Origin of the sequence: Kocuria sediminis, from assembly GCF_009735315.1 — a bacterium.
In the GTDB taxonomy this organism is placed as follows: Bacteria; Actinomycetota; Actinomycetes; order Actinomycetales; family Micrococcaceae; genus Kocuria; species Kocuria turfanensis.
Map to the genome: position 1 here is coordinate 225,843 of NZ_WOGU01000002.1, position 114,256 is coordinate 340,098.

A 114,256-nucleotide genomic window follows, 5' to 3' on the forward strand; every position below is an offset into this window, starting at 1 on the left:
AGGGTGCGCAGCAGGTGCTCCACGGCCAGCTCGTAGCCGAGGGCGCCCGCGCCGGCGATCACCGCGTCCGCCTGCAGGGACACGTAGGAGGTGTGCCGGAACGGCTCGCGCCGGTGCACGTTGGACAGGTGCACCTCGACCACGGGCAGCTCGGCGGCCTCGAGCGCGTCGTGGATCGCGACGGAGGTGTGGGTGTACGCCGCGGGGTTGATGACGATGGCCGCGCCGGCGGTCCGGGCCTCGTGGATCTGGTCCACCAGGACCCCCTCGTGGTTGGTCTGGCGGAACTCCACCTCCCACCCGCCGGCCGCGGCCCGGGCGCGCACGGCGTCCTCGACGTCCGCGAGCGTCGTGGTGCCGTACACCTCCGGGCGCCGGGTGCCGAGCAGGTTGAGGTTCGGGCCGTTGAGGACGTAGATCGGTCTGCGCGTGGTGGTCATGCTCCGCATCCTCTCACCCCGGCGCGCCGGCCCCCGGGCGTGGCGGCGCCCCCTCGCGCGGCAGGGGCGAGGGGGCGCCGCGGTCCGGTGGGGGACTCCTGGGCGGTGCTACCTGGCCAGCGAGTCCACGATCTGCTGCATGACCGTCTGGTCCGCGAGCGTCGACACGTCGCCGACCTCCCGGTCCTCCGCGACGTCCTTGAGCAGGCGGCGCATGATCTTCCCGGAGCGGGTCTTCGGCAGCTCGGGCACGATCAGGACCTTCTTGGGCTTGGCGATCGGGGAGATCTCCTTGCCCACGTGGGCGCGCATCTCCTCGGCGAGCTCCGCCTTGTCCCGGCCCTCGGCGTCGGCCTGGTCGGAGAGGATCACGAAGGCGATCACGGCCTGCCCGGTGGTCTCGTCCGTGGCGCCCACCACCGCGGCCTCCGCCACGGAGGGGTGGGAGAAGAGCGCGGACTCGATCTCGGGGGTGGAGAGGCGGTGCCCGGAGACGTTCATGACGTCGTCCACCCGGCCGAGGATCCAGACGTCCCCGTCCTCGTCGCGCTTGGCGCCGTCACCGGCGAAGTACATGTCCCCGAACCGGGACCAGTAGGTGTCCACGTAGCGGTCGTCGTCGCCCCAGATGGTGCGCAGCATCGACGGCCACGGCTCGCGCAGCACGAGGAAGCCGGAGGTCCCGTTGGGCACCGGCTGCCCGTTGTCGTCCACCACGTCCACCTTGATGCCGGGCATCGGCACCTGCGCCGAGCCCGGCTTGGCCACGGTCACACCGGGCAGCTGGGAGATCATGATGGCGCCGGTCTCGGTCTGCCACCAGGTGTCCACGATCGGGCAGCGCCCGCCGCCGATGACCCGGTGGAACCAGGTCCACGCCTCCGGGTTGATGGCCTCGCCCACGGTGCCGAGCACGCGCAGCGACGAGAGGTCGTACTCGCCCGGGATCTCCTCGCCCCACTTCATCATGGTGCGGATCGCGGTGGGGGAGGTGTACATGATGGTCACCCCGTACTTCTGCACGATCTCCCAGAACCGGCCGCGGTGCGGGGAGTCCGGGGTGCCCTCGTAGATGACCTGGGTGGAGCCGTTGACCAGGGGCGCGTAGGCGACGTAGGAGTGGCCGGTGACCCACCCGACGTCGGCGGTGCACCAGTAGACGTCCGTCTCCGGCTTGAGGTCGAAGACGTACTTGTGCGTGAACGCGCCCTGGGTGAGGTAGCCGCCCGTGGTGTGCATGATGCCCTTGGGCTTGCCGGTGGTGCCGGAGGTGTAGAGGACGAACAGCGGGTCCTCGGCGCCCTGCTCGGCCGGGGTGTGCTCGGTCGAGGCCGAGCCGACGGCGTCGTGCCACCACACGTCCCGGCCCTCGGTCATCTCGACCTCGGCCTCGTTGCGGCGCACCACGAGGACGTGCTCCACGGAGGACGCGCCCTCGGAGAGGGCCTCGTCGACGGCGGGCTTGAGCATGGAGGGCTTGCCGCGGCGGTAGGAGCCGTCCGCGGTGACCACGAGCTTCGCCTGCCCGTCCTCGACGCGGGAGCGCAGGGCGTCCGCGGAGAAGCCGCCGAAGACCACGGAGTGGATCGCGCCGATGCGCGCGCAGGCCAGCATCGCGATGACGGCCTCGGCGATCATCGGCAGGTACAGCGCCACGCGGTCGCCCTTGACCACGCCCAGGCCCTCCATCGCGTTGGCGGCCTTCGACACCTCGTCCTTGAGCTGCGCGTAGGTGTAGCTGCGGCTGTCGCCCGGCTCGCCCTCGAAGTGGATGGCCACCCGGTCCCCGTTGCCGGCCTCCACGTGCCGGTCCACGGCGTTGTAGCAGGCGTTGAGGGTGCCGTCCTGGAACCACTTGGCGAACGGGGGGTTGGACCAGTCGAGGACCTCGGTGAAGTCCTTGTTCCAGGTCAGCAGCTCGCGGGCCTGGCGGGCCCAGAAGTCGACGCCCTCGGCCTCGGCCTGGTCGTAGAGCTCCGCGCCGGCGTTGGCCTGGGCGGTGAACTCCGGGCTCGGGGCAAAGGTCTGGGTCTCGGCGGGCGTGGTGTCCGAAGCCATGTGGTCTTCCCTTCTCGTGGCGCACCACGCACGGACGCCCGGTGCACCGGACGCCCGTGTCGCGGATCACATAGTGTCCCTGTCACCCTAGACGATCGCCCCACCCGGTTCCACAGACGCCCCGCCGCGCGGAGTCACGGACCGGGGCCCCGGGACCGGCCTAGAATCGGGGGATGGTCTCATCCGCCGTGCCCCGCCCGCCCGCCCACCTGCGCGTCGTGGACTCCGCGAAGGCGCGGGCCGGCGCCGCGCGCCGCCGCCGCACCGGGGCGCCGGAGTCCCCGCTGGCGCTCAAGCGCCGGGCCCGGCGGATCAACGCGGTCCTCGCCGAGGCCTACCCCTACGCGGTCGCCGAGCTGGACTTCCGCTCGCCCTACGAGCTGCTCGTGGCCACGGTGCTCTCCGCCCAGACCACGGACGTGCGCGTGAACGCGACCACCCCGCGGCTGTTCGCCGCCTGTCCGACGCCGCGGGCGCTCGCCGAGGCGGACGAGGCCGAGGTCCAGGAGATCGTGCGGCCCCTGGGCTTCTACCGGGCCAAGACCCGCGCGATCCAGAACCTGGCGCAGAAGATCGTGGACGACCACGACGGCGAGGTGCCCGGCCGGCTGGAGGACCTGGTCACCCTGCCCGGCGTGGGCCGCAAGACCGCCAACGTGGTCCTGGGCAACGCCTTCGGGATCCCCGGGATCACCGTGGACACCCACTTCGGCCGGCTGGCCCGCCGCTTCGGCTGGACGGCGGAGGAGGACCCGGTCAAGGTCGAGCGGGACGTCGCGGCGCTGTTCGAGCCGCGCGACTGGACCGACCTGTCCCAGCGGCTCGTCTACCACGGGCGCCGGATCTGCCACTCCCGCCGCCCGGCGTGCGGGGTGTGCCCCGTCGCGGACCTGTGCCCGTCCTACGGGGAGGGCCCCACGGGCGCCGCCGAGGCGGCGTCGCTGCTCAAGTACGAGTTCGCCCCCGGCCGCGAGGAGCTGCTGGAGCAGTTCCTCGCCGGCCGCACCCGGGCCGAGCTGCAGGCCGACGGCTGGCCGCTGAGCCCGTGAGCGCCGCCGAGGACGTCGGGGGAGCACCGGTGAGCCACGCCTACCAGGACCTGCTGCGGGTGGCCCGCAGCGGCCACAGCCTGCGGATGGAGGACCGCGAGCCGTGGCGGATCGGGCGCATCGACGAGAACTACCGGCGCTCCGCGGTGCTCATCCTCTTCGGCGCCCTCGACGACCTGCCCTCCCGCAGCTCCGCGCACGCGGAGGGGGTGGGCCGCGACCTCGACGTCCTGCTCGTCCAGCGCGCCGCGACCCTGCGCTCCCACCCGGGGCAGGTCGCCTTCCCCGGCGGCCGCCTCGACCCCGAGGACGGGGACCCGCACGAGCTGGTCTCCGTGCCCGGCGGCCGGGTGAGCGGCGCCCACGTGCGCGCCGCCCTGCGCGAGGCCGAGGAGGAGACGGGGCTGGACCCGCGGGGCGTGGAGGTGCTCGGCGCCCTCGCCCCGGTGCCGCTGCCGGTCTCCAACCACCTCGTCACCCCGGTGCTCGGCTGGTGGCAGGACGTCTCGCCCGTGGACGTCGTCGACCACGCCGAGTCCTCCCTGGTCTTCCGCGTCCCGGTCCTGGACCTGATCGACCCGGCCAACCGGCACTACGCGTCCGTCACGCGCGGCCGGCAGACCTACCGCTCGCCGGCGTTCGCGGTGCCCGTGGCCGGCACCGGCTCCCGGGTGACCGTCTGGGGGTTCACCGGCGTGCTCCTGGACCGGGTGCTCACCGCCCTCGGCTGGGCCGTGCCGTGGGACACCGGCCGGGTCCTGCCCGCACCGCTGTAGCAGGTCCCGCGGACATTGCGCACCTCCGGGCGCAACATTGCCGGAGCCGAGACAAGCCGACTTACGATGCCAGGGTCCCCCGTGCCCGACATCCCCCGAGGAGGCTCCCGGTGGCCTCGCCCCGACCCGGCGCCGACCGGCCACGGCTCGCCGAGCAGCTCAGCGCCGCACGCCGCCGCCGCGGCCTGTCGGTGCGCGCGCTCGCCGCGGCCTGCCGCCTGCCCGCCAGCACCATCCAGGGCTGGCTCAGCGGGGCCCACCTGCCCGGCCCGGCGCTGCGCGAGGAGTTCACGGCCCTCCTGGACGCCCTCGGGCTGACCGAGGAGCGCCCGGCGGAGCAGTGGTGGGAGGACGTCAACCGCTCCCGCACGCCCGTCCAGCCCGCCACCACCCCGTACGTGGGACTGCGCTCCTACCGCGCCCAGGACGAGGCGCACTTCTTCGGGAGGACCGCGGAGGTCGCCGAGCTGGGGGAGCGGGTGACCCGGCTGGCCCCTGCCGACGGGCCCCGCATCCTGGCCGTCGTGGCCGCCTCGGGCGCGGGCAAGTCCTCCCTGCTGGGCGCCGGCCTGCTCGGCCGGCTGCGCGCCGAGGGCCAGCCGCTGCACGGATGGAGCGCCCTGGCGACCACACCGGGCCTGGACCCCGGGCGCCGGCTCGACGACGCGGTCGAGGCGGACCCGGACCTGCTGGTCGTCGACCAGCTGGAGGAGCTGTGGACCGGCACCCGGGACGCCGAGCAGCCCGGCCGGTTCCTGGACCGGCTCGCCGCCGCGAGCCGGGACCGGGTGGTCGTGGTGGGGCTGCGCGCGGACTTCTTCGGGCCCGCCAGCAGCCACGCCGAGCTGCGCGCCGCCCTGGAGCGCCCCGTGCTGCTCGGCGCGCTGACCCGTGAGCAGCTGCAGCAGATCGTCGTCGGCCCCGCCGAGGCCGTCGGGGCCCGGGTCTCCCCGGACCTGGTCGAGGTGATCCTGCGCGACGTGGCCCCCCGCGGCGCGGAGATCGGGGTGGGGCTGCTGCCCCTGCTCTCCCAGGCGCTGCTCGGCACGTGGGAGCACGCCCGCACCCGCGAGCTCACCGTGGCCGACTACCACGCCGCGGGCGGCATCACGGAGGCCGTGGACCGCCGGGCCGAGGAGGTCTACGCGGCGCTGGAGCCCGGTGAGCGGGACCTCGCCCGGGCCATCTTCCTGCGCCTGGTGCGCGTGGTGGGCACCGGCTCCTCCGCCACCGCCGTGCGCACCCCGATGCTGCGCGAGGAGCTGCCCGAGTGCGGTCCCGCCGTGGTGGAGCACTTCGCCCGCGCCCGGCTGCTGACCGTGGACCGGGACGAGGTCCAGCTCAGCCACGAGTCCCTGCTCGACCACTGGTCCCGGCTCAGCCGCTGGATCGAGGACGGCCGGCGCGACCTCTACGTCCGGCAGCAGCTGCAGCGGGCCACCCAGATGTGGCTGGCCAACGACCGCGATCCCCTCGCGCTGATCCCGCTGGGCCAGCTGGCCTCCTTCCGGGACTGGACCGGGGACCCGCAGCAGCAGGCGCTGCTCAGCCCGGCCGAGCGCGAGTACCTGGCGGAGAGCGAACGGCACTACGACGACGCCCTCGAGCGGCAGAAGCGCACGGCCCGGGAGATCGAGCGGCGCGGCCACGTGGCGCTCGTCCTGCTGGCCCTGGCCGTCTGCGCCGCCGTGGTCGCGGGCGCCCTCGGCATCCGGGCGGAGCGCTTCCAGACCGACGCGGAGACGGCCCGTGACCAGGCCCTGTCCCGCCAGACGGCGCTGGAGGCCTCCCGGATCCGGGGGGAGTCGCCGAACCTGGCCGCGCAGCTCAGTCTCGCGGCGTACCGGATGGCGCCCACCCGGGAGGGCGTCTCCGCCCTCATCGACGCGACCGCGGTGAGCTCCCCGGAGCGCTGGCTGGGCCCGGACGGCGCGTCCCGGCTCGCGGCGCTGGACGACGGCTCGGTGGTGGCGCGCGCGGCCGGGGACGGCCGGCTGTCCGTGTGGCGGGACTTCGAGAGCCTGGTCGAGGACCGCGAGGACGTCGTGGTCCTCGACGGCGAGGAGCGCGGCCTGGCCGACGTCGCCCTCGTCGAGCGGGACGGCAGGGTGCTCGCGGCGGTCGCCGGCACCGGCCACGTCAGCCTGTGGGACGTCACGGAGCGGCCCGTGCGGCGGGTCGCCGGCCTGGAGGTGGACACCGGGACCTCGTTCAACGCGGTGGTGTTCTCGCCCGGCGGGCGGCAGCTGCTGGCCGGCGGCCGGGGCGAGGTGCTGCGCTGGTCGCTCGAGGACCCCGAGTCCCCGCAGGCGCTGCCGCGGCTGCCCCTGGGCGAGGACGCCGACGTCCTCGCCGTCGCCGCGGCCGCCGACGGCACCGTCTACGCCGGCGGGAGCTCCGCGGGCATCGTCCGGTACGCCACCGACGGCCGGGGCGCCGAGCGCCTCGACCCGGTGCCCACCAGCCGGACCGTCCGGTCCCTGGCCCTCGACGACGACGGCGCCCGCCTGGCCGTGGGGCTGAGCGCGCGCGAGCTGCGGCTCTACGACGTCGAGGGCGACCGGCTGGCCGAGGCCGGCGCCGTCCGCGACTTCGGCAGCTGGATCAGCGACGTCAGCTTCTCCCCGGACGGGGAGCAGGTCGTGGCCGCGAGCTACGACCAGAACGCCTACGTGCACCGGCTGCCCGATCTCGCGCGCGTCGAGGTGTTTCCCACCGCCGCCCGGGTGACGGGGGCGCTGCGGGTGGGCGAGCGGCTGATCACCGCCTCGCAGGACGGCACCACCCGCTCGTGGGACCTGGAGGGACCGGTCATCCACCGGCGCGGGGAACCGGTGTACCAGCTCTCCACCGACCGCTCGGCCACGGTGCTCAGCGCCGTGGGCATCGGCGAGGGCGTCGTCTCCCTGTTCGACCTCACCGGGGAGGTGCCCGTGCCGCTGCCGTCGCCGGAGGCCCCGCCGGGGGAGACCCTCTGGTACGCGGGCGCCGTGGCGCCCGACGCCTCCTTCGTGGCCGGTGGCACCGAGGACGGGGACGTCCTGCTCTGGCCCCTCGAGGACGGGCGCCCGCAGGAGCCGGCGCGGGCCGCGGCCCTGGACGTGGGGGTCACGGGCGCCGACGTGACGGCGGACGGCGCCACGATCGCGGCGTGGTCCGAGGTCGGCACCGAGATCGCCCTGATGCGCCGTGACGGCGGAGCGGTCCGGCGCGTGGCCACGATCCCGGTGGCCGAGACGGAGGCGGCGCGGTTCAACGCCTCGGGCACGGTGTTCGCGGCGGCGGACGGCTCCAGGAACGTGCAGCTGTGGGACGTCTCCGACCCCGCCGCGCCCCGCCGGACCGCGGAGCTCACCCTGGACTCGGTCGTGACCTCGGCGGTGTTCTCCCCGGTGGCCGACGTCCTGGCCGTGGGGACCGAGGGCGGGCGGGTGCGTCTGTGGGACGTCGCCGACCCGTCCGAGCCCCACCCCCTGGGCGAGACCTCCGACGCCCTGTCCTCGGTCAAGGGACTGCAGTTCTCCCCGGACGGCACCCTGCTGGCAGGCGCCTCCGGGGACAAGTTCGTGTGGATGTGGAAGGTCGGCGCGGCGGACCTCAGCGTCTACGCGGCCCTGTCCGCCTCCGGGGACCGGATGAACGACGTGCGCTTCGCCGGCGACCGGCTGGTCGCCACGGGCGACGACGGCGTGGTGCGCAGCTGGCTGGTGCAGGCCGAGGACGCGGTCGCCGCGGTCTGCGCGGGCCGCGGCGACCGGATCACCGAGGACGAGTGGAGCCGGCACGTGACGGGAGCCCCGTACCGGGACCTGTGCTGAACCCGGCGCCGGTGGCGGGTCCTGTCGCGAACCCCGTCCCGAGCCCTGTGCCGGGGCCTGCGCTGAGCGCCGCGCCCAGCCCGGTGCCGGGCCGGCGACCCGCCCCGCACCCCGGAGTCCCCGGCGCGGTCCGCCACCGGGTCGCTCACTTGGCGTCCGCGTAGGACTCCACCACGGCCACGCTCACGGGGAACTCCACCGGGATCCGGCCGAACACCATCCGCCCCGCCTGCTCGGCGCATCCCCGGACCAGCTCGGCCGCGCGCTCGGCGTCCTCCCGCGCGCAGTGCAGCACGATCTCGTCGTGCAGGAAGAAGACGAGCTCGGCGTCGACCTCCTCCCGCACGAGGGCGGAACGGATGGCGCCCATCCAGCACATCGCCCACTCCGCCGCGGTGCCCTGCACCACGAAGTTGCGGGTGAACCGGCCCTGGCCGCGGGCCATCGCCCCGGCGCGCCGCTCGGCCTCCGCCGTCGCGGTGTCGCGCTGGGCCGCGTCCCAGTCCGGCCCCGGCCGGGGCGACCAGCGGCCCAGGTGCGTGCACACCTGCCCCCCGGTCTCCCCGACGCGGGCCGCCCGCTCGACGTAGTCCACGGCCCGCGGGAACATCCGGGCCAGGTGCGGCATCAGCCGCCCGGACTGCCCCGTGGTGGCCCCGTACATGGCCCCCAGCATGGCCACCTTCGCCTGCGGGCGCTCGGTCAGCTCCGACCCGCGCTCCTCGCCGAGGTCCGCGATGGCCTGGTACAGGTCACGGCCGTGGGAGGCGGCGGCCAGGGCGTCGTCGTGGGCCAGGGCCGCGAGGACGCGCGGCTCCAGCTGGGCGGCGTCGGCGACGACGAGCACCCGCCCCGGATCCGCCCGCACGGCGTCGCGCACCACGTGCGGGATCTGCAGGGCGCCACCGCCGCGGGCCGACCACCGCCCGGTGACCACACCGCCCACCACGTACTCGGGCCGGAAACGGCCCTCCCGCACCCAGCTGTCCAGCCAGTGCCACCCGTTGGCGCTGAGCAGCCGGGCCTGCTTCTTGTGCTCCAGGATCGGCTCGATCAGCGCCTGGCGCCGCGCGGCCAGGTCCGGCACGGCCCGGGCCCACTCGACGAGCTCCCACTGGCGGGTGCTGGTCACGTCGATGCCCGCCGCGCGCATGGCCTTGAGCAGCTCCTGCGGGGAGTCCGGGTTCAGCCCGGGCGCGTGCAGCACCTCCCGCAGCCGCCGGACGGTCCGCTCCATCCGCTCGGGCCGCTCCCCGGGGGCCGGCTCGGGTCCGAGCGCCTCCTCCAGCAGGGCGCGGTGGACGTCCTCGCGCCAGGGCACCCCGGCGTGCTGCATCTCCGCGGCGATCAGCGCCCCCTGGGACTCCGCCGCCAGCAGGAGGGTCAGCCTGCGGGGGTCCGCCGCGCCGGCCACGGCGGCGAGCTGGGCGAGCAGCTCGCCCACGAGCTCGTCCACCCCCGGCCCGGCGGCGCGCGGCAGCTCGAACAGGCTCGACTGGTCCTGCGCCGGCCGCGGGGGCGGGAGCAGACCGGGCGCCTCGTCCTCCGGCAGCGCCGGCAGGACGGGCGCGTAGGGGAGGGGGCCCTGCGCCCCGGAGCCGTGCGCGGTCGCGGCCGTGGCGAGGATCGCCTGGCACAGCCGCAGGTCGTGGCACCGTTCGACGCGCGCACCCGCGGCCAGCAGCTCGGGATAGACCGCACCGGTGCGCTCCCACGTCCAGCGCGGGGCGGTGTCCCCGGCCCGGCGGGCGGCCTCCTCGCGCTCGGCGACGAACGCGGCCAGCTCCCCGGCGGGCACGTCCACGGCGGCACCGGCCGCCCCGCCGGTCACCACCACGGCACGGTGCCCGGCCCGTCCCTCCTCCGCTGCTCCCACGACGATGTGCATCAGGCCATTGTCCTGCACGGGTCCGTCACCGTAGGCCGGTGCCCGGACTGCACACGCGCCCGCGCCGATCCGTGCCCCGCGGCCCGTCCACACCGCCCGCCCGGCCCGCTCGGCGCCCGGTCGCCGGGACCGAGAGTGGGCCCATGAGCACCGCCGCCCACCGCCCCGCCCCGGCCCGGACCCCGGGCGCCCCTGCCGCCCGGGCCCGCACGGTCCGCCTCGTCAGCGACGACCCCGCCCTGCGCGCCACGGTCGGACGCGTCTGCGCCGCGGCCGGCGCCGAGCTGCTGGCCGGGCCCGCCGATCCCGTCTCTCCCGCGCGGGCGCCGCTCGCCGACACCGAGCTGGTGGACGTGCACCACGCGGTGCGGGGCCGGGTCCGGCCGGGCACCGTGCTGGTGGGCCGGCCCGAGGACACCGGCCTGTGGGACCGGGCCGCCGAGCTCGGCGGCTGCACCGTCGCGGTGCTGCCGGACGCCGCCGGCTGGCTCGCCGACCTGCTCTCCGCGAGGAGCGCGGGCGGACCGGGCCCGGGCGGGACGGGGCACGTCGTGGGCGTCCTGGGCGCGGTGGGCGGGGCGGGCGCCTCCACGCTGGCGTGCTGGCTCGCGGACCGGGCCGCCCAGGAGGAGCGCACGGCCGTGCTCGTGGACGCGGACCGCGAGGGGTGCGGCATCGACGTCCTGCTGGGACTCGAGGACCGGGACGGGCTGCGCTGGCCGGACCTGCAGCGCATCGCAGGGACCGTGCACGCGGAGCAGCTGTGGCCGGCCCTCGCCCGGACCGGCCGGCTGCGGTGGCTCTCCTGGGACCGCTCCCGGCCGGACGGCGCTCCCGCGCCCTACGCGCCCGTGCTGGAGGCCCTGCGCCGGGCCGCGGAGCTCGTCGTCGTGGACCTGGGCCGGGCCGGCCCGGCGGCGGCGGACACGGCCGTCCTGTGCGACGAGGTCCTCGTGCCGGCGCCCCGCACGGTGCGGGGCATGCTGGCGGCCCGGTGGGCCGCGGACCTGCTGGCCGGGGTCCCGGCGCGCCTGGTGCCGGCCGGGCTCAACGTGGCCGACGTGGACGACGCCCTCGCCGCCGCCACGACCGGGCTGCCGGTGGCGGGATCCGTGCGCTTCTGCGGCAGCGTGCCCGAGGCCGCCGAGACGGGTCGCCTCCTCGAGGCCGGCCGCTCCCGCCGGCTCGGCCGGGACGTGGCCGGGCTGCTCGGGGCCGTGGGAGGGCTCCGGTGAGCGCCTCCCCGCCCGAGCTGCCGGACGCGCTGCTGGAGGACGTGCGGGACCGGCTGCTGTCCGCCCCGGGCCCGGTCACCGACGCCGACATCGCGGATGCCGTGCGTGCCGGTGGCCGGGTGCTGGGTGCGGCCGGCACGCTGCACGCGGTGCAGGTGGTGCGCGCCGAGCTCACCGGGCTAGGCCCGCTGGAGCCCCTGCTCCCGCACCGGGGACTCACCGACGTCTACGTCAACGGACCCGACCAGGTGTGGCTGGAGACCGAGGCCGGGGTGCGGAGGGTCGCGTCCCCGTTCCGCTCCGACGCCGAGGTGCGGGCCCTGGCCGTGCGGCTGGTGACCGCCGCCGGGCGCCGGCTCGACGCCGCCCACCCGTGCGCCGACGTCCAGACCGCCGCCGGGTACCGGGTGCACGCGGTCCTGCCGCCGGTCTCCACCGGAGGGACCCTGCTCTCCGTGCGGTTCCGGACCCACCGGACCCTGTCCCTGCAGGACCTCGTGGACGTGGGCACCGTCCACCCGGACACGGCCGAGCTGCTCGCCGGGGCGGTGCAGTCCGGCGCGAACCTCCTGGTCAGCGGGGCGACGGGAGCCGGAAAGACCACCGTGCTCAACGCCCTGCTGTCCCGGGCCCCGCAGCACGAGCGGATCGTGCTGATCGAGGACGTCGCCGAGCTGCGCCCCGAGCATCCCCACGTGGTCGGGCTCCAGGCCCGGCACGCCAACGCCGAGGGCGCCGGAGGCATCGACCTGGCCGAGCTCGTCCGCCAGGCGCTGCGCATGCGGCCCGACCGGCTCGTGGTGGGGGAGTGCCGCGGGGCCGAGGTGCGCGAGCTCCTCACCGCACTCAACACGGGGCACACGGGAGCGGGCACGGTCCACGCGAACTCCGCCGAGGCGCTGCCCGCCCGCCTCGCGGCCCTGGGCGCGCTCGCCGGGATGAGCCGGGAGGCGGTCACGCTGCAGGCGGGGAGCGCCCTGGACCTGGTCGTCCACGTCGACCGCGCGGGCGGGCGCCGCGAGGTCCGCGCGGTCTCCTTGCTGGAGGAGCGCGCCGGATCCCTCGCCACGGTGCCCGCCGCCGTCCAGGCCGACGGGCGGCTGCGCCGCGGACCGGGCTGGGCGGGACTGTGCGCCCTGCTCGACCGTGCCCTCGCCCCGGCCCCGGCCTCCTCGCGGAGCACCCCGTGAGCGCGCTGCTGGTTCTCGCCCTGTGCCTGGCGGGGTGCTCCGCGGCGCTGCTGGGCGGACCGCTGCACCGGGTCCGGGCGGCCGCGCGGCGGGAGCCGGGCGGGGACCGGGCGCCGGCGTGGCGGTCCCGCCTCTCCCGGGACGCCGCCGCGGAGGCCGCCGAGTGGGTCTCGCTGCTGCGCCGCCTGGCGGCGCTGCTGCAGGCGGGACGGTCGCCGGCGGCGGCCTTCGAGGGCGCCGCCGGGGGAGCCGGCCACCGGCCCCGCACACCCACCGCCCGGCACGTGGAGCAGCTGTGTACCGCCGTGGCGGCCGGCGCCCGCCTGGGCCTGAGCACCGCGGACGCCCTCGCCGCCGTTCCCGCCCCGGCGCTCGGCCACCGGCCCCTGGAGCGGTGGGCCGTCTCGGCCACGGCCGAGCTGACCCTGTGCTGGGAGGTCTCCGAGCGCACCGGCGCCCCGCTGGCCGAGCTGCTCGGCGGACTCGCGGACGCCCTCGAGGCCGAGCTGGACGCCGAGGCGGCCCGCAGCACGGCGCTGGCAGGTCCCCGGTCCACCGTCCGGATCCTGTCCTGGCTGCCGGTGCTCGGCATCGCCCTGGGCGTGCTGATGGGCGTCGACCCGCTGCGCACCCTGTTCACCACGCCGTGGGGCGTGGCCGCGCTCGTCGCCGGCGCGGTCCTCACCGTCCTCGGCCGGGCGTGGACGCGAGCGCTGATCGGCCGGGCCGAGGCCGTGGGTGCGCGATGACGGTCCTGATCGCCGCCGCCGCGGCACTGCTGCTGCTCGCGGCCGTGACCGTGGTGCTCCTGCCGCACCGGGCGCGTCTGGCGGAGTCCTCCGGCCCGGCCCCGCCCCGTCGGCGGGCTCCCGCGGCGCACGTCTCCGCCGGTGTCCTCGTGGAGCTGACCGCGGCCATGCTGGACGCCGGCCTGCCCCTGGGAGAGGCCGTGGCCGTGCTGGGCGGGAGCCGGGGGCACGCGTCCGGCAGCGCCCTGGCCGGGGTGGGCGCCGGGCTGCGGCTGGGCCTGCCGTGGGCCACCGCCTGGGCCGCGGCCGGCGAGCTGCCGGCACACCTGGAGGACTACCGCGAGGCCCTCGCGTTCACGGCGACCTCCGGGGCGCCCTCGGCACGGAGCCTGCGGTCCCAGGCCTCCCAGGTGCGCCGGGCCGCCTACCGGCGGGCCGAGCGCGCCGCGGAGGTGCTGTCCGTACAGCTCGTGCTGCCGCTGGGGCTGTGCTCCCTGCCGGCCTTCGTCTGCTGGGGCGTGCTGCCGGTCGTGATGGGACTCGTCCCGGAGGTGTTCCGATGACCCGCCGCGCGCGGAGCCGCGCGCCCCCGTCCGCGGCATCCCGCTCCTGCCGGAGCACCGACCACCGATCCAGGCGGACCACGCCGCCTCCCTCCGCTCCACCCATCCCGAAAGGACCCGTCATGTCCCAGCAGCAGCTCTCCCGGCCCCGGTTCTCCTCGCGCGAGGCGTCCCGGCGGCGCAGGTCCGCGGCACCCGACCTCGTGCGGGGCACCGCCCTCACACCCACCGCCCGCCGAGCCGCCCTCCGCGGCGCCACCGCCCCGCCCCGTCCGCTCCGGCGGGCGGAGGAGGCGGACCTCGGGGCGACCACGGTCGAGTACGCCATGGTCGTGCTCGCCGCCGCGGCCTTCGGCGGCGTCATGGCCGCGGTGCTCTCCTCCGGTCAGGTGCGCGAGCTCCTGACCGCGATCATCGAAAAGGCGCTCGGGGTCTGAGAACCGCGACACCAGGGGTCCGCGGCGCCGGTCCCGGCGCCGCGGACCCCGCGGTCCTCCGTTGGCCGTTTCCACCCCTCGGGCCCGCTGCCTCCGGATCGTCCGCCCACTCACCGCCCCAGCACCGTCCACCCTCCGCCTGCTCACCGTTCGCTCACCACCCGCTCACCGCCCGCGAGGAGACCGCCATGACCGCCGCCCGTCCCCGTCCGTCGCCGCACACCGCGTGTCCCGACCGCGGGGCCGTCACCGCCGAGACGGCTGTCCTGCTGCCCGCGCTCGTGCTGCTCCTGGCCGTGCTGCTCGCCGCGGCGGCGGCCGGGATGACCCTGATCCGCTACGAGGAGGCGGCCCGGGCCTCGGCCCGGGCCGCGGCCCGCGGCGAGAGTTCCGCGACCGTCCGCTCGACCGCGCAGTCCGTGGCGGGACAGGACGCCGCGGTGCACCTCGAGGCCGGCACCGGGACCGCCACGGTGGTCGTGGCCGGACCCGCCCCGGGGATCCTGGGCACGTGGGGCGGCTGGGAGCTGCGGGCCGAGGCCACCTCGGAGACCGAGGGCGCCCGCACGGCAGGAGACCACGGTGGCTGACCCGGCAGCCCGCCCGGCGATCCACCCGGCGTCTGCCGACGGCGCGCCGCCGACCGCCGACCGCGACCGTGGCAGCGGCACCGTGCACGCGCTGACGCTGTCCCTGGTGCTCGGCGTGCTCCTGGTGACGGTGCTGCTGCTGGCGCAGGCGGGCGTCGCGACCCACCGGGCGGGGAAGGCCGCGGACCTCGCCGCGCTCGCCGCCGCGGACGTCGCCCGCGGCCTCGTGGCCGGCGAGCCGTGCGGCGCCGCCGCGCGCGTCGCACGGGCCAACGGCGCCCAGCTGGAGCTGTGCGAGCTGGTGGAGCCGGAGCGGGTCGTCGTCGACGTGGGAACCGAGGTCGCGCTCGAGGGGCCGCTGGCCCGGTTCGGGGCAGCCCGCGGTGTCTCCCGGGCCGGTCCGCCCGAGGACCCGTGAGCGGTCAGGCGTCCGGGGCGTCGCGCAGCAGCGCGTCGATCAGCTTCACGGCGCCGTGCTTGTCCAGCGGGTTGTTGCGGTTGCCGCACTTGGGCGACTGCACGCAGGACGGGCAGCCGTGCTCGCACTCGCAGGAAGAGATCGCCTCCCGGGTCGCGCGCAACCACGCGACCGCGGTGTCGTAGCCGCGCTCCGCGAAGCCCGCGCCGCCGGGGTGCCCGTCGTAGACGAAGACCGTGGGCAGCTCGGTGTCGGCGTGCAGGGCGGTGGAGAGCCCGCCCACGTCCCACCGGTCGCACGACGCCACGAGCGGGAGCAGGCCGATGGCGGCGTGCTCGGCGGCGTGCAGCGACCCGGGGACGTCCGGCTCCTCGATGCCGGCGCCGTTCAGCACGGGCCCCGGCACGGTGAACCACACCGACTTGGTGAACAGGTCCCGGGCGTCGAGCTCGAGGGGCTCCTCGCCGAGCACCTCGTTGGAGGTCACGGCCTTGCGCTGGAAGGAGACCACCTTCGTGGTGACCTGCACCTGGCCGAAGTGGACGGTCACCGCCCCCCACGTCTCGGAGCGCTCCTCCGCCACCACGGTGACCTGGGTGACGTCCCGGGCGGTCGTGTAGAAGTCCGGGTGCGCCCGGGTCACGGCCGCGTAGGAGTCCGCCTCGTTGAGCTCGTCGACGATGTAGGTCCGCCCCTGGTGCACGTACACGGCCCCGGGGTGGGCCTGGTAGTGGGACTGGGGGGCGTCCATGGTGCCCAGCACCGCGCCCGTGTCCGTCTCGATGATGCGGATCGGCCCGCCGCCGTCCGAGCGCAGGGAGACCATCCCGGCCGCGGACTGCGGGTGCGTCCAGAACCACCCGCTCGGCCGGCGGCGCAGGTGCCCGTTGGCCACCAGGGAGGAGAGCACATCCGCGGCCGTGGGGCCGAACGCGGCGACCTCCTCGGCCCGCAGCGGCTGCTCGGCCGCCGCCGCGCACAGGTGCGGGGCCAGCACGTAGGGGTTCGAGGGGTCGAAGACGGTGGCCTCGACGTCCACGTCGAAGACGGCCTCCGGGTGGTTGACCAGATAGGTGTCGAGGGGGTCGTCGCCGGCCACGAACGCCGCCAGCGCCTCCTGCCCGGCCCGGCCCGCCCGGCCGATCTGCTGGAAGAAGGAGGCCCGGGTGCCGGGCCAGCCCGCCACCACCACGGCGTCCAGGCCGGCCACGTCGATGCCGAGCTCCAGGGCGGAGGTGCTGGCCACGCCGAGCAGCCGCCCGTCCCGCAGGGCCGCCTCCAGGGCACGGCGCTCCTCCGGCAGGAAACCGGAGCGGTAGGCCGCCACCCGGTGGGCCAGCGAGGGGTCGACCTCCTCGAGCTGGCGGTGGGCGATCTGGGCGATCGTCTCCGCGCCGCGGCGGGACTTGATGAAGGCGATCGTCCGGACCTGGTGCAGCACCAGGTCCGTGAGCATGTCGGCGGCCTCGGCCAGCGCGGTCCGGCGCACCGGGGCGTCGTTCTCGCCCACGCCGTCCGTCTGCTCGGGCTCCCAGAGCACCACGGTGACCGGCCCGTGCGGGGAGAAGTCCGTGGTCACCGGCGTCACCTCGGCCTCGGGGACGCCCACGAGCCGGGCGAAGGAGGCGTGCGGCTCGAACGAGGTGGCCGAGGCCCCGATGAAGACGGGGTCGGCGCCGTAGGCCCGGCAGATCCGGCGCAGCCGCCGCATGAGGTTGGCCACGTGCGAGCCGAAGACCCCGCGGTAGGAGTGCGCCTCGTCCACGACGACGTACCGGAGCCGGCGGAAGAACCGCGACCAGCGCGCGTGGTTGGGCAGCACCCCGTAGTGCAGCATGTCGGGATTGCACAGCACCACGTCGGCGTGGTCCCGGACCCAGCGCCGCTCGGCAGGGTCGGTGTCGCCGTCGTAGGTGGCGGCCCGGAGGGTCGGCAGGCCCAGCGCCTCCAGCCCCTTGAGCTGGTCGGCCGCCAGGGCCTTGGTGGGCGAGAGGTAGAGGGCCGTGGCCTCGTCCGGGTGGCGCACCATGCCGGGATGTGCGAGCGCGGCCAGCCGCCCCCGGTGCACGGCGTCGGCCACAGGCACCTGGTAGGCCAGGGACTTGCCCGAGGCCGTGCCGGTGGCCACCACCACGTGCCGGGGGGCCAGCACGGCCTGCACCTGGTGCAGGTACGGCCGGTGCACGCCCAGCCGCTCGTAGGCCGCGACCACGTCCGGGTGCAGGTGCTCGGGCCACGGTGCCGTCACCGCGTCCCGGTCCGGCAGCTCCCGGACATGGCGCACCTGCTCCGGCGCGTCACCGCGGCCGAGCAGGGGGATCAGGGAGGCGTGGTCGGAGGACGGCACCGGTTCATTGTGCCACCGCGGCCCCGGAGCCCCCTCCGAGGAGGGGCCGCCGGGGCCACGGGAAGCACCGGCCGCGGACGGGACCGATGACCCGGTCCCGCCGGGCCCGTTCCGTCAGTGCTGTCCGGCCGCGCCGTGGACCCGCCGGTGCACGCGCGCCTCCCAGGGGGCCAGGACGGTGACGTCCGCCGGAGCGGAGCTGACGGGCAGGTTGCCGAGCAGCACCTCGGCGCCGGCCCACGCGGCGGCGTCCGGGAGGTCGGCGCGCACCTCCTCGCCCGAGACGTTGGCCAGCACGAGCAGCTCCACGTCGCCGAGCCGCCGGGTGAAGGCGTAGACCTGCTCGTGCTCCGGGACGAGCATGGTGAAGTCGCCCAGGGCCACCGCCGGCTCGGTGCGGCGCAGCTCGATGAGCCGCCGGTAGTGGTGGAACACGGAGCCAGGATCCGCCCGGGCGGCGTCGGCGTTGACCACGTCGTGGTTCGGGTTCACCGGGATCCACGGGGTTCCGGTGGTGAACCCGGCGTGCTCCCCGGCGCTCCACTGGACCGGGGTGCGGGCGTTGTCCCGGCCCGTCCAGCGCAGGCCCTCCAGCACGGCGGCGGGGTCCGCCCCGGCGGCCACGGCGTGCCGGTAGTGGTTGACCGACTCGATGTCCCGGAAGTCCTCGATGGAGCCGAAGTCGGCGTTGGTCATGCCCAGCTCCTCCCCCTGGTAGACGTAGGGCGTGCCGCGGTGCAGGTGCAGCAGCGTGGCCAGGCACGTGGCGGAGGCCACCCGGTGCTCGGGGGAGTCGTCGCCGAAGCGGGAGACCACCCGGGGCTGGTCGTGGTTGTTCCAGTACAGCGAGTTCCAGCCCACCTCCTCCAGGCCCTCCTGCCACCGGCCCAGGGAGGCCTTCAGGTCGGTCAGGCGCAGCGGCCTCGGGTCGAACTTGCCGCCGGGGCCGTGGTCGAGGTTGACGTGCTCGAACTGGAAGACCATGTCCACCTCGGCCCGGGCCGGGTCGGTGAACAGCACGGCCTCCTCCACGGTGACGCCGGGCATCTCGCCCACGGTCAGCAGCTGGGCGTCCCGGCCGGCGAAGACCTCCCGGTGCATCTCCTGGAGGAACTCGTGGATGCGGGGCCCGTTGGTGTAGGACGCCGAGCCGTCGCCGTAGGGGGTGCCCTCCACGGGCGGCCCGTCGTGCAGGTGCCCGTCGGCGGCGACGTCCTTGCTGATCATGTTGATCACGTCCATCCGGAAGCCGTCCACCCCGCGGTCCAGCCACCAGCGCATCATGGCGTGGACGGCCCGGCGCACCTCGGGGTTCTCCCAGTTGAGGTCCGGCTGCTTGGTCGAGAACAGGTGCAGGTAGTACTCGCCGGAGGCCTCGTCGAGCTCCCAGGCGGGCCCGGAGAAGATGCTCTGCCAGTTGGTCGGCTCCGCCCCGGGCGCACCCGCCTCCATGCCGCGGCGGGGCGTGCGCCACCAGTACCAGTCGCGCTTGGGGGAGTCGGGGGAGGAGCGGGACTCCACGAACCAGGGGTGCTCGTCGGAGGTGTGGTTGACCACGAGGTCCATCACGAGCTTCATGCCCCGGGCGTGCACCGCCTCGAGCAGCCCGTCGAACTGCTCGAGCGTCCCGAAGGACGGGTCGATGTCCTGGTAGTCGCTGATGTCGTAGCCGTTGTCGTCCTGCGGGGAGCGGTAGATCGGCGACAGCCAGATCACGCCCACCCCCAGCGCCTCGAGGTGGTCCAGATGGGCGAGGATCCCGCCGAGGTCACCGATCCCGTCGCCGTTGGAGTCGGCGAAGGAACGGGGGTAGATCTGGTACACCACGGTGTCGGTCCACCACGCGGGGGCCGCGGCAGTGGCGAGGTCGTGCTGCTGGGGGCTGGTGGTCATTTGACGGCTCCTCGGGTCACGCCGGAGATGACCCACCGCTGGGCGAGAACGTACACCACGAGCAGTGGTGCCATCGCCATGAGGTAGGACGCGAACGCGACGGTGTAGTTGGTCTGGAACTGGGACTGGAACACATACTGCACGAGCGGCAGGGTCGCCTGCCCGGGGTCGGAGACGATGATGAGCGGGAGCAGGAAGTCGTTCCACGCCCACAGGCAGGTCAGGATCCCGACGGTGGCGTTCATGGGCGTGAGCAGCGGGAAGATCACCCGCCAGAAGACGCCCCACGTGCCGGCGCCGTCCATCCGGGCCGCCTCCTCGAGCTCGAGGGGGATGGAGCGGATGTAGGCGGTGAAGATGAAGATGTTGAAGGACAGGCCGTAGACGACGTACAGCAGGACCAGCCCGGCCGGGTTGTCCAGGCCCAGCTGCGCGGTCTGCTTGGCCACGGGGAGCATCAGGATGGGGAAGGGTACGAAGAGCGCGGAGATGAAGTAGAAGAACAGGCCCTTGAAGAAGCGCCGGTGCATGTTCCGGGCGATCGCGTAGGCCACCATCGAGTTCGTCAGCAGGGTCAGGGCCACGGCGGCCACCGTGATGACGGCGCTATTGAGCGCTGCCCGCGGGAAGTCGGTCAGCGTCCAGGCGTCGGCGAAGTTCGCCCACCGGACCTCGGTCGGGAGCGCGAAGCCGCTGCCGCCGAGCTGGTCGGGGGTCTTCAGGGCGGTGACCACCGTGAAGTACAGCGGCACGAGGACGGTCAGGGCCAGCACGACCAGCAGCGCGGTGAGCCACCAGTTGACCCGGGCGCCGGTGCGGCGTCGTCGGGCGGGGCGCGGGGCGGCGGTCCCGGGGGCGGGGGCGGCGGCGCCGGTGGGCGGGACGGCGACATGGGTGGAGGACATCAGGCGGACACCTCTTCGCGACGGAGGACTCGGAGCTGGACGACGGCGAAGACCACCAGCACGATCATGAACACCACGGCGTTGGCGATCTGGTAGCCGTACTCCCCGCCCTGGAAGCCGCCCTTGTAGATGAGCACGGAGACGGACTCGGTGGCGGTGCCCGGTCCGCCGCCGGTCATGGCGATGATGTGGTCGAAGACCTGGAGGAAGTTCTTCAGCGACAGCACCATGTTCAGCGTGAAGAACGCCGCGATCATGGGGAAGGTGATGGACCAGAACCGCTTCCACGGGCCCGCGCCGTCGATGGCGGCCGCCTCGTAGAGCTCGGCCGGCACGGTCTGCAGGCCGGCGAGGTAGATGATGATGTTGAACGCGACCGCCTGCCACACGGCCAGGACGACGATCCCGACCCATGCGAGCTCGGGATCGGCCAGCAGGGACGTCGAGAGACGGTCGATGCCCAGCGCGGCCCCGATGCTCGGCAGCGAGTTGGTGAACAGGTAGTTGAAGACGTAGCCGATGACCAGCACCGCGAGGACGTTCGGCACGAAGTAGACCCCGCGCAGGGTGTTCTTGAACCTGATCCTCCCGTTGAGGCCCACGGCCAGGGCCAGGGCGACGACGTTGACCAGGACCGTGGCCACCAGGGCGAACCGGAAGGTGAACCAGTAGGCGGCCCGCACCCTCTCGTCGCCGAACAGCGCGGCGTAGTTGGACAGCCCGACGAAGTTCCAGTCGCCGTAGCCGGGGGAGTCGGTGAAGCTGTAGAAGACTCCCTGCAGCACCGGGGCGGTGTGGAAGAGCAGGAAGAGCCCCAGTGCGGGGAGCACCATCCAGTAGTAGGCACGTCCGGGGCCGGTGCGGCGGTTCCGGGGGCGGCGGGAGGTCGCGGGGCGGGTCGTGGTGCTCATCGGGACTCCACCGCTCCCAGACCCCAGCTGCGCCGGGTGGCGACCTCGTCCCAGCTCTCGTCGAGAGCCGCCAGGAAGGCCTCCCGGTCCCCGTCGATGAGGTACTGCTGCAGCAACGGCCCCAGGGGGACGGCGGGGATGAACTGGTGGTCGAAGAATCCCACGATGCGCTCCTGATCGATGTAGGACTGGATCCCGGTCAGCGCGGGGTCGTCGTTGGACAGGCCCTCGAGGGTGGGTACGGCCGTCTGCTCCTCGGCGTAGTCCTGGACGACCTCGGGCTGCATGAGGAACTCGACGAAGCGCTGGACCTCCTCGGGGTGCTCGGTGTCCGCGCCGGCGGTGATCACCACGTCCACGCCGGAGACCAGGACGGTCTGCGCCGGGTCGTTCGTGGCGGGCAGGGCGAAGCTGCCGATGGTGAAGTCGGGCTCGAACGAGCGGATCTGGGGCACGGCGTAGTTGCCCAGCAGCAGCATCGCCGACTCGCCGCGGGCGAAGGCGGCGGTGCCGTCCTCGTAGCCGGTGGCCACCGGATCCGGCTGGGTGTGCTCGAACAGCTCCGCCAGCTTCCCGGCGGCCTCCGGCCACTCCTCCTGGAAGGTCGTTCCCCCGGCGAAGCGCTGCTCCCAGAAGTCCTCGGAGGTGGTCTGCGGGACGATCGGCGCCAGGGGCGCCTGGCCGGTCCACGCGTCGGCGAGCGTCCCGTAGAAGGGGGTGACGCCGCGGTCCTCGAACGTCCGCGCCGCGGCGATCAGCTCGTCCCACGTCTGCGGCACGGCGACACCGTGCTCGGCGAAGAGCTCCTCGTTGTAGAGCACGCCGGCGGCGTTGGCCGCGAAGGGGACGCCGTTGACGGCCCCCTCGGTGCCCGCGCCGAGCTCCTGGACGATCTGGGCGTAGGCCGGGTTGACGTCCTCGAGCGCCGGGGAGCCCGCGAAGTCGGCGAACACGCCCGCCGAGGCCAGCTCTCCGAAGGTCCCGTTGGCGTTGAGGGTCAGCACGTCCGGCATGTCCTCCTTCACCAGGCGGGTGCGCAGGGCGGTCTCCGGGTCGGGGACGTTGTCCACGACCACGCGCACGTCCGGGTTCTGCGCCTCGAACTGCCGGGCGAGGTCCTCGAAGTAGGCCACGGCCTCGCCCTTGAACTGGAAGAACGTGATGGTGGTGGGCTCCTGCGCCCCGCCCACGGAGCAGCCGGTCAGCAGCAGTGCGCACGCGGCGAGGCCCGTCCGGCGCAGCGGCGACCGGCGGCCGGCCGCGGAGGCCGTCACCTCGTGCCCGCTGACGGCGGGGCGGCGGGGAGGAAGGAGGAGCGGGAGCTGGTGCGCATGGGGATCTCCTGCGGTGGCGACCCGCGGTGGCGACCCGCGGTGGTCGCCGGTCGAGTCGTGCGGGAATATATTTAGAGCTTAGATTTATTGCTTGGACTATTATGTGGATCACATCCGACGAGCGTCAAGGGGGAACGAGTGAGCCGTGCCGGAACATCGCCGCAGCTGCTGCGCCGGACCAACATGGGAGCGGTCCTGCAGGTCCTGCGCGACGCCGGCGTGGTCACCGTCACCGACCTGATGGCCGCCACCGGCCTGGTGCGCACCACGGTGATCGCCGTGTGCGACGACCTGCTGGACCGGGGCTGGATCCAGGAGGTCGAAGGATCCTCGGGGGCGCAGGTGGGCCGGCCCGCGCGGCGGTTCCGGTTCGACGACCGGGCGGGCTTCGTCGTCGGCGTGGACGTCGGCGAGGCCAGGACCACCGCCGTGGTGGCCGACCTCCGGGGCCGGGTCCTGGGCCGGGCGACCCGGGTCTTCGCCGACCCGGCCCCGGCGCGGCGCCTGGTCACCGTGGAGGCCGCCGTCGACGGCGCGCTCGCGGACGCCGCCGTGGTCCCGGCCGCGGTGCTGGCCGCCACGGTAGGGATCGCCGCGCCCGTGGACCGCCGCGGCAGGATCTCCCACGGCCAGCCGTTCTGGGAGGCCTTCGACCTCGGCTTCGAGCGCCGGCTGCAGGAGCGCCACGGCTGGCCCACCCTCCTGGCCAACGACGCCAACCTCGCCGCGCTGGCCGAGCGCTGGTGCGGTGCCGCCTCCGGGGTGGACGACCTCGTGGTCATGCTGGCCGGGGAGCGGATCGGCACCGGCGTGATGGAGGGCGGCCGCCTGCTGCACGGCCGCTCCGGCGCGGCGGGCGAGCTCGGCGGCCTGGCCCTGGTGCAGGGCGTCGGCAGCCCGGACGGCATCGCGGCGCTGTGTCGGGCCTGGGGCGCCGAGGCGCTGCGGCCCGGGGCGCCGGCCACGGCGCTCCAGGACCTGGCCGGGCCCGCCGGGACGGTGGAGGCCCGCGACGTGTTCCGCGCGGCGGCCGCCGGGGACGACGTCGCCCGGCGGATCCTCGGCCGGCTGGCCGAGCGCCTGGCCCGGGTCATCGGCCTGCTCGGCACGCTCTTCGACCCCGAGCTGGTGGTCATCGCCGGGGCCGTGGCCGAGTCCTCCACGGCCCTGCTGGAGGGCATCGACCAGCAGCTGCCGCGGTTCACCGCCACGCCCCCGCGGGTCGCCGTCTCCGTGCTCGGGGACGCGGTCGTCTCGGTCGGCGCGGTGCGCCTGGCCTTGGACCACGTGGAGCGCCACGCCCTGGACCTGGAGCTGGGGGCGGCGGCCCGGTGAGGCCGTCCCCGCCCCGGACCGCGGCCGCCGCCGGCGGCCCACGCGCCCGTGGCGTGTGCGCCCCGCCACGAGCGGCGGCGCGCTGATACCGTCGGTCCGGTACGCCCTTCCGCCGCCCTCGGCGCAGGAGCGGTGTCCCGCCCCCGACCCGGACCGCCGTCCCGGTCGCCCCGCCGTCCTCGCGGCCGTCGCGAGCGGCCCCACCCTCCAGGAGGAACCCCGTGACGTCGTTCCCGCTCGCCGCCGGCGGCTACACCGCACTCGTCGACACCCTCGGGGCCGCGCTGTGCGCGCTCGAGCACGAGGGCAGGGCCCTGGTGGTGGCCCGGGAGCCGGGCGCCACCACCGAGGACTTCCGGGGCGTCGTGTGCGCCCCGTGGCCGAACCGCCTGGCCGACGGCCGGTACCGCGTCGGCGACCGCCGGCTCGAGGTCCCCGTCACGGAGCCCGAGCGCGGGACCGCCCTGCACGGGCTGGTCTTCGACCGCGAGTGGGAGGTCGTCTCCAGCAGCCCGACCGACGTGGTGCTCGCCCTGCGCCTCGGCTCGGACCCGGGGTACCCCTTCGCCGTGCGGGTGGAGGTGCGCTACTCGCTCGGCGAGGACGGCCTGCGGGTCGGGATCCGCGCCCGGAACGAGGGGGGGACCGCCGCGCCCTTCGGGTGCTGCTCGCACCCCTACGTCGTGGCCGGCCCCGGGAGCGTGGACGACTGGGTCCTCGAGCTCGACGCGGCGAGCATCCTGCAGGTCTCGCCCGACCGGCTGCTGCCGACCGCCCTGGAGGACACGGCGGGGGGCGCCTTCGACTTCCGGGCGGGACGTCCGCTGCGGGGCGCCTCCATCGACAACCCGTTCACCGGCGTGGCCCCGCACGACGGGCGGTGCACCGTCCGCCTCACGGCCCCGGACGGGCACGGAGCGCTGCTCGGCTGGGAGCCCCGCGCCGCCTGGGTGCAGATCCACACCGGCGACCACATCGTGGGTGCGCCGCGCAGCGGTCTGGCGGTCGAGCCGATGGACTGCCCGCCCGACGCCTTCAACTCGGGCCAGGACCTCGTGGTGCTCGCCCCCGGTGCCGAGCATGCGCTGGACTGGGAGCTCCGCGCCTTCTGAGCGCGCCCCGCCGGCCGAGCCGGGTCAGGACCTCCGGCCGGCCGTGGCCGCGAACGGGGCCTGCCGGACGTACAGGCCCCGGTCGAGGACGTCGGCGAGGAAGACCGCCAGATCGGCCCGGCGCATGCCCGTGGAACGCGTGGACACGTGCGCGTCGTGCTCCACTCGCCCGGTGGCGGGTCCCTCCAGCAGCCGCGGCGGGCGCACCAGCGTCCACTCCGCACCGGTGTCCTGCCACGCAGCGAGCTCTGCGGCCTTGTCGGCCACCATCGACGGGGCGAACCAGCCCATGGCGGTCGAGATCGCCCGGTCCCGGAGGCGTTTGCGGTCACCGGCCGCGGTGACGCCGGCGCCGCTGATCCCGACGTAGCGGCGCACTCCGGCCGCGCGCAGGGCGGGTGCCAGCAGCGCCACGGTCTCCCGGTGCAGGTCCGCGTCCTTCCCGCTGGGCCCCAGCGCCGAGACCACGGCGTCGGCCCCGGCGAGGGCGGCGCGCAGCGCCTCGCCGTCCCTGCTGTCCCCGACGACCACGCGCGTGCCCTCCGGAGCCCGGGACGGGTCGCGGACCAGCGCGGTCACGCGGTGACCACGCCGCAGGAGCTCCTGCACCAGCAGCCGCCCGGTCCGTCCCGACGCACCGAGCACGGTGACGTTCATGCTGTCCTCCTCCTTGGCCGCCCCGGTCGCGCGCCGGAGTCGCCGCTCTCCTACGTGTGTATGGTACACATATGAGAGCCGATCTGTCCGTCCTCGACGACGCCCTGATCCGTCTGCGCCGGCTGTGGAGCGCCTCCCGCACCCGCTTCGTCGAGGACGGCGCCACCCCGGTGGAGATGTCCAGCCTGCTGGTGGTGGAGGCCTGCGCCCGGGGGGCGGCTGCGGGGCGGGAGGTGTCCGTCGGCGACGTGGCCCGGCTCGCCGACGTCACGGCCTCGACCGCCAGCCGGCTCGTCGACCGCGCCGAGGCGGCCGGGCTGCTGCGCCGCGCTCCGTCCGCGGTCAGCGCCCGGCGCACCGCCCTGGAGCTGACCCCCGCCGGGTCCGCCCTGCGCGAGCGTGCCGTGGCCGCGCGCCTCTCCTGGCTGGCCGGGCAGCTGGAGGACTGGGACCCGGCCGACGTGGCGGTGCTGGGCGGGCTGCTGTCCCGCTTCGCCGACGGGCTGGACCCCGTCTCCGGCATCGGTACCCCGCCCGCCCCGGAATCGTGAGCCGCGGCGAGGCCGCCGGCACGGAGCAGCACATGCGCCGGCTCCTCGGAGAGGTCGGCGCGCCCGGATCCGTGCCCTGACGGGCTGGGGCGGGCGCCCCGGCCGGCGTCGGGGGAGCGGAGCCGGCGACGAGGGGGGCAGCGCCGGCGACGGGAGAGCAGGGGCGGCTGACGCGCACGGGCCCGGTCGTCCAGGACGACCGGGCCCGTGCGGGTGCCCTGCGGCGCGCTCAGTCCGTCCGCTGCTCGTAGGCGGCAGGACGCTGCTGCGCCCGGCGCAGACGCTCGACGTCGAACTTGCTGCCACGGTCGAAGCCGTAGACCCCGTTCTTCTCCTGGAAGACGTCGGTGAGCTGGGTGTAGCAGTAGCCGAACATGTCGGGGTCGTCCAGCAGGACGTCGGTCAGGCCCTCGAAGCGGGTGTAGAACTCCTCCTCGGAGCGCACCCGGTCGCCGTAGCCCCACGAGTCCGCCTGGTCGTTGCCGACCGCCTCCCGGTCCGCGCGCTGGGCCTCGGCCTCGGCGGCCTCCCGGGCGTTCCACCAGATCCCCCCGTACTCGGAGACGAAGAACGGCTGCCCCGCGTACGGCACGGAGAACTCCCGGCCGCCGTGCGGCAGGCCGATGTCCCCCAGGTCGCGGGACCGGTTCACGAACGGGCGTCCCTCGGCCAGCCCGGCCTGCTCCCGCCGGAAGGCCTCCGGGTCCTGCTCGTAGGAGTGGGAGTCGTAGACGTCGGTCTCGGGCACCCGGTGCGAGTACCCCGAGGCGTCGACGACCGGCCGCGACGGGTCGGCCAGCTTGGTCGCCAGGAACATGGCGTGGGTGACGTCGTCGAGCACGGTGATCCGGTCGTGGAGCACCTGATGGGTCTCGTTGAGCGGGCACCAGCCCACGATCGACGGGTGGTTGACGTCGCGGCGCACCGCCTCCATCCACTGCGCCACGAAGGAGGCATCGGGCTTCTGGTTGTGCCCCACGGGCCCCTGGCCGGAGACCCCCCAGTCGCCGAACTCGGCCCAGACCAGGTAGCCGCGCAGGTCCGCGTGGTAGAGGAAGCGCTCCTCGAAGACCTTCTGGTGCAGGCGGGCGCCGTTGAACCCCGCGGCGAGCGAGAGCTCGATGTCGTCGACGAGGGCCTGGTCGCTCGGCGCCGTCATCAGCGACTCGGGCCAGTACCCCTGGTCGAGGATCAGGCGCTGGAAGACCCGGCGGCCGTTGAGCCGGAACGAGTTGCCGTCGATGCTCACGGAGCGCAGCGCGGTGTAGCTGCGCACCCGGTCGAGCTCCGCGCCGTCCGCTTCGGACAGCAGGGCGACCTCCAGGCCGTAGAGCTGCGGGTCGCCGACGTCCCACAGCCGCACGTCCTCCTCGGGGACGCGCAGCACGAGGCTCGGCGCGAGGTCGTAGCCGGTGCCCACGGTCTCCTCGGCGACCGGCCGGCCCTCGGGAGTGGTCAGGCGCACGCGCAGGGCGCCCGCGGTCACGTTGCGGGTGAGGGGGGCCACCACGGTCAGGGTCCGGGCGGCCACGTTCGGGGTGACCTGCAGCCGGGTGAGCGCCACGGGCGGCACGCCCTCGAGCCAGACCGTCTGCCAGATGCCCGTCGTCCGGGTGTACTGGCAGTGGGTGTTCGCGTACCACGTGGCCTGCTTCCCCCGGGCCTGCACCTCGCCGTGCAGGTCGCGGGCCCGCACGGTGATCTCGACCTCGTCCCCGGGGCCGGCCACGCCGGAGAGGTCCGCGGAGAACGGGGTGAACCCGCCGCGGTGCCGGGCGACCTCGACCCCGTCGGCCCACACCGTGGCGTCGTGGTCCACGGCCCCGAAGTGCAGCACGGGACGCAGCCCCTGCCACTCGGCCGGAACGGTGATCCTGCGGCGGTACCACACGGCGTCCAGGAAGTCGACGTCGCCGACGCCGGAGAGCTCGGACTCGGGCGCGAACGGCACCGTGATGGTCGAGGACAGCGGCCGCTCGAGCAGGCCGCGGTCGATGCCGGAGTCGCTGCGGTCGATCTCGAAGTCCCACGTCCCGTTGAGGTTCAGCCACTGCTCGCGCACGAACTGGGGGCGCGGGTGCTCGGGTCGGGGGATGCCGGCCGCACCGGACGGCTGGGGTTCGAAGGCGGTGGTCGTCATGGTGGGTCCTCCAGTGGGGCAGGTGGCAGTGCCGTCCAGTCAACCCGACGGACCCGAACATTGCAACGTTAGAATTTCCGGCACGACATGTCGCGGCACTCCGCGGGACCGGAGCGGCCGATCAGCTCCCCGGTGCCCGGACAGGGCGCGAGGACTCCCGGACGACGACCCGGTGGTCGATCACGACCTGCCCCTCCTCCCGCTCGCCGAGCACGGCGGAGAGGGCGGCCTCGGCGAGGGCGTCCAGGTCCGGGGCCACGGAGGTCAGCGGGGGCATGGCGTAGCGGACCTCGTCGATGTCGTCCCAGCCGACCAGGGCCAGGTCGTCCGGCACCGTCCGGCCCAGGTCCCGGGCGGCAGAGAGGGCGCCGACGGCCAGCAGGTCGTTGGCGCAGACGAGGGCGTCGACCTCCGGGGAGCTGCGCAGGACCTGCTGGGCGAGCCGGTACCCGTCCTCGCGCTGCCAGGAGTCCGCCGCCGCGACGAGGTCGGCGGACAGGGGCAGCCCGGCGAAGCGCAGCGCGGCGCGGTACCCCTCGAAGCGCTGGCTGCCCGTCGACGTGCCTCCGACGGCCTCGGCCCCGAGGAAGCCGATGTGACGGCGGCCGCCGTCGATGAGGTGCCGCACCAGGTCCACGCTGGAGGCCACGTTGTCGATCGCGACGTGCGGGATCCGCGCGGTGGCGACGCGCTCCCCGAGCAGGACCAGCGGGGTGGGGTCCGTGCGGCGGGCCATGGCGTCGATGGTGACCGCGGACGGGGAGAAGATGAGCCCGTCGAACAGCCGGCCGTGCCGGCCGTGCAGATAGTGCTGCTCGGCCTCGATCCCGCCTCCCGACAGCTCGATCGAGACGGTGTAGCCGCGCGGCCGCGCCGCCTCCTGGAGCGTCTGGGCGAGCCGTGCGAAGTACGGGTTGCGCAGGTCGGGCACCACCAGGGCGATGGTGCGGGTCGACCCCTGGCGCAGCTGGCGGCCGATGAGGTTGGGCGTGTACCCGAGCTCCTCGACGGCCTGGAGCACCCGGGCCCGCGTCTCGGGCCGCACGACGGGCCGGTTGTTCATGACGTTGGAGACCGTCTTCCAGGACACCCCGGCGTGCTCGGCCACCTCCTTGACCCCGACCCTCTTCGCCATCCTCGTCCTCTCCGCCGTGCTCGCCCCGGGCCGCGCGCTCCGCCCGGGCCGAAAGTCCTGTCGGGATCAAGGGTAGCCGTCAGGGGAATGCTAACGTTAGAATCACGACCACGTGGTGCAGCTCACACACTGTGCGAGGGCACCGTCTCGACCAGCCAGGACGTACTCCACGGAGTGGGAGCCAGATGAACATCAACGACACGGTCCGACCGACCCGCCGCCAGCTGCTGCGGGGATCACTGGGGGTGTTCGCGGCCGCGGCCGGGGCCTCGACGCTGTCGGCCTGCGGGCCGGCGGCCGGAGCGGCAGGGGCGGGTGCTGCCGGGCGGGTGTCCGTCTGGGACCTGTTCCAGGGCGCGGACGGCGTGAACATGCGCGCCATCATCGGGGAGGTGGAGGCCGCCGTCCCCGACCTGTCCGTGCGGGCGACGACCCTGTCCTGGGGCTCCCCCTACTACACGAAGCTCGCCATGAGCTCCGCCTCCCAGCAGCCGCCGGACACGGCCATCATGCACCTGTCCCGGATGCCCGGCTACGCGCCCGGGGGCCTGCTCGAGCCCTGGGACCCGACGCTGCTGGCGGAGGTCGGGATCACCGAGGCCGACTTCACCCCCGCCCTGTGGGAGTCCTGCCACTACGAGGGCGAGCTGTTCGCGATGCCCCTGGACACCCACCCTTTCATCTCGTTCTTCGACCAGGAGATCGCCGAGCGGGCCGGCGTGCTCGAGTCCGACGGGACCGTCGAGATCTCCTCGGCCGAGCGCCTCGAGGAGGTCGGCACGAAGCTGGCCGAGGTCACCGGCGGCAAGGGCATCTCCTTCGGCTACCTGACCGACACGGGCCAGGCGTGGCGCCTGTTCTGGGGGCTCTACCGGCAGACGGGTGGCGGCTGGACCATCGAGCCCGGCCAGAAGGCGGCCCTCGACGAGGACCGTGCGGCCGAGGTGCTGCGCTCCGTCGCGTCCTGGATGGCCGGACCCGCCATGACCGACAACCTCGACTACGAGGGAGGGCTCGCGGCCTTCCACGGCGGCCGGGTCGGGATGATCCTGTCCGGGGTCTGGGAGCTCGGCGGGCTCCAGGAGGCGGTGCCCGCCCTGGGCGCCATGCCGATGCCCACGATGTTCGGCGAGCCGGCCGTGTACGCCGACTCCCACAGCTACGTCCTGCCGAAGCAGCGGTCGATGACCGACGAGCACCGGAGAGCGGTCTACGAGTTCGTCGCCGGTGTCATCCGTCAGGGAGGTCAGCGGTGGGGGACCGCCGGCCACATCCCCGCCTACCTGCCCGTCCAGGACACCCCGGAGTACCGGTCCCTCCACCCACAGACCGAGTACGCGTCCGCCGGCGAGCACGTCGTCTTCGACCCGCCCGCGTGGTTCACCGGTGCCGGCACCGACTTCCAGAACCAGATGTCCCAGGCACTGACGGACGCCTTCCGCGGGCGGAAGCAGCCGATGGACGCCGTCGGGAGCATGCTCGCCGCCATCGACGGCTTCCTCTCCGCCCCGGACCCGACCGACTGAGGACCCCACCATGACGACCACCACCAACGCCCCCGTCACCGCGGCCCCCGTGCAGACCACGCCGCGCACCCGAGCCCGGGTCCCGGCACGCTCCGGGATCTGGTTCCTGGCCCCCTACCTGTTCTTCTTCGCCCTCTTCCTGGTGTGGCCCATCGTCTACGGCCTGTGGATGAGCCTCACGGACCGGTCGCTGGCCTCCACCGGCTCCGAGTTCGTCGGCCTGGGCAACTACACCCAGGCGCTGACGGACCCGGACATGTGGTCCGCCCTCGGCAACACCGTCTTCTTCACCCTGATCTCCTCGGTGCCGCTCGTGGTGGTGTCCTTCGCGATGGCCTACCTGGTCTACACCGGGCTCAAGGGCCAGTGGCTGTGGCGCCTCACGTTCTTCGCCCCGTTCCTGCTGCCGGTCTCCGTGGTCACGGCCATCTGGGGCTTCCTGTTCACCAACGACTTCGGGCTGATCAACGGGTCCCTGGACCGCCTCGGCATCGCCCAGGTCGGGTGGCTCAGCGACGAGCGGGTCGCCATGTGGTCCATCGCCCTCGTCACCGTGTGGTGGACCGTGGGCTTCAACTTCCTGCTGTACCTCTCGGCGCTGCAGAACATCCCCGACCACCTTTACGAGGCGGCGCAGCTCGACGGCGCCGGGGTGTGGCGCCGGCTGCTCTCCATCACGCTGCCCATGATGAAGAGCACCACCTGGCTCGTGATCCTGCTGCAGATCCTGGCCTCCCTGAAGGTCTTCGACCAGATCTTCCTGCTCACCGCGGGCGGGCCCAACGGGGCCACGCGCTCCATCCTGCAGTACATCTACGACGCCGGCTTCACCGGCTACCGGCTCGGCTTCGCCTCCGCCACCTCCTACATCTTCTTCGCTCTCATCGTCATGGTCTCGCTCGGCCAGATGTGGATCGCCAAGCGGAAGGACTCCTGACATGTCGACGACCACCCGTGCGAGCACCCCCGCGAGCACACCCACGACCACCCCGGCGACCACCCCCGCGCCCGGCGCCCGCGCCCGCGCCCGCGCGCGCGCCCAGGCGCAGCTCGAGGCCGAGCACACCCGCCGGCTGACCCTGGGCCACGGGCCGACCGGCCGGGCCGTCGCCTACGCGACCGTCGCCGTGCTGGCCGCCGTCTGGGCCCTGCCCATGGTGTGGGCCGTGCTCTCCTCGCTGAAGTCGGAGGCCGACGTCTCCGCCGCGCCCCTGTCCTTCTGGCCCGAGGAGGGGTGGACGACGGAGGCCTACCGCAACGTCGTCGCCGCCGGCGACCTCCCGCTGTGGATCTGGAACTCCGTCCTCGTGTCGACCCTCGTCACGGTGATCACCGTGGCGATCTCCGCGCTGGCGGCCTACGGGTTCTCCCGGCAGCGGTTCCGGGGGCGCCGCGGGCTCTTCGCCCTGACGGTCGCGGCGATCATGGTCCCGCCGCAGATCCTCATCGTCCCGCTGTTCGACCAGATGATCGCGATGCGCCTGTCGGACACCCTGCTGGGCGTGGCGCTGCCGCAGGTGGTCATGCCCCTGATGGTCATCGTGATGAAGAACTTCTTCGACCAGATCCCCGTCGAGCTGGAGGAGGCCGCACGCCTGGACGGGGCGGGGGACCTGCGGGTGTTCTGGTCGGTGATCCTGCCCCTGTCCCGCTCGATCCTCACCGCGGTCGCGATCTTCGTGTTCATCAGCGCGTGGAACAACTTCCTCTGGCCGTTCATCGTCACCAACTCGCCGGAGCTCATGACGATCCCCGTCGGGCTCGGTACGGTGAAGAATGCCTACGGGGTGCAGTACGCCCAGGAGCTCGCGAGCGCCGTGATCGGCGCACTGCCCCTGCTGATCGTGTTCATGCTGTTCCAGCGCCACATCATCCGCGGCTTCGCGACCTCCGGCATGGGAGGACAGTAGGACCGTGCGCACCTCCCGAACGACCACCCACCGCCAGGAAGGGCCCGACGTGCCCCAGCAGCAGACACCCCCGGTACCCGCCGTCCCGACGGAGCGGGGGCAGCCCGCGCCCATCGCGCACCGGGTCCACCACCTGGCCGACGGGCGGGAGGCGGTGTTCTTCGCCGACCGCGGCACGGAGCCGGTCGCGCAGGTGGCCGACCGGCGTCCGCTGGGGGAGCGGGCCGGGCACGGTGAGGTGCGCTTCGACCGGCTGACCGGGGAGTGGGTGGCGGTGGCCGCCCACCGACAGACCCGCACCTATCTGCCCCCGGCCGACCAGTGCCCGCTGTGCCCGTCCGTGGGCGGGCGGGAGTCGGAGATCCCGGCCGAGGACTTCGACGTCGTCGTCTTCGAGAACCGCTTCCCGTCCCTGGGCCCCGAGCTGGGCGAGCTGCCGGAGCCGGCCGGGGCGGGGGAGCGGGCGCTGTGGGGGGCTCCGTCCCCCGCCTACGGGCGGTGCGAGGTGGTGGTGTTCACCCCGGAGCACCAAGGCTCCTTCGCGGACCTGGCCCCCGAGCGGGCGCGCACGGTGGTGGAGGCCTGGGCCCAGCGCACCGAGGCGCTGTCGGGGACGGCCGGGATCCGGCACGTGTTCCCCTTCGAGAACCGCGGGGAGCAGATCGGGGTGACCCTGCACCACCCGCACGGGCAGATCTACGGCTACCCGTACCCGGCTCCGCACGCCGCCCGCCTGGCCGCCCGCTCGCGGGCGCACCTGCAGGAGACGGGGCGGGCGCTGATGGGCGAGGTGCTCGCCGACGAGACCGCGGCCGGGGAGCGGATGGTGCTGGCCGGGGAGCACTTCTCCGCCTACGTGCCCTACGCCGCGCGCTGGCCGCTGGAGGTCCACCTGCTCCCGCACCGGCAGGTCCCGGACCTGGCGGCGCTGACCGGTCCCGAGCGCGACGAGCTGGCGGTGCTCTACCAGGACCTCGTGCAGCGGGTGGACCGGCTCTACACCACCCCCACCCCCTACATCGCCGCCTGGCACCAGACCCCGGTGAACACCGCCGACCGGGCGGCCGGGTGGCTGCACCTGCAGCTGACCAGCCCGCGGCGGGCGGAGGACAAGCTGAAGTTCCTGGCCGGGTCCGAGGCGGCGATGGGCGCGTTCATCAACGACGTCACCGCCGAGCAGACCGCCGCACGCCTGAGGGAGGCCGCACGATGACCGGACCGCACACCCACCAGCAGACCGCCTCCCCGGCGACGGTCCGGCCCGGGGCCGGCCGGCACGCCGGGCCCCAGATCCCCGGGGACCAGGACACCGGGGGGCAGGACGCCGTCCGGGCCGGGCAGCTCGCCGCGCGCTTCGCGGAGGTGTACGGCCACGCCCCGGACGGGGTGTGGCGGGCCCCGGGGCGGGTGAACCTGATCGGGGAGCACACCGACTACAACGACGGGTTCGTGCTGCCCTTCGCCATCGACCGCTCCGCGATGGTGGCCGTGCGGCTGCGCCGGGCCTCGGAGCCGGACCCGGAGGCGGTGGAGCTGGCCTCCACCTACGCCCCCGACGGGCACCGGCTGTCCCGCGCCCGCTTCCGCATCCCCGGCCTCGCCCCCGGGGCGGTCGCCGACTGGGGGGCCTACCCCGCGGGGGTCGTCCACGTCCTCGCCGGCCTGGACGACGTGCAGGTGCCCGGCTTCGAGCTGCTGCTGGACTCCACCGTGCCGGTGGGCGCGGGCCTGTCCTCCTCCCACGCCGTGGAGGTCGCCACGATCGTGGCGCTGAACGACCTCCTGGACCTGGGCCTGGACCGCCCGGGCATGGCCCGGCTGACCCAGCGGGCGGAGAACGAGTTCGTCGGGGCACCCACGGGGATCATGGACCAGTCCGCCTCGCTGATGGGCCGGGCCGGGGCCGCCCTGTTCCTGGACTGCCGGTCCCTGGCCGCCGAGACCGTCCCGCTGCCGCTGGCCGAGCACGGGCTGGCGGTGCTGGTGATCGACACCCGGGTCGCCCACTCCCACGCCGACGGCGGCTACGGCGCCCGGCGGGCCTCCTGCGAGGCCGGGGCCGCCGCCCTCGGCGCCGCCTCCCTGCGCGAGGTCCCGACCGGAGCCGACCTGAGCGCCCTCGACGCGGTGACCGCCCGGCGGGTGCGCCACGTGCTGACCGAGAACGCCCGGGTGCTGGCCACCGTGGCGCGGCTGCGCGCCGGGGACGTGGCCGGCATCGGGGAGCTGCTGGTCGCCTCCCACGCCTCGCTGCGCGAGGACTACGAGGTCTCCTGCCCCGAGCTGGACCTCGCCGTGGACACCGCCCTGGCCGCCGGGGCGGTCGGGGCGCGGATGACCGGCGGCGGCTTCGGCGGCTCCGCGATCGCGCTCGTCGCGGCCGGGGAGGCCGGGCGGACCGCCGCCGCGGTGACCGAGGCCTTCGCCCGGGCCGGCCACCGGGCCCCCAGCACGTTCGTGGTCGCCCCCGGGGAGGGCGCGGGCCGGGTCCGCTGAGCCCGCGCCCCGCCCCCGGGGGACGTCCCGCGCCGCGGCGGCCGGCCGGACCCCCGGGAGGGGGCGCGCACCGCGGGGAGGCCCGCCCGCACAGCGGGCGGGCCTCCCCGCGGCGGCGACGACGGGGTGGTCACGAACATGACACGCGTCACCCCCACCGGGCCCGCGTGCCAGAATGACCGCATGAGCAACCCCATGGACATCTCCGGGCACAATCCCGCGAAGGAGGCCCGGTCGCACCGGCCCCCGGTCACGGAGCTGTCCCGGGAGCAGTGCTGGGAGCACCTCTACAGCGCCCGCTTCGGGCGGATCGCCACGATGGACGGCGACGAGATCGAGATCACCCCCATCAACCTCGTGGCCGACGACGGGAAGATCTACTTCCGCACCGCCCAGGGCACCAAGCTGCTGCACCTGGTGCTCAACGAGCACGTCGCGGTGCAGGTCGACCACGCCCAGGGCGGGGAGGCGTGGTCGGTGATCGTGCGCGGCACGGCCCGCCAGCTGACCGACCCCGAGGAGACCGCCCGGGTGGACGAGCTGCCGCTGCGGCCGTGGGTGGAGACCACCAAGCTCGAGTACGTCGAGGTGGTCCCCACGAAGGTCACCGGCCGCGTGTTCCGCCTGGGGCACTGATCCGGGCGCACTGATCCCGGGGTGCTGGGCCGGGAAGCGGATCCGGGCGGCGCGGGAGGCGCCGCGGCACTTGTAGCCTGGTGCGGTGGCACAGCACCGGATCCTCTCGCACTACGTCTTCGCCCCGCTGCCCGACCCCACGGCCGTGATGCTCTGGCAGCGCACCCTGTGCGAGGGCCTGGGGCTGCGCGGGAGGATCCTGGTCTCCCCGCACGGGCTCAACGGCACCGTGGGCGGTGAGGTCGGGGCGCTCAAGCGGTACGCGCGGGACACCCGCACCCACCCGCGGCTGCGGGACGTGGCCCTGAGCTGGTCGGACGGCTCGGCCGAGGACTTCCCCCGGCTGTCGGTCAAGGTCCGTGACGAGCTCGTGTCCTTCGGCGCCCCGGAGGAGCTCGCGGTGGACGAGCACGGCGTGGTCGGGGGCGGGGCGCGGCTGAGCCCGGCCGAGGTGGACCGCCTGGTGGCCCGGCGCGGCGAGGACGTCGTGTTCTTCGACGGGCGCAACGCCCACGAGGCGCGGATCGGGCGCTTCCGCGGAGCCCTGGTGCCGGACGTGGCGCACACCCGCGACTTCGTGGCCGCCCTCGACTCCGGGGCCTACGACCACCTCAAGGACCGGCCCGTGGTGACCTACTGCACCGGCGGCATCCGCTGCGAGGTGCTCTCCGCGCTGATGCGCCGCCGCGGCTTCGAGGAGGTCTACCAGCTCGAGGGCGGCATCGCCGCGTACGGCCGCGAGCGCGGGGACCGGGGCCTGTGGGAGGGGTCCCTGTACGTCTTCGACCGGCGGATGCACGTGGAGTTCACCCCGGAGGCCGTCACGATCGGGCGCTGCGACCGGTGCGGCAGTCCCGCCAACCGCTTCGTCAACTGCGCGGACGGCTCCTGCCGCGCCCTCTTCCTGGCGTGCCCGGCCTGCCGCGGGGAGCATCCCGCGGCGACCTGCCCGGCGGGGTGCGGCACCGCGCCCGGCGACGCCCCGCCCCCCGCCCTGCTCCCGCACGGCGGGACCGCCCCCGGACAGGAGCACTGACATGGTCCCGGACGCCCCCGGCCGGCCCCCCGCCTTCTCCCGGGTGCCCGGCACCCCCGTCTCCGACGACCCGCGGCGGCTGGCCGCCCTGCACGGCGCCCTGCGCGGCAGCGGCTTCACCCACAACCGCGTGGCCGGGCTGCTGGGCGCGGCCGCGATGGACGCGCTCGCCCGGGACCAGGCCGTGCCCGCCCTGCGGGTGCTCGAGCCGGTGCTGGGCACCCCCGGGCACCCGGACCGGGGCACGGCGGGACTGGTCGTCCTGTTCCTGCTGGGCCGCGCCGTCCCGGCCGAGGTGCTCGCCGCCTCCGCCGTCGCCCCCGGGGACCTGGTCGGACTGGGCCTGGCGGAGCAGACCCGGGACGGGCTGCGCTCCACCGTGGACCTGCGGCCCCACGCCGCCGACGACGGGACCGAGCTCTACGTGGCGAGCGACCTGGGCGAGTCCCAGCGCCCCGGCGTGCTGCGCCGCGACCACGTGCTGGGCATCGGGCAGGCGTCGCTGACGCTGGCGCAGACCACCGACCGCCGGCCGGTCGGGCGGGCGCTGGACGTGGGCACCGGCTGCGGCATCCAGACCTTCCACCTGCTCGCCCACGCCCGCCACGTGACCGCCACCGACCTCTCCGACCGGGCCCTGGGCTTCACGCGGTTCAACCTGCTGCTCAACGCCCAGGCCCTCGCCCTCGACCCGCAGCGGCTGGAGGACCGGGTCAGCCTCCGCGCCGGCTCCCTGCTCGAGCCCGTGGCCGGGGAGCGGTTCGACCTGGTGGTCTCCAACCCGCCGTTCGTCATCACCCCCCGCGCCCCGGGGGAGACCCCGGCGGACCGCTTCACCTACCGGGACGGCGGACTGCCCGGGGACCGGATCGTGGCCGACCTCGTCCGGGCGCTGCCCGGGGTCATGGCCCCGGGGGCCACCGCGCACCTGCTCGGCAACTGGGAGGTCCTCGGCGCCGAGGACACCGGCGGCGCGCCCGTGCCCGTCGCCGAGCGGTGGATGCGCCGCCCGGAGAGCTGGGTGCCCGAGGGGATCGACACGTGGTGGATCCAGCGGGAGCTGGCCGGGCCGGAGGAGTACGCCGAGACGTGGCTGCGGGACGCCGCCGAGTCCCGGGACCCGGAGCACTACGAACGGGCCTACCGGGCCTACCTCGACGACTTCGCCGCCCGCGGCGTCGAGGCCGTGGGCTTCGGGATGATCCGGCTGCGCCGCCCGTCCGCGCCGCGCCCGCCCGGCGGGGCGCTGCGCCGCTTCGAGCACGTCCCGCACCCGGTGCAGCAGCCGCTCGCCCCGGCGCTGGCGGCCACGTGGGCGCGCGCCGACTGGCTCGCGGCGCACCCGGAGGACTGGCTGGACGCCCACCTCGTCGCGGCCGAGGACGTCACGGAGGAGCGCCACCAGCGCCCCGGCGCCGAGCACCCCGGCGTGATCCTGCTCCGGCAGGGGGCGGGGCTGCGCCGCACCACGGTGCTCACCAGCGAGGCCGCGGGCTTCGCCGGCGCCTGCGACGGCGAGCTGAGCGCCCGACAGATCCTCGCCGCGCTCGCCGCGCTGCTGGAGTGGACCGGGGACGAGCGGGAGCGGCTCGCGGACGAGGTCCGGCACCTCGTGCTCGACGGCTTCCTCGTGCCGCTCGAGCAGCCACCGGCCCCGACGGATGTGGGCGGATGAGCACGGGACGCCGGCGTGCCGCGAGTGGAAGGATGAGGGCATGAGCATCGGAGACAACCTCAACCCCATCAAGACCCTGGACAAGGACACCGTCTGGCGGCTGCTGGCCCAGCACCCGTTCGGCCGCCTCGCCGTGGAGGCCGCCGGGCTCGTGGACATCTTCCCGGTGAACTACGTGGTGCACCAGCACAAGCTGTACTTCCGCACGGCCCAGGGGTCCAAGCTCTCCAGTCTGATCGTCAACGACCAGGTGGCCTTCGAGATCGACGAGGTCACGGACGAGGACGTGGTGCGCTCCGTCGTGGTGCACGGCCGGGCCCGCCGGCTGGAGACCCGCGCGGAGATCGAGGCCGCCGAGGAGCTGCCGCTGAAGCCGTGGGCGCCCACGCTGAAGTACAACTTCGTGGTCATCGACGTGGAGACCGCCACCGGCCGCGAGTTCACGATCGCCGACGAGCCGGAGCACTGGCCCTCCTGAGCCGGCGGCCCGGCCACGGGCCCGGACCGCGCCGGCGGCGACCGCCGTCGTCCCCGTGTCCTCCGCGGCGCGAGGGACGCCGGCGGTGACGCGTTATGGTGGAGCGCAAGGCGGGCCGGACGACGCCCGCCCGTCCGACCCGACGTCCAGCAGCGCCGCGTCCCGCGGCCTGCGCGGACCGCAGCAAGGAGTACCGTGCCAACGAAGGCCACCCAGAGCCCGGGAACGGGCAAGAGCCTGCTCATCGTGGAGTCCCCCTCCAAGGTCAAGACCATCGCCGGGTACCTCGGCGACGCCTACGAGGTGGAGTCCTCCATGGGGCACATCCGTGACCTCCCGCAGCCCTCGGAGCTGCCGGCGGAGCTCAAGAAGGGGCCCTACGGCAAGTTCGCGGTGGACGTGGAGCACGGCTTCGAGCCGTACTACGTGGTGAACCCGGACAAGAAGAAGAAGGTCACCGAGCTCAAGCGCAAGCTCAAGGAGGCCGACGCCCTCTACCTCGCCACCGACGGCGACCGCGAGGGCGAGGCCATCGCCTGGCACCTGCTGGAGGTGCTCAAGCCCAAGGTCCCCGTCTACCGGCTGACCTTCCCCGAGATCACCCGCGAGGCCATCGAGCGCGCCTTCGGGGAGCTGCGCGAGCTGGACCAGGACCTGGTCGACGCGCAGGAGACCCGCCGCATCCTGGACCGGCTCTACGGCTACGAGATCTCCCCGGTGCTGTGGCGCAAGATCGCCTCCGGGCTCTCCGCGGGCCGCGTCCAGTCGGTGGCCACGCGCCTGGTCGTGGAGCGCGAGCGCCAGCGCATGGCCTTCGTGCCCGCCGACTACTGGGACCTCAGCGGGACCTTCGCCCGCACCGACGGCGAGGACGCCGGCACCGCCTTCGGCGCGCGGCTGTCCTCCGTGGACGGCAAGCGGGTGGCCGGGGGCCGGGACTTCGGCGACGACGGCGTGCTCAAGGGCGCCGCCGACAAGCTCGTGCACCTGGACGAGACGGCGGCCCGGGAACTGGCCGCCGGGCTCGAGGACGCCGCGTTCGCGGTCCGGTCGCTGGAGACCAAGCCCTACACCCGCCGCCCGGCCGCGCCCTTCACCACGTCCACGCTGCAGCAGGAGGCCGCCCGCAAGCTGCGCTTCACCTCGCGCACCACGATGCAGGTGGCCCAGAAGCTCTACGAGAACGGCTACATCACCTACATGCGCACCGACTCCGTGGCGCTGTCCGACCAGGCGGTCTCGGCCGCCCGGCGGCAGGCCGCGGAGCTCTACGGCTCCGACTCCGTGCCGGGCGCCCCGCGCGTCTACAGCTCGAAGTCGAAGAACGCCCAGGAGGCGCACGAGGCCGTGCGACCCGCCGGGGACTCCTTCCGGACGCCGAACCAGGTCCGCGGGGAGCTCTCCGCGGACGCCTACCGGCTCTACGAGCTGATCTGGAAGCGCACCGTCGCCTCCCAGATGGCCGACGCCAAGGGCTCCACGGCCACCGTGCGGCTCGGGGCGACCTCGTCCTCCGGGCGGGACGCCGAGTTCTCCGCGTCCGGCACCGTGATCACGTTCCGCGGCTTCCTCGCCGCCTACGAGGAGGGCCGCGACGAGGAGCCGGCCGAGGGCAAGGACGGGGACAAGCGGCTGCCGCGCATGGCGGAGGGCGACCGGCTCGAGGCCACCGACGTCGCCGCGGACGGGCACCGCACCTCCCCGCCCCCGCGCTACACCGAGGCGTCCCTGGTCAAGGTCCTCGACGAGCTGGGCATCGGCCGGCCGTCGACCTACGCGGCCGTGATCTCCACGATCATGGACCGCGGCTACGTCCGGGTCCGGGGTTCGGCGCTCATCCCCTCGTGGACGGCGTTCTCCGTGGTGCGACTGCTCGAGGAGCACTTCTCCGACTACGTGGACTACGACTTCACGGCCGAGATGGAGGAGGGCCTGGACCGGATCGCCCGCGGCGAGGAGGACAGCACCGACTGGCTGCAGGACTTCTACTTCGGCTCGCAGGAGCACGAGAACGGGCTCAAGCCCATCGTCGACGACCTCGGCGAGATCGACGCCCGCGCGGTGAACTCCATCCCCGTCACCGACACCATCACCCTGCGCGTGGGCAAGTTCGGCCCCTACCTCGAGGTCGCCGGCGCCGTGGACCCCGAGACGGGCGAGATCACGGAGCCGATCCGCGCGAACGTGCCGGAGGACCTGGCCCCGGACGAGCTGACCCCCGAGAAGGCCCGCGAGCTCATCGAGACCGGCAAGGCCGACGGCCGGGAGCTCGGCCGCGACCCCGGCACGGGGCGGGCCATCATCGCGAAGGACGGCCGCTACGGCCCCTACGTCACCGAGGTGATCCCCGAGCCCACCGCCGAGGAGCTCGCGGCCCAGCCGGTCGAGTACTACAAGAACGGCAGGCCCAAGCCCCCGAAGAAGCCGGTCAAGGAGAAGCCGCGCACGGGGTCCCTGCTGTCCTCGATGACCCTGCAGGACGTGACCCTCGAGGACGCGCTGAAGATCCTGTCCCTGCCGCGGACCCTGGGCACCGACGCCGAGGGCAACGAGATCACCGTGCAGAACGGCCGTTTCGGCCCCTACCTCAAGAAGGGCTCCGACTCCCGGTCCCTGCAGTCCGAGGAGCAGCTGTTCACGATCACCCTCGAGGAGGCGCTGCAGATCTACGCCCAGCCCAAGCAGCGCGGGCGGGGCACCGCCAAGCCGCCGCTCGCGGACCTGGGCACCGACCAGATCACGGAGCGGCCCATGGTGATCAAGGACGGGCGCTTCGGGCCCTACATCACCGACGGGGAGACGAACGTGACGGTCCCCCGCGGGGAGACCGTGGAGCAGATCACCCCGGCGCGCGCCAGCCAGCTGCTCGCGGAGAAGCGCGCCCAGGGCCCGGCGCCCAAGCGCGCCGCGAAGGCCCCGGCCAAGTCCGCGGCCCGGAAGCCGGCAGCGGGCACGTCCTCGGCGGCGAAGAGCGGCACGCGGAAGAGCACGGCCAAGAAGCCGGCGGCGGGCCGTCCCGCCCGCGCCGGGACCAAGGGCTGAGCCGCCCCGCACCGCGGGACGGACACGGAACTCGAAGGAGCACCACAGCATGCGTCTGGGAGTCCTCGACGTCGGATCGAACACGGTCCACCTGCTGCTGCTGGACGTCTACCCGGGCTCCCGGCCCGAGCCGTACGCGTCCCACAAGCTGGCCCTGCGGCTCGTGCAGTACCTGGACCAGGACGGCAACATCTCCGACGCCGGCCGGGACGCCCTGACCTCCTTCGTGGTCGAGGCCCGGGACTTCGCGGTGGACAACGCCGCGGAGGACTTCCTGGCCTTCGCCACCTCCGCGATCCGCGAGGCCGGCAACGGGGCCCAGGTGCTGGAGCACGTGCAGTCCCGCTCCGGGGTGACCCTCACCGAGCTGGCCGGGGACCAGGAGGCGGCCGTCACCTTCTTCGCGGTGCGCCGCTGGTTCGGCTGGGGCGCCGGCACCGTCCTGGACCTCGACATCGGCGGGGGGTCGTTCGAGATGGCGCTGGGCGACAACGCCCTGCCCGCCGTGGCGACCTCCGTGCCGCTGGGCGCGGGACGGCTCACCCGCACGTTCATCGCCGGGGATCTCGCCACGCCCCAGGAGATGAAGGCCCTGCGCAAGCACGTGCGCCGGGAGCTCAAGCCCGCCGTCGCGAAGGTCCGGGCGGCCGGGGAGCCCACCTGCGTGGCCGGCACGTCGAAGACCTTCCGCTCCCTCGCCCGGATCTGCGGGGCCGCCCCCTACGCGATGGGACCCTACGTCCCGCGGACCCTGCACCTGGAGGACCTGCGGCTGTGGACCCGGCGGATGGAGGCGATGACCCCGGACGAGCGGGCCGAGATGCCCGGGGTCTCGCCCGCCCGGGCCCGGCAGATCCTGGCGGGCGCGGTGGTGGCCGAGGCCGCCATGGACGCCTACGGGATCGAGTCGCTGCGGATCTGCCCGTGGGCCCTGCGGGAGGGGCTGATCCTCCGCCGCCTGGACCAGCTCAGCAGCCACGCCGACGTCCGCACCGTCGACCCCCGGCACCTGGTGGGGGCGGCATGAGCGAGCAGCAGGGCTCCGCCGCGGAGCCGTACCGGGCGCACGTGGCGCTGTCCACCAGCTCCCTCTACCCGCTCGGGGTCCCGGAGACCTTCGAGGCGGCCGTGGAGCTGGGCTACGACAGCGTGGAGGTGCTCGTCACCCACGAGCGGATGAGCCAGCTCAACCACCAGCTGCGCGACCTCGTGCAGCGCCACCAGCTGCCCATCTCCACCATCCACGCCCCGACCCTGCTCCTCACCCAGCAGGTCTGGGGCAAGTCGTGGACCAAGATCCAGATGGCCGCGGCGCTCACCGAGCAGGTCGGCGCGGAGGTCGTCGTCGTGCACCCGCCCTTCCGCTGGCAGCGCAAGTACGCCTCGAACTTCGTGGAGGGCGTGCGCGTGGTCTCCGAGGCCACGGGCGTGAAGATCTCCGTGGAGAACATGTACCCCTGGCGGGTGCGCGGGCGCGACACCGTGGTCTACGCCCCGCACTACAGCCCGCTCGGGCAGGACTACGACTGGGTGACGTGGGACTTCTCCCACGCCGCGACCGCCCGGATGGACTCCCTCGCCGCGATCCAGGAGCTCGGCCCCCGCCTGGGCCACGTCCACCTCACGGACGGGTCGGGGGAGAGCACCTCGGACGAGCACCTGTTGCCCGGCCACGGCGTGCAGCCGGTCGCCGAGTCGCTCCAGCACCTCGCCGCCACCCGGTGGCAGGGGATCATCGGGGTGGAGGTCTCCACCCGCCGCTCGACGAGCGCCGAGGAACGCACCCAGTGGCTCGCCGAGTCCCTGGACTTCGCCCGCCGCCACACGACCCCCGCCGAGGACGCCCCGGCCGAGGACGCCCCGGCCGACGAGGCCCCGGGCGCCTGACGTCCGACCCGACCCGTTCCCGCTTCGAGAGGACCCCACCGACCATGACACCTGTGCTCGCCTTCCTGGGCTGCGGCTCCATGAACGGATCCATCCTGCGGGGGGTGCTGGCCTCCGGCGTGCCCGTCGAGCAGGTCCGGGCCACCGTCCGCTCCGCGGAGAGCGCCCACCGGCTCCAGGAGGACACGGGGGTGCGCCCGTACGTCACCGGGGAGGACCCCGAGGCCAACCGCCGGGCCGCCCGCGAGGCCGACGTCGTGCTGCTCGGCGTGAAGCCGGTCGGCATCCTCGAGCTCGCCCGGGAGATCGCCCCCGCCCTGCGACCGGGCACCGTCGTGGCCTCCGTGGCCGCCGGCATCTCGGTCGGCGCCCTCGAGCAGGCCCTGCCGGCCGGCCAGCCCGTGGTGCGGACCATGCCGAACACCCCCTCGAGCGTGGGCCGCGGCGTCGTCTCGGTGACCCCGGGCACCGCCACCACCGCCGAGCAGACCCGCGCCGTGCGCCAGGTGCTCGAGGCCGTCGGCACCGTCGTGGAGGTCCCCGAGGACCAGGTCGACGCCGTGACCGGGGTCTCGGGCTCCGGGCCGGCCTACGTGTTCCTGCTGGCCGAGGCGATGCAGCAGGCGGGGGAGCGGATGGGGCTGCCGGCCGACGTCGCCCGGGTGCTGGCCAAGGAGACCGTCTCCGGGGCCGGTGAGCTGCTGCGCCCGGCCGGGGCCGATCCCGCGGCGCTGCGCAGGGCCGTCACCAGCCCCAAGGGCACCACGGACCGGGCGATCACGACCTTCCAGGAGAACGGCTTCGAGGACCTCGTCGCCGCCGCCGCCCAGGCCTCGGCCGACCGCTCCGCGGAGCTGACCCGGGAGTTCAGCGCCGGCTGAGCCGCACGGCGTCGCCGGCCCGGGCGCGTGCGGCCCGTGCCCCTCCGGCGGCCCGGCCGGGGCCGGTCAGGGCCGGGCGGCGAAGCGCTCGAGCAGGTCCACGTGCCCGGAGACGATGAGCAGGTCCCGGGAGGTCACCTTCGTCTCGGGTCGGGCGTAGGTGAAGTCCTCCCCGGGCGACTTCACGCCCACCACCGTCACGCCGTACTTGGAGCGCACGTGGGCCTCCCCGAGCGTGAAGCCCTGCACCTCCCGCGGCGGGTGCATCTTGACGATGGCGAAGTCGTCGTCGAACTCGATGTAGTCCAGCAGCCGGCCGGAGACCAGGTGGGCGGTGCGCCGGCCGGCGTCCGCCTCGGGGAAGATCACGTGGTGGGCGCCGATCCGCGAGAGGATCTTGCCGTGGGCCGGGGTGATGGCCTTCGCCCAGATCCGGCCCACGCCGAGGTCCACGAGGTTCGCCGTGATCAGCACGCTGGACTCGATGGAGGTGCCGACGCCCACCACGGCGGAGTCGAACTCGGCGGCGCCGAGCTGGCGCAGCGCGTCGATGTCGGTGGCCTCGGCCTCGACCACGTGGGTGAGCTGGCCCGAGAGCTTCTGCACCAGCTGGGCGTCCCGCTCCACGCCCAGGACCTCCCGGCCCTGCCGGGCCAGCTGGAGGGCGGTGGCCGTGCCGAAGCGGCCGAGGCCGATCACCAGGACGGGAACGCTGTGGGACGAACGGTCAGCCAATGATCGGCCTTTCCTCGGGGTACTTGTACAGACGGCGGCGCGAGCGCAGGGCCAGCGCGGCGGCCACGGTGGTGGTGCCGATGCGGCCCACGAGCATGATGACGGCGAGGACGTACTTGCCCTCCGGCGGCAGCTCCCCGGACAGGCCCACGCTCAGCCCGCACGTGGCGTAGGCGGAGATCACCTCGAACAGCACCCGGTCGAGGGGCTCCTCGGAGATCTCCACGAGGAGCCCGCAGCCGACCAGGACCACGGTGGCGCCCATCATGATGACCGAGATCGCGATGCGCAGGGCGTCCTCGGGAATGCTGCGGTAGAAGGCGATGACCGACCGGTCGCCGCGGGCCTCGGCCAGGATCGCCAGGAACACCACGGCGAGCGTGGTGACCTTGATCCCGCCCGCCACGGACGCGGGACCGCCGCCGGCGAACATCAGCGCGTCCGTCATGAGGAGGGTGACCGGCTCCAGACTGTTCATGTCCACCAGGTTGAAGCCGCCGGAGCGGACCATGACGGAGTGGAAGAACCCCTCGAAGACCTTCTGCGTCACGGGCCGCCCCTGCAGGGTGTCCGGGTTGGACCACTCGAAGGCCAGGAACAGCGCCCAGCCGACGACCAGCAGGACCGTGGTGGTCACCACGACCAGCTTCGTGTTGAGGTTCCACCGGGAGAAGCGCAGACCCGTCTGCCGGAGCACGAGGACCACGGGGAACCCCAGGGAGCCGAGGAAGACGCCCAGGGCGATCGGCAGGAGGATCAGCGCCGCGTCCGTGTAGGGCACGAGCCCGTCCGAGTGGGGGGTGAACCCGCCGTTGTTGAAGGCCGAGACCGAGTAGAACACCCCGTGCCACAGGGCGGTGAGGAAGGGCTCCCCGACCAGCAGGAAGCCGATCGTCAGGACGGCGGCCAGGACCGCCTCGATCACGACGGACATCACCAGGATGACCTGCAGCAGCGAGCCGACCTCGCCGAGGCGTCCGATGTTCAGCGCCTCCTGCGTGATCAGCCGGGACTTCAGGCCCAGCTTGCGGCCGATCGCCAGGGCCAGGATCGAGGTCATGGTCAGGGTGCCCAGGCCGCCGATCTGCATCGCGATCAGGATCACGAACTGCCCGACGAAGGACCAGTTCGTGGCGGTCGGCACCGTGGTCAGCCCGGTGACGGTGACGGCGGAGGTGGCGGTGAAGACGGCGTCCTCGATCTCCGTGTCCACCCCCGGGGCGGAGGAGACGGGCAGCCACAGCAGGAAGGAGAACACGGTCACGACCGCGGCGAAGGAGATGACGGCGAGACGGGCCGGGGAGCCGGCCGCGATCCGGTCCACGAGGTCGCGCAGCGAGGCGAGCAGCCAGAAACGGCCCCGCTCCTCGCGGGAGACCCAGGACCGGTGCTGCAGGTTGCTCACGGGCGCTCCTCCTGATGTCCGGTCCTGATGTCCGGGCCGCCCGGCCCGGACGGCGTCGGCCGCGGCGCGTGCCCCGATCCGAGACAGTATCCCACCCGAGCCCGCGCGGCGGAGCCCACGGCGCTGCCGGGCGACGCCCGTGCCGCCGGACCCCGTCCGGGCCCGCGGCCCGGCGGACACAAAGCGCGTCGGCACCCGGGGTCCGGCGCGGGGCGACGGCGCGAGTGGTCTAATGGCCGTGTGACTCCTGCTACATCCGGGCCCGGCGCCCCGCACCCCACGCGACTGTTCTGGGACCCCGCCCTGCTCGAGTACGACTTCGGGGCCCACCACCCGATGCACCCCTCACGGCTCGAGCTCACGTACCGCCTCGTCCAGGAGTTCGGCCTCGACCGGCGGGCCAACGTCACCGTGGAGGCCCCGGAGGTCGCCCCGGACGAGGTCCTGCGCCTCGTGCACCCCCAGCACTACCTGGACTCGGTGCGGGCGGTCGCCGCGGACCCCTCCCTGGAGCTCCCCGAGTGCGGGCTCGGCACCGAGGACACCCCCGCCTTCCCCCGGGTGCACGAGGCCAGCGCCCGGCTCGTGGGCGGCACCTACCAGGGCGCCGCGGCCCTGCTGGCGGGGGACGCGGTGCGCGCCGTGAACTTCGGGGGCGGGATGCACCACGCCCACGCCGAGCGGGCCAGCGGCTTCTGCATCTACAACGACTGCGCCGTGGGCATCCGGCACCTGCTGGAGCGGGGCGTCCAGCGGGTGGCCTACGTGGACGTCGACGGCCACCACGGGGACGGGACCCAGTCGATCTTCTACGACGACCCCCGGGTGCTCACCATCTCGCTGCACGAGACCGGCCTGGCCCTGTTCCCGGGCACCGGCTTCGCCAACGAGACGGGCCGGGGGGCGTCCGAGGGGTACTCCGTCAACGTCGCCATGCCCGCCACCGCCGACGACGCCATGTGGCTGCGGGCCTTCGACGCCGTGGTCCCGCCGCTGCTGCGCCAGTTCGCCCCGGAGGTCCTGGTCAGCCAGCACGGCTGCGACTCCCACTTCGCCGACCCGCTCACCCACCTGCGCGTCAGCGTGGACGCCCAGCGGCAGACCGCCGTCGCCCTCGCCGGACTCGCCGACGAGCTGTGCGAGGGCCGGTGGATCGCCACGGGCGGGGGCGGGTACAACTGCCACGACGTGGTGCCCCGGGCGTGGACGCACCTGGTCGGGATCGCCGCCGGGCACCCGGTGGACGTGGGTGCCGCGGTGCCGCAGCCGTGGCGGGACCACGTGCACGAGCGCTACGGGGTCGAGGCGCCGCGGGTGATGGGCGACGAGGTGGACCTGTGGTGGCGGTCGTGGGAGGTCGGCTTCGACCCAAACGACGAGACCGACCGCACGATCATGGCCACCCGCAAGGAGGTCTTCCCGCAGTGGGGGCTGGACCCGTGGTTCGACTGAGCCCCGAGCCCCCGGCTGCCGGCGGGCGGGGGAACGGGGTGGACGTGCCGCTGCCGGGTGCCGCCCGCCAACGCGTTTACAGTGATCGGATGGGCAACAACGACGTGTTCGCGGTGATCGCCGACAAGACCCGGCGGGGGATCCTCACCGTGCTCAAGGACGGCGAGCGACCCGTGGGGGACCTCGTGGCGGAGCTGGGCGTCTCCCAGCCCACCGTCTCCAAGCATCTGAAGATCCTGCGCGAGGCCGGTATGGTGTCCATGGAGGCACAAGGGCAGCGGCGGCTGTACGCCGTACGGCCCGAGCCCCTCGCCGAGGTGACCCGCTGGATCCACGAGGTCACCGGCGACGCGGTCCAGCAGCGGGCCGCTCCGGAGCCCATCGCGCCGGAACCGACCGCGCCCGGACGGGGCGGGACGTCCGGGGCTCGCACGGCCGCGGCGGACGAACCCGTCACCGGTGCGCCGGAGGAGCTGGTGGTCACCGCCCCCGCGCCGCGGGAACCGGGCCCCGAACTGCTCATGGCCGAGATCCCCGGATCCGATCCGTCCGAGGCCGGGCGTCCCGCGGGCGGGACGCCCCGGCGCCCCGCCCGGGGGGCCGGAGCCCGCGCCGCGGACCTCCTGGCCGGCCTGCCGGGCCTGCGCCGCCGTCCCCGGCACCCGCGGCGGTGACCGGTCCCACCCTTCCGACCAGCACGAGGAGCACCATGCACGAGGACCTGTATCCCATCCGCCAGGCCGTCCTGGCCCGCAACCCCGGTGAGGTGGAGTTCCACCAGGCGGTCGACGAGGTCTTCGACTCCCTCGGCCCCGTGGTGGCCCGCCACCCCGAGTTCCTCGACGCCGCGGTGCTGGAGCGGATCTGCGAGCCGGAGCGCCAGATCATCTTCCGCGTCCCGTGGACCGACGACGAGGGCCGCGTGCACATCAACCGCGGCTTCCGCGTGGAGTTCAACTCCGCGCTGGGGCCCTACAAGGGCGGGCTGCGCTTCCACCCGTCCGTCTACCTCGGCATCGTGAAGTTCCTGGGCTTCGAGCAGATCTTCAAGAACGCCCTCACCGGCATGCCCATCGGCGGCGGCAAGGGCGGCTCGGACTTCGATCCCAGCGGGCGCTCCGACGCGGAGATCATGCGCTTCTGCCAGTCCTTCATGACCGAGCTCTACCGCCACATCGGGGAGTACACGGACGTCCCGGCCGGCGACATCGGCGTGGGCGGGCGCGAGATCGGCTACCTGTTCGGCCAGTACAAGCGCATCACCAACCGCTACGAGTCGGGCGTGCTCACGGGCAAGGGACTGAGCTGGGGCGGGTCCCTCGTGCGCACCGAGGCCACCGGGTACGGCACCGTCATGTTCGCCGAGGAGATGCTGCGCACCCGCGGGCAGTCCTTCGACGGGCAGACGGTGCTGGTCTCCGGGTCCGGCAACGTGGCGACCTTCGCGATCGCCCGGGCCCAGCACCTGGGGGCCACGGTGATCACCGCCTCGGACTCCGGCGGCTACGTGGTGGACCCCGACGGCATCGACCTGGAGCTGCTGCGCCAGATCAAGGAGGTCGAGCGCGGCCGGATCTCGGAGTACGCCGAGCGCCGCGGCGGGCGCGCCCGGTTCATCGCCAAGGGCTCCGTGTGGGACGTCCCCGGCACCGTGGCCCTGCCGTGCGCCACCCAGAACGAGCTGGACGGCTCCCACGCCAAGAAGCTGCTGGCGCACGGCGTGGTGGCCGTGGCCGAGGGCGCCAACATGCCCTCCACCGGCGAGGCCACGCGGATGTTCCAGGAGGCCGGGGTGCTCTTCGGCCCGGGCAAGGCGGCCAACGCCGGCGGCGTGGCGACCTCCGCGCTGGAGATGCAGCAGAACGCGTCCCGCGACTCGTGGACCTTCGACTACACCGAGGAGCGGCTCGGGCAGATCATGACGTCCATCCACGACCGGTGCGCCGAGACGGCCGAGGACTACGGCATGCCCGGCAACTACGTGGCCGGCGCCAACATCGCCGGCTTCGTCAAGGTGGCCGGCGCCATGATGGCCCAGGGCCTCATCTGATCCGCGCCGGGCCCGGCCCCGGCCGGGCCCGGCAGTCCCACCCGTCCGCACTTCCGACACGTCCGGACCCGCGACCGCCCCACGGAGGGCCGCGGTGGACCTACCCTGGAGACTATGGCAACGCATCGACAGGTCCTGCAGTGGCTGGAGAACGAGCTCTTCGACGGCCATCTCGTGCTGGGCCAACAACTGCCCTCGGACCGCGACCTCGCGGCCATCCACCGCGTGTCCCGCAACAACATGCGGGAGGCGCTCAAGACCCTGGAGGCGCAGGGGATCGTCCGTCTCTTCGACGGGCCGCGCAAGTCGATCCTGCCCATGCTGGTCCGGGAGCCGGCGGCGTCCGCCGGTCCCGCCCTGCAGCTGCACATGGCCACCTCGGACTACCCGCTGCGGGACATCGTGCAGACCCGGGTGCTGCTGGAGACCTGGGCGCTGGAGCGCTCGGACCCCCGGCACCCGGCCATGGCCGAGCTGCGGGCGCTGCTCGAGCAGATGGGCCGGGACGACCTCTCGCTCAAGGAGTTCCACCACCTCGAGGTGAGCTTCCACATCGCGCTGTGCAAGACCGCGGGCAACTCGGTGGTCTCGGCCCTGATGTCCTCGCTGCGGGACTCGATCTACGAGTACACGATGGCCCTCGTGGGGCACGTGCCCCTGTGGAGCGCCACCTCGGAGCGGCTGCGCGCCGAGCACCAGGCGATCTACTCGGCCGTGGAGGCGGGCGACCGCAGGCTCGCGGCCCGGCTGGTGGCCGAGCACATCGAGTACCAGTACCGCGAGGCCGGCGTGGACCCCGACCAGGAGCAGCGCACCCCCGGCCCCGCCCCGGACGCGCCGGCCGACCCGGCCGTGCCCGTCGCCACGGGGGAGCTGCCGGTGCGCGCCGCGGGCGAGCCCGGCGGCCCGTCGGAGGTGCCGCGCAGCGCCTGAGAGCCGTCCACCGGGGACGAATACGGCAATTTCCCTGCGAGACGGTAGGGTGTCAGTGAACGTTTGCCCGGCCGTTCCCGTCCGAGGGCCGGCACCCCGGTTCCCGCCTGTCGCGGAGTTCCCGGGGAACACCACCGAGACATGAAGATGCGAGGGATCCTATGGGTTCAGTGATCAAGAAGCGCCGCAAGCGGATGTCCAAGAAGAAGCACCGCAAGCTCCTCCGCAAGACCCGCCACCAGCGCCGCAACAAGAAGTGACCCGGCGCTGACACCGCCCGCGGGGCCGCCGTCCTCCCGAGGACGGCGGCCCCGCGGCGTTGCCGGGGGCGGCCGGGACCGGCGCCGGGGCGGGCCGTAGCATGGACCCATGAGCTCCCCGACGCCCCCGGCCGTGACCCTGTTGACCCGCCCCGGGTGCCACCTCTGCGAGGCGGCCCGGGAGTCCGTGGACCGGGTCACCTCCGCGCTGGGCCTGGGCTGGGCCGAGGTCGACGTCGACGGCGACCCCGAGCTGGCCCGCCGGCACGCGGAGGAGATCCCGGTGCTGCTCGTCGACGGCGTTCCGCGCGACTTCTGGCAGATCGACGAGCGCCGGCTCGCCCGGCTGCTGCGCGAGCGCCTGGCCGGCTGAGCCGGGCCCCCGTTTTGGGTGCGGATGCGCCCGTCTGGGAGCATGGGAGCATGCCCTCCTCCACGATCCACCTGCTGCGCCACGGCCAGGTCCTCAACCCGGACCGCATCGTCTACGGTCGGCTCCCCGGCTACGGCCTCACCGAGCTGGGCGCGCAGATGGCCGAGGCCGCCGCCGCCGACCTCGTGAGCCGGGTCGGCGACGGCTCGCGCATCGTCCACCTCGTCTCCTCCCCGCTGCAGCGGGCGCGGGAGACCGCCGCGCCGGTGGCCCGGGAGCTGCGCCTGCCGGTGCACCCCGACGAGCGGGTGATCGAGGCCCCCAATCACTTCGAGGGCCTGCACGTGGACGCCCTCGAGCTGCTCAAGCCGCGGCACTGGCCCCACCTGCGCAACCCGCTGCGCCCCTCCTGGGGGGAGCCCTACCGGCGGCAGGTGGCCCGCATGGCCGAGGCCGTGCTGGAGGCCGGGCGCACCGCCGTGGCGCGCGGCGGAGACGGCGCCGAGGCCGTGGTGGTCTCCCACCAGCTGCCGATCTGGCTGGCCCGGCGCTCGGCCGAGGGCCGTCCCCTGCCGCACGACCCGCGCCGGCGGCAGTGCAACCTCGCCTCCCTGACCACGCTCGTGTTCGACGACCTCGACGCCGGGCGCCCGCCCCGGGTCGAGTACCGGGAGCCCGCCGCCGTCTACTATCCAGGGGTCAACCAGCTTCCCGGTTCATAATGGCGGGGCGCCGCCGCCGTCCCCGTCCCGTCCAGAGCACCAGGTGATCCGTCCGTGACCTCCCGTCCCTCGCCCTCCTCCCGTCCGTCCCGCCGCCGCGTGCTCTCGCTCGCGGGCCTGGGCGTCCTCGGGCTCGCCCTCGCCGGGTGCACCGAGGAGGACTCGCTGGCCCAGCAGGCCAACTCCGGGGACCAGAAGGGCTACATCGCCGGCGACGGCACCGTCTCCGAGTACGCGGCCGAGGAGCGCGAGGAGCCCGTGCAGTTCGAGGGCACCCTGTTCGACGGCACCGTGGTCTCGGCCGAGGACCTCCGCGGGACCCCCGCGCTGCTCAACTTCTGGTACGCCGGGTGCGCCCCGTGCCGGGTCGAGGCCCCCGACCTCCGGGAGCTCGCCGAGCGCTTCGACGGCCGGGCCGCCTTCTACGGCGTGAACCTGCGCGACGAGCAGGCCACCGCGGAGGCGTTCGAGCGCACCTTCGAGATCCCCTATCCCTCCTTCGAGGACAAGGACGGGGGCGTGCTGATGGCCCTGAGCGCCTACGTGCCCCCGCAGGCCGTGCCCACCACGCTGGTCCTCGACGCCCAGGGGCGGGTGGCCGCCCGCATCCTCGGCATCGCCGAGCGCTCCGTGCTGGAGACCCTGCTCGAGGACACGGTGGCCGAAGCGGCATGACGGCCGGCAACCCGTTCGCCGAGATCGTCCTCGACGGCTCCCTCCTCGTCGCCCTGCCCGTGGCCCTGCTCGCCGGGCTGGTCTCCTTCGCCTCCCCGTGCGTGCTGCCGCTCGTGCCGGGCTACCTGGGCTACGTGACGGGCCTGACCGGCGCGGACCTGCAGGACCAGCGCCGCGGCCGGGTGCTGGCCGGGATCGGCCTGTTCGTGCTCGGCTTCTCGGCCGTGTTCCTGCTCATGTCCGTGCTGCTCGCCCAGCTGGGGGCCTACGCCTGGTTCCTGGGGCAGGGCTGGATCACCGTGGTCCTCGGCGCCCTGGTGGTGCTCATGGGCGTCGTCTTCCTCGGCGGGGTGTCGTTCTTCCAGCGGGACCGCAAGATCGAGCGCCGCCCCCCGCCCGGCCTGTGGGGCGCCCCGCTGCTGGGCGTCACCTTCGGCCTGGGCTGGGCGCCCTGCATCGGCCCGACGTTCGCCGCCGTGCAGGCGCTCGTGTACGTGGACGGCGCCTCGGCCGGGAAGGCCGCCGTGCTCACGGTGGCCTACTGCCTGGGCCTGGGGGTGCCCTTCCTGCTCCTGGCCCTGGCGCTGCGCCGCGGCATGGGGGCCATGGCCTTCTTCCGGCGGCACCGCCTCACCATCCAGCGCGCCGGCGGGGGCCTCCTCGTCCTGGTCGGGCTGCTCATGATGACGGGGGCGTGGACCGCGTTCGTCTCCTGGGTGCAGGCCGAGCTCGTCACCGACTGGGTGATGCCGATCTGAGCGCCTCCGGCACCCCGTCCCGCCCCGACCACAGAAAGACCGGCATGAGCACACCAGCGCCTCCCTCGTCGGGTCCCGCGACCACGGAGCCGCCCCGCGGGCGCTCCTCCGACACCGAGCTCCCCGCCCTCGGGCCCCGCGGCATGGCCCGGTGGGCGTGGACGCAGCTCACGAAGATGAACACCGCCCTGTTCCTCCTCCTGCTGCTGGCCGTCGCGGCGGTGCCCGGCTCGATCTTCCCGCAGCGGATCCAGGACCCGGCGGCCGTGCAGGACTACCTGGACAACAACCCGGTCCTGGGGGAGTGGCTGGACCGGCTGCAGTTCTTCGACGTGTTCTCCTCGGCCTGGTTCTCCGCCGTCTACATCCTGCTGTTCGTCTCCCTCGTGGGCTGCGTGCTGCCGCGCGCGGCCAAGCACTGGCGGGCCTGGCGGGCCGAGCCCCCGCGCACCCCGCGGCGGCTGGAGCGGCTGCCCGAGCACCGTGCGCTGACGCTCGGGGGCCGCGACGGCGCCGAGGCCCCCGCCCCCGACGACGTCGTCGCCGACGCGGCCCGGCTGCTGAGGAAGCGCGGCTACCGGGTCGCGGTGCGGGACACCGGCTCGGGCACCCCCTCGGTCGCCGCCGAGCGCGGGATGTGGAAGGAGGTCGGCAACATCGTCTTCCACCTGGCGCTGCTGGGCGTGCTGGTCTCCGTGGCCGTCGGGTCCCTGTTCGGCTACAAGGGCCAGCGGGTGGTCGTGGAGGGCGAGTCCTTCGTCAACACCCTCATCGGCTACGACTCCTTCACCCCCGGCACCAACTACGACGCCGACTGGCTGGAGCCGTTCTCGGTCCGGCTCGACCGCTTCGAGGCCGAGTTCAACCGGGACACCACCAACCCGCGCAACTACGGGGCGCCGCTGGACTTCACCGCCGAGGTCACCGTGCAGGACGAGCCCGGCGCCGAGCCGCGGGAGGAGGTGCTGAAGGTCAACCAGCCGCTGAACGTGAACGGCGTGAAGAGCTACCTCGTGGGCAACGGCTACGCCCCGGTGATCCGGGTGACCGACGGCAACGGGGACGTCGCCTTCGAGGGCCCCGTGGTGACCGTCCCCTCCGACGGCGTGTACACCTCCTCGCTGGTGCTCAAGGTCCCGGACGCCCGCCCCGACCAGCTCGGCTTCGTGGGGCTGCTCCTGCCCACCGCCGTCGGCGGGGAGGGGGAGATGCCCCGCTCGGTGGACCCGGGCCTGGCCAACCCCCGGCTGATCCTCTCCGCCTACCACGGCGACCTGGGCCTGGACACCGGCGCCCCGCAGAACGTGTACGTGCTCGACGTCGAGCAGCTCACCGAGCTCAACGCCATGACCAACGAGAACGGCGCGATCACCCTCGACGCCGCGAACCCCGTGCACGAGCTGCCCGACGGCAAGGGCACCGTGGAGTTCCTCGACGTGAAGCGCTACGTGGGCCTGGACGTCCACTACGACCCCGGCAAGACGGGCGCCCTGGTCTCCTTCGTGCTGGCCTTCACGGGCCTGCTGATGTCCCTGTTCATCTCCCGCCGCCGCGTCTGGGTGCGGGCGGCGCGGGGCACGGACGAGGACGGCCGGGCCTGCACGGTGCTCGAGTACGGCCTGCTGGCCCGCGGCGAGGACCCCCGGCTCGCGGCCGAGGCCGAGCGGCTGGGCGAGCTGTGGACCGGGCAGTGGGAGTCCGCCGGCGTGCGCGACCGGGAGACCGCGGGGCCCGCCCCCGCCCGGGCCGGCTCCGAGCCGGCGTCCGGGAACGAGTGAGAGGATGAACGGCATGACCGTCAACGAGACCCTCGGCGCCTGGAGCGAGCTGTTCATGCTCCTGGCCGCCATGACCTACCTGGTCAGCTTCGTCGCCTTCGCGTGGGACATGGCCGCCCACTCCAAGGCCCTGCGCGGCACGGCCGGGACCGAGGAGCGCGAGCTCGTCGCCGCCGCGGCCCGGGCGGGCGCGCTGGACGCCGCCGAGCCCGCCGACGCGCGGGCCGGGCACGGGGCGGGCCACCGCGGCCGCGGCTACCGCACGGGCGCCCGGTCCGCGCTGGCCGGGCACGTGGCGGACGAGCAGATGCGCTACACCGGGGAGCGCCGTCCCGCCGCACGCGTGGCCGTGGCCGTCATGGTCCTCGCGTTCCTGGTCCACGCCGCCGCCGTGGTGAGCCGGACGTTCGCGGCGGGCCGGGTGCCCTGGGGCAACATGTACGAGTTCTGCACCACGGGCGCCCTCGTCGTCGCCGGGGTCTACCTGCTGGCCCTGCTCGCCCGGGACCTGCGCTTCGTGGGGACCCTCGTCTCCGGGCTCGTGGTGATCATGCTCTGCGCGGCGACGATCGGCTTCCCCACGCCCGTGGGCCCGCTGCAGCCGGCCCTGCAGTCCTGGTGGCTGGTCATCCACGTGTCCATCGCGGTGGCGGCCTCGGGCGTGTTCACCATCACCTTCGCCATGGCCGTGCTGCAGCTGCTGCAGGCCCGGCGCGAGCGGGCGATCCTGGCCGGGCAGGCCCCCGGCATGGACTTCCTGCGGATGGTCCCGTCCGCCCAGGCGCTGGAGAACCTCTCCTTCCGGCTCAACGCGGTGGGCTTCGCCTTCTGGACCTTCACCCTCGCCGCCGGGGCCATCTGGGCCGAGCAGGCGTGGGGCCGGTACTGGGGCTGGGACACCAAGGAGGTGTGGACGTTCGTGATCTGGGTGGTCTACGCCGCCTACATGCACGCCCGCGCCACCCGCGGCTGGACCGGCACCCGCTCGGCGTGGCTGTCGATCGCCGGGTACCTGTGCATCATCTTCAACTTCACGGTGGTCAACACGCTCTTCGCCGGCCTGCACTCCTACGCCGGCGTCTGAGCCGCCCGGCACGCCCGGCTCCCCGCGGCCCGCACCGGCACGAGCGCCGGTGCGGGCCGCGGTCCTCCCGGGGCGCTCAGCCCGCCGCGCGGGCGGGAGCCCGGGCCACGGCGGCCAGCACGGGCCGGGTGAGCTCCAGGCCGGCGCGCACCAGCAGCGCCCCGGCCGCCACGGAGCCGAGCATCAGCGCGAAGGTGCCCGGGGCCAGCACGGCCGCGGGCCCGGCCATGGGGGCGGCCAGCAGCAGCCCCGCCGCCCCGGCCACGGCCACCACCAGCAGCAGCGGCTGCATCACCGTGCGCACGCGCGCGGAGTGCAGCGTGCGCGTGTCCGCGCCGAGGGCGTGCAGGCCCGCGTAGAGCTCCTTCCGGTCGTGGATCAGGGCGGCCTGGGCGATCACCGCCGAGACGGCCACTATCAGGAACGAGATGCCCAGCGTGAGCAGGATGCCCGTGCCCACGTCCTGGACCAGCCAGACCTCCTCCTCGGTCATCGGAGCCGTCCCCGCCCCGCCGGGCCCGGCCCCGACCAGGGCGGCGCCGGAGCCCGCGAAGGTGGCCGTGAAGGCGGTCAGGGCCACCCCGGAGACCTGCGACCAGGCCTGCCGGGGGTCCTCCAGCACGCCGCGGGCGGCCAGCAGCTGCTCGGGGCTGCCCGCGCACCGCACCCGGCGCCGTGCCTGGGCGCCGACCAGCCACACCCCCACGAGATGCAGCACGAGGGCGCCGCCGGCGATCGCGGCCGCGCTCAGGGCGACCATCACCGCCACGGAGGGGGCCACGGTCTGCCCGGCCACCGCCGCGACCAGGGCCGCCGAGAACAGCGCCCCGCCCACGAGCAGCCGGACGGCACGCACCCGCGGGGCGTCGCGGCGCACCCGCACCGCCAGCGGGCCGACCGTGAGGCGGCGCACGCCCACGGCGGCGCTGCCGAGGGCGAGGACCAGCACCCCGGCGAGCAGGCCCGCCAGCAGCGGACCCGGGGGCAGCAGCGCGCGCCAGCCCAGGGGCGAGCCGCGGAACGGGACGAGCCCGAGCGGCAGGGCGAGCAGCGGTGCCGCCACGGCGCCGAGCAGCACCCCGGCGCCGGCGAGCAGCAGCGGCTCGAGCAGCGCCAGCCCGGTCACCGTGCCGCGGGAGGCGCCCAGGAGGGACAGGGTGGACAGCCGGTCGTCCCGCCGCCGCGCGGAGAGCCGGGCGGCGGCAGCGCCCAGGGAGAGGAACGGGACCAGCAGCAGGGCCACGGCCACGAGGGCGAGCGCCCGGTAGAGCACCGCCGACTCGCCCTCCGTGCGGAAGAAGGCGGCGGTGCCGCCGCCGACCACCACCAGCAGCGCCGTGGGCGCGGCGAAGGCCGCGACGGTCAGCAGGCCGGGGGCGGAGAGGAACGCGGACCGGGTGACGAACAGGGGCAGCAGGCGCGGCAGCGTCATCGGAGGGCACCTGCCGTCCCCGCCGGCGTGCGGCCGGCGGCCGCGGAGTCCTCGACCACGCGGCCGTCGCGCATCCGGACCACCCGGGCGCACCGGGCGGCCACGGTCTCGTCGTGGGTGACCACCACCAGGGTGGTGCCGGCGCCGGAGGTCGCGGCCAGCAGCAGGGACATCACCTCCTCGGAGGTCCGCGAGTCGAGGGCTCCTGTGGGCTCGTCGGCGAAGGTCACGGACGGCCGGTTCACCTGGGACCGGGCGATGGCCACGCGCTGGGCCTGCCCGCCCGAGAGCTGCCCGATGCGGCGATCGCCCAGCCCGTGCAGGCCCAGCCGCCCCAGCAGCTCGGTGCTCGACCGCTCGGCCTCCCGCCGGGACGTGCCGGCGAGCATCGCAGCCACCGCCACGTTCTCGAGCGCGGTCAGCTCGGGCAGCAGCAGGCCCTGCTGGAACACGAAGCCGAGGTGGGACCGGCGCAGGACCGCGCGCTGGTCCTCGGAGGCGGCCGAGAGGGTCACCGGACCGCCCGGGACGTCCAGGGTCACGCCGCCGCGGTCGGGCACGACGATGCCCGCCAGGCAGTGCAGCAGGGTGGTCTTGCCGCAGCCGGAGGCGCCCATGACCGCCACGGACTCCCCGTGGTGGACGGTCAGGGTGACGCCGTCGAGGGCCGTGGCGGCCCCGTAGGCCTGGTGCAGGCGGTGGGCGTGCAGAGCGGGGGGAGCGGTGGGGGTGATCATGCTGCCAGGCTCTCCCGGCGGGCCTGGCGGGCGCATCGGAGCCCGGCATGATTCCGGGCCGGGGCGTCTCATCCCCGGGCATGAGAACCGGCGCTCAGCCCATCAGCCCCGACTCGTAGGCGAGGACCACGGCCTGCACCCGGTCCCGGACGCCCAGCTTGGCCAGGACGTGGGAGACGTGGGTCTTGACGGTCGCCTCGGAGAGGAACAGCTCGCCCATGATCTCCCCGTTGGACAGGCCCCGGGCCATCAGCAGGAAGACCTCGTGCTCGCGGGCGGTGAGGGTCGCGATCGCCGCGGCGTGGGGCCGGGGCGCGGTGGTGTCCCCGGCGGACCCGGCCGCGGGCTCCTCCACGAAGTGGCCGATCAGTCGCCGGGTGGTGGACGGGGCGATCACGGCGTCCCCGCGGTGGACGGTGCGCACGGCGGCGAGCAGCTCCTCCGGCAGCGCGTCCTTGAGCAGGAAGCCGCTGGCGCCGGCCCGCAGCGCGTCCAGGGCGTACTCGTCGAGGTCGAAGGTGGTCAGCACCACGATCCGCACGTCCGTGCCGTGGCGGGCCAGGATCTGCCGGGTGGCGGCGATCCCGTCGAGCACCGGCATCCGGACGTCCATCAGGACCACGTCCGGTCCCGCCCCGGCTCGCCGCAGGCGCTCCACGGCCCGCACGGCGTCGGCGCCGTCCCCGCTCTCGGCGACCACCTCGAGATCGGGCTGGGAGTCGAGCAGCATGCGGAAGCCGCCGCGCACGAGCTGCTGGTCGTCGACGATGAGCACCCGCACGGGCTCGGGCACGGATCCGGGCGCAGGGGTGGTCGCGGGGAAGAGGGACACGGTCAGCGCTCCTGGTGGGGGACGGAGAACCGGACGCGGAAGCCGTCCGGAGGGCAGGGCCCGGCCGAGACCGTGCCCGCGTAGAGGTCGGCGCGCTCGCGCATCCCGCGCAGCCCGTTGCCCGGGGCCGGGACGCTGCCGGGCGGGGCCGTGACGCCGTCGTTGTGCACGGACCCGGTGAGCCCCTCGCGGGTCCACCGCAGCTCCGCGGTCACCGTGCGCAGCCCCGGCGCGTGGCGCAGGGCGTTGGTGAGGGCCTCCTGGACGATCCGGTAGACCGCCAGCTCGGCGCCGGAGGGCAGCCGGCCGGGCTCGGGCTCCCCGTGCACCCGCAGCCGCACGTCGGCGCCGGCGCCCCGGCAGCCTGCCACGAGGGCGGGCAGGTCCGCCAGACCGGGCAGCGGCGCGAGCTCGCCCCCGTCGTCGGTGCGCAGCACCCCGAGCAGGCGGCGCATCTGGGCCAGCGAGGACCGGCCCGTCGCCGCGATCGTGGCCAGCGCCGCCGAGGCCGTCTCCGGGGCGGGGGCGCCCCCGGCCGAGGCGACGGCGTAGCGGGCGCCGTCGGCCTGGGCGATGATCACGGACAGGGAGTGCGCCACGACGTCGTGCATCTCGCGCGCGATGCGGGTGCGCTCGTCCTGGGCGGCGAGCCGCCGCTCCTGGTCCCGCTCGCGCTCCAGCCGCCGGGCCCGCTCCAGGAGCTCGCGGTCCCGGAGCAGGCTGAGCCGGCGCCACCCGCGGAAGGCGAAGGCCGCGAGCACCACCACGGCGGCGCCGCCGCTGACGGACAGCCACATCAGCCCGCGCTCCCACCAGCTCACCGGGTCCGCGCCGCCGAAGGTCGCCCGGGCCAGGTGGTGACCGAAGAGCACGGCGCCGAGCACGCCCGCGGCCAGCAGGGCCCGCCGCCCGCGCACGCCGCCGTGCGCGGAGACCGAGTACACGGCCCAGGGCACCGCCCACAGGGCCGGATAGGGCACCGCCTGCAGGACCAGGGCCAGCAGCAGGGCCGCGGCCACCGCGGCGGCCGCGGCCGTGGGGCGGGTGCGGCGCCAGCACAGCGGGACGGTGGCGGCGAGGGACAGGAGCCAGACCGGGGCGGCTCCGGCCGGCGCCTCGGCGCTGAGGGAGAGGGTGAGCAGGGCCGCGGGCAGCACCCACAGCGCGTCGGCGCGCGCGGGGTGGCGCCGGGCGGCGCTGTGCAGGCGGGGGATCACGGACATGGTGCCCCGAGTCTAGGGCCGTCCTCGGCCGCCGCCCCCGGACGGGGGTGTCAGTCGCGCGGCGGCCGGTTCTTGCCGGGGGAGTCGTCGGAGGCGTCGTCGGCGCGGCCGGCCGAGGAGCCGCCCGGGGACCCGCCCGGGGAGCCGCTCCCGGGCCCGTCCTGACCGGGGCGCCCGCCGGCGGCGCCGCCACCGCGGCGCAGCTCCTCCTCCCACCGGCGCAGCTTCTCGGCCTGCTCCTGCTGCCGGCGGCGCTCCTCGAGGTTGCGCAGGAACTGGGGGTCGTCGTCCGGGCCCTTCCCGCGCGCGGGGGCGGAGGAGTCCGCGGTGCCCCGGGGGCGGCCCAGGAACAGCCACAGGAGGGCGCCGAGCAGCGGGAGGAGGACGATCACCGCGATCCAGCCCCCCTTGCGGAGTCCGCGCATGGCGGCGCTGTCGGTCCGGGCGCACTCGATGAGGGAGTACACGATGACGCCCACCGCCAGTGCGGCCGCGCCGATGATGAGGATGGCTCTGCCCATGCCGACAATCGTAGGGGAGTTGCCTGGGCGCAAGCTCTGCGCCCGGGGAGATCTTCCAGGTCGGCTCGGTAGACTGGCGGGGTGAACTTCCTGAAGTACTCCCTGCTCCGCTTCGGCCTCCTCGTGCTGGTCTTCCTGCTCAGCATGTGGCTGGGCGTGGGGCTGATCCTGTCCGGGATCGCCGCCGTGGCGGCGTCCTTCGCGGTCTCCTACCTGTTCTTCCCGCGCCTGCACACGGCCGCGGGGGAGGAGCTGCGCCGGTGGGTCGCCCGCTCCCCGCGGCCCCGCAGCCGGGTGGCGCTCGAGGACCAGGAGGTCGAGGACGCCTACGTGGACCGGAAGCTGCGCGAGGACGGGCGCGAGGTCTGAGCGCTCAGCGGGGGCTCACAGCCACTGCTGCAGCAGCACCGCCAGGGAGAACAGCACGGCCCACCCCACGTTGAGCACCCCGCACTGCTTCAGCACGGGGATGAGCTGGCGGCGGTCCTGCACCCGCAGGACCGTGGCCACCGGCGGCAGCGCCAGCGGCACGAGCAGTAGCACGACGAGCATCCACGGGTTGCCGGGCACCAGGAACAGCACCAGCGCGAGCGCCACGGCGATCTCGGCGGCGAACACCACCCGGGCCAGCGGATCGCCCAGCCGCACGGCCAGCGTCCGCTTGCCGACCTCCCGGTCCCCGGGCAGGTCCCGGATGTTGTTGGCCATCAGCAGGGCGGTGGCGATCAGGCCGGTGGACAGGGCCGCGACCCACGCCTCGGGGTTGAGGGCGCCGGCCTGCGTGAGCGTGGTGCCGAGCACGGCCACGAGCCCGAAGTAGACGAACACGAACACGTCGCCGAGCCCCCGGTACCCGTACGGGGTCCTCCCGCCGGTGTAGCCCCAGGCGGCGAGCACCGCGGAGAGCCCCACGGGGATGAACCACCACTGGCGGCTGAGCACCACCAGGGCCGCGCCGGCGAGCGCGCCCAGGCCGAAGCACAGCAGCGCCGCCGCCTTCACCTGCCCGGGGGCCGCGACCCCGGAGCCGGTCAGCCGCAGCGGGCCGACCCGCACGTCGTCGGTGCCCTTGATGCCGTCGGAGTAGTCGTTGGCGTAGTTCACGCCGATCTGCAGGAACAGGGCCACCAGCAGGGCGAGGACCGCCCGGACGAGGTCGAAGGAGTGCAGGGCCTGGGCCGCGGCGGAGCCGGCCACGACCGGGGCCACGGCCATGGGCAGCGTCCGGAGCCGGGCTCCCTCGATCCACTGGGCTGGCGTGGCCACGGGCTACCTCCGTCAAGATGCGTCTCGCGCGGCCGCGATGCGTTGCGCGCGTGGTGGGGGACCGCGGCGGGGCCCCGGGCCGCCCACCATTGTGTCACGGTCCCGGGCGGGGCCCGCCCGGCTCAGGCGAGCAGGCGGGCCACCGCCGCGCGGTCCGGCTTGCCGGTGGGCAGCATCGGCAGCTCCTGCGGCCAGGCCCAGCGGCGGGGCACGGCGGCGCTCCCGTGCTCGGCGCGCACCGCCTCCGCGAGCTCGGCGCGCAGCCGGGCCCGGTCGGTGCCCGCGGCCGCGACCACGGCGGCGCCCACCGCCTGGCCCCACTCGGGATCGGGCACGCCCAGCACGAGGGCCTGGCGCACGGCCGGGTGCCGGTCCAGCACGGCGGTGACCCGCCCCGCGGAGACCTTCACCCCGCCGGTGTTCAGGACGTCGTCGACCCGCCCGTGCACCGTGAGCACCCCGTCCGGGGAGAGCTCCCCGAGGTCGTCCGTGCGGTACCAGCGGGTCCCCGCGGCCTCGTGGAAGTGCCGCGCGGTCTGCTGCGGGTCCCCGGCGTAGCCCGCGGCGACCACGGCCCCGCCCAGCCAGATCCGCCCGGGCCCCGGCGCGGACGGGGTGCCGGGCCGCCCGCCGTCCTGCTCGACGTGCACGGAGACCCCGTCCAGGGCCACGCCGTCGTAGACGCAGCCCCCGCACGTCTCGGACATCCCGTAGGTGCTGATCACGCGCAGGTCCGCCTCCCGCGCGGCCGCGAGCAGCCGCGGGGAGGCCGCCGAGCCGCCCAGCAGGACCGCGGAGAAGCTCTTCAGGGCAGAGACGGCGTCCCCGTTGCGGACCCCGGACTCCGGTTCGAGGATCCGCTGCAGCTGGGTGGGGACCAGGGAGGTGAAGCGCACCGGGTCCTCCAGCCGCGCGGCGGCCGCCGCGAAGGCCTCCGGGGTGAAGCGGGCGGCGGGGTCCAGCACCACGGGGTCCGTCCCGGCGTAGAGCGAGCGGACCAGGACCTGGAGCCCGGCGACGTAGTGGACGGGCAGGGCCAGCAGCCACTGGCCCACCGCGCCCGTGCGCACCGCGGTGGCCATGGAGGACGCGGCGAGGGCGTCCCGGGTGAGCACCGTGCGCTTGGCGCGGCCGGTGGACCCGGAGGTGCGCACCACGACGGCGGGCCCCGGTCGCCCGAGGGCCCGGGTCAGCGGGGACAGCAGCCGCAGGGGGTCGCCGGCCACGGGGCCGTCGAGGACCACGGCGTCGTCGGGAACGATCAGCTCGGCCATCGCGGCCCTCCTCCTCGTGCTGCCGCCCGCTTCCCGGGCGGGACGGTCCCGGGACGTCCCGGCCGGGACCGCGGCCTGGAAATCGCGGCCTAGAAGTAGTACGGGAAGCCGGACCAGTCCGGGTCCCGCTTGCCCAGGAACGCGTCCCGGCCCTCGACGGCCTCGTCGGTCATGTACGCCATCCGGGTCGCCTCCCCGGCGAAGACCTGCTGGCCGACCATGCCGTCGTCGGGCAGGTTGAACGCGAACTTCAGCATCCGGATCGCCTGCGGGGACTGGGCGGCCACGTCCCGGGCGGCGGCGACCGCCGCGTCCTCCAGCTGCGCGTGCGGGACGACCTCGTTGACGGCGCCCATCTCGAGCATCCGCTGGGCATCGTACTCGCGGGCGAGGAAGAAGATCTCCCGGGCGAACTTCTGCCCCACCTGGCGGGCGAGCAGGGCCGAGCCGTAGCCGGCGTCGAAGGAGCCCACCGTGGCGTCGGTCTGCTTGAAGCGGGCGTGCTCGCGGGAGGCGATCGTGAGGTCGCAGACCACGTGCAGGGAGTGGCCTCCGCCGGCGGCCCAGCCGGGCACCGCGGCGATCACCACCTTGGGCATCGTGCGGATCAGCCGCTGCACCTCCAGGATGTGCAGCCGCCCCGCGCGGGCCGGGTCGATGGACTCGGCGGTCTCGCCCCCGGCGTAGCGGTAGCCGTCGCGGCCGCGGATGCGCTGGTCCCCGCCGGAGCAGAACGCCCAGCCGCCGTCCTTGGCGGAGGGGCCGTTGCCGGTGAGGACCACGGCGCCCACGTCGGAGCTCATCCGGGCGTGGTCGAGGGCGCGGTACAGCTCGTCCACGGTGCCGGGGCGGAAGGCGTTGCGGACCTCCGGGCGGTGGAAGGCGATCCGCACCCACGGCAGGTCGCGCAGCACGGCGCCGTCGCCGTCCCGCTCCACGCCGCGGTGGTAGGTGAGGTCCCGGAGGTCCTCGAAGCCCTCGACCGTGCGCCACTGCGCCGGGTCGAAGAGCTCGGAGACCCGCTCGGGGAGGTGGCTGCCGGCAGGGGTCGAGGTCGCATCGGTCACGGGTCCGAGTCTACGGGGCCTTCCCCGCCGGTCTCGAGGCGGGCCCCCGGACCCGCCGGAACGGTGCCGTGGCGAACGGGAGGCCTCGGGCCCGAGCCGCGGCCGGGCCGCGGTCAGCGTCCGGCCCGGTCCGCGCCCGCAACGTCCGCCAGCAGCGCCCGCACCTCGTCGGCGGAGCCGCAGGCCAGGGCCCGCCGTGCGAGGTCCCGCGCGCCGGCCAGGGTCACGTCCCGCAGCCGCGCCTTGACGAGGGCCACCTGGGTGGGCACCACGCTGAGCTCCTCGACGCCCAGCCCGGCGAGCAGCACCGCCGCGGCGGGGTCACTGGCGAGGTCGCCGCACACCGCGACGTGCGTGCCCTCGGGCGCGTCGGCGCAGACCCGGGCCACGAGGTCGAGCACGGCGGGGTGCCGGGCGTCCGCCAGCGCGGAGACCGCGGTGTTGCCCCGCTCGGCCGCCATCGTGTACTGCGCGAGGTCGTTGGTGCCGATGCTCACGAAGTCGAGGCCCTGCGCGACGCGGCGGACGGCCAGGGCCGCGGCCGGGACCTCGACCATGACGCCGACCCGCATCCCCGCCGGACGGCCGCCGGCCGCCGCGGCCGCCTCGTCAAGCCGCTCCAGCGCCCACGCCACCTCCTCGGCGGTGCTGACCATGGGGAACATGACGTGCACCGGGTGGTCGCGGGCCACCCGGCAGACCGCGGCCAGCTGGTCGCGGAGCACCTCCGGTGCCCGCCGCATGAGCCGCAGCCCGCGCTCGCCGAGGAACGGGTTCGCCTCGGTGGGCGCCGGCAGGAAGGGCAGCGGCTTGTCCCCGCCCACGTCCCAGGTGCGCACGGTCACGGGCCGCCCGGCGAACGCCTCGGCGATCCCGGCGAACGCGGCCGCCTGCGCCTCGACCGAGGGGGCCTCGTCCAGGTGGCCGAACAGGACCTCGGTGCGCAGCAGCCCGCACCCCTGCGCGCCGGACGCGACGGCCCGGCCGGCGTCGGCGGGCGTCGTGACGTTGGCGAGCACCGGCACCGGGTGTCCGTCCGCGGTCGCGCCCGGCTCGTGGGCACGCGCCAGGACGCGTTCGGCCTCGGCGGCCCGGGCGGCCGACAGCTCGCGGAGGGAGCGCCGGGTGTCCTCGTCGGGGTCGACGGCGAACCGCCGGGCCCGCGCGTCGAAGCCGACGACGGCGCCGGGTGCCACGGCGGCCGCGGCCGGCCCGGCGTCGTGGTACACCGGGACGCCGCGGGAGCGGGCGACCAGCACGCCGTGACCGGTGTCCCCGCCCGTCAGCGTGACCACGCCCGCGACCCGCAGCGGGTCCAGCGTCGCCGCGGTCGCGGCGTCGAGCTCCCGCAGCACGAGGACCACGGGCGGACCGTCGGCCGGGACCGCCTCGTCGGGGGTGCCGGGTCCCGCCAGGGCGGCGAGCACCCGCTGCCGCACGCTGCGGACGTCCTCGGCGCGCGCCCGCAGGTAGGGGTCCTCCATCGCCTCGAGCTCCGCGCCCAGCGCGGCGAGCCGGTCCCCCCACGCCGTGGGCGCGGGCGCGCCGGCGGCGATGCCGGCGGTCACGGCGTCGGTCAGCTCGGGGTCGGCGAGCAGGGCCTCGTGGGCCTCGAGGACGGCGCCCGCCGGACCGGGGCCTCCGGCCGCGGACCGGCGCAGGGCGGCCAGCTCGGCGAGCGCGCGGGCCACGGCGGCGTCCGAGCGCCGCCGTTCCTCGGCCGGGTCGCCCGGCCGGTAACCGGAGAGGTCGATCGCGCCGCCCCGCACGACCGCCGGGCCGAGGGCGACGTCGGTGCCCGATCCGGCGGCGGGCGGCGCGGATGCGCCCGCCGGACCGGCCGGCTCGGGACCCGCGGGGGCAGCCGGCTCGGGGGGCCGGTCGCCCCAGGCGTCCGCGGCCAGCGCCCGCACCGCCTCGGTCAACGACGCGGCGCCGGGTCCGGACGCCTCGAAGCGCAGCCGGTCGCCCTGCCGGACGGCGAGCGTCACGAGCCCGGACAGGCTGCGGGCGTCGACCGGACCGCGGCCCGTGCGCAGGTTCGTGACCGCGGCGACCGCGTCGGCGGCGCGCACGAGCCCGACCAGCCGGGCGGCCGGGCGGGCGTGCAGGCCGTGCGGGGTGTCCACGGGCAGCTCGGAGACGACCTCGGGGGCCGCGGGCGGGGCCGCCGTCCCGGCCGGCGCCGGGTCCGCCGCCTCCCCCAGGTGGTCCCGCTTGGCGACCAGCCCGCGGCCGGCCTCCTCGAGCACCGCGTCCAGCGGCGCGCCGGCGGCCGCCGTCACCACGGCGGCCACCAGCCCCTCGACGAGCGGAGCGGGGGACAGGCGCACCCGCTCGGCGACGTCGGGCGGGACGAACTCCAGCGCCATCTCCGCGCTGAGCACGGCGCTGCCGAGGTCGAGGAGCACCAGCACGCCGTCCGGCGAGTCGACGGCGGTGATGGCCTCGGCGACCGCGGCGGCGTCCGTGCCGAACCCGTCGCCGGCGCCCGCCGCCAGGGCGATCGGCGGGCGCTCGTCGACCATCTCGCAGGCCAGCTCGACGGCCGCCTCGGCCAGCGCCCGGCTGTGCGAGACGACGACGATGCCGATCACGGCAGGCTGTCGGCCGCGGACCGCAGCAGCAGCGCCGTGCTGGTGGCGCCCGGGTCCTGGTGGCCCGCGCTGCGCTGCCCCAGGTAGCTGGCCCGGCCCTTGCGCGCCACGAGCGGGATCGTCGCGGCGCAGCCCTCCTCCGCCGCGTCGGCCGCCGCGGACAGCGCGTCGGCGATGCCGGCGCCCCCGGCCACGGCCGCGTCGTACGCGTCGAGAGCCGGCACCAGGGCGTCCACCATCGTCTTGTCGCCCGGTTCGGCCTTGCCCCGGGCGACCACGCCCTCCAGCCCGGCCCGCAGCGCCCGGCCCAGCGTGGCGGCGTCGACGGCCTGGCCACCGGCCAGCCCGCCGCCGGCCCGCAGGAAGAACGTGCCGTACAGCGGGCCGCTGGCCCCGCCGACGGTGCTCACCAGGGTCATGCCGGCCTTCTTCAGCATCGCGTCGGCGTCGCCGGCGTCGCCGCCGTCCAGCACGCCGACGACCGCCCGCATGCCACGGTCCATGTTGCTGCCGTGGTCGGCGTCGCCGATGGCGGAGTCGAGCTCCGTCAGCTCGGCGGCGTGGTCGTGGACGACGTCGGCGAACCTCCGCAGCCAGCGCTCGAGACCCTCGGCGGTGACCTCCGGCATCACATGCCCCAGCGCAGGCCGGGCGTGCTGACCGGGGCGTCCCACAGGCGGACGAGCTCGTCGTCCGCGCGCAGCAGGGTCACGGAGCAGCCGGCCATCTCTAGCGAGGTGATGTAGTTGCCGACCAGGCTGCGGGCCACCGGGACGCCGGCCTTCTCCAGCAGCTGCTGCACCTCGGCGTACATGATGTACAGCTCGATCAGCGGCGTGCCGCCCATGCCGTTGAGGAAGGCGATCACCGGGGCGCCGTCGGCCGCGGGCAGGTCGGCGAGGACCGGCTCGACGAGCATGGCCGCGACCTCCCGCGCGGGGGCGAGCGGACGCCGCTCGCGTCCCGGCTCGCCGTGGATGCCGATGCCGACCTCGATCTCGTTCTCGCCGAGCTCGAACGTCGGCCGGCCCGCGGCCGGGACCGTGCACGAGGTGAGCGCCATGCCCATGCTGCGCCCCTGCCCGTCGACCCGCCGCGCGATGTCGGCGACCTCGGCGAGCGGACGGCCCTCCTCGGCCGCCGCACCGGCGATCTTCTCCAGCAGCACGGTCACCCCCACGCCGCGGCGTCCGGCGGTGTACAGGCTGTCCTGCACCGCGACGTCGTCGTCGGTGACGACCGAGACCACCTCGACACCGTTCTCGGCGGCGAGCTCGGCGGCCATCTCGAAGTTCATGACGTCGCCGGTGTAGTTCTTCACGACGTGCAGGACGCCGGCGCCGCCGTCGACACCGAGGGTCGCGGCGAGCATCTGGTCCGGCACCGGGGAGGTGAACACCTCGCCGGCGCAGGCGGCGTCCAGCATGCCCGGGCCCACGAACCCGCCGTGCATCGGCTCGTGGCCGGAGCCGCCGCCGGAGACCAGGCCGACCTTGCCGCGCCGGGGAGCGTCGGCGCGGAAGACGACGCGGTTGGAGTGGTCGACGCGCAGGCGGTCCCCGTGCGCCGCCTGCATGCCGAGCAGGGCCTCCCGGACGACGTCGGCCGGGTCGTTGATGAGCTTCTTCATGTGCCTATCGGACCACTCCGCCGGTGGCCGTGACAACACTTTCGGACGACTGTGGGGCATTGAGTCCACGGCGCGCGACCGGGGCCCGGGCCCACGGCCGGCCGGCCCCGGGGACCGCTCCCCGGACGCCGGGCCGTCCTCCCGCCGTGCGGGCCCGCGGCGTCCGAGACCCTAAGCTCGGAGGATGGCTGACTTCCGGACGAGCACCCTGCACACGACCCGCGTCGGGGACGACGGTGACCGCATCGTCTTCCTGCACGGCCTGTTCGGCCGGGGCAAGAACTTCACCCGGATCGCCAAGGACCTCCAGCCGGACTTCCGCAGCCTGCTGGTGGACCTCCCCAACCACGGCCGCTCCGGGTGGACGGACCGGGTGGACTACCGGCAGATGGCCGACTCCGTGGCCGAGACCCTCCGGGAGGACTTCGCCGCGGAGGGGCCGGTCGCCGTCGTGGGGCACTCCCTCGGCGGCAAGGTGGCCATGGTGCTGGCGCTGCGGCACCCGGAGCTCGTCTCCCGGCTCGTCGTGGTCGACATCGCGCCCACCCGCTCCGGGGGCGGCGAGGGGGAGTTCGCCCACCTGCTGGACAGCCTGGCGGCCGTGGACCTGACGGCCGTGCAGCGCCGATCGGACGCGGACGAGGCCCTCAAGGAGCCCATCCCATGGGACACCACCCGCAGCTTCCTGCTGCAGAACCTGCGCCGCGGCCCGGACGGGCTGTCGTGGGAGCCGAACCTCGAGCTGCTGCGGTCGAGCCTGGACGCCATCGGCGGCTTCCCGGACACCGGGGAGGCCGTCTACGAGGGGCCGGTGCTCTGGGTGGCCGGCGGGCGCTCGGACTACGTCCGCGACGAGCACGCACCGCAGATGCGCCGGCTGTTCCCCCGCACGCACCGGGTGACGATCCGCGAGGCCGGCCACTGGGTGCACTCGCAGGAGCCGGAGAAGTTCGTCGCGGTGCTGCGCGGGTTCCTGGCGCACACCGAGGCCTGAGCCCCCGGCGGGCACCGCGCCGCCCGGCCCGCACCGGCACTCCCGCGGCCGCCCGCCGCTGCCGTGCGCCTCCGGCCGTCCGTCCCGGGGCGCGGTGCCACAGCGGTGCCACACTGGGAGCGTGAGCCCCGCACCCTTCGACCTCGACGCCATCGGCGCCGGCCTGCCCGTGGCCGGGGCCGCCGGCGCCCTGCGCGCGGCCCTGGCCGGCGGCGCCGCCGTGGTCCAGGCCCCGCCCGGGTCCGGCAAGACCACCCTGGTGCCGCCGCTGGTGGCCGCGCTGCTGCACGAGCGCGGGTCCGGGCCCGCCAAGGTGGTCGTCACCCAGCCGCGCCGGGTCGCCGCCCGCGCCGCCGCCCGGCGCCTCGCCTTCCTCGCCGGCACCCGCGTCGGCGGGCTCGTGGGCCACACCGTGCGCGGGGACCGGCGGACCGGGCCGGGCACGCTCGTGGAGTTCGTGACCCCCGGGATCCTGCTGCGCCGCCTGCTCCACGACCCCGAGCTGCCCGGCACCGGCGCCGTGGTCCTCGACGAGGTGCACGAGCGCGGCCTCGAGACGGACCTGCTCGTGGGAATGCTCGCCGAGCTGGGCGAGCTGCGGGAGGACCTCGTGCTCGCGGCGATGTCCGCGACCGTGGACGCCGCCCGCTTCGCGGCTCTGCTCGGCCGGGACGGGCCGGTGCCCGTCGTCGACAGCCCCGCCGTCCTGCACCCGCTGGGCGTCGAGTGGGCCCCGCGTCCCGGCCGGCGCACCGACGAGCGCGGGGTGCGCCCGGAGTTCCTCGACCACGTCGCCCGCACCGCGGCCGCCGCCCACGCCCGGGCCCTGGCGGCGGATCCCGGCACGGACGCCCTGGTCTTCCTCCCGGGCGCCTGGGAGGTCGCCCACGTCGCCCGGCGGCTGCGGGAGCAGGCCCCCGGCACCGAGGTCCTCGAGCTGCACGGGCGGGCCGGGGCCGCGGAGCAGGACCGGGCCACGGCCGGGCGCGCGCCGGGCGGGCCCCCGCGCGCGGTCGTGACGACCGCCCTGGCCGAGTCCTCCCTCACCGTCCCGGGCGTGCGCCTGGTCGTGGACTCCGGGCTCGCCCGGGAGCCCCGCCGGGACGCGGCCCGCGGGATGACCGGGCTCGTCACGGTCGCCGCCTCCCGCGCCTCCGCCGAGCAGCGGGCCGGGCGCGCGGCCCGGCTCGGCCCCGGCACCGTGGTGCGCTGCTACGACGAGCGCACGTGGACGGCGATGCCCGCCCACGGCACCCCGGAGGTCGCCGCCGCCGACCTCACCGGCGCCGCCCTGCTGCTGGCCTGCTGGGGCTCCCCGGGCGGGCGCGGCCTGGCCCTGCCCGACCCGCTCCCGCCCACCGCCCTCGCCGAGGCGGAGGCGGTGCTGCGCGGTCTCGGCGCGGTCGACGCCGAGGGCCGCGCCACCGCGGCCGGCCGCGCGCTCGCCCGGGTGCCGGCCGACCCCCGGCTCGCCCGCGGCCTGCTGGCCGGGTCCCGCCTCGTGGGGGAGCGGGCCGCCGCCGAGGTCGTGGCGGCCGTCGCCGACGACCACCGGGCCCCGGACGGCGACCTGGCCCGGCTGCTGGCCGAGCTGCGCTCGGGGCGCGCCCCGGGCGCCCGGCGGTGGGCCGAGGAGACGGACCGGCTCCGCCGCGCCGCCCGCGAGGCGGGCCCCGACGGCGCCGGGACCGCCCGGGCCCGGGCGGAGCGCCCCGCGCCGGTGCCCGCCGATCCCGTGCCCTCCCAGCTGGTGCCCGGCGCGGTGCTCGCCCTGGCCTTCCCGGAGCGGATCGCCCACCGGTCGGGCGGCACCTGGCTGCTCGCCTCCGGCACCCGGGCCGGCCTCCCGGAGGGCAGCCCGCTGGCCGCCCACGAGTGGCTGGCCGTCGCCGAGGCCACCCGCGCCGCCGGGCGGGCGGCCGCCGGGACGGGCGCGGTCGTCCGGGCCGCCGCCGCCCTCGACCGGGAGACCGCCGAGCGGTGCGCCGAGCACCTGCTCACCGACGCGGTGGACACCCGGTACGACGGCGGGCGGGTGAGCGCGCGCCGGACCCGGGCGCTGGGGGCGATCCAGCTGTCCGCCACCCCCGTGCGACCGGCCCCCGCGGCGGCCCGCGAGGCCGTGCGGGCGGCCCTGGCCGAGCACGGCCCGGAGCTGCTGGCCTGGTCCGGGGCGGCGGACGGGCTCCGGCGCCGGCTCGCGCTGCTGCACCACCGGCTCGGCGCCCCCTGGCCGGACGTCTCCGACGACGCCCTCCGGGCCCGGCTCGACGAGTGGCTCGCCCCCGAGCTGGACGCCCTCGCCGCCGGCGGGTCCGTGGACCTCGCCGGGGCCCTGCGCCGGCTCCTCCCGTGGCCGGAGGCCGGCCGCCTCGACGAGCTCGCCCCCGAGCGCCTGACCGTGGCCAGCGGGTCGCGGGTCCGGATCGACTACCCGGCGGCCGACGACCCCACGGGCCGGCCCGTGGTGGCGGTGAAGCTGCAGGAGTGCTTCGGCTGGGCCGAGACGCCCGCGGTCGCCGGCGGGCGGGCACCGGTGCTGTTCCACCTGCTCTCCCCGGCCGGGCGGCCCCTGGCGGTCACCGACGACCTCGCGTCGTTCTGGTCCGGGCCCTACCGGCAGGTGCGGGCCGAGATGCGCGGGCGCTACCCCAAGCACCCGTGGCCCGAGGACCCGTGGTCCGCGGCGGCCACGGCCCGCACGACGCGCCGGGCCTGAGCCGCGCGGTTGGCGCCGGCATGTGATGTGCGTTACGGTGAGGTCACCGCACCTGCCGAGCGCGTCGATCCAGCGCGCACGGACCGGCTCGCCCACTCCGCGACCCCCGGCCCGAGGCACGCACCGGACGGACCCCCGCGACGCCATCTTTCCCGCGGGACCGCCACCGGTCACGGTTCCGCCGGGCAGCCCCCGACCTCCCCGGCTCGGGCGCCCCGGCACGCTTGTCGCCCCGCAGCACGCTGCGCCACACGGAATGGGTACGCACTCATGACTGCCACCTCGATCGAGTCCACCACGACGACCCCGACCACCACCGCCCCCTCGCCGCTGGCGCCCCAGGTCGCCGCGCCGGCGGTCGGCCCGGAGCTCGCCCGCTCCTGGCTGCTCGTCAACGGCGCCCAGCCCGAGCGCTTCGCGGCCGCGGCGGGCAGCGCGGCCGACGTCGTCGTCCTGGACATCGAGGACTCCGTGGCGCCCAAGGACAAGGAGCGCGCCCGCCGCAACGTGACCAGCTGGCTGGACGCCCGGGACCAGCACGGGGTGCAGCAGCACGCCTGGGTGCGCGTCAACGGCTTCGGCACGCAGTGGTGGGAGGACGACCTCCGCGCCCTCGCCGGGATCCGCGGCCTCGACGGGGTGATGCTGGCCATGGTCGAGTCGCCCGAGCACGTGACCCGCACCGCGGAGCTGCTCAAGGACACGAAGATCGTCGCGCTCGTGGAGACCGCCCGCGGGGTGCAGCACCTGCAGGCCATCGCCGGCGCCCGCTCCACCTACCGGCTCGGCTTCGGCCTCGGCGACTTCCGCCGCGACACGGGCTTCGGCGAGAACCCCATGACGCTGGCGTACACGCGCTCGCAGTTCACGATCGCCTCCCGGGCGGCCAACCTGCCCGGGCCCATCGACGGCCCCGCCGTCGGGGCGCTGGGCCCGAAGCTGGCCGAGGCGACGTCCGTGACCCTGGAGTTCGGCATGACCGGCAAGCTGTGCCTGATGCCCGAGCAGGCCGCCACGGTCAACGAGGGCCTGAGCCCCTCCCTGTCCGAGCTGTCCTGGGCCACCGAGTTCCTGCAGGAGTTCGACGCCGACGGCGGGGAGATCCGCAACGGCTCCGACCTGCCCCGGCTCGCCCGGGCCCGGAAGATCCTCGGCCTGGCCGGGGCCTTCGGGCTGAGCATCCCCGAGGGCTACGACGTCCACTTCGAGGCGCCGACCGACACGTACCACTGCTGACCCGGTGGTGAGGGGCCGGCCACCGGCCCGTCCGCGCGCGGCGGCGCACCCCCTGCCGCGCGCCCGAGGGACCGGCGGGTGCCGTGCAGACACGGCACCCGCCGGTCCCTCCGCTGTCCCGTCCTCCCGGCACCGGCCTTCCAGCGGCGCGCGACCGAGGCGCTGCCGAGCGCGCGCCGGGCGCCGCCGGCGCAGCGGGTCAGGCGGAGGTCAGGGACGCCGCCAGCGCCTCGACGATCGCCTCGGTGATCTCGTTCGTGTCGGCGGTGCCGCCGATGTCACGGGTGAGGTGGCCGGCGGCGGTGGTGGCCTCGATCGCGGCCTCGAGCCGGCGGGCCTCCGCGTGCAGGCCGAAGTGGTCGAGCATCAGGGCGGCGCTGGCGATCGCCCCGATCGGGTTGGCGATCCCCTGGCCGGCGATGTCCGGGGCGGAGCCGTGGACGGGCTCGAACATCGACGGGAAGCGGCGCTCCGGGTTGAGGTTGGCGCTGGCGGCCAGGCCGAGGCTGCCGGCCAGCGCGGAGCCGAGGTCGGAGAGGATGTCGGCGTTGAGGTTGGAGGCCACCACCACCGAGAGGTCCTCGGGGTGCAGCACGAACTTGGCGCTCATCGCGTCCACCAGCACCGACTCCGTCTGCACGTCGGGGTAGTCTCCCGCCACGCGGGCGAAGACCTCGTCCCACAGCACCATCCCGTACTGCTGGGCGTTGGACTTCGTCACGCTGGAGACCTTCCGCACCGTCCGGGTCCGGGCCAGGTCGAAGGCGAAGCGGATGATCCGCTCACAGCCCTTCTCCGTGAACAGCGAGGACTGGACCGCCACCTCGTTGCCCGGTCCGCGCCCGGCGAGGTTGCGCCCGCCCAGCCCGGCGTACTCGCCCTCGCTGTTCTCCCGGACCACGACCCAGTCCAGCTCGGTGTCGTCGGCCTTGCGCAGCGGGGACTGCACGCCGGGGAGGAACTTCACCGGGCGGATGTTGGCCCACTGGTCGAAGTTCTGGGTGATGTTCAGCCGCAGCCCCCACAGGCTGACGTGGTCGGGGACGTTCTCCCAGCCCACGGCCCCGAAGTAGATGGCGTCGAAGGGCTTCAGGGTCTCCAGCCCGTCGGCGGGCATCAGCACCCCGTGCTCGGCGTAGTACGCGGAGCCCCAGGGGAACTCGGTCCACTCGAAGGAGAAGGCGCCCTTCGACTGCTCGGCCAGCGCGTCCAGGACCGTGCGGCCGGCGGCGACGACCTCCTGGCCCACCCCGTCGGCGGGGATCGAGGCGATCGTGAAAACCTGGTGCTCGGCCATGCTGGTGCTCTCCTTGTCCGTGGGGTCGCCGTCCGGTGCCGCGGCGTCCTGCGCCAAGTAGAACGGGCACGGGCCCCCGCGGTCCAAGACCGGGTTCGTATCCCCCGGATAGCAGGCGCCTATGCCGGCCGGGCCGGGGCCGCCGCGTGCCGCTCGGCGACGTCGAGGAACGCCCGGGCGGCGGGGGTCAGGTCGGCCGGGCGGCTCACGACCGCCACGTGCAGCGCGGTGACCGGTTCGATCCGGACCACGCGCAGACCCATCTGCCGCGCCAGGGGCGTCCAGGAGGAGGGCAGGACGGCGTGCCCGACCCCGGCCAGGACCAGGGGCAGGACCGACGTGCGGTGGGCGACCTCCGCGGCGATGTCGACGCGGATCCCGGCGGCCAGCATGTCGTCGACGAGCGACCGCATCAGGGAGCCGCGCTGGGAGACCACGACCCGGTGCCCGTCGAGGTCCTCCCGCCGGACGGCGTCCCCGGCGGCGAAGGTGTCCGCCCGCGGACTGACGATCAGCACGAGCGGCTGCTGCTCCAGGTGCCGGACCTCGACCTCGGCGGAGCGGAACGGGCGGTCCGAGCCCAGGATCCCGATCTCCGCCCGGCCGGTGCGCACGGCACCGGTCACCTCCTCGGGGGTGAACGCCGCCTCGACGTCGACCGTCACGGCAGGATGGGACCGCGCGTAGGCGGCGATCATCGACGTGAGCGGCTCCACTCCCGGGGAGGGCATCGCCACCACGTCCAGGCGGCCGCTGCGCACCCCGCGCAGGTCGTCGACGGCGGCCCGGGCGGCCTCGAGGTCCCGGAGCACGACCCGGGCGGGGCCCACGAGCTCCTCGCCCGCCTCGCTGAGCACCACCCGCCGGCCGATCCGGTGGAACAGCGGCACGCCCAGCTCCCGCTCCAGCCCCTTGACGGTCTGCGACAGCGACGGCTGGGCGATCAGCAGGTGCTCCGCCGCACGGGTGAAGCCGCCGTGGTCGACCACCGCCAGGAAGTACCTCAGCTGCCGGACGTCCATGTGCTCCCTCCCTGCGCGAACCCGGGCGGCCCCGGGGGACGACGCGGCACGCAGTCCCGCTGCCCGGTCGTTCCGTCACCCATTGTTTCTGCCTATCGGCGTAGAAGACAGCAAACCTTGGACGTGACACACGTCACAGGAGCATGGTAGAGCCATCCCGACGAGGAAGGACCAGGACCGTGCAGACCCAGCAACCCGCAGCCGCCAGTTCCCCGACCACATCGCAGCGCACCGACGTGCGCGCCGCCCTGCTGGGGGGCAAGACCTTCCGCAGCCTCAGCGAGCAGACGCTCTCCCCGCGGGAGGAGAGGTTCGAGCGCGCCCGCCAGACGACCGGTCTGTTCCTCGCCCCGGCCGTGGCCATCGTCTTCGCGCTCCTGCCGCTGAACCTGGACCGCACGCAGCACCTGCTGGCCGCCGTGCTGCTGGGGGTGATCATCCTGTGGATCTGCGAGCCGGTGCCCATCCCGATCGGCGGTCTCATCGGCGTGGCCGCCGTGGTGGTCCTGGGGGTGGCACCGGCCTCCGACGTGCTCCAGCCGTTCGGCTCCACGACGATCTTCACCTTCATCGGCGCGTTCATCCTGGCCCAGGCCATGCTCAAGCACGGCATCGCCCAGCGGCTGGCGCTGGCGGTGCTCTCCCTGCCCGGAGTGGGCAAGTCCACCTACCGGATCGTCATCGCCTTCGGCGTGATCACCTGCATGCTCTCGGCCTTCGTCTCCAACACCGCCACGGTGGCCATGCTCATGCCCACAGCCCTGGGCATCCTGGCCGTCATCGCCGAGATGATGCAGGACCGCGGCGTGGTGAAGGCCGACTTCGACCCCCTGCGCCTGCGGATCGGGGCCGCGCTGCTGCTCATGCTCGCCTACGGCGCCTCCGTGGGCGGGCTGCTGACCCCGGTGGGCTCCCCGCCGAACCTCATCGGGCGCGGCCTCATCGAGGAGGCCACCGGCACCCGGATCTCCTTCGCCCAGTGGATGGCCATCGCCTTCCCGGTGTGCCTGGCCATGTTCGTGGTGCTGGCCCTGGTCATGCTCCTGCTCAACAAGCCCGAGGTGCGGCGGATCGAGGGCGTGGAGGAGTACATCCGCGAGCACCGCGCGGCCCAGGGGAGGATGTCCCGGGCGGAGAAGAACACTCTGGTGGCCTTCGGGATCACCGTCACCCTGTGGCTGCTGCCGGCCTTCGCCAGCCTGTTCGGCGGCACCGAGTCCGCGGCCTACATCTTCCTCGACGACCGTCTCGACGAGGGGATCGTGGCGGTGCTCGGCGCCTCCCTGCTGTTCATCCTGCCCACGAACTGGGCGAAGCGCGAGGCGACCCTCACCTGGACCGACGCGGCGAAGATCGACTGGGGCACCATCGTCCTGTTCGGCACCGGCATCATCTTCGGCTCCCTGCTGGCCGACACCGGCCTGGCCGAGACCATCGGCACCGGGGCCTCGGAGAACCTCAACATCACCAACGTGGTGGCGATCACCGTGTTCTCCGCCGTCCTGGCGGTCCTGATCTCCGAGACGACCTCCAACACCGCCTCGGCGGCGGTGATCGTCCCGATCGTCATCCCGCTGTGCCAGGCCATCGGCGTCGACCCGTTCGTGCCCGCCCTGGCCGCGACCTTCGCCGCCTCGTTCGGGTTCATGCTCCCGGTCTCCACGCCGCAGAACGCCATCGTCTACGGCACCGGCGCGGTGCCCATCACCCGCATGATCCGCACCGGCATCGTCTTCGACGTCCTCGGCGTGATCCTGATCATCTCCATCGTCCCCGTGATGATCGCCGCGGTGGGCCTCGGCGGATGACGTCCGGCGCACCGCGCCGCCCGTCGGTCCTCCGCGCCCGGGCGCGCGGAGGACCGGGCGCGCGGAGGACCGGTGGCGCGGAGAAGCCCGGGCCGCCGGGGCCCCGGCGGCGGTCGGCCCGACGACGTCCCGCGGGCCCGGTGCGTGATCCCACGGTGGGGTGCCGCCGCGTCACGGCGGCTCATGTCGGCTCCCGGGGCGGAGCGTCCCGCTAGATTGGTCGGGTGCGCACCGACCAGTCCTCCGCCTCCCGCCCCGCTCCGCGGCCCCCGGCGCCGCGCCCGGCCGCCCGCCGGGCCGCGGCACTCTCGCTCGCGCTGAGCGCCGGGCTCCTGGCCTCCGGCTGTTCGGCGCTCGCTGCCGACGACGGGCGCGAGAGCGCCGAACGGGTCGCCGCGGCACTGACCGCGGGCAGCGTCGAGGACCTGGGCTTCGGCGCCGTCGCCGGGCCCTCCGCCCAGCAGCAGTACGAGGAGGCCACCGCCGGGCTGGGCGGGGCCACCGCGTCCGTCGAGGTCACGGCGGTGGAGGACACCGGACAGGAGGACCGGCGGGAGGCCACCCTGGCCTGGTCCTGGGACCTGCCGGGCACGGACCGGGAGTGGGCCTACGACGCGGTGCTCCCCCTGGTCCGCTCGGAGGGCGGGGAGTGGGTCCCCGAGTGGTCCGCCGGTGTGGTGCAGCCGGGGCTGGAGGAGGGCGAGGCCCTGCGCGCCCGGACGGTGGCCGCCGACCGCGGGGACATCCTCGGCGCGGACGGGGAGACCCTCGTGACGGAGCGACCGATCCGCCGGGTCGGGATCGACCGGTCGCAGCTCGACGGGGCGGACCCGGGCGCGGCGGCCCGCCGGCTCGCCGCGGCCGTGGACATCGACGCCGACGCCTACGCCGAGGCCGTCGAGCAGGCCGGGCCCGAGGCGTTCGTCGAGGCCGTCCCGCTGCGGCTGGAGGACTTCCGGGAGCTGGACGCGCAGCAGATGGAGGCCGTCCCGGGGCTGCTCGTGGTCGAGGACGAGCTGCCGCTGGCCCCCTCCCGCGGCTTCGCCGCCGACCTGCTGGGTGGGGTGTCCACGGCGACCGCGGAGGATCTCGAGGCCTCCGGCGGCGACCTGGCGACCGGTGCGCTGGTCGGCCGCGGCGGGGTGCAGGAGCGCTTCGACGACCGGCTGCGCGGCGCCTCCGGCGTGGTGGTCGAGGAGGTCGTGCCCGGCGGCGACGGCGTGCAGGCCTCCTCCGGCGAGCCGCTGTTCGAGGTCCCCGCGGAGGCCGGCGAACCGGTCACGGTGAGCCTGGACCGCGGGCTCCAGTCCACCGCCGAGGAGCTTCTGGCCGGCATCGAGTCCCCGTCCGCGATCGTGGCGGTCCGGCCCTCCACGGGCGAGGTCGTCGCCTCGGCCAACGGACCGGGCTCCGAGGGCTACTCCACCGCGCTGCTGGGCCAGTACGCGCCCGGGTCCACCTTCAAGGTGGTGACAGCCCTGAGCATGCTCCGCGAGGGGGACACGCCGGGCACGGAGGTGCAGTGCCCGCCCTCGACCACCGCCGCGGGCGTGCGGGTCGCCAACGTCGAGTCGTACCCGCCCGAGTTCACCGGCTCCATCACGCTCACCGAGGCGATCGCCCACTCGTGCAACACCACCTTCGTGGACCAGCACGAGCGGATCAGCCAGGCCGAGCTGGCCACCGCGGCCGGGTCCCTGGGGATCGGCGCCGACACGGACCTCGGGGTGCCCGCGTTTCCCGGAACCGTCCCGGCCGAGGAGGACCCGGCCCAGCACGCCGCCGCCCTGTTCGGGCAGGGGCGCACGCTGGTCTCGCCGCTGGCCATGGCCAACCTCACGGCCTCGGTCGCCGCCGGGGAGCTCGTGACCCCCCGGCTGGTCACCACCGAGGGCCTGCTCGACGACGCCGCCACGACCGGGCCCGGCCCGGCGGAGCCCCTGACCGGCCCGGAGGCGGAGCAGCTGCGCACCATGATGCGGGCCGTCGTCTCCTCCGGGCACCTGGAGGTGCTGCAGGAGCTGGAGCCGGACACCGCGATCGGCAAGACGGGCACCGCCGAGTTCGGCGACGAGGACCCGCCCCGGACCCACTCGTGGGTGATCGCCGAGCACGAGGACCTGGCCGTCGCGGTCTTCGTGGAGGACGGCGACCTGGGCTCGATCACCGGCGGACCGCTGATGCGCGACTTCCTGGCGGCCGCCTCCGAGGCCCCCACCGGCTGAGGACCCGCACCGGCTGAGGACCCGCACCGGCTGAGGACCCGGGCCGGCTGACGGGCCGGACCGACGGAGGGACCGTGGCGGACGGCCCCTCCCGGGCGGCGGCGACCCGGACGGACGCGGCCCCGCCGAACCGGGCCCCGCCGGAGCGTGCGGGGCCCGTGCGGAGCGGGCCCTTCCGGCGCGCGCCCCGCGGGCGGAGGATGGGGGAGGACGTCCCGTCCGCCGCCGCAGACCCCGACCCCGTCAGGAGCTCCCCGTGCCCGAGACTGTTCCCTCATCCTCCGCGCGCACCAAGATCGGTGTGGTCGGCGCCGGCTCCGTCGGCTCGTCCCTGGCCTACGCGGCGCTCATCAAGGGCGTCGCCCAGGAGGTCGCCCTCTACGACCTGGCCGGGGACCGGGTCCGCGCCGAGGGCCTGGACCTCGCCCACGGGGCCATGTTCACCCCCAGCTCCCGGGTGACCGGCTCCGACGACGTCGCCGTGCTGGCCGGCTCCGACCTCGTCGTCGTCACCGCCGGCGCCAAGCAGCGGCCGGGGCAGACCCGGATGGAGCTGGCGGGCGCCAACGCGCGGATCCTGGAGACGCTGATGCCGCGGCTGGTGGAGCAGGCGCCCGAGGCCGTGTACGTGCTGGTGACCAATCCGTGCGACGTGCTCACGGTGATCGCGCAGAAGCTCACCGGCCTGCCCCCGGGGCGGGTGATGGCCTCCGGGACCGTGCTGGACACCTCCCGGCTGCGCTGGCTGCTGGCCGAGGAGGGCGGGGTCTCCACCACGAGCGTGCACGCCACGATCGTCGGCGAGCACGGGGACACCGAGTTCCCGCTGTGGTCGAACGCCAACATCGGGCAGATCCCGCTGCGGGACTGGACGGTGGATGGACGCCGGCCCTTCACCGAGGAGCGGCTGGACGACATCACCCATCGGACGATCAACGCGGCCTACACCGTGATCCAGGGCAAGGGCGCCACCAACTACGCGATCGGCCTCGCCGCGACCCGGGTGGCCGAGGCCGTGCTGCGCGACGAGCACGCCGTGCTGCCGGTGTCCACGGTCATGGAGGACTACCGCGGGATCAGCGGGGTCGCCCTGTCGGTGCCCTCGATCGTCGCGCGGCAGGGCGTCGTCGAGCGCCTGGTCGTGCCCATGGACGAGCAGGAGCTCGCCATGCTGCACCGCTCCGCCGAGGCGATCCGGGAGACCCTCGCCTCGATCGGGTACTGACCCGCCAGCAGGCGCCGGCCCGCGAGGGGGATCCGGACCGGGAACGGCGTCGGGGCCCCTTCCGGCGGAACGGGCCCCGATCGTGCAGAGCGGGAGGTCAGCGCGCGGCCATCTCGTCCTGCGCCGCGTGGGTGAGGCGCACGGCGTCGTCGAACTCGCGCTCGACGTCCTCGTCGTGCCGGTACGTGGCCTTCGAGACCAGCATGGCGGAGACCAGGGAGACGACGAAGCCGGGGATGATCTCGTAGAGGTCGGCCCACGGGGTCACGGTCCAGGCGAACACGGTGACCGCGCCCAGGACCATGCCGGTGATCGCGCCCAGGTCGGTGAGCTTGCGCCAGAACAGGGAGAGGATCACGATCGGGCCGAACGAGGCGCCGAAGCCGGCCCAGGCGAAGGCCACGAGGCCGAGGATCGTGTTGTTCTGCTCCCAGGCCAGGAACACCGCCACGAGGGCGACGGCGGCCACGCCGGCGCGGCCCAGCCACACCTGCTTGCGCTCGGACGGGGACTCCTTGACGGTCAGCTTGTAGAGGTCCTCCACCAGGGCGGAGGAGGAGACGATGAGCTGGGAGGAGACCGTGGACATGATGGCCGCCAGCACCGCGGCCAGGACGAACCCGGCGATGACCGGGTGGAAGAAGACCTGGGCGAGGTCCAGGAACACGGACTCGGGGTCGGTCGGGCTCTCGTCGGGGCGGTTGCCGTAGTAGGCCACGCCCACCAGAGCGGTGGCGATCGCCCCGAGGACGCTGAGCACCATCCAGGTCAGCCCGATCCGGCGGCCGGTCTTCGCGTCGGCGGGGGAGCGCATGGCCATGAAGCGGACGATGATGTGCGGCTGGCCGAAGTAGCCCAGGCCCCAGGCCAGGGCCGAGATCACGCCGATGGCCGTGGCCCCGGAGACCATGGAGAGGGCGTCGGGCTGGACGGCGCGGATGTTCTCGGCCATCTGGCCGAAGCCGCCGACGTTGATGACGCCGACGATCGGGACGAGCAGCAGGGCCGCGAACATGAGCAGGCCCTGGGCCACGTCGGTGTACGTGGCGCCCAGGAACCCGCCGAAGAGGGTGTAGGCGATGGTGACGCCCACGACCAGCAGCAGCCCGGCGTGGTAGCTCGAGCCGAAGGAGGACTGGAAGAACAGCCCGCCGGCGACCATGCCGGAGGAGACGTAGAAGGTGAAGAACACCAGGATCACCAGGCCGGAGACGATGCGCAGCATCCGGGTCCCGCCCTTGAGCCTGTTGTCCAGGAACGAGGGGATGGTGATCGAGTTGTGCGAGACCTCGGTGTAGGAGCGCAGCCGGGGCGCGACGAACTTCCAGTTCACCCACGCGCCGACGATCAGCCCGACGGCGATCCAGGCCTCGACCATGCCCGAGAGGAACACCGCGCCCGGCAGGCCGAGGAGCAGCCAGCCGGACATGTCCGAGGCGCCGGCGCTGAGCGCGGCGACGCCGGGCTTGAGGTTGCGCCCGCCGAGCATGTAGTCGTCGAGGTTCTTGGTCCGGCTGTTGGCGTAGAGACCGATCGCGATCATGGCGGCGAAGTAGATGACGATCGCGATCGTCTGGGACATCTCTTGGGTCATGGCGTCCTTTCCGCCCGGCGCCGGCCCGGTGGAGCGCAGCGTCCAGGAGGGTGGGTGGGTCGGAGGTCCCACGTCACATTACGCGTGCTCCCGGCCACTGACCAGCTACTACAGGTATAGGGGGCCGCCCCCGGCCCGGTCCGGAGCGGCTCAGCCGCCGTCGTGGGCCTGCAGGAACTCGTACACCTCGCGCTCGTCCACGCCCGGGAAGGCCCCCTCCGGCAGGGCCGCGAGCACGTGGGAGTGCGCCCGGGTGTTGGGCCACGCGTGGCCGGCCCAGACCCGGCTCAGGTCCTCCGGCGGGCGCCGGCAGCAGGAGGGGTCCGGGCAGGTGGAGACGGTGCGGTGCGGGGTGTCCCGGCCGCGGAACCAGCGGGCGTCCGTGAAGCCCACGCCCACGCCGATCGAGAAGGTGCCCTGGCCGGAGAGCTCCGTGCGGGTGGAGCACCAGTAGGTGCCGGAGGGCGTGTCGGTGTACTGGGCGAAGGCCGTGAACTGGTTGGGCTGGTCGAAGACCGTGCGCCCGGACCACTTGCGGCAGGAGATCTGCCCCTCGATCGCGCCGGTGTGGTCCGTGGGGAACGCCAGCCCGTCGTTCTCGTAGGCCTTGTGGATCACCCCGGACGAGTGCACCTTGTGGAAGTGGGTGCGGATGCCCAGGTGGCGGGTCGCGAGGTTCGTGAAGCGGTGGCCCGCCGTCTCGTGCGAGACGGCGAACCGGTCCTTGAGGTCCTCCAGGAAGAGGTCGCGGTTCTTCTTCGCCTCGAGCAGGAACGGGACGGTCTGGTCCTCGGGCAGCATGACCGCCGCGGCGAAGTAGTTCGCCTGCACCCGCTGGGCCAGGAACTCGGCGTAGTCCTTCGGGGGCTCGTGGCCCAGCACCTGGTGGCCGACCGCCTGGAGCAGCACCGCGCGGGGGTCGTGGTCCGCCCGCGGGCTCTGCACCAGGTAGATCCGCCGGTTGAGCAGGTCGGTGACCGACCGGGTGGAGTGGGGCAGGTCGGTGACGTGGTGGATGCTGTAGCCCAGCTTGCCCACCATCTCCGAGATCACCGAGTTGGAGACCGGCCCCGAGGAGTACCCGCCCAGGGTCAGCAGCTCCTTGGCGGCCTGCTCGAGATCCGGGAAGTAGTTGTCCCGCTCCCGCATCAGCCGGCGCAGCTGCACGTTGGCCCGGCGGGCCTCCTCCGGGGTGGCCGAGTTCTTCTCCAGCGCCTGGGCCAGGCGGTCCTGCAGGGCCACCAGCGCCTCGAGCACCTCCGTGGACAGGGCCGAGCTCACCCGGACCGTCGGCAGGCCCAGCTGCTCGTAGAACGGGGAGCGCTGGGCGCGCTCGAGCCGGATCTCCAGGGCCTCCCGCCGGTTGGCGGGCTCGGCCCCGAGCAGGGCGTCCACGCTGGTGCCCAGCACCTCCGCGAGCCGCTGCAGCAGGCTCAGCCGCGGCTCCCGCCGCCCGTTCTCGATGACGGACAGCTGCGAGGTGGCCGTGCCGGCACGGCCGGCGAGCTCGGCCAGGGTCAGGCCCCGGTCCTTGCGCAGGGACCGGATGCGCCGGCCGAGGCCGATGAGGTCGGTGGTCCGGGGCTGCTCGTCCGAGGACGGCTGCTCGTAGCCCCACGCACTGGTCGTCATTTCTTCATCCTAGGCGAAGAACCCGGAAAGTTCGCGGAGAAATGTGGGTCCAGCCGGGGTGATCAGGGCGCAGAGTGGTGTGTGTCACCAGGAAGACGCGAACTTCCGGGGGACCCACGAACCTATTTCGCACCACCTCCGTACCACCGTGGACCACTCGACGAGGAGCTGACATGTCCTACCCCAACGCCCCCAAGACCGCCGACGAGATCCGCCAGGAGTGGGACGCCGACCCGCGCTGGCAGAACATCACCCGCGAGTACACCGCGGAGGAGGTCGTCCGTCTGCGCGGCACCGTGCAGGAGGAGCAGACCCTCGCCCGCCGCGGCGCCGAGCAGCTGTGGCAGAAGCTGCACACCGAGGACTTCGTCAACTCGCTGGGCGCCCTGACCGGCAACCAGGCCGTCCAGCAGGTCAAGGCCGGCCTGAAGGCCATCTACCTCTCCGGCTGGCAGGTGGCCGGTGACGCGAACCTCGCGGGCCAGACCTACCCCGACCAGTCGATCTACCCCGCCAACTCCGTCCCGGCGGTCGTGCGGCGGATCAACAACGCGCTGATGCGCGCCGACCAGATCGAGCACTCGGAGGGCATCCGCACCGTCGAGGACTGGCTGGTCCCGATCGTCGCCGACGCCGAGGCCGGCTTCGGCGGCCCGCTCAACGCCTACGAGCTGATGAAGTCGATGATCGCGGCCGGCGCCGCCGGCGTGCACTGGGAGGACCAGCTGGCCTCCGAGAAGAAGTGCGGCCACCTCGGCGGCAAGGTGCTCATCCCCACCCAGCAGCACGTCCGCACGCTCAGCGCGGCCCGGCTCGCGGCCGACGTCGCCGACGTCCCCTCGCTGATCATCGCCCGCACCGACGCGGAGGCGGCCACGCTGATCACCTCGGACGTCGACGACCGGGACAAGCCGTTCGTCACCGGTGAGCGCACCGCGGAGGGCTACTACAAGGTGCGCAACGGCCTGGAGGCGTGCATCGCCCGCGGCAACGCCTACGCCCCGTACGCCGACCTGCTGTGGATGGAGACCGGCACCCCGGACCTCGAGCTGGCCAAGCAGTTCGCCGAGGGGATCCACGCGGAGCACCCGGACCAGATGCTCGCCTACAACTGCTCGCCGTCCTTCAACTGGAAGAAGCACCTGGACGACGACACGATCGCGAAGTTCCAGCGGGAGCTGGGCGCGATGGGCTTCAAGTTCCAGTTCATCACCCTCGCCGGCTTCCACGCGCTGAACTACTCGATGTTCGATCTGGCCCACGGCTACGCCCGCAACCAGATGACGGCCTACGTGGAGCTGCAGGAGCGGGAGTTCGCGGCCGAGGAGCGCGGCTACACCGCCACCCGGCACCAGCGGGAGGTGGGCACCGGCTACTTCGACCTGGTCTCCACCGTGCTCAACCCGCAGTCCTCCACCACGGCGCTGGCCGGCTCCACGGAGACCGCCCAGTTCTGAGCCGATCGCGGGCGGGGCGGCCGGGGACCCGAGCGGGTCCCCGGCCGCCCCCCCATCCCGGCGACGGCCGCGTCCCGGCGGGACGCCCCACCCGATCTCTTCCCGGACACTTCCCAGGCGAGGACCCAGCCATGATGACCATGACCAGCGACCCCGTGACGATCAACGGCGTGACCCTCACCGGTCACCACGTGCCCCGGCAGAACAGCGTGCTCAGCCCTGACGCGCTGGCCTTCCTGGCGGCCCTGCACCGCGAGTTCGAGCCGCGCCGCCGCGAGCTGCTGGCCGCCCGCGAGGAGCGGCGCAAGGCGATCGCCCGCGGCACCGACCCCACCTTCCTGCCCGAGACCGCGAGGATCCGCGAGGACGACTGCTGGCGGGTCCCGCCGCCGCCGCCGGGGCTGGAGGACCGGCGGGTCGAGATCACGGGGCCCACCGAGCGGAAGATGACCATCAACGCCCTGAACTCCGGGGCCCAGGTGTGGCTCGCCGACATGGAGGACGCCAACACCCCGCACTGGACCAACGTGGTCACCAACCAGCTGAACCTGATCGACGCGCTCGAGGGGACCATCGAGTTCACCAACCCGGACGGCAAGCGGTACGCCCTGCAGAACAAGGACCCGCGGGCCAACCCGACGATCGTGGTGCGGCCCCGCGGGTGGCACCTCGAGGAGAAGCACCTGTCCGTGCGGGGCGAGCCCATCGCCGGGGCGCTGGTCGACTTCGGTCTCTACTTCTTCCACAACGCCCGCCGGCTCAAGAAGCTGGGGCTGGGCCCGTACTTCTACCTGCCCAAGACCGAGTCCCACCGCGAGGCGCGGCTGTGGCACGACATCTTCACCCGGGCCGAGTCCATGCTCGGCGCGGACCACGGCACCATCCGCGCGACCGTCCTGATCGAGACGATCACTGCGGCGTTCGAGATGGAGGAGATCCTGTGGGAACTCGGCGAGCACGCCGCGGGGCTCAACGCCGGACGCTGGGACTACATCTTCTCGATCATCAAGAACTTCCGCACCCGGGGGCCCCGCTTCATCCTCCCCGACCGCAACGCCGTGACCATGACCCAGCCGTTCATGCGGGCCTACACCGAGCAGCTCGTGCGGGCGTGCCACCGCCGGCAGGCCATGGCGATCGGCGGGATGGCCGCGTTCATCCCGTCCCGCCGCGACGAGGAGGTCAACCGGGCCGCGATCGAGAAGGTGCGCGCCGACAAGATGCGGGAGGCCCAGGACGGCTTCGACGGGTCCTGGGTGGCCCACCCCGACCTCGTGCCCGTGTGCCGGGAGGTCTTCGACGCGGTGCTGGGCGAGAAGCCCAACCAGCTCGACCGGCGGCGGGACGACGTGGTGCCCGACGACAAGGCGCTCATCGACATCGCCTCGGCCGAGGGGAAGATCACCGAGGCCGGGATCCGCAACAACATCGAGGTCGGGATCCGCTACATCGAGGCCTGGCTGCGCGGCAACGGCGCGGTCGGCATCCACAACCTCATGGAGGACGCCGCGACCGCGGAGATCTCCCGCTCCCAGATCTGGCAGTGGGTGAACTCCCGGGCGATCACGGACCACGGCGAGGAGATCACCCGCGAATGGGTGCAGGAGCTCCTCGAGGAGGAGTTCGGGCGGATCGAGCGGGCCGAGGGCGACCGCTTCGACGACGCCCGCTCGATCTTCGAGGAGGTCGCCCTGGGCGACGACTACCCGGCGTTCCTGACGACCCCGGCCTACGAGCGGTTCCTGGCCGAGCCCGAGGACCCGCACGCCCCGGAGGAGGCCGGTCCCCGGTCCCGGATCCGCGCCTGAGGCGCCCAGGCCGAGGGGTCCACCACCCAGGGCTCCCGCGGCAGGACGTCCTCGGCGAAGACGGCGAGGACGTCCTGCGCCGTGCGGACCGGGCCGGGCAGGCCCAGCGACGCCGCCATCCAGCCCAGCACCTCCTCCGCGCGGTGACCCGCCGCGGCGAGCTCGGAGAGGGTCACGGCCCCGTCGCGTTTGGCCAGCCGCCGGCCCTCCGGGTTGAGCACGAGCGGCACGTGGGCCCACTGCGGCTCGGGCAGCCCGAGCACCGCCGCCAGGTAGGCCTGCCGCGGGGTCGAGGGCAGCAGGTCGTCGCCGCGCACCACCTGGTCCACGCCCTGGTGGGCGTCGTCCAGGACCACCGCGAGGTTGTAGGCGGGCCGCCCGTCGTTGCGCAGCAGCACGAAGTCGTCGACCAGACCCGTGTACGGGCCGGCCCAGCGGTCCACGACCGTGCGGGAGCGCACGTCCGCCCGCAGCCGCACGGCCGGCGGCCGGTCGCGGCGGCGGCGTGCGCGCTCCGCGTCGCCGAGGTCCCGGCACGTGCCCGGGTAGGCGCCCGGCGCCCCGTGCGGGGCGCTCGCCGCCGCCTGGATCTCCCGGCGCGTGCAGTAGCACTCGTAGGTGCGCCCCGCCGCGGTGAGCTCCGCGACCGCGGCACGGTGGGCGGTCTCGCGCGTGGACTGCAGCAGCGGCGTGCCGTCCCAGTCCAGTCCGAGGCGGGCGAGGTCGGCCAGCTGCTGCTCGGCGGCGCCCGGTCGGACCCGGTCGATGTCCTCGATGCGCAGCACGAAGCGCCGCCCGCTCGAGCGGGCCGCAGCCCACGCGACCAGGGCCGTGCGCAGGTTGCCCAGGTGCAGGTCCCCGGAGGGGGACGGCGCGTAGCGACCGGCGCCTCCGGCCGCACGCCACAGGGAGGAAGTGGTCATGGGTGTCAGGATAGACAGCGCCGGTCGGTACCCTGGCAGGGTGGCCCGCATCAACGAACTCCGCGACGGCGTCTTCGCCGTGAGCACGGACAACTGGAGGCTCAACTCCGGTCTCGTGCTCGGGACCCGTCGCGCCCTCGTGATCGACACGGGCGCCGGCCCCCGGCAGGCCCGGGAGATCCTGGGGGCCGTGCGCTCGCTGACGGACCTGCCCCTCACGGTGGTGAACACCCACGCCCACTACGACCACTTCATGGGCAACGCGGTGTTCCAGCGCGACGGCGCCGAGGAGTTCTGGGCCCACCGCGGCTGCGCCGAGGCGATCCAGGAGCACGGCGACTACCAGCGCTCCTACGTGGGCACCCACGAGCCCGAGATGGCCGCCGCGGACGGCCCCGACACCCGCCTGGTGGTGCCCAACCGGCACCTGCCCGGCACCGGCCGGCGCCCCGCGCTGACCCGCGTGGACCTGGGCGAGCGCGGCGCCGTGCTCTTCTCGCTCGGGCGCGGGCACACCGACAACGACGTGTGCGTGGGCGTGGACGACGTCGTGTTCACGGGGGACATCGTGGAGCAGGGCGCCGATCCCAGCTTCGACGACTCCTATCCGCGGGGCTGGGCCACGGCCCTGGAGAACCTCGCCGCCCTGGACCGGTACCGGGTCTTCGTCCCCGGCCACGGCCACCCCGTGGAGCGCGGCTTCGTGCTCCAGCAGGCGCAGACCATGCGCACGGCGATCGAGCGGGTGGACGCGAGCGAGGCCGCCGCCGCGCAGCCCGAGGGCATGCGGCCGGTGACGGCCTCGATGTTCCGCCTGCCCTACAACCCCGGCGCGGCGCGCATCCTCCTGGACCGGCTCGAGCGGATCAGGGTCGAGGACGCCGCGACCGCGGCGCTTGCAGCGCTGCCAGGGCCGCAGCCGCGAGCAGACTGACCCCCAGGATCGCCGCGCAGCCGGCCATCGCCGCCCAGCCGCCGCCCGGCACCCGCAGCGCGGCCCACAGCGGCAGCAGCCCGGCCGCCAGCGCGCCGGCGCCGAGGACGGCCAGCAGCGCGACCAGGCCCCCGCCGCGCACGGGGCGCTCCACCGGACCGGTCACGCGCAGCACCAGCCCGCCCAGCGCGGCCCACCCCGCCACGACGAGCAGGGAGGCCACGACGTCGGATGGCCGGTGCCAGCCGTTGAGCAGGGTCGCGACTCCGGTCGCGGTCGTCGCCGCCGCCCCGAGCAGGGCCACGAACGGGCGGGACCGGGCCGGGGCGGCGAGCAGCACCACCGCGACGGCGGCGGCCGCGGCGGCCGTGTGCCCGGAGGGGAAGGAGTTGCCGGCCGCCTCCTGGATGCCCAGGTCCGGCTTCTCCACGAGCACGCGCTTGAGCAGCTGGACCGTGAGGTTGGAGAGCACCACCACCGCGGCCCCGGTCAGCGCGGGGGCCAGACGCCGGGACCGCGCGACCAGCACGGCCAGGCACACGGCGGAGACCGCCCCCACCGCCCAGGGGAGGAGGTCGAGCAGCTCCCGGGCCCGGTCGGAGAGACCGGGGAACGCGCCCGTGGCCTGCCGCAGGGCCAGCTCGTCGAGCCACTGGCCGGTCGGGGTGGTCAGCGCCACGACGCCCACCGCCACGGCGCCGCCGAACAGCAGGGCGGCACCGAGCACGTGGGCGAGCGCCTGGAGGGCGGTCGGAGCCGGGCGGTGGTGGGCGGTCGTGGTCATGGAGCTCCTGGTGATCGGGCGGGCGGGTGTCCCCGGTGCGGCCGGGCCCGCGCCCGCGGAGCCCTCATTGTTCCACGGGCGGATCGGAGCGGGCTGAGCAACCGCGCCTAGGCTGGTGGCCATGACCGAGCCCGCGCCCCTGCCCCCGCTCGACGAGCTGCTCGCCGACGCGCACGTCGTCGCCCTGCCGATGCGCGTGCGCTTCCGGGGGGTGGAGGTGCGGGAGACGATGCTGCTGCGCGGGCCGGCCGGCTGGGGGGAGTTCGGGCCGTTCCCCGAGTACGGGGACGCCGAGGCCGCCGCCTGGCTGCGCGCCGCGGTCGACGCCGCGTGGCACGGCTTCCCGGCGCCCCGGCGCACCCGGATCCCGGTCAACGCCACCGTGCCCGCCGTGCCGGCGGACCGGGTGCCCGAGGTGCTGGACCGCTTCGGGACCGGCGTGCGCGCCGTGAAGGTCAAGGTCGCCGAGCGCGGCCAGGACCTCTCCGACGACGCCGCCCGCGTCGCGGCGGTGCGGGCCCGGCTCCCGGACGCGGAGCTGCGGGTGGACGCCAACGGCGGGTGGGACGTGCCCGCGGCGCTCGCGGCGCTGGAGCGGCTGGGGGAGCACCGGCTGGCGTACGCGGAGCAGCCCGTGCCGACCGTGGCCGGTCTGGCCGCCGTGCGGGAGGGCCTCGCCGACCGCGGCGTGCCGGTGCTCGTGGCCGCCGACGAGTCCGTGCGCAAGGAGAGCGACCCCCTGGCGGTGGCCCGGGCCGGGGCGGCGGACCTGCTCGTGGTCAAGGCCGCCCCGCTCGGCGGGGTGCGCCGGGCCCTGGACGTGGTGGCGCGGGCCGGGCTGCCGGCCGTGGTCAGCTCCGCGCTGGACTCCTCGGTGGGCATCCGGGCCGGGCTGGCCCTCGCCGCCGCGCTGCCCGAGCTGCCGTACGCCTGCGGGCTGGGCACGGTCTCGCTCATGCGCGAGGACGTCCTGCGCGAGCCGCTGCGCCCGGTGGACGGGGCGCTCGAGCTGCGGGAGGCCGTCCCGGACCCCGGGCTGCTGGCGGCCCGGGCGGTGCCCGCGGACCGGCGCCGGTGGTGGCTGGAGCGGGTGCGCCGGGTGCACGCCCGCGCCGCAGGAGCCGCGCCGGCCTGACCGCGGGGCCCGTGCTCCCCGCGGCATCCGGCCCGCGGGTGGCGGGTCCGGCGGGCGCCGCGGGCCGCGGCACCCCGCCGTCACACAGGGGCGGCTCCGGGCCCGACCGGCGCGTCGTGCCCCCGGGCCGTCACCGCCCGTTAACGTGGGCTTTCCCTCGGCACCCCCCGCGCCTCACGCAGCGGTGGTGCAGTGGCGGAGCACCCGTTCCCCGCCCGCGGTCCCCCGCGGGACCGATCCCCTGGGAGAGCCATGACCGACCTCGCCAAGCGCCCCCTCCTTCCCATGCTGGGCCACGCCCGCGGCAAGCGCAGTCCCCTCACCTGCCAGCTGAAGTGCGGCAACGCCTGCGCCGGCCCGGAGTGCAACACCTCCGGCAACGGCTACTTCCGGGACATCGCGAGCGCCGCCCTGTCCCGCCGCGCCGCGCTCGGGCTGGGCGCCGCGGCGGCCGTGACCGTCGGTGTCGTCGGGGCCACCCCCGAGGCGGCCCAGGCCCACGGCCGCGGCCGCTCCGGGCTGTCCTTCACCCCGATCGCCCCCGTCCCGAACACCGTCGACGACCTCACCGTGCCCGAGGGCTACGACTGGTCCCCGATCATCCGCTGGGGCGACCCGCTGTTCACCGACTCCCCGGAGTTCGACCCGCTGCAGCAGACCCCCGAGGCGCAGGCGCGCCAGTTCGGCTACAACTCGGACTATCTGGACATCCTGCAGGACCGCGGCGGCCGCACCGGCGTGCTCGTGAACAACCACGAGTACACCAACGAGGCGAACATGTTCCCGGCCGACCAGCTCGGGGACCTGGAGCGCGTGGCCCGGGTGGCCATGGCCGCGCACGGGATGTCCGTCGTCGAGATCGCCCGCACCGGACCCGGCCGGCCCTGGTCCTACGTGCGCGGCGGCAGCCGCAACCGGCGCATCACCCTGAGCACCCCGTTCGCGGTGGATGGCCCGGCCGCGGGGTCCGAGCTGCTGAAGACCCGGGACGACCCCACCGGCACCGTGGTGCTGGGCACGCAGAACAACTGCGCCGGCGGCACGACCCCGTGGGGCACCGTCCTGTCCGGGGAGGAGAACTTCAACCAGTACTTCAAGGGCAACGGCTCCGCCGAGCAGAAGCGCTACGGGATCTCCACCGACGCCCCGAGCCGGCGCTGGCACGAGGTGGACCCCCGCTTCGACTCGACCCTGCCCGGCTACGAGAACGAGCCGCACCGCTTCGGCTGGATCGTGGAGATCGATCCGCAGGACCCGTCCTCCACCCCGGTCAAGCACACGAGCCTGGGCCGCTTCAAGCACGAGGGCGCCAACGTGCGCGTGGCCGAGGACGGCACCGTGGTCGCCTACTCCGGCGACGACGAGCGCTTCGACTACCTCTACAAGTTCGTCTCCGCCCAGAAGTACGTCGAGGGCGACCGGGCGCACAACATGACCCTGCTCGCCGAGGGCGACCTCTACGTCGCCCAGTTCACCGGGGACACCGCCGCCGAGATCGACGGCTCCGGGCGGCTGCCCTCCGACGGCGCGTTCGACGGCTCCGGGCGGTGGCTGCCGCTGGTCGTGGACGGCGAGTCGGCCGTGGACGGCATGTCCGTCGAGGAGGTCCTGGTCTTCACCCGCCTGGCCGCGGACAAGGCCGGGGCCACCAAGATGGACCGCCCCGAGGACGTCGAGCCGTCCCCGCTGACCGGCAAGCTCTACGTGGCGCTGACCAACAACACCCAGCGCGGCACCGCCGGGAAGGCCGGCCCGAACGAGGCCAACCCCCGCACCCAGAACCGCGACGGGCACGTGCTCGAGCTCACCGAGCGGGACAACCGCGCCGCCGCCCTGGAGTTCGACTGGAACATCCTGCTGGTCGCCGGGGACCCCGCGAAGAACGCGTCCGCCTACTTCTCCGGCTACCCGGCGGAGAAGGTCTCCCCGATCTCCTGCCCGGACAACCTCGCGTTCGACTCCGCCGGCAACCTCTGGATCTCCACCGACGGGGCCCCCGGCACGATCGGCTACAACGACGGGCTGTTCAAGGTGGGACTGTCCGGGCGGCAGCGCGGGAACGTGGAGCAGTTCCTCGCCGTCCCCCAGGACGCCGAGACCTGCGGCCCCGTGATCCACGACCGCGAGCGGATGGTCTACGTGGCCGTGCAGCACCCGGGGGAGGACGGCTCGTTCGAGCAGCCCCGGTCCTACTTCCCCGACTACGTCCTGCCGACCCGGCAGGGGGAGGGGGAGTGGTCCCTGCCACGCCCGTCCGTGACTCAGGTGTTCGCCGTCGGGCGCCACGGGGAGGCCGAGTTCCCCGGAGGGATCTCCGACCACCCCGGGCGGGGCCGCAGCCAGCACAAGCGCCGCAAGAACGGCGAGCGCGGGCCCCGCTACCGCGGCTACAAGGGCAAGGCCACCGCGGAGACCAAGGCCGCGGCCCGGACCGCCGTCCGCTCCTACTGAGCGCCCCCCGCACCGGACGGTCCCCGTCCCGCCGCCCGGCGGGACGGGGACCGTCCGTCTCCCGGGACTACCCTGGTCTCCTGTGACCACACCGTCCCTCGACACCGCCCGCGCCGTCCTCGAAGAGCTCGTCGGCGCCGGGATGCGCCACCTCGTCGTCGCCCCCGGCTCCCGCTCCGCGCCCCTGGCCTACGCCGCGGCGGCCGCCCACGCCGCCGGCGCCCTGGAGGTGCACGTGCGCGTGGACGAGCGGGGCGCTGCCTTCACCGCCCTCGGCATCGCCCGGGCCACGGGCCGGCCGGCCGGCGTGGTCACGACCTCCGGCACCGCGGTGGGCAACCTGCTCCCGGCGGTCATGGAGGCCGACCACGGCGAGGTGCCCCTCGTCGTGCTCTCCGCCGACCGCCCGCCGGAGCTGCGCGGCACCGGCGCCAACCAGACCACCCGCCAGCCCGGGATCTTCGGCGAGCACGTGCGCGCCGCCGTCGACCTCCTGCCCGAGAACGACGACGTCCCCGCCCGCCTGGCCGCGCCCCTGGCCGCGCTCGCCGGCCGCGGGCCCGGCGGACCCCGCCCCGCCGGGCCCGTCCAGCTCAACGTGGCCCTGCGCGAGCCGCTGCACCCCGCCCCGGAGGACGGCGCCGCGCTCGCCGGGCGGGCGCGCCGCCTGGCGGCCCGCACCGCGACGGCCCCGGACCCTGGCCCGCGCGCCGTCGCCGCCGGACCCGTCGCGGCCCCGTCCCCGGCCGCGGGGCAGGCCCGCTCCGTGGTCGTCGCCGGGGACGGCGCGGGCCCCGCCGCCGCCCGCTTCGCCGAGGCCTGCGGGCTGCCGCTGTTCGCGGAGCCGTCCTCGAACGCCCGGTCCGGCCCGCAGGCCGTGGGCGCCTACCGGCTGCTGCTGGAGGCGCCCCTGGGGCGGCGGATCGAGCGGGTCCTGCTGGCAGGCCGGCCGACGCTCTCCCGTCCGGTCGCAGCCCTGCTGGCCCGGGCCGACGTGGCCACCGCCGCCGTCCAGCCCGGCCCCGTGGCCTGGTACGACCCGGGGCGCCGGCGCGAGCGCGTGCTCGGGAGCTGGGCGGAGGCCGCCGCCTTCACCGGCCGCGGGGCCCCCGGCTGGGCCGCCGCCTGGCGGGAGGCGGGTGCCGCCGCCGACGGGGCCGTGGCGCGGTTGCTCGCCGCGGAGCCCCCGGGGCGGCCGACCGGCCCGGCCGTGGCCGCCGCGCTGTGGGAGGCGTGCCGGCAGGACGGGTCGGTGCTCGTCGCCGGCTCCTCCAACCCGGTGCGGGACCTGGACCTCGCCGCCCGCCCCGGCCCCGCGTCCCCGCTGGTGGTCGCCAACCGCGGGCTCGCCGGGATCGACGGGACGGTGGCCACCGCGGCGGGCGTGGCGCTGGGCGCCGGGCGCCCCGTCCGCGCCCTCGTGGGGGACCTGACCTTCCTGCACGACGCCTCCTCCCTGCTGCTGGGCGCCGGCGAGCGGGAGCCCGACCTGCAGGTCCTGGTGCTCAACGACGGCGGCGGCGGGATCTTCGCGACCCTCGAGCACGGCGCGCTGGGGGAGCAGCAGGAGTACCGCGACGTCGTCGAGCGCTTCTTCGGGACCCCGCACGAGGCGCGCCTGGACGCGCTCTGCGCGGGCTACGGGGTCCCGCACCGGCGGGTGGGCAGCCTGCCGGAGCTCGCCGCGGCGCTCGCCGGGCCCGTGCGCGGCCGCTCCGTGCTCGAGGTGCGGGTGGACCGGCGGGAGCTGCGGGCCCTGCACGCCCGGATCCGGGCCGCGGTGGCCGCTCCCGCGCACTGAGCCGTCCGCCGCCGCGCCCCCGGCGGGGCGCTCGTGCCGCGGCGACGGGCCGGTGCCGGGGTGCCCGGGGCCCGTCCCCGGGGGACGGGCGGTGCGGCGGGGCGTGCCGAAGGGCCCCGTCCCCGGGGGACGGGCGGTGCGGCGGGGCGTGCCGAAGGGCCCCGTCCCCGGGAGGGGACGGGGCCCTTCGGCGCCCGGCGGGAGGAGCGGCCGCCGGATCAGCTCTCCGGGGCCTGCACCTGGGTGGGGTTGAGCACCCGGGAGAGGAACGACTGGGTGCGGGGCTCCTTCGGGGCGCCGATGACCTGGGCGGCCGGGCCCTCCTCGACGACCACGCCGCCGTCCATGAAGACGACCTTGTCGGCGACGTCGCGGGCGAACTCCATCTCGTGGGTGACCACGAGCATCGTCATGCCCTCGGCGGCGAGGTCGCGCATGATGGACAGCACGTCGCCCACCGTCTCGGGGTCGAGGGCGGAGGTGGGCTCGTCGAAGAGCATCAGGGACGGGTCCATGGACAGGGCCCGGGCGATGGCCACCCGCTGCTGCTGCCCGCCGGAGAGCTGGCCGGGGTGGCTGTCGGCCTTCTCGGACAGGCCCACGCGGTCGAGGTTGGCCCGGGCGATCCGCTCGGCCTCGGCCTTGTCCCGCTTGAGCACCTTGACCTGGGCCACGGTGCAGTTCTCGAGGACGCTCAGGTGCGGGAAGAGGTTGAACTGCTGGAAGACCATGCCCACGTGCCGGCGCATCCGGTCGACGTCGGCCTCGGGGTCCGTGACGTCGAAGTCGCCGATCGTGATCCGCCCCTGCTGGGGCCTCTCGAGCAGGTTCACGCAGCGCAGGAGGGTGGACTTGCCCGAGCCCGAGGGGCCGATGAGGCAGACCACCTGGCCGGCCCCCACGCTCAGGGAGATGCCCTTGAGCACCTCGAGGGGCCCGTAGGACTTGTGCAGGCCCTCGATCACGACGGAGGCGGCGCCGGCGAGGCCGTCGGCGGACCGGTGCTGCGGGGAGGATGCAGTGCTCATCGTCTGGCTCCTAGGACTTCTTCATGCGGTCGGTCTTGGACTCGAAGCGGCGGGTCAGGATGCCCAGCGGCACCGTGATGATGAGGTAGCAGATGCCCGCCACCACCAGGGGCGTCAGACCGGCGCCGGCGCCCGAGATCGCCTCGCGGCCGTACTTGGTGAGCTCGTACTGCCCCACCCCCATGCCCAGCAGGTAGACCAGCGAGGAGTCCTTGGTCAGCAGGATCACCTCGTTGGTCAGCGGCGGCAGCACGATCCGCAGGGCCTGCGGGATGACGATCGTGACCATCGCCCGGGCGTGGGACATGCCCAGGGACCGGGCGGCCTCGTACTGGCCCTTCGGCACGGCCTGCAGGCCCGCCCGCAGCGACTCCGCGATGTAGGCGGCGGCCACGAGGCCCAGGGCGACCATGACCGTGACGTAGTGGTTGAAGCGGAAGCCGAAGGCCAGCGGGATGCCGTAGCCGAAGGCGAGGAAGACCAGCAGGGCGGGCACGCCGCGGAAGAACTCGATGTACAGCGTGGCCAGCCACCGGTACGGCGCCACGGAGGAGAGCTTCATCAGCGCCAGGACCACACCGCCGGTGAGACCGACCACGAAGCCCAGCAGCGTGTAGATGAGGGTGTTCTTCAGCGCGGTGGTGATGATGCCGGGGAACTGCTGGGCCGCGATCTCCGGGTTGAACACCTTCTCGATCAGCAGCGGCCAGTCGGCGATCGCGAGCAGCGCGAGGACGACGACGATCAGGACGGCGTACTGGATGCCGCGGGAGAGACGGGCTCTCTGGTGCATGGTCATGGCCATGGGGTGGTCCGTTCTGGGTGGTACGGGCGGTCGGTGGCGGAGCCGGCGCCCCGGGTGCGGGGCGCGGGTCCTTCGGTCAGTCCTTCTCCTGGACGGGGATCCACTGCTCGACGATCTGCTCGAGCGTGCCGTCCTCCTCGATGCGGTCCAGGGTGGCGTCGACGGCCTGGAGCATCGCCGCGTCGCCCTTCTGGACGGCCACGCCGAGCTGGTCGTCGAGGTCCGCGGTCTCCTGGACCACGAAGTCCGGGTCGTCCTGGGCGTGCTCGGCGATCGCGGTGACGTCGTCGAGCACGGCGTCCACGCTGCCGGTGCTGAGCCCGGTGAACAGCGTGGTGGCGTCCTCGAACTGGACGGCGTTGAGGCCGAGCTCCCGGGCCTGGGTCTCCCCGACGGTGCCCTGCATGACCCCCACGCGCACCTGCTCCTCGCGGGCGGCGTCGATCGAGTCGACGCCGTCCTCCCCGTCGGTCACGAGGCCGACCTCGTTGTCGTAGTAGGGGTCGGAGAAGTCCATCACCGTCCGCCGCTCCTCGGTGATGGACAGCGCGGAGATCGCCACGTCGCACTGGTCGGTGTCGAGGGCGGCGCCGGACTGGATGGACTCGAAGGCGAGCGTGACGTTCTTCATCTCCACCCCGAGGTCCGCGGCGATCTCCCGGCCCAGGTCCATGTCGAGGCCGACCATCTCGCCGTCCTGCTCCATCTCGAACGGCGGGTAGTTGGACTCCGAGCACACGGTGAGGAAGCCGGGCTCCACCAGGGCCACGGCGGCCGATCCGCCGTCCACCGGGGTCGCGGGCTCGGCGGCGGTGTCCTCGGGAGCGCCGCCGGAGCAGGCCGTGAGGGTGAGGGCGGCGGCGACGGACAGGAGGCCGGCGGCGCGGCGGCGGGACGGGCGGGGCATGGGCGGTTCCTCCGGTGGGAGCGGGCGTCGACGGCGCGGTCGGGCCGCGCGAGGAGCCGGCTCTACGGGGCGGTCACCCCCGACTGCGTTCGGGACACAAGGATACGGTGCAATCCGGGCATCCGGGCGCGCCGACGCCGCGGCCCGGCCGCGGCGGGCTCAGCGGGCGGAGAGCCCGGGGGCGGGCACGAGCCGCTCGGGGGCGCCGTCGGCGCGCTGCCCGAGGGCCTGGAGCATGGGGCGCAGCTTCGCCCAGGTCTCGGCGAGCTCGGCCTCCGGGTCGGAGGCGGCCACGATGCCGCACCCGGCGTAGAGCCGCACGGTGCGCTCGTCCTCCTGCACCGCCCCGCGCAGGGCGATGCCCCAGTCCCCGTTGCCGGCGGCGTCCAGCCAGCCGACCGGCCCGGCGTACAGGCCCCGGTCCATCTGCTCCAGCTCCGGGATGGTGGCCGCCGCCACGGCGGTGGGCGTCCCGCAGACCGCGGCGGTCGGGTGCAGCGCCTCGGCCAGCTCCAGGGCGGAGGGCGGGTCCCCGGCCGGGCCCGGGCGCAGCGCCGCGGTGACGTCGGAGGCCAGGTGCCACACGTTGGGCAGCTCCAGGATGAACGGCTCGGGGGAGGTGGTCACCGCGTCCGTGTAGGGCGCCAGCGACGCCACGAGGGAGTCGATCGCGAAGCCGTGCTCGTGCTGCTGCTTCTCGGACTCCCCGAGCACCCGGGCGGCGTACTCCTGGGGGTCCTCGTCCACCGGGGCCGCGTCCCGGTCCAGGGTGCCCGCGAGCACCCGGGCGTGGGCGGCTCCGTCGAGCACCTGCACGAGCATCTCGGGGGTCGCCCCCATCAGCCGGCCCGCGGCGGCCCCGCCGAAGCCCACGCAGTACGTCCAGCACTGGTCGTAGCGGTGGGCGAGGTCCCGGACCACGGCCACCGGGTCGAGCGGCTCGTCGGTGCGGGCCAGCACGTCGCGGGCCAGCACCAGCTTCTCCAGTCGGCCCGCGCGGATCAGCTCCACGCCGTCGCGCACGGCCCCGGTCCACTCGTGCTCGCCCAGCGTGCCCGGGGACAGCCGGACGGCGGCGGGCACCGCGGCCGGATCCTCCTCTGCGGCCGGCGGGCGGCCGGGGGCGGTGCCGAAGCGGCGCAGCCAGGCCGCGGCCACGTCGTCGGCGCTCAGCGCGAAGGGCGTGCCGGGGGCCACGGCCACCACGAGGCTGGCCCAGGCCAGCTCGTCGCGCCGGCCCACGAGCAGCTCCGGCACCACGAGCCCGGAGTCGGCCCCGGAGGCCGAGGCGAAGGTGAACGCGCCGAAGGCGGTGAGCCCGGTGCCGGGAACGCCCACCCGGTCCTCGACCACGGCGGCGGCGACCACGTCGTCCCACCACACGCGCGCGGCGGTGAAGCGGTCCGGGCCGCGCACCGTGTGCTCGGCCACCCGGCCGTGGGCCACGAGGCCGCGCCCGTCCACGGTCCAGGTGAGCAGGTCGGGCCCGGTCAGCAGCTCCCGCAGGTCCGGGGCGTCCGCGGGGTCCGCGCCGAGGGCGGACAGCGGGACCGTGAGGGCGTGCAGCACGGGGACCGGCGGGGCGGTGGCGGGGTCGGTGGAGGACATCGCCCCCCAGTCTAAGCCGCACGGCCGACAGCCCCGGCCCGCGCCCGCGTGCGCCCGGACCGCCGGGCGCGGGCGGGCCGACGGACGGCCCGGGGCGGACCGGGGCCGTCGGAGGGAGGTGCGACAATGACCGGGTGAACCGAGCAGACCTGTCCAAGCAGCCGCACGAAGTCTCCGCCATGTTCGACGACGTGGCGCCGCGCTACGACCTCGTCAACGACATCCTCTCCCTGGGCCGGGCCCGCGGGTGGCGCAAGGTCGTCGCGGAGGCCGTCGCGGCGGTGCCGGGGGAGCGGGTGCTCGACCTCGCCGCTGGGACCGGCACCTCGTCGGAGCCCTACGCCGACGCCGGCGTGGACGTCGTGGCCGCGGACCTCTCGCTCGGGATGCTCGAGGTGGGCCGCGCCCGCCGCCCCGACATCGAGTTCGTGCAGGCCGACGCCACGCAGCTGCCGTTCGCGGACGCCTCCTTCGACGCCGTGACGATCTCCTTCGGCCTGCGCAACATCCAGGGCCACCGCCGGGCGCTGGCCGAGATGCTGCGCGTCACCCGCCCGGGCGGGCGGCTGGTGATCTGCGAGTTCTCCACCCCCACCCTGGCCCCGCTGCGCACCGTCTACACGGAGTACCTCATGAAGGCGCTGCCGGGGATCGCCGCGCGCACCTCCTCCAACCCCGCGGCCTACCAGTACCTCGCCGAGTCCATCGCGGCGTGGCCGGACCAGGAGGAGCTCGCCGCGCAGATCCTCGAGACCGGCTGGGCGGGCGTGCAGTACCGCAATCTCACCGGCGGCATCGTGGCCGTGCACCGGGCCGTGAAGCCCTCCCCGGCCGCCCCCGCCCGATGAGGGCGCTCGTCCTCGGCGGCGGCCCGGCGGGCGCCACGGCCGGGTACTGGCTCGCGGCGCACGGGATCCGGGCCACGGTCCTGGAGAAGACCGCGTTCCCCCGGGAGAAGGTCTGCGGCGACGGGCTGACCCCGCGGGCCGTGCGGGAGATGCAGCTCATGGGCCTGCCGCACGGGCCGGAGCTGGGCTACGCCCGCAACCGGGGCCTGCGCCTGGTGGCCCGGCGGCGCACCGTCGAGGTGCCCTGGCCGGAGCTCAGCGACTTCCCCGGCTACGGGCTCGTGCGCACCCGCACCGGCTTCGACCAGCAGCTCGCCGAGCACGCCCGCGCCGCCGGGGCGCGGGTGCTCGAGCGCCGCTCCGTCACCGAGGTGCTGCGCGACTCCACCGGTCGGGTCGTCGGCGCCCGGGCGAACGTCCTCGACGACGCCGGGCGGCGCACCGGCGAGACCGAGGAGCACCGCGCCGACGTCGTGCTCGCCGCCGACGGCAACTCCGCCCGGGCCGCCGTGTCGGCCGGGCTGCACAAGCGCGACGACCGCCCCATGGGCGTGGCGGTGCGCGCCTACTACGAGTCCCCCCGCTCGGAGCTGGACTGGATGGAGGGCTGGCTCGAGCTCACCGACGGGCACGACCCGCGCCGGGCGCTGCTGCCCGGCTACGGCTGGGTCTTCGGCGTCGGGGACGGCACGGCCAACGTGGGGCTCGGGATCCTGGACACCTCCCCGGCGTTCGGGGCCCTGGACTACCGGAGGGTGCTCGCCGGCTGGACCGCCTCCATGCCGGCCGAGTGGACCTTCGACGAGGAGCACCGCCGCGGCCGCGTGCTCGGGGCGGCCCTGCCGATGGCCTTCAACCGCACCCCGCACCACGTCCCGGGGATGCTCCTGCTCGGCGACGCCGCGGGCCTCGTCTCCCCGTTCAACGGCGAGGGCATCTCCAACGCGATGGAGTCCGCCCGCTACGCCGCCGAGCACGTCGTGGCCGCGGCGGCCGCCAACGGCCCGGCCCAGCGCGAGCGCGTGCTCTCCGGCTACCCCGGCCGGGTGCGGCAGGAGTGGGGCGCCCACTTCACGCAGGGCCGCGTCCTGGCCCAGCTGATCGGCAGCCCCGCCGTGATGAAGGCCGCCGTGCGCACCGGCATGGCGGTGCCCGCCCTGATGCGGTTCGTGGTGCGGGTCATGACGGAGCTCTCCGACCGCCCGGCCGCCGCGTGGGAGGACCGCGTGATCGCCCTGCTGGACGCCCTGACGCCCCCCACGGACAACACCCGACCCCCGAAAACTCGCTAGAGTGGTGGACCGTGACTGAATCCTCCTCCGCGAGCGCCGGCGGCCCCTCCACGGGTCTCGGCACCGATCAGGTGAAGCTGCCGGCCGGCTTCGACCTCATCGCGACCGACGACCGGCTGGGTCCGGTCGTGCTGCAGGCGCTCGCCCGGATCGAGGAGCGCCTGGACGAGGCGGTGCGCAGCGCCGACCACCTCGCCGACGTCACCTCACGCCACCTGCTCCAGGCCGGCGGCAAGCGGGTGCGCCCGCTGCTGACCGTGCTGGCCGGGGAGATCGGCGGCGGCGTCAACGACGCCGTGCTCGAGGCCGCCGCGGTGGTCGAGCTCACGCACCTGGCGACCCTCTACCACGACGACGTCATGGACTCCGCGCCCCTGCGCCGCGGCGTGGCCACGGCCCAGACGGTGTGGGGGAACTCGGTGGCGATCCTCACCGGCGACCTCATCTTCGCCCGCGCCTCCTCCATGGTCTCCGACCTCGGCCAGCGCGCCCTGAAGATCCAGGCGGACACCTTCGAGCGCCTCGTGCTCGGCCAGCTGCACGAGACGGTCGGCCCGCGCGACGGGCAGGACCCGCTGGAGCACTACCTCGACGTGCTCGCGGGCAAGACCGGATCCCTCATCGCCGCCTGCGGGCACTTCGGCACCGTGCTGGCCGGCGCCCCGCAGGACGTCGTGGAGGTCATGGTCGAGTACGGGGAGAAGGTCGGCATCGCCTTCCAGCTCGCCGACGACGTCATCGACGTGACCGGCGAGGACGAGGTCTCCGGCAAGTCCCCCGGCACCGACCTGCGCGAGGGCGTGCCGACCCTGCCGGTGCTGCTCCTGCGCCGCATGGCGGGGGAGGGCGACGCCGGGGCCCGGCGCGCCGTCGAGCTCCTCGACGGCGACCTCGCGTCCGACGAGGCCCTGGCCGAGGCCGTGGCCGCGGTCTCCGGGCACCGGGCCACGGACGAGGCCTGGCGGATCGCCCGCCGGTGGGCCGACGAGGCCATCGCCTCTCTCGAGCCGCTGCCGGACTCGGTGGCCAAGCGCGCGCTCGTGGCGTTCGCCCACGCCGTCGTCCACCGCGAGGCCTGAGCCCGGGCCGCTCCGCGGGCTCCTCGGTGTGTCGCAGCGGTCGGACGGACTAGCCTGTAGCCGTCCACAGACCACTTCCCGCACCGAGGACGACCATGACCCCTCAGTCCCCACCCGGCCGTGCCGCCGCGCCCCGCGAGGCGTTCTCCAGCCGCACGGTCTTCATCTTCGCCGCGATCGGCTCCGCCGTCGGGCTGGGCAACATCTGGCGGTTCCCGTACATCGCCTACGAGAACGGCGGCGGCGCGTTCATCATCCCCTACCTCGTCGCGCTGCTCACCGCGGGCATCCCGCTGCTGATGCTCGAGTACGGCGTGGGCCACCGCTTCCGCGCCTCGGCGCCGCTGGCCTACCGCCGGCTGCACCCCAAGACGGAGTGGATCGGCTGGTGGCAGATGGGCATCAGCTTCGTGATCGCCATCTACTACGCCGTGATCCTGGGCTGGGCGATGCTCTACACGTTCTTCTCGATCGACAAGGCCTGGGGGACGGACCCGGGCACCTTCTTCCTCGGCGACTTCCTGCAGGTCTCCGAGGAGGTCACCGTCGGCTTCGACTTCGTCCCGAGCGTGCTCGTCGCCACCGGAGTGGCGTGGCTGGCGCTGCTCGTGGTCCTGCTCCTGGGCGTGCAGAACGGCATCGGGAAGGTCAACCTGATCCTCATCCCGCTGCTCGTGCTGATGTTCCTCGTGATCGTCGTCATCGCCCTCACCCTGCCGGGCGCCACGGACGGGCTCAACGCCCTGTTCACCCCGAACTGGGCGGCGCTGGGCGACAGCGCCGTGTGGGTCGCCGCCTACGGCCAGATCTTCTTCTCGCTGTCGGTGGGCTTCGGCATCATGATCACCTACTCCTCCTACCTCAAGCCCAAGACCGACCTCACCAGCTCCGGGCTCGTGGTCGGCTTCGGCAACTCGAGCTTCGAGATCCTGGCCGGCATCGGCGTCTTCGCGGCCCTGGGCTTCATGGCGTCGGCGGCGGGCACGGCCGTGGACGAGGTGGCGACCTCCGGCATCGGCCTGGCGTTCATCGCGTTCCCCACGATCATCTCGCAGGCCCCGTTCGGGACCCTCATCGGGGTCCTCTTCTTCGCCTCGCTGACCTTCGCCGGCTTCACCTCCCTCGTGTCGATCGTCGAGGTCGTCGTGGCGGCCGTGCAGGACAAGCTCGGCCTGCGCCGCCGCACCGCCGTGATCGCGGTGGGCGTGCCGATGGCGATCATCTCGCTGGGGCTGTTCACCACCACCACGGGGCTGAACCTGCTGGACGTCACGGACAACTTCGTCAACCAGTTCGGCATCGTGGCCGCGGCCCTGGTCTCCGTCATGCTCCTCACCGCGGGCTTCTCCGCGCTGCCGACGCTGCGGGACCACCTCAACTCGGTCTCCTCCTTCAAGCTCGGCCGCACGTGGATGGTCGTGGCCGGCGGGATCACCCCGATCGTGCTGGGCTACATCCTCATCGACACGCTCACCACGACCGTGGCGGAGGGCTACGGCGAAATGCCCACCTGGTTCGTCAACACCTTCGGCTGGGGGATGGCCATCGGCCTCGTCGTGATCGCGTACGTGCTCTCGAAGCTGCCGTGGCCGGCCGCCTCCCGGGCCAACGAGCTCAGCCCGTCCCCGGCGATCCTGGACGCCTTCACGGACCGCAACCGGATCCAGGGGGACGACCACCTCTCGCGCTGGTCGGACACCGCCCTGCGCACCCCGGCCCTGGACCAGGAGTTCTCCTACCGCACCGTGGCGGAGGGCACCGTGGCGCAGGGCACCGCCACGGGCACGGGCCGGCACGCCGCTCCCCCCACCGGAGGAGCCGGGCAGGCGCCGTGGAGCTCCGACACCCCGCCCCGCACGACCGGATCCCAGGAGGACCCCCGATGACCGCTTCCGCCATCGTCATGCTCGTCGTCGCCGTGCTCACCGTGTGGGGCGGCTTCATCGCCGCGGTCCTGCACCTGCGGCGCGTGCCGGAGGAGCCCGACAACGACCAGGGCTTCGGCGCCGAGGACTACCCCCGCACCACCTGACCGCCCTCCCGGGCCCGGCCCGGGACGACACGAGGGCCCCCGGCGCCGCACGGCGCCGGGGGCCCTCCTTCATGTCCTCGGACCGTTCCCGCACCGTTCCCGGACCGTTCCCGGCTGTTCCCGGGGCCTGCGCGGACTCGCGGCACCTGCTCCCCTCGGCTGCCTCCCCGACCGGTACCGGCCCGTCCGCGGCCGTCGTCGAGGCGGTGCCCCGGAACGGGCTCAGGCCCGCCGCGCCCGCGGCGCGCGCACGGCGTCGAGCACGAGCAGCAGGACGGCGAGCCACACGAAGCAGAAGCTCACCCAGCGCACCAGCGGCATCTGCTCGCCGAGCACGAGCACGGCCAGCAGGAACTGCATGATGGGCGTCAGGTACTGGATCATCCCCACGGTGGACAGCGGGAGCCGGCTCGCCGCGGCGCCGAAGAGGATCAGGGGCACGGCCGTGATCACACCGGCGGCCAGCAGCAGCGCGGCGTGGCCCGGGCCCTCCGTGCCGAGGGTCAGCGAGCCGTCCGCCGACAGCGCCGCCACGACCACCGCGGCCACGGGGGTCAGGGCCAGCGTCTCCACGGTGAGGGTCACCACGGCGGGGAACGAGGCGCCCACCCGGTTCTTGACCAGCCCGTAGAGGCCGAAGGAGAAGGCCAGGCCGAGGGACAGCCAGGGCACGCTGCCGTAGAAGACGGCCATCACCACGACGGCGACGAACCCCACCCCGACGGCCGCCCACTGCAGCCGCCGCATCCGCTCCCGCAGCACGACCACGCCGAGCAGGATGGCCACGATCGGGTTGATGAAGTATCCCAGGGAGGCCTCGATGGTGTGCCCCGTGGTCGTCGCGAGCACGTAGAGGAACCAGTTGATCCCGATGAGCAGGCCCGCGAGGGCGAGGGCCGCGAGCGTGCGGGGGGTGCGCAGCGCCCGGCCCAGCGTGCCGAGCTGCCGCGTCAGCGCGAGCAGCACCAGGCAGAACAGCAGGGAGAAGAGCACCCGCAGCGCCACGATCTCCAGGGGCGTGGCCGGCTCCAGGACGACGAAGTAGAGGGGCAGCAGCCCCCAGATGCCGTAGGCGCCGAAGCCGGCCAGCAGACCGGCCCGGGTCCTCGACTGCTCGTCGGGATCCGGGCCGGGCGCGGTGTTGTATGCGGTCACGCTCGAGGGTAACGCCCGGGCTCAGAGGCCGAAGAATCGGCTGAAGAAGCCCTTTTTCCGCTCGCCCTGCTCCTCCTCGGCCGGCTCCTCGCCCTCCACCACGGGCTCGGCCTCGGCGCTGCCCGGGACACCGGGACCGGCCACGACCTCCCGCTCCACCTCGCGCTCGGGGGCCGGCTCCGGGGCCCGCTCGACGACCGGCTCGGGGGCCTCCTCCGCGGCGGGGCGGACGGGCTCGGGCCCGGGCACCACCGTGGTGCTCACCCGGCCGGGACGCACGTCCCGGTCCGAGGGCTCCTGGTCGAAGGGCAGATCGCCGTCCGCGGCGGCCGCGACCGGCTCCGCGGTCTCCCGGGGCTGCTCGGCCTCGCGCACCGGCGCCGCGTGCTCCGTCTCCACGAAGTCGGGGACCTCCAGCGGCTCGGGCTGCTCCTGCCGCGCGGCGGCGGGCGCCGGGGCCGCCTCGGCCGCGGCGGCCTGCGGCCGGCTCGCCTCGCGGGCGGCCGCGCTCTCGGCAGCGGCCCGGTCCTCGCGCAGGGTCACGGCCCGGGCACGGGCGTCCGCGGCGAGGTCCGCGAGCACGTCGGGGCCGACGGTGGGCTCGGCGGGCTCGACGCCGGAGATCTGGTGGTCGTCGAACCAGAAGCGCTGGGCGCCGTCCCGGACGGTGACCACGCACGTGGCCTCGGTGTCCCACTCGATGTGCGCGCCGCGCAGCTTGGCGTAGGAGTCCACCGCGAGGTTGTGGTCCACCGCGGTGTCGGTGGTCAGCGCCTCGGCGATGACCCGCATCATCCGTTCCACCGTGAGCTCCGGCAGCTCGAACTCGGGGCCCTCCAGCAGCAGCCACGCGGTGACGCCGCCGCCGGCGCCGGCCGGGTAGTGCGCGTAGACGCCGGTCACGGCCTTGGCCGCGAGCGTCAGCCGGCGGGCGAGTCCGTCCGCCACGGGCAGCTCGTCGGTGGACAGCTCCTCCACGCCCAGGCGCCGGCCGGCCTCCCGCGCCTGGACCGCGGCGGAGACCACGGTGTCCGGGAAGTGGCCCAGCTCCTGCCAGGACCAGATCCAGGACCCGCGCGATGCGGACTCGGTGCCCAGCAGGTACGGGGTGAGGCTCACGGGCGGGTCGGTCTGCAGGGTGAACGCCGGGGCGGAGAAGTCGACGTCCCACTCGGCGCCCTGGGTCAGCTCGGCCAGCCTGGCCTGGTACTCGGTGGAGATGAAGATCGACTCGTCGATCAGATCCTGCAGCGTTTTCGTCATGCGTCCAGGCTAGCAACCATCACGGGCGCGGGAGCGTCACGGCGGGGCCTCCGCCGTGCGTCGGGGACCCCGGCCGCGCCGCCGCGCGAGGGTGCGGCCGAGGGCCTTCGGTAGGGTGGAGGGCGAGGCCTCCGGGCTCCGCGGCGCCGCGTCCTGCCCGTGGCCGTCCGGCGAGACCACCACGATCCGAGCAGGCCCCGCGCGGGCCGGGAACGAGCCACCGCATGAGCCAGACCCCCGCCACCCCGACTCCTGGACCGGGCCGGCAGGAGCTGCTGAACACCATCGGCACCTGGATCCTCTCGGTGCTGCGCACCGAGCCGGGATGGGACCGGATGATCGTGGACCTCAAGTTCCAGGGCGGCCGCGTCCACCTGCGCGTGCGCGAGCAGCGCGGGCAGGAGGTGGTGCCCGGCACCGTGGGCCCCGTCAAGGAGGACAGCGCCGTCATCCCGGCGGTCGAGCAGCTGCGGGAACGCTCCTACGTGCGGGGCCGCGGGACCTGGTTCACCGCGACCGTGGTGATCCTCGCGGAGGGCTGGCCCGAGCCCACCCACCGGATCGGCGGGACGTACGACCTCGACGGCGAGCCGCGGCCGTGGGGCACCGAGGGGCCCTGGACCGCGCAGGACGTGCTGGAGCACCTCCGGAGGTTCCCGCGCACCCGGGCCAGAATCCCGGGGTGGGCGGCGGAGCTCGCCGCCCGGGAGGGCGTCGAGCTGCCGGCCCTGGACCCGGGCGCCGAGCAGGAGCCGGACGGCGAGGGCGTGGTCCACCCGCTGGTGCGAGCGGCGATCGACCGGTTCGTCGAGGCCCCCGACAACAAGGCGATGATCGAGGTCATCCGCCAGTGCATGGCCGGGTCCCTGCTGCTCGACGTCACCTCGAGCACGCTGGTGGAGGGCCCCGACGGGCAGGCCGTGGGGCCGGGCTCGACGCTGCGCGTCCAGACCCTCGCGGAGCCGGACGGAACCCGGTCGCTGGCCGCCTACACGTCGGCCGCCGAGGCGCAGGCCATGTTCGACCGGCACCACCCGGACGGGGGCAAGCCCGTGCTGCTGCGCGAGCCGGCCGTGAAGATCCTGCAGATGCTGGTGGACGACCCCCAGCACGACCACCTGGTCATCGACCCCGCCCACCGGGGCTGCCGGATCAGCCGGCCCCAGATCCAGTGGGCCGTGCGCGCGCCGCACAACGACGTGGTCAAGGCGGCGATGCTCGAGAACAACATGTCCCAGCTGCTCGCCGGGCTGCTGGCCCCGGACGGGGTGCTGCTGCTCGGCGCCCGCGTGCAGGGCGAGCGGGCCGTCCCGGTCTACGCCAAGCCGCAGGAGGAGGGCGCGACCCCCGACACCCTGCTGCTGTTCACCTCCGCGGCGGAGGTCGCCGCCCTGGACCCGGGCCTGGAGGCGCGCTCCGCGCCGTCGCGCCAGGCGCTGCGCTTCGCCCTGGACTCGGGGGCGGCGAAGGTGTGCATCAACGCGCACCCGCCCGTGGCGACGCTGACGGCCGAGCAGCTCCGGGAGCTGCTGGCCCTCGTGGAGAAGGAGGACGCGCAGAGGGGGAGCGCGCGGGAGGAGCAGGCGGACCCGTCCGCGGGAGAGCGCACCACCCGGGCGCCGCGGGAGGACTGACCCCGGCGGCGCCGTTCCGCCGAGGACGTTCAGCCCGCGCTGTTCACCCGACGCTGGTCAGCCGGCGTCGGGCAGCGGGGCCGGTGCGGCGGCCAGGCAGTCGGCGCAGATGCCCTGGTAGACCACGTCGGCGGCCAGCAGGCGCATGCCGTGGTGCTCCGAGGGCGTGAGGCACGGGGCGTGGCCGACGGCGCAGTCGACGTCGACGACCGCCCCGCAGCGCACGCAGTAGGCGTGGTGGTGGTTGTCCCCGGTGCGGGTCTCGTAGAGGGCCGGTGAGGCGGGCGGCTCGAACTTGCGCAGCATGCCGACCGCCGTGAGGTCCGAGAGCACCACGTAGACGGACTGCACGGTGATCGCCGGCAGCACCGCGCGGACCTCGGCCACGACGTCCTCCGCCGTGGAGTGCGGGCGGCGTTCCACCGCGTCGAGGACGGCCAGCCGCTGCTTGGTGACGCGGCGGCCGTGGGAGCGCAGCCGGTCCGACCACGCGGCGTTGCGGCCGGCGTCCGGGGCGGGGCGTTCCGTTGTCTGCATGCCACCACCGTAGCGTTATCACGATGAACTCACAATAGCGCGGGAGGCCACCGGGCCCGCCGGTGTGCGCCCCCACGCCCGTGTTACGAACGGAAAGGCGGCGTGACGCGGGCGCCGTGCCCCGTCCGGCGGCCCCGCCTACCATGGGGAGCGGGGGATCGGGGGATCCGCAGCAGGAGGCGCACGCCTCGGCCGCGCGCCGTCACCGTCCGGGCAGGGCCCGGACGTCGCCAGAGCACTTCCGGGTCGCCCGCACCACCCTGCAGCCGCCCCCTCCCGAGAGCGACGGAGACCTATGACGCGCACCACCGACGAGGAACTGCTCGCCGCCGTGCGGGCGGGACAGCCCCACGCGTTCCAGGACCTCAGGGACCGGCACTGGCCCACGGCCGTGGCCGTGGCCCGCCTCCACACCCCCAGCCGCCCCGATGCGGAGCAGCTGGCCGGCACCGCGGTGGACCAGGTCGTCGAGGACCTGCCCGCCGGCGACGGCCCGGAGGCCTTCCTCCGCGCCCGGCTGGTCGGCGTCGTGGGCCGGGCCGGGGCGGAGCCGCCCCGCTCCGCCGAGGCCGTGTCCCGCGTCTACCTCGGGCTGCCCCCGTCCTGGCAGGCCGTGCTGTGGCACACCGAGGTGGAGGGGCTGCCGCTGGACCGGACCGCCGCGGTCCTCGGCCTGAGCCCCGCCGCCACGACCGCGCTGCACCTCGAGGCGCGGGCCGGGCTGCGGGCCGCCTACCGGCGGCTCCGGCTCGACCACCCCCGCACGTCCGCCTGCGAGCAGTGCGCCGGAGAGCTCGGGGCCGTCGTGGACGGGGCCCTGCCCGAGCCGCGGCGGCGCGAGGTCGAGGCGCACCTGGACGAGTGCCCCCGCTGCACCGCCGATCTCCTGTACCTGCAGGACACCGAGGCCGGTCTCCGCGGCTGGGTGCTGCCGGTCCTCGCCGGTGTGCCCCTGTGGGGGGACGCCGTGGACGAGCTCGGCGAGATCGTGCGCACGGCCGGCCGGGCAGGTGCGGAGCGCCCGGCCGCGGCCCCCGGGACGGACCTCGCCGGAGGATCCCTGGCCGCCGTCGGCACCGCACGGCGGGGGAGGAAGGTCCTGCTGGGCGCCGGCGCGCTCGCGGCGGCCGCCGCGCTCGCCGGGCTGGCGGTGACGGGAACGGGCGGACCCGGGGACGGGACGACCCGGGCCGCCGACAGCGGGGGCGCGGGCGTGGGCGCCCCGAGCGGCTCCTCCTCGACGTCCACCGCCGAGGACGGGGACGGCCGGGCGCTCGCGAGCGGCCCCGGCACCTCCGGAGCCGGCGTGCCGTCCCTGCCCGTCGTCGATCCCTCTCCCGGCCCGTTAACGGAGGCCGCCGCGACCGCCCGGAGTGCGGCCCGCGGGGCGACCGACACGGCGGGCGGGGGAGCCGCGGACGCCGGGACGGCGGCCACGGGCGACGACGGCGACCCGACCGCGACCTCCCGGAGCACGGGCGGCGGAGGCGGCGCCGCGGCGGAGCGCGCCGGGACGGACGCGCCGGCGGGGGCGCGTGCCCCCGACAGCCGCAGCACCCCGGACGGGCGGGATGCCTCGGGCGGGCGGAGCGCCTCGGGCGGCGCCGTGACGGGCGGTGGGAGCGGCGGGACGCCCGCGCCCCCGGACGACCCAGCCCCTGCTCCCCAGGACCCGGCCGGACCGCCGGCCCAGGACCGGCCCGGCGACGGCCCGGCGGAGCAGCCGAGCAGCCCACCCGCCGAGCAGCCGGGCACCGATCCGGCGCAACCGCCCAGTGCTCCGCCGACGGCGCCTCCGGCGAGCCCGCCGGCCGAGCAGCCGGGCACCGCTCCGGCCGAGCCGCCCAGCGCTCCGCCGCCGTCGCCGACCACCCCGCCCGGCGGCACGCCCAGCATGCCGCCGGCAGCCGATCCGGGACCGCCGGTCCCGGACGTCCCGACCACCGCACCCGTCACGGACCCTGCACCCGGCGACGGTGCTCCCTCCACCCCTGCCGGCCCGGCGCCGAGCGCCTGAGCCGGGGCGCCGCCGCGTCGTCGGACCGCCGGACCACGCAGGAGTGCCCGGTGCGGAAGCCCGCGGACGAGGAATGCGCGGACGAGGAATGCTCGGAGCCGGCTGGGAACTCGCCGTGCGCACGGCGGGCAGGGAAGAAGAGCAGCCCTCGCAGCCGTTGTCATGAGCAGTAGTCCACGCCCCCGGCAGAAGGAGCCGCGCCCACGATGCACCAGCACCACAACGGACTGAAGACCGTCCTGCTGCTCGGCGGCCTGTGGGGGGTGCTGCTCGCGATCGGGTGGGTGGTGGCCAGCGGCACGGGCAGCAGCGTCTTCATCTGGGTCTTCGCCCTCATCGGCCTGGCCTCGACGGCCTACAGCTACTGGAACAGCGACAAGCTCGCGCTCCGGTCCATGCGCGCCATTCCCGTCACGGAGCAGCAGGCCCCGGGGTACCACCGGATCGTGCGGGAGCTGTCCCGGCGCGCGGACCAGCCGATGCCGCGGCTCTACATCGCCCCGACGATGAGCCCCAACGCCTTCGCCACGGGACGCAACCCCGAGAACGCGGCCGTGTGCGTGACCGAGGGCATCCTGCAGCTGCTCGACGAGCGGGAGCTGCGCGGCGTGCTGGGCCACGAGCTGATGCACGTCTACAACCGCGACATCCTCACGTCCTCGATCGCCGCGGCCGTCGCCGGCATCATCACGTCCGCGGCCCAGTTCCTGCAGTTCACGGCCATCTTCGGCGGCGGCCGGGACGGCGACCGCGGCAATCCTCTGGTCGGGCTGCTGCTGGCCTTCCTCGCCCCCCTGGCCGCCACGATCATCCAGCTCGCCGTCTCCCGGACCCGCGAGTACGACGCGGACCAGGACGGCGCGCAGCTCACGGGCGACCCGCTGGCCCTGGCCTCGGCCCTGCGCAAGATCGAGGCGGGCACGAGCGCGCGGCCGCTGAACGCCGCGGACCAGAAGCTCGTCAACACCTCGCACCTGATGATCGCCAACCCGTTCCGGGGCGGCGGGGCGTCCAGCCTGTTCCGCACCCACCCGCCGACCGCCGACCGGGTGGCCCGGCTGGAGGGCATGGCCGGCCTGGGGCGCCGCTGAGCCGCGGGTTTCA

At 74.9% G+C, this 114,256-nt stretch carries 95 protein-coding genes (1 of these 95 running past the window's edge); 58 read left to right on the forward strand and 37 right to left on the reverse strand.

The window, feature by feature from the left end; all coding sequences use genetic code 11:
• Positions 1 to 440, reverse strand: partial view of a type II 3-dehydroquinate dehydratase gene (gene aroQ / locus GMA12_RS03285; protein ID WP_156267128.1) — the 5' portion only. 10 nt of this gene lie to the left of the window's left edge; the window shows 440 of its 450 coding nt (coding positions 1-440); the start codon lies at positions 438 to 440; its stop codon lies off the left edge, out of view.
• Between the two features lie 108 nt (positions 441 to 548).
• Entirely contained in the window at positions 549 to 2,498 is a 1,950-nt protein-coding gene (gene acs, locus GMA12_RS03290; protein WP_156267130.1) for an acetate--CoA ligase, read from the reverse strand.
• 173 nt (positions 2,499 to 2,671) lie between these two features.
• Here acs and nth point away from each other — a divergent pair, with 173 nt between their 5' ends.
• From nth to GMA12_RS03305, 3 genes are all read left to right on the forward strand, one after another.
• A complete protein-coding gene (gene nth, locus GMA12_RS03295) occupies positions 2,672 to 3,547 on the forward strand; it encodes an endonuclease III (RefSeq protein ID WP_156267132.1) in 876 nt (291 codons plus the stop codon).
• A gap of 86 nt (positions 3,548 to 3,633) precedes the next feature.
• Positions 3,634 to 4,323, forward strand: a complete 690-nt coding sequence (locus tag GMA12_RS03300; protein ID WP_156267483.1) for an NUDIX hydrolase — start codon at positions 3,634 to 3,636, stop codon at positions 4,321 to 4,323.
• A 110-nt stretch (positions 4,324 to 4,433) separates the two neighbouring features.
• Positions 4,434 to 8,141: an nSTAND1 domain-containing NTPase gene (locus tag GMA12_RS03305; protein WP_162459420.1), complete on the forward strand. Its 3,708-nt coding sequence runs from the start codon at positions 4,434 to 4,436 to the stop codon at positions 8,139 to 8,141.
• A gap of 145 nt (positions 8,142 to 8,286) precedes the next feature.
• Here the strand turns inward: GMA12_RS03305 and GMA12_RS03310 are convergent, their stop codons facing one another.
• On the reverse strand, positions 8,287 to 10,029 hold the full coding sequence (locus tag GMA12_RS03310) for a bifunctional 3'-5' exonuclease/DNA polymerase (protein ID WP_156267136.1): 1,743 nt from the start codon (positions 10,027 to 10,029) through the stop codon (positions 8,287 to 8,289).
• Between the two features lie 143 nt (positions 10,030 to 10,172).
• On the opposite strand from GMA12_RS03310, the gene ssd reads away from it, so the two are divergent.
• The 7 genes from ssd to GMA12_RS03345 all read left to right on the forward strand — a co-directional run bounded on the left by ssd (position 10,173) and on the right by GMA12_RS03345 (position 15,211).
• Positions 10,173 to 11,264, forward strand: coding sequence for a septum site-determining protein Ssd (ssd, locus tag GMA12_RS03315; protein WP_156267138.1), 1,092 nt, complete (start codon positions 10,173 to 10,175; stop codon positions 11,262 to 11,264).
• Complete coding sequence (locus tag GMA12_RS03320) at positions 11,261 to 12,454, forward strand: TadA family conjugal transfer-associated ATPase (protein WP_162459421.1); 1,194 nt, start codon at positions 11,261 to 11,263, stop codon at positions 12,452 to 12,454. Before ssd ends, GMA12_RS03320 begins: the two co-directional genes overlap by 4 nt.
• A complete protein-coding gene (locus GMA12_RS03325) occupies positions 12,451 to 13,203 on the forward strand; it encodes a type II secretion system F family protein (protein ID WP_162459422.1) in 753 nt (250 codons plus the stop codon). The genes GMA12_RS03320 and GMA12_RS03325 overlap by 4 nt, the downstream gene beginning before the upstream one ends.
• Entirely contained in the window at positions 13,200 to 13,766 is a 567-nt protein-coding gene (locus tag GMA12_RS03330; protein ID WP_156267140.1) for a type II secretion system F family protein, read from the forward strand. Before GMA12_RS03325 ends, GMA12_RS03330 begins: the two co-directional genes overlap by 4 nt.
• Before the next feature lie 122 nt (positions 13,767 to 13,888).
• Positions 13,889 to 14,203 (forward strand): DUF4244 domain-containing protein, encoded by a 315-nt coding sequence (locus tag GMA12_RS03335; RefSeq protein WP_156267142.1) that lies wholly within the window; start codon positions 13,889 to 13,891, stop codon positions 14,201 to 14,203.
• A gap of 188 nt (positions 14,204 to 14,391) precedes the next feature.
• The gene (locus tag GMA12_RS03340; protein WP_156267144.1) at positions 14,392 to 14,793 is read left to right on the forward strand and encodes a TadE family type IV pilus minor pilin; all 402 of its coding nucleotides are present in this window, start codon (positions 14,392 to 14,394) and stop codon (positions 14,791 to 14,793) included.
• The gene (locus GMA12_RS03345; protein WP_370830084.1) at positions 14,786 to 15,211 is read left to right on the forward strand and encodes an Rv3654c family TadE-like protein; all 426 of its coding nucleotides are present in this window, start codon (positions 14,786 to 14,788) and stop codon (positions 15,209 to 15,211) included. The genes GMA12_RS03340 and GMA12_RS03345 overlap by 8 nt, the downstream gene beginning before the upstream one ends.
• Positions 15,212 to 15,215: 4 nt before the next feature.
• Here GMA12_RS03345 and GMA12_RS03350 read toward each other — a convergent pair whose 3' ends face one another.
• The 5 genes from GMA12_RS03350 to GMA12_RS03370 all read right to left on the reverse strand — a co-directional run bounded on the left by GMA12_RS03350 (position 15,216) and on the right by GMA12_RS03370 (position 22,541).
• Positions 15,216 to 17,558 (reverse strand): DEAD/DEAH box helicase, encoded by a 2,343-nt coding sequence (locus tag GMA12_RS03350; RefSeq protein WP_162459423.1) that lies wholly within the window; start codon positions 17,556 to 17,558, stop codon positions 15,216 to 15,218.
• Positions 17,559 to 17,672: 114 nt separating this feature from the next.
• Positions 17,673 to 19,451, reverse strand: a complete 1,779-nt coding sequence (locus GMA12_RS03355; RefSeq protein ID WP_156267146.1) for a glycoside hydrolase family 13 protein — start codon at positions 19,449 to 19,451, stop codon at positions 17,673 to 17,675.
• On the reverse strand, positions 19,448 to 20,356 hold the full coding sequence (locus tag GMA12_RS03360; protein ID WP_156267148.1) for a carbohydrate ABC transporter permease: 909 nt from the start codon (positions 20,354 to 20,356) through the stop codon (positions 19,448 to 19,450). The genes GMA12_RS03355 and GMA12_RS03360 overlap by 4 nt, the downstream gene beginning before the upstream one ends.
• A complete protein-coding gene (locus tag GMA12_RS03365) occupies positions 20,356 to 21,267 on the reverse strand; it encodes a carbohydrate ABC transporter permease (RefSeq protein WP_156267150.1) in 912 nt (303 codons plus the stop codon). Before GMA12_RS03365 ends, GMA12_RS03360 begins: the two co-directional genes overlap by 1 nt.
• Positions 21,264 to 22,541, reverse strand: coding sequence for an ABC transporter substrate-binding protein (locus tag GMA12_RS03370; protein ID WP_156267152.1), 1,278 nt, complete (start codon positions 22,539 to 22,541; stop codon positions 21,264 to 21,266). Before GMA12_RS03370 ends, GMA12_RS03365 begins: the two co-directional genes overlap by 4 nt.
• A gap of 198 nt (positions 22,542 to 22,739) precedes the next feature.
• On the opposite strand from GMA12_RS03370, the gene GMA12_RS03375 reads away from it, so the two are divergent.
• A complete protein-coding gene (locus tag GMA12_RS03375; RefSeq protein WP_370830087.1) occupies positions 22,740 to 23,936 on the forward strand; it encodes an ROK family transcriptional regulator in 1,197 nt (398 codons plus the stop codon).
• A gap of 221 nt (positions 23,937 to 24,157) precedes the next feature.
• Complete coding sequence (locus GMA12_RS03380) at positions 24,158 to 25,048, forward strand: aldose 1-epimerase family protein (RefSeq protein WP_162459424.1); 891 nt, start codon at positions 24,158 to 24,160, stop codon at positions 25,046 to 25,048.
• Positions 25,049 to 25,072: 24 nt separating this feature from the next.
• Here the strand turns inward: GMA12_RS03380 and GMA12_RS03385 are convergent, their stop codons facing one another.
• On the reverse strand, positions 25,073 to 25,705 hold the full coding sequence (locus GMA12_RS03385; RefSeq protein ID WP_156267154.1) for an NAD(P)-dependent oxidoreductase: 633 nt from the start codon (positions 25,703 to 25,705) through the stop codon (positions 25,073 to 25,075).
• Between the two features lie 71 nt (positions 25,706 to 25,776).
• Between GMA12_RS03385 and GMA12_RS03390 the strand changes: the two genes are divergently transcribed.
• On the forward strand, positions 25,777 to 26,256 hold the full coding sequence (locus GMA12_RS03390) for a MarR family winged helix-turn-helix transcriptional regulator (protein WP_156267156.1): 480 nt from the start codon (positions 25,777 to 25,779) through the stop codon (positions 26,254 to 26,256).
• A gap of 229 nt (positions 26,257 to 26,485) precedes the next feature.
• Here GMA12_RS03390 and GMA12_RS03395 read toward each other — a convergent pair whose 3' ends face one another.
• A complete protein-coding gene (locus tag GMA12_RS03395; RefSeq protein ID WP_156267158.1) occupies positions 26,486 to 28,396 on the reverse strand; it encodes a glycoside hydrolase family 2 protein in 1,911 nt (636 codons plus the stop codon).
• Between the two features lie 121 nt (positions 28,397 to 28,517).
• Complete coding sequence (locus GMA12_RS03400) at positions 28,518 to 29,531, reverse strand: LacI family DNA-binding transcriptional regulator (RefSeq protein ID WP_156267160.1); 1,014 nt, start codon at positions 29,529 to 29,531, stop codon at positions 28,518 to 28,520.
• Between the two features lie 185 nt (positions 29,532 to 29,716).
• On the opposite strand from GMA12_RS03400, the gene GMA12_RS03405 reads away from it, so the two are divergent.
• From GMA12_RS03405 to proC, 13 genes are all read left to right on the forward strand, one after another.
• Complete coding sequence (locus GMA12_RS03405) at positions 29,717 to 31,057, forward strand: extracellular solute-binding protein (RefSeq protein WP_156267162.1); 1,341 nt, start codon at positions 29,717 to 29,719, stop codon at positions 31,055 to 31,057.
• A gap of 10 nt (positions 31,058 to 31,067) precedes the next feature.
• Positions 31,068 to 31,994 (forward strand): carbohydrate ABC transporter permease, encoded by a 927-nt coding sequence (locus tag GMA12_RS03410; protein WP_156267165.1) that lies wholly within the window; start codon positions 31,068 to 31,070, stop codon positions 31,992 to 31,994.
• Between the two features lies 1 nt (position 31,995).
• Positions 31,996 to 32,967: a carbohydrate ABC transporter permease gene (locus GMA12_RS03415; protein WP_156267167.1), complete on the forward strand. Its 972-nt coding sequence runs from the start codon at positions 31,996 to 31,998 to the stop codon at positions 32,965 to 32,967.
• A 112-nt stretch (positions 32,968 to 33,079) separates the two neighbouring features.
• Positions 33,080 to 34,180 (forward strand): galactose-1-phosphate uridylyltransferase, encoded by a 1,101-nt coding sequence (gene galT / locus GMA12_RS03420; protein ID WP_162459466.1) that lies wholly within the window; start codon positions 33,080 to 33,082, stop codon positions 34,178 to 34,180.
• Complete coding sequence (galK, locus tag GMA12_RS03425; protein WP_156267169.1) at positions 34,177 to 35,463, forward strand: galactokinase; 1,287 nt, start codon at positions 34,177 to 34,179, stop codon at positions 35,461 to 35,463. The genes galT and galK overlap by 4 nt, the downstream gene beginning before the upstream one ends.
• A 183-nt stretch (positions 35,464 to 35,646) precedes the next feature.
• Positions 35,647 to 36,099: a pyridoxamine 5'-phosphate oxidase family protein gene (locus GMA12_RS03430; protein WP_240898566.1), complete on the forward strand. Its 453-nt coding sequence runs from the start codon at positions 35,647 to 35,649 to the stop codon at positions 36,097 to 36,099.
• An 85-nt stretch (positions 36,100 to 36,184) separates the two neighbouring features.
• The gene (trhO, locus tag GMA12_RS03435; protein ID WP_162459425.1) at positions 36,185 to 37,135 is read left to right on the forward strand and encodes an oxygen-dependent tRNA uridine(34) hydroxylase TrhO; all 951 of its coding nucleotides are present in this window, start codon (positions 36,185 to 36,187) and stop codon (positions 37,133 to 37,135) included.
• Between the two features lies 1 nt (position 37,136).
• Positions 37,137 to 38,810: a DUF7059 domain-containing protein gene (locus GMA12_RS03440; RefSeq protein ID WP_156267171.1), complete on the forward strand. Its 1,674-nt coding sequence runs from the start codon at positions 37,137 to 37,139 to the stop codon at positions 38,808 to 38,810.
• Between the two features lie 40 nt (positions 38,811 to 38,850).
• Positions 38,851 to 39,288 carry a pyridoxamine 5'-phosphate oxidase family protein gene (locus GMA12_RS03445; protein WP_156267173.1) on the forward strand — a complete coding sequence of 146 codons (438 nt, stop codon included), beginning with the start codon at positions 38,851 to 38,853 and terminating at the stop codon, positions 39,286 to 39,288.
• A gap of 195 nt (positions 39,289 to 39,483) precedes the next feature.
• On the forward strand, positions 39,484 to 42,330 hold the full coding sequence (gene topA / locus GMA12_RS03450) for a type I DNA topoisomerase (RefSeq protein WP_162459426.1): 2,847 nt from the start codon (positions 39,484 to 39,486) through the stop codon (positions 42,328 to 42,330).
• A 49-nt stretch (positions 42,331 to 42,379) separates the two neighbouring features.
• On the forward strand, positions 42,380 to 43,357 hold the full coding sequence (locus GMA12_RS03455) for a Ppx/GppA phosphatase family protein (RefSeq protein ID WP_156267175.1): 978 nt from the start codon (positions 42,380 to 42,382) through the stop codon (positions 43,355 to 43,357).
• Complete coding sequence (locus GMA12_RS03460) at positions 43,354 to 44,217, forward strand: sugar phosphate isomerase/epimerase family protein (RefSeq protein WP_156267178.1); 864 nt, start codon at positions 43,354 to 43,356, stop codon at positions 44,215 to 44,217. The genes GMA12_RS03455 and GMA12_RS03460 overlap by 4 nt, the downstream gene beginning before the upstream one ends.
• A gap of 44 nt (positions 44,218 to 44,261) precedes the next feature.
• A complete protein-coding gene (gene proC, locus GMA12_RS03465; protein WP_156267180.1) occupies positions 44,262 to 45,098 on the forward strand; it encodes a pyrroline-5-carboxylate reductase in 837 nt (278 codons plus the stop codon).
• Between the two features lie 66 nt (positions 45,099 to 45,164).
• On the opposite strand, the gene GMA12_RS03470 is transcribed toward proC, so the two are convergent.
• Together GMA12_RS03470 and GMA12_RS03475 are read right to left on the reverse strand one after the other, a co-directional pair.
• A complete protein-coding gene (locus tag GMA12_RS03470) occupies positions 45,165 to 45,833 on the reverse strand; it encodes a potassium channel family protein (RefSeq protein ID WP_156267182.1) in 669 nt (222 codons plus the stop codon).
• Positions 45,826 to 47,229 (reverse strand): TrkH family potassium uptake protein, encoded by a 1,404-nt coding sequence (locus GMA12_RS03475; protein ID WP_156267505.1) that lies wholly within the window; start codon positions 47,227 to 47,229, stop codon positions 45,826 to 45,828. The genes GMA12_RS03470 and GMA12_RS03475 overlap by 8 nt, the downstream gene beginning before the upstream one ends.
• A gap of 249 nt (positions 47,230 to 47,478) precedes the next feature.
• Here GMA12_RS03475 and GMA12_RS03480 point away from each other — a divergent pair, with 249 nt between their 5' ends.
• From GMA12_RS03480 to ccsB, 11 genes are all read left to right on the forward strand, one after another.
• A complete protein-coding gene (locus GMA12_RS03480; protein WP_370830097.1) occupies positions 47,479 to 48,690 on the forward strand; it encodes an acetoin utilization protein AcuC in 1,212 nt (403 codons plus the stop codon).
• A gap of 89 nt (positions 48,691 to 48,779) precedes the next feature.
• The gene (locus tag GMA12_RS18510; protein ID WP_206064632.1) at positions 48,780 to 49,364 is read left to right on the forward strand and encodes an ArsR/SmtB family transcription factor; all 585 of its coding nucleotides are present in this window, start codon (positions 48,780 to 48,782) and stop codon (positions 49,362 to 49,364) included.
• Between the two features lie 35 nt (positions 49,365 to 49,399).
• Complete coding sequence (gene gdhA / locus GMA12_RS03490; RefSeq protein WP_156267184.1) at positions 49,400 to 50,740, forward strand: NADP-specific glutamate dehydrogenase; 1,341 nt, start codon at positions 49,400 to 49,402, stop codon at positions 50,738 to 50,740.
• A 114-nt stretch (positions 50,741 to 50,854) separates the two neighbouring features.
• Entirely contained in the window at positions 50,855 to 51,673 is an 819-nt protein-coding gene (locus tag GMA12_RS03495; protein WP_240898567.1) for a FadR/GntR family transcriptional regulator, read from the forward strand.
• A 161-nt stretch (positions 51,674 to 51,834) separates the two neighbouring features.
• Positions 51,835 to 51,933, forward strand: coding sequence for a 30S ribosomal protein bS22 (locus GMA12_RS03500; RefSeq protein WP_005504750.1), 99 nt, complete (start codon positions 51,835 to 51,837; stop codon positions 51,931 to 51,933).
• A gap of 109 nt (positions 51,934 to 52,042) precedes the next feature.
• Positions 52,043 to 52,306, forward strand: coding sequence for a glutaredoxin family protein (locus GMA12_RS03505; protein ID WP_047804689.1), 264 nt, complete (start codon positions 52,043 to 52,045; stop codon positions 52,304 to 52,306).
• A gap of 50 nt (positions 52,307 to 52,356) precedes the next feature.
• The gene (locus GMA12_RS03510; protein ID WP_156267188.1) at positions 52,357 to 53,028 is read left to right on the forward strand and encodes a histidine phosphatase family protein; all 672 of its coding nucleotides are present in this window, start codon (positions 52,357 to 52,359) and stop codon (positions 53,026 to 53,028) included.
• A gap of 54 nt (positions 53,029 to 53,082) precedes the next feature.
• Positions 53,083 to 53,703, forward strand: coding sequence for a TlpA family protein disulfide reductase (locus GMA12_RS03515; protein ID WP_162459428.1), 621 nt, complete (start codon positions 53,083 to 53,085; stop codon positions 53,701 to 53,703).
• Positions 53,700 to 54,461 (forward strand): cytochrome c biogenesis CcdA family protein, encoded by a 762-nt coding sequence (locus GMA12_RS03520; protein ID WP_156267190.1) that lies wholly within the window; start codon positions 53,700 to 53,702, stop codon positions 54,459 to 54,461. Before GMA12_RS03515 ends, GMA12_RS03520 begins: the two co-directional genes overlap by 4 nt.
• 44 nt (positions 54,462 to 54,505) lie before the next feature.
• Positions 54,506 to 56,239 carry a cytochrome c biogenesis protein ResB gene (gene resB / locus GMA12_RS03525; protein ID WP_240898568.1) on the forward strand — a complete coding sequence of 578 codons (1,734 nt, stop codon included), beginning with the start codon at positions 54,506 to 54,508 and terminating at the stop codon, positions 56,237 to 56,239.
• 13 nt (positions 56,240 to 56,252) lie between these two features.
• Positions 56,253 to 57,323 (forward strand): c-type cytochrome biogenesis protein CcsB, encoded by a 1,071-nt coding sequence (ccsB, locus tag GMA12_RS03530; RefSeq protein WP_156267192.1) that lies wholly within the window; start codon positions 56,253 to 56,255, stop codon positions 57,321 to 57,323.
• 76 nt (positions 57,324 to 57,399) lie between these two features.
• Here the strand turns inward: ccsB and GMA12_RS03535 are convergent, their stop codons facing one another.
• The 5 genes from GMA12_RS03535 to GMA12_RS03555 form a co-directional block, all read right to left on the reverse strand.
• The gene (locus tag GMA12_RS03535) at positions 57,400 to 58,755 is read right to left on the reverse strand and encodes an FtsX-like permease family protein (protein ID WP_156267194.1); all 1,356 of its coding nucleotides are present in this window, start codon (positions 58,753 to 58,755) and stop codon (positions 57,400 to 57,402) included.
• A complete protein-coding gene (locus GMA12_RS03540; protein ID WP_156267196.1) occupies positions 58,752 to 59,492 on the reverse strand; it encodes an ABC transporter ATP-binding protein in 741 nt (246 codons plus the stop codon). The genes GMA12_RS03535 and GMA12_RS03540 overlap by 4 nt, the downstream gene beginning before the upstream one ends.
• Before the next feature lie 94 nt (positions 59,493 to 59,586).
• On the reverse strand, positions 59,587 to 60,324 hold the full coding sequence (locus GMA12_RS03545; protein ID WP_370830110.1) for a response regulator: 738 nt from the start codon (positions 60,322 to 60,324) through the stop codon (positions 59,587 to 59,589).
• Positions 60,325 to 60,326: 2 nt separating this feature from the next.
• Complete coding sequence (locus GMA12_RS03550) at positions 60,327 to 61,547, reverse strand: sensor histidine kinase (RefSeq protein ID WP_156267198.1); 1,221 nt, start codon at positions 61,545 to 61,547, stop codon at positions 60,327 to 60,329.
• A 50-nt stretch (positions 61,548 to 61,597) separates the two neighbouring features.
• Complete coding sequence (locus GMA12_RS03555; RefSeq protein WP_156267200.1) at positions 61,598 to 62,068, reverse strand: PLDc N-terminal domain-containing protein; 471 nt, start codon at positions 62,066 to 62,068, stop codon at positions 61,598 to 61,600.
• Between the two features lie 81 nt (positions 62,069 to 62,149).
• Between GMA12_RS03555 and GMA12_RS03560 the strand changes: the two genes are divergently transcribed.
• A complete protein-coding gene (locus tag GMA12_RS03560) occupies positions 62,150 to 62,437 on the forward strand; it encodes a DUF4229 domain-containing protein (protein ID WP_162459429.1) in 288 nt (95 codons plus the stop codon).
• A 15-nt stretch (positions 62,438 to 62,452) separates the two neighbouring features.
• Here GMA12_RS03560 and GMA12_RS03565 read toward each other — a convergent pair whose 3' ends face one another.
• The 6 genes from GMA12_RS03565 to dhaK all read right to left on the reverse strand — a co-directional run bounded on the left by GMA12_RS03565 (position 62,453) and on the right by dhaK (position 69,902).
• Entirely contained in the window at positions 62,453 to 63,334 is an 882-nt protein-coding gene (locus GMA12_RS03565; protein WP_162459430.1) for a 1,4-dihydroxy-2-naphthoate polyprenyltransferase, read from the reverse strand.
• Between the two features lie 122 nt (positions 63,335 to 63,456).
• Positions 63,457 to 64,608 (reverse strand): AMP-binding protein, encoded by a 1,152-nt coding sequence (locus GMA12_RS03570; protein ID WP_156267202.1) that lies wholly within the window; start codon positions 64,606 to 64,608, stop codon positions 63,457 to 63,459.
• A gap of 89 nt (positions 64,609 to 64,697) precedes the next feature.
• The gene (locus GMA12_RS03575; RefSeq protein WP_162459431.1) at positions 64,698 to 65,675 is read right to left on the reverse strand and encodes a 1,4-dihydroxy-2-naphthoyl-CoA synthase; all 978 of its coding nucleotides are present in this window, start codon (positions 65,673 to 65,675) and stop codon (positions 64,698 to 64,700) included.
• 113 nt (positions 65,676 to 65,788) lie between these two features.
• Positions 65,789 to 68,272 carry a phosphoenolpyruvate--protein phosphotransferase gene (ptsP, locus tag GMA12_RS03580; protein ID WP_162459432.1) on the reverse strand — a complete coding sequence of 828 codons (2,484 nt, stop codon included), beginning with the start codon at positions 68,270 to 68,272 and terminating at the stop codon, positions 65,789 to 65,791.
• Complete coding sequence (gene dhaL, locus GMA12_RS03585) at positions 68,269 to 68,901, reverse strand: dihydroxyacetone kinase subunit DhaL (protein ID WP_162459433.1); 633 nt, start codon at positions 68,899 to 68,901, stop codon at positions 68,269 to 68,271. The genes ptsP and dhaL overlap by 4 nt, the downstream gene beginning before the upstream one ends.
• Positions 68,901 to 69,902, reverse strand: coding sequence for a dihydroxyacetone kinase subunit DhaK (dhaK, locus tag GMA12_RS03590; protein ID WP_156267206.1), 1,002 nt, complete (start codon positions 69,900 to 69,902; stop codon positions 68,901 to 68,903). Before dhaK ends, dhaL begins: the two co-directional genes overlap by 1 nt.
• 184 nt (positions 69,903 to 70,086) lie before the next feature.
• On the opposite strand from dhaK, the gene GMA12_RS03595 reads away from it, so the two are divergent.
• The 3 genes from GMA12_RS03595 (at position 70,087) to GMA12_RS03605 (ending at position 74,851) form a co-directional block, all read left to right on the forward strand.
• Positions 70,087 to 70,896, forward strand: a complete 810-nt coding sequence (locus GMA12_RS03595) for an alpha/beta fold hydrolase (protein ID WP_156267208.1) — start codon at positions 70,087 to 70,089, stop codon at positions 70,894 to 70,896.
• Positions 70,897 to 71,017: 121 nt separating this feature from the next.
• A complete protein-coding gene (gene hrpB, locus GMA12_RS03600) occupies positions 71,018 to 73,615 on the forward strand; it encodes an ATP-dependent helicase HrpB (protein ID WP_162459434.1) in 2,598 nt (865 codons plus the stop codon).
• A gap of 270 nt (positions 73,616 to 73,885) precedes the next feature.
• A complete protein-coding gene (locus tag GMA12_RS03605; RefSeq protein WP_240898569.1) occupies positions 73,886 to 74,851 on the forward strand; it encodes an HpcH/HpaI aldolase/citrate lyase family protein in 966 nt (321 codons plus the stop codon).
• Positions 74,852 to 75,050: 199 nt separating this feature from the next.
• On the opposite strand, the gene GMA12_RS03610 is transcribed toward GMA12_RS03605, so the two are convergent.
• Positions 75,051 to 76,148: a tartrate dehydrogenase gene (locus GMA12_RS03610; RefSeq protein ID WP_156267212.1), complete on the reverse strand. Its 1,098-nt coding sequence runs from the start codon at positions 76,146 to 76,148 to the stop codon at positions 75,051 to 75,053.
• Positions 76,149 to 76,267: 119 nt separating this feature from the next.
• The gene (locus GMA12_RS03615) at positions 76,268 to 77,170 is read right to left on the reverse strand and encodes a LysR family transcriptional regulator (RefSeq protein ID WP_156267215.1); all 903 of its coding nucleotides are present in this window, start codon (positions 77,168 to 77,170) and stop codon (positions 76,268 to 76,270) included.
• 179 nt (positions 77,171 to 77,349) lie between these two features.
• Here GMA12_RS03615 and GMA12_RS03620 point away from each other — a divergent pair, with 179 nt between their 5' ends.
• The 3 genes from GMA12_RS03620 (at position 77,350) to GMA12_RS03630 (ending at position 82,428) form a co-directional block, all read left to right on the forward strand.
• Positions 77,350 to 78,978 carry an SLC13 family permease gene (locus GMA12_RS03620; RefSeq protein ID WP_162459435.1) on the forward strand — a complete coding sequence of 543 codons (1,629 nt, stop codon included), beginning with the start codon at positions 77,350 to 77,352 and terminating at the stop codon, positions 78,976 to 78,978.
• Between the two features lie 224 nt (positions 78,979 to 79,202).
• Entirely contained in the window at positions 79,203 to 81,203 is a 2,001-nt protein-coding gene (locus GMA12_RS03625) for a penicillin-binding transpeptidase domain-containing protein (protein WP_156267217.1), read from the forward strand.
• A 256-nt stretch (positions 81,204 to 81,459) separates the two neighbouring features.
• Entirely contained in the window at positions 81,460 to 82,428 is a 969-nt protein-coding gene (locus GMA12_RS03630) for an L-lactate dehydrogenase (protein WP_162459436.1), read from the forward strand.
• A gap of 97 nt (positions 82,429 to 82,525) precedes the next feature.
• On the opposite strand, the gene putP is transcribed toward GMA12_RS03630, so the two are convergent.
• Together putP and GMA12_RS03640 are read right to left on the reverse strand one after the other, a co-directional pair.
• The gene (gene putP / locus GMA12_RS03635; RefSeq protein WP_156267219.1) at positions 82,526 to 84,022 is read right to left on the reverse strand and encodes a sodium/proline symporter PutP; all 1,497 of its coding nucleotides are present in this window, start codon (positions 84,020 to 84,022) and stop codon (positions 82,526 to 82,528) included.
• 150 nt (positions 84,023 to 84,172) lie between these two features.
• The gene (locus GMA12_RS03640; protein ID WP_156267222.1) at positions 84,173 to 85,654 is read right to left on the reverse strand and encodes a helix-turn-helix domain-containing protein; all 1,482 of its coding nucleotides are present in this window, start codon (positions 85,652 to 85,654) and stop codon (positions 84,173 to 84,175) included.
• Between the two features lie 173 nt (positions 85,655 to 85,827).
• Between GMA12_RS03640 and aceA the strand changes: the two genes are divergently transcribed.
• Together aceA and aceB are read left to right on the forward strand one after the other, a co-directional pair.
• Complete coding sequence (gene aceA, locus GMA12_RS03645) at positions 85,828 to 87,111, forward strand: isocitrate lyase (protein WP_156267224.1); 1,284 nt, start codon at positions 85,828 to 85,830, stop codon at positions 87,109 to 87,111.
• 134 nt (positions 87,112 to 87,245) lie between these two features.
• A complete protein-coding gene (gene aceB, locus GMA12_RS03650) occupies positions 87,246 to 88,919 on the forward strand; it encodes a malate synthase A (protein WP_156267525.1) in 1,674 nt (557 codons plus the stop codon).
• On the opposite strand, the gene gluQRS is transcribed toward aceB, so the two are convergent.
• A complete protein-coding gene (gene gluQRS, locus GMA12_RS03655) occupies positions 88,841 to 89,842 on the reverse strand; it encodes a tRNA glutamyl-Q(34) synthetase GluQRS (protein WP_156267226.1) in 1,002 nt (333 codons plus the stop codon). The genes aceB and gluQRS overlap by 79 nt on opposite strands.
• A 40-nt stretch (positions 89,843 to 89,882) precedes the next feature.
• Here gluQRS and GMA12_RS03660 point away from each other — a divergent pair, with 40 nt between their 5' ends.
• Complete coding sequence (locus GMA12_RS03660; protein ID WP_162459437.1) at positions 89,883 to 90,776, forward strand: MBL fold metallo-hydrolase; 894 nt, start codon at positions 89,883 to 89,885, stop codon at positions 90,774 to 90,776.
• Here GMA12_RS03660 and GMA12_RS03665 read toward each other — a convergent pair.
• On the reverse strand, positions 90,709 to 91,560 hold the full coding sequence (locus GMA12_RS03665) for a phosphatase PAP2 family protein (protein WP_162459438.1): 852 nt from the start codon (positions 91,558 to 91,560) through the stop codon (positions 90,709 to 90,711). The two genes, GMA12_RS03660 and GMA12_RS03665, sit on opposite strands and share 68 nt — an antisense overlap.
• Positions 91,561 to 91,681: 121 nt before the next feature.
• Here GMA12_RS03665 and GMA12_RS03670 point away from each other — a divergent pair, with 121 nt between their 5' ends.
• From GMA12_RS03670 to menD, 3 genes are all read left to right on the forward strand, one after another.
• Complete coding sequence (locus tag GMA12_RS03670) at positions 91,682 to 92,695, forward strand: o-succinylbenzoate synthase (protein WP_156267232.1); 1,014 nt, start codon at positions 91,682 to 91,684, stop codon at positions 92,693 to 92,695.
• A gap of 252 nt (positions 92,696 to 92,947) precedes the next feature.
• Positions 92,948 to 95,146 carry a PhoX family protein gene (locus tag GMA12_RS03675; RefSeq protein WP_156267234.1) on the forward strand — a complete coding sequence of 733 codons (2,199 nt, stop codon included), beginning with the start codon at positions 92,948 to 92,950 and terminating at the stop codon, positions 95,144 to 95,146.
• A gap of 82 nt (positions 95,147 to 95,228) precedes the next feature.
• Entirely contained in the window at positions 95,229 to 96,947 is a 1,719-nt protein-coding gene (menD, locus tag GMA12_RS03680) for a 2-succinyl-5-enolpyruvyl-6-hydroxy-3-cyclohexene-1-carboxylic-acid synthase (protein ID WP_162459439.1), read from the forward strand.
• Positions 96,948 to 97,165: 218 nt separating this feature from the next.
• On the opposite strand, the gene GMA12_RS03685 is transcribed toward menD, so the two are convergent.
• From GMA12_RS03685 to GMA12_RS03700, 4 genes are all read right to left on the reverse strand, one after another.
• Complete coding sequence (locus GMA12_RS03685; RefSeq protein WP_156267236.1) at positions 97,166 to 97,975, reverse strand: amino acid ABC transporter ATP-binding protein; 810 nt, start codon at positions 97,973 to 97,975, stop codon at positions 97,166 to 97,168.
• Positions 97,976 to 97,985: 10 nt separating this feature from the next.
• A complete protein-coding gene (locus GMA12_RS03690) occupies positions 97,986 to 98,780 on the reverse strand; it encodes an amino acid ABC transporter permease (protein WP_156267238.1) in 795 nt (264 codons plus the stop codon).
• A 76-nt stretch (positions 98,781 to 98,856) separates the two neighbouring features.
• Complete coding sequence (locus GMA12_RS03695) at positions 98,857 to 99,687, reverse strand: ABC transporter substrate-binding protein (RefSeq protein WP_156267240.1); 831 nt, start codon at positions 99,685 to 99,687, stop codon at positions 98,857 to 98,859.
• Positions 99,688 to 99,846: 159 nt separating this feature from the next.
• A complete protein-coding gene (locus tag GMA12_RS03700; protein WP_156267242.1) occupies positions 99,847 to 101,295 on the reverse strand; it encodes an isochorismate synthase in 1,449 nt (482 codons plus the stop codon).
• A gap of 134 nt (positions 101,296 to 101,429) precedes the next feature.
• Between GMA12_RS03700 and GMA12_RS03705 the strand changes: the two genes are divergently transcribed.
• From GMA12_RS03705 to GMA12_RS03725, 5 genes are all read left to right on the forward strand, one after another.
• Positions 101,430 to 102,143 carry a demethylmenaquinone methyltransferase gene (locus GMA12_RS03705; RefSeq protein WP_162459440.1) on the forward strand — a complete coding sequence of 238 codons (714 nt, stop codon included), beginning with the start codon at positions 101,430 to 101,432 and terminating at the stop codon, positions 102,141 to 102,143.
• Positions 102,140 to 103,435 carry a geranylgeranyl reductase family protein gene (locus tag GMA12_RS03710; RefSeq protein WP_156267244.1) on the forward strand — a complete coding sequence of 432 codons (1,296 nt, stop codon included), beginning with the start codon at positions 102,140 to 102,142 and terminating at the stop codon, positions 103,433 to 103,435. The genes GMA12_RS03705 and GMA12_RS03710 overlap by 4 nt, the downstream gene beginning before the upstream one ends.
• 11 nt (positions 103,436 to 103,446) lie before the next feature.
• Positions 103,447 to 104,514, forward strand: coding sequence for a polyprenyl synthetase family protein (locus tag GMA12_RS03715; protein WP_370830128.1), 1,068 nt, complete (start codon positions 103,447 to 103,449; stop codon positions 104,512 to 104,514).
• A gap of 95 nt (positions 104,515 to 104,609) precedes the next feature.
• A complete protein-coding gene (locus GMA12_RS03720; RefSeq protein WP_156267246.1) occupies positions 104,610 to 106,400 on the forward strand; it encodes a sodium-dependent transporter in 1,791 nt (596 codons plus the stop codon).
• Positions 106,397 to 106,546: a methionine/alanine import family NSS transporter small subunit gene (locus tag GMA12_RS03725; RefSeq protein ID WP_156267248.1), complete on the forward strand. Its 150-nt coding sequence runs from the start codon at positions 106,397 to 106,399 to the stop codon at positions 106,544 to 106,546. Before GMA12_RS03720 ends, GMA12_RS03725 begins: the two co-directional genes overlap by 4 nt.
• Positions 106,547 to 106,768: 222 nt before the next feature.
• Here GMA12_RS03725 and rarD read toward each other — a convergent pair whose 3' ends face one another.
• The gene (gene rarD, locus GMA12_RS03730; protein ID WP_370830132.1) at positions 106,769 to 107,701 is read right to left on the reverse strand and encodes an EamA family transporter RarD; all 933 of its coding nucleotides are present in this window, start codon (positions 107,699 to 107,701) and stop codon (positions 106,769 to 106,771) included.
• A gap of 21 nt (positions 107,702 to 107,722) precedes the next feature.
• Positions 107,723 to 108,964, reverse strand: a complete 1,242-nt coding sequence (locus tag GMA12_RS03735; RefSeq protein WP_156267250.1) for a DUF6882 domain-containing protein — start codon at positions 108,962 to 108,964, stop codon at positions 107,723 to 107,725.
• A gap of 224 nt (positions 108,965 to 109,188) precedes the next feature.
• On the opposite strand from GMA12_RS03735, the gene GMA12_RS03740 reads away from it, so the two are divergent.
• The gene (locus tag GMA12_RS03740) at positions 109,189 to 110,598 is read left to right on the forward strand and encodes an SseB family protein (protein ID WP_156267252.1); all 1,410 of its coding nucleotides are present in this window, start codon (positions 109,189 to 109,191) and stop codon (positions 110,596 to 110,598) included.
• A gap of 57 nt (positions 110,599 to 110,655) precedes the next feature.
• Here the strand turns inward: GMA12_RS03740 and GMA12_RS03745 are convergent, their stop codons facing one another.
• Positions 110,656 to 111,135: a Fur family transcriptional regulator gene (locus tag GMA12_RS03745; RefSeq protein WP_156267254.1), complete on the reverse strand. Its 480-nt coding sequence runs from the start codon at positions 111,133 to 111,135 to the stop codon at positions 110,656 to 110,658.
• Between the two features lie 295 nt (positions 111,136 to 111,430).
• Between GMA12_RS03745 and GMA12_RS03750 the strand changes: the two genes are divergently transcribed.
• Complete coding sequence (locus GMA12_RS03750) at positions 111,431 to 113,152, forward strand: zf-HC2 domain-containing protein (RefSeq protein WP_156267256.1); 1,722 nt, start codon at positions 111,431 to 111,433, stop codon at positions 113,150 to 113,152.
• A gap of 206 nt (positions 113,153 to 113,358) precedes the next feature.
• The gene (gene htpX, locus GMA12_RS03755) at positions 113,359 to 114,243 is read left to right on the forward strand and encodes a zinc metalloprotease HtpX (RefSeq protein ID WP_156267258.1); all 885 of its coding nucleotides are present in this window, start codon (positions 113,359 to 113,361) and stop codon (positions 114,241 to 114,243) included.
• The last annotated feature ends 13 nt before the right edge of the window (positions 114,244 to 114,256 follow it).

What these genes read in the sequence shown, in the direction of transcription:
- acs (WP_156267130.1), bottom strand. Translation starts at nt 2,498, where the DNA reads ATGGCTTCGGACACCACGCCCGCCGAGACCCAGACCTTTGCCCCGAGC.
- nth (WP_156267132.1), top strand. Translation starts at nt 2,672, where the DNA reads ATGGTCTCATCCGCCGTGCCCCGCCCGCCCGCCCACCTGCGCGTCGTG.
- GMA12_RS03300 (WP_156267483.1), top strand. Translation starts at nt 3,634, where the DNA reads ATGGAGGACCGCGAGCCGTGGCGGATCGGGCGCATCGACGAGAACTAC.
- GMA12_RS03310 (WP_156267136.1), bottom strand. Translation starts at nt 10,029, where the DNA reads ATGCACATCGTCGTGGGAGCAGCGGAGGAGGGACGGGCCGGGCACCGT.
- ssd (WP_156267138.1), top strand. Translation starts at nt 10,173, where the DNA reads ATGAGCACCGCCGCCCACCGCCCCGCCCCGGCCCGGACCCCGGGCGCC.
- GMA12_RS03330 (WP_156267140.1), top strand. Translation starts at nt 13,200, where the DNA reads ATGACGGTCCTGATCGCCGCCGCCGCGGCACTGCTGCTGCTCGCGGCC.
- GMA12_RS03335 (WP_156267142.1), top strand. Translation starts at nt 13,889, where the DNA reads ATGTCCCAGCAGCAGCTCTCCCGGCCCCGGTTCTCCTCGCGCGAGGCG.
- GMA12_RS03340 (WP_156267144.1), top strand. Translation starts at nt 14,392, where the DNA reads ATGACCGCCGCCCGTCCCCGTCCGTCGCCGCACACCGCGTGTCCCGAC.
- GMA12_RS03355 (WP_156267146.1), bottom strand. Translation starts at nt 19,451, where the DNA reads ATGACCACCAGCCCCCAGCAGCACGACCTCGCCACTGCCGCGGCCCCC.
- GMA12_RS03360 (WP_156267148.1), bottom strand. Translation starts at nt 20,356, where the DNA reads ATGTCCTCCACCCATGTCGCCGTCCCGCCCACCGGCGCCGCCGCCCCC.
- GMA12_RS03365 (WP_156267150.1), bottom strand. Translation starts at nt 21,267, where the DNA reads ATGAGCACCACGACCCGCCCCGCGACCTCCCGCCGCCCCCGGAACCGC.
- GMA12_RS03385 (WP_156267154.1), bottom strand. Translation starts at nt 25,705, where the DNA reads ATGAACGTCACCGTGCTCGGTGCGTCGGGACGGACCGGGCGGCTGCTG.
- GMA12_RS03390 (WP_156267156.1), top strand. Translation starts at nt 25,777, where the DNA reads ATGAGAGCCGATCTGTCCGTCCTCGACGACGCCCTGATCCGTCTGCGC.
- GMA12_RS03395 (WP_156267158.1), bottom strand. Translation starts at nt 28,396, where the DNA reads ATGACGACCACCGCCTTCGAACCCCAGCCGTCCGGTGCGGCCGGCATC.
- GMA12_RS03400 (WP_156267160.1), bottom strand. Translation starts at nt 29,531, where the DNA reads ATGGCGAAGAGGGTCGGGGTCAAGGAGGTGGCCGAGCACGCCGGGGTG.
- GMA12_RS03405 (WP_156267162.1), top strand. Translation starts at nt 29,717, where the DNA reads ATGAACATCAACGACACGGTCCGACCGACCCGCCGCCAGCTGCTGCGG.
- GMA12_RS03410 (WP_156267165.1), top strand. Translation starts at nt 31,068, where the DNA reads ATGACGACCACCACCAACGCCCCCGTCACCGCGGCCCCCGTGCAGACC.
- GMA12_RS03415 (WP_156267167.1), top strand. Translation starts at nt 31,996, where the DNA reads ATGTCGACGACCACCCGTGCGAGCACCCCCGCGAGCACACCCACGACC.
- galK (WP_156267169.1), top strand. Translation starts at nt 34,177, where the DNA reads ATGACCGGACCGCACACCCACCAGCAGACCGCCTCCCCGGCGACGGTC.
- GMA12_RS03430 (WP_240898566.1), top strand. Translation starts at nt 35,647, where the DNA reads ATGAGCAACCCCATGGACATCTCCGGGCACAATCCCGCGAAGGAGGCC.
- GMA12_RS03440 (WP_156267171.1), top strand. Translation starts at nt 37,137, where the DNA reads ATGGTCCCGGACGCCCCCGGCCGGCCCCCCGCCTTCTCCCGGGTGCCC.
- GMA12_RS03445 (WP_156267173.1), top strand. Translation starts at nt 38,851, where the DNA reads ATGAGCATCGGAGACAACCTCAACCCCATCAAGACCCTGGACAAGGAC.
- GMA12_RS03455 (WP_156267175.1), top strand. Translation starts at nt 42,380, where the DNA reads ATGCGTCTGGGAGTCCTCGACGTCGGATCGAACACGGTCCACCTGCTG.
- GMA12_RS03460 (WP_156267178.1), top strand. Translation starts at nt 43,354, where the DNA reads ATGAGCGAGCAGCAGGGCTCCGCCGCGGAGCCGTACCGGGCGCACGTG.
- proC (WP_156267180.1), top strand. Translation starts at nt 44,262, where the DNA reads ATGACACCTGTGCTCGCCTTCCTGGGCTGCGGCTCCATGAACGGATCC.
- GMA12_RS18510 (WP_206064632.1), top strand. Translation starts at nt 48,780, where the DNA reads ATGGGCAACAACGACGTGTTCGCGGTGATCGCCGACAAGACCCGGCGG.
- gdhA (WP_156267184.1), top strand. Translation starts at nt 49,400, where the DNA reads ATGCACGAGGACCTGTATCCCATCCGCCAGGCCGTCCTGGCCCGCAAC.
- GMA12_RS03495 (WP_240898567.1), top strand. Translation starts at nt 50,855, where the DNA reads ATGGCAACGCATCGACAGGTCCTGCAGTGGCTGGAGAACGAGCTCTTC.
- GMA12_RS03500 (WP_005504750.1), top strand. Translation starts at nt 51,835, where the DNA reads ATGGGTTCAGTGATCAAGAAGCGCCGCAAGCGGATGTCCAAGAAGAAG.
- GMA12_RS03505 (WP_047804689.1), top strand. Translation starts at nt 52,043, where the DNA reads ATGAGCTCCCCGACGCCCCCGGCCGTGACCCTGTTGACCCGCCCCGGG.
- GMA12_RS03510 (WP_156267188.1), top strand. Translation starts at nt 52,357, where the DNA reads ATGCCCTCCTCCACGATCCACCTGCTGCGCCACGGCCAGGTCCTCAAC.
- GMA12_RS03520 (WP_156267190.1), top strand. Translation starts at nt 53,700, where the DNA reads ATGACGGCCGGCAACCCGTTCGCCGAGATCGTCCTCGACGGCTCCCTC.
- resB (WP_240898568.1), top strand. Translation starts at nt 54,506, where the DNA reads ATGAGCACACCAGCGCCTCCCTCGTCGGGTCCCGCGACCACGGAGCCG.
- ccsB (WP_156267192.1), top strand. Translation starts at nt 56,253, where the DNA reads ATGACCGTCAACGAGACCCTCGGCGCCTGGAGCGAGCTGTTCATGCTC.
- GMA12_RS03535 (WP_156267194.1), bottom strand. Translation starts at nt 58,755, where the DNA reads ATGACGCTGCCGCGCCTGCTGCCCCTGTTCGTCACCCGGTCCGCGTTC.
- GMA12_RS03540 (WP_156267196.1), bottom strand. Translation starts at nt 59,492, where the DNA reads ATGATCACCCCCACCGCTCCCCCCGCTCTGCACGCCCACCGCCTGCAC.
- GMA12_RS03550 (WP_156267198.1), bottom strand. Translation starts at nt 61,547, where the DNA reads ATGTCCGTGATCCCCCGCCTGCACAGCGCCGCCCGGCGCCACCCCGCG.
- GMA12_RS03555 (WP_156267200.1), bottom strand. Translation starts at nt 62,068, where the DNA reads ATGGGCAGAGCCATCCTCATCATCGGCGCGGCCGCACTGGCGGTGGGC.
- GMA12_RS03570 (WP_156267202.1), bottom strand. Translation starts at nt 64,608, where the DNA reads ATGGCCGAGCTGATCGTTCCCGACGACGCCGTGGTCCTCGACGGCCCC.
- dhaL (WP_162459433.1), bottom strand. Translation starts at nt 68,901, where the DNA reads ATGCCGGAGGTCACCGCCGAGGGTCTCGAGCGCTGGCTGCGGAGGTTC.
- dhaK (WP_156267206.1), bottom strand. Translation starts at nt 69,902, where the DNA reads ATGAAGAAGCTCATCAACGACCCGGCCGACGTCGTCCGGGAGGCCCTG.
- GMA12_RS03595 (WP_156267208.1), top strand. Translation starts at nt 70,087, where the DNA reads ATGGCTGACTTCCGGACGAGCACCCTGCACACGACCCGCGTCGGGGAC.
- GMA12_RS03605 (WP_240898569.1), top strand. Translation starts at nt 73,886, where the DNA reads ATGACTGCCACCTCGATCGAGTCCACCACGACGACCCCGACCACCACC.
- GMA12_RS03610 (WP_156267212.1), bottom strand. Translation starts at nt 76,148, where the DNA reads ATGGCCGAGCACCAGGTTTTCACGATCGCCTCGATCCCCGCCGACGGG.
- GMA12_RS03615 (WP_156267215.1), bottom strand. Translation starts at nt 77,170, where the DNA reads ATGGACGTCCGGCAGCTGAGGTACTTCCTGGCGGTGGTCGACCACGGC.
- putP (WP_156267219.1), bottom strand. Translation starts at nt 84,022, where the DNA reads ATGACCCAAGAGATGTCCCAGACGATCGCGATCGTCATCTACTTCGCC.
- GMA12_RS03640 (WP_156267222.1), bottom strand. Translation starts at nt 85,654, where the DNA reads ATGACGACCAGTGCGTGGGGCTACGAGCAGCCGTCCTCGGACGAGCAG.
- aceA (WP_156267224.1), top strand. Translation starts at nt 85,828, where the DNA reads ATGTCCTACCCCAACGCCCCCAAGACCGCCGACGAGATCCGCCAGGAG.
- aceB (WP_156267525.1), top strand. Translation starts at nt 87,246, where the DNA reads ATGACCATGACCAGCGACCCCGTGACGATCAACGGCGTGACCCTCACC.
- gluQRS (WP_156267226.1), bottom strand. Translation starts at nt 89,842, where the DNA reads ATGACCACTTCCTCCCTGTGGCGTGCGGCCGGAGGCGCCGGTCGCTAC.
- GMA12_RS03665 (WP_162459438.1), bottom strand. Translation starts at nt 91,560, where the DNA reads ATGACCACGACCGCCCACCACCGCCCGGCTCCGACCGCCCTCCAGGCG.
- GMA12_RS03670 (WP_156267232.1), top strand. Translation starts at nt 91,682, where the DNA reads ATGACCGAGCCCGCGCCCCTGCCCCCGCTCGACGAGCTGCTCGCCGAC.
- GMA12_RS03675 (WP_156267234.1), top strand. Translation starts at nt 92,948, where the DNA reads ATGACCGACCTCGCCAAGCGCCCCCTCCTTCCCATGCTGGGCCACGCC.
- GMA12_RS03685 (WP_156267236.1), bottom strand. Translation starts at nt 97,975, where the DNA reads ATGAGCACTGCATCCTCCCCGCAGCACCGGTCCGCCGACGGCCTCGCC.
- GMA12_RS03690 (WP_156267238.1), bottom strand. Translation starts at nt 98,780, where the DNA reads ATGGCCATGACCATGCACCAGAGAGCCCGTCTCTCCCGCGGCATCCAG.
- GMA12_RS03695 (WP_156267240.1), bottom strand. Translation starts at nt 99,687, where the DNA reads ATGCCCCGCCCGTCCCGCCGCCGCGCCGCCGGCCTCCTGTCCGTCGCC.
- GMA12_RS03700 (WP_156267242.1), bottom strand. Translation starts at nt 101,295, where the DNA reads ATGTCCTCCACCGACCCCGCCACCGCCCCGCCGGTCCCCGTGCTGCAC.
- GMA12_RS03710 (WP_156267244.1), top strand. Translation starts at nt 102,140, where the DNA reads ATGAGGGCGCTCGTCCTCGGCGGCGGCCCGGCGGGCGCCACGGCCGGG.
- GMA12_RS03720 (WP_156267246.1), top strand. Translation starts at nt 104,610, where the DNA reads ATGACCCCTCAGTCCCCACCCGGCCGTGCCGCCGCGCCCCGCGAGGCG.
- GMA12_RS03725 (WP_156267248.1), top strand. Translation starts at nt 106,397, where the DNA reads ATGACCGCTTCCGCCATCGTCATGCTCGTCGTCGCCGTGCTCACCGTG.
- GMA12_RS03735 (WP_156267250.1), bottom strand. Translation starts at nt 108,964, where the DNA reads ATGACGAAAACGCTGCAGGATCTGATCGACGAGTCGATCTTCATCTCC.
- GMA12_RS03740 (WP_156267252.1), top strand. Translation starts at nt 109,189, where the DNA reads ATGAGCCAGACCCCCGCCACCCCGACTCCTGGACCGGGCCGGCAGGAG.
- GMA12_RS03745 (WP_156267254.1), bottom strand. Translation starts at nt 111,135, where the DNA reads ATGCAGACAACGGAACGCCCCGCCCCGGACGCCGGCCGCAACGCCGCG.
- GMA12_RS03750 (WP_156267256.1), top strand. Translation starts at nt 111,431, where the DNA reads ATGACGCGCACCACCGACGAGGAACTGCTCGCCGCCGTGCGGGCGGGA.
- htpX (WP_156267258.1), top strand. Translation starts at nt 113,359, where the DNA reads ATGCACCAGCACCACAACGGACTGAAGACCGTCCTGCTGCTCGGCGGC.